Source organism: Streptomyces sp. NTD91, from assembly GCF_059510455.1.
This window is the reverse complement of the sequence record NZ_JCAJZW010000017.1, coordinates 1-112,255: the sequence shown is the minus strand read 5'-3', so window position 1 is coordinate 112,255 and position 112,255 is coordinate 1. Positions and strand designations below refer to the sequence as shown.

Below are 112,255 nucleotides of genomic sequence, written 5' to 3'. Positions count from 1 at the left end.
GGTCGTGCGGCACAGTGATCGGCGTCGGCGCGCCCGGCGGCGGCGTGTGCTGCGGGGCGGTGCCGAGGTGCTCGTCACCGTCGGGGCACTGCTGATGCTGCTGGTCGTGCACCAGCTGTGGTGGACCGACCGGGAGGCCCGGCGTGGCGCCGAGCGGCAGGTGCAGGCGCTGGAGCGGGAGTGGGGGCGGGGCGGCGCCGGTGGTACGGCGGCCCCCGCGTCGTCGTCCCCCTCGCCGGCGCCGGACACCACCGACTCCCGTGCGCCGCAGCGGTCGTACACCCCCGTCGTGCTGCCCCGGCGCTCCCAGGCGTACGCCGTCCTCGTCGTCCCGCGGCTGGGCCTGCGCGTTCCGGTCGCCGAGGGCGTGGGCAGGGCCGACGTCCTGGACAAGGGGTATGTCGGCCACTATCCGGGGACCCAACAGCCGGGCCAGGCAGGGAACTTCGCGCTCGCCGGGCACCGGAACACGCACGGCGAGCCGTTCCGGTACCTGCCCCGGCTGCGGCGCGGGGACGCCGTCGAGGTGGAGACGCGGACGGCGACGTACACGTACGACGTCGACACGGTGCTGCCGCGGACCTCGGCCACCGACTCGGGGGTCGTACGGCCGGTTCCGCGCTCTCTCGTCCTGCCCGGTTACGGCTACTCCGAGCCGGGTCACTACATCACGCTGACCACCTGCACCCCCGAGTTCACCTCCCGCTACCGGATGGTGGTGTGGGGGAAGCTGGTGTCCGTGCGGCCCCGCTAGGCCTCCTGGCGCCGCCGCTCCCGCAGTACTCCCACCGTCGCCGCCCCCACCAGCGAAAGTCCCGCCGACACCAGCAGCGCGGTGTTCGCGCCGCTCGCCAGGGTGTGGGAGGAGGTCGCGAGGGCGATGGTCAGGGCCACGCCGGCGCAGGAGCCGATGTAGCGGAAGGTCTGCTGGGCGCCGGAGCCCATCGCGGCCCGTTCGCGCGGGACCGAGTCCACGGCCAGCAGCGGCAGCGCGCCGTTGAGCAGGCCGCTGCCGATGCCGCTGACGACCAGGCCGGGCAGCAGCCGGGTCCAGGAGCCGGAGGCGAGGGCGCCGAGCATGGTCAGGACGGCGACGGCGTGCAGGACGAAGCCGACGGCGAGCTGTGCGCGCGGGGCGACGCGGCCGGCCAGGCGCTTGACCTGGAGGGCGACCAGGAAGCTCAGGCCGGACCAGAGCAGGAGCAGCCAGGCGGTCCGCAGCGGGGACAGGTGGAGGACCTGCTGGAGCAGGGCGGGCAGGAAGCTGAACATGCCGATCACCGCGAGGCCGGTGAACAGGCCGCCCGCGGACGAGGCCAGGAACGGGGTGTGGCGCAGCAGGCCCAGCTCGATCATCGGGGTCCCGGTGCGGTGTTCCACGGCGGTGAAGAGCGCGAGGAGGAGTATGGCGGCCGCGAGCAGCAGTCCGACCGGGGCCCGCAGCCAGCCGTCACGGCCCAGGGTCAGGGCCGCCACCAGGGCCCCCAGGGCCAGGCCGAAGGTCAGGGCGCCCGGGATGTCCGGGCGGCCGCCGCGCGGGGCGCGTGATTCGGCCAGCGCACGGGTGCCCAGCGCGGCCACGGCGACGGCCGCGGCGCCCAGGACGCCGTAGGCCACCCGCCAGGTCGGCAGCGCGCCCGCGACCAGCGGGCCCACCGCGATGCCGCCGCTGACGAAGGCGCCCCACACTCCGGTCGCGTGCAGCCTGCCGCGCGGGGACGGGAAGGCGGCCACCAGCAGGCCGAGGCTGCTCGCCAGGATCGCCGCGCTCGCCGCGCCCTGGGCGATGCGGGCGAGGGTGAACTGCCAGGTGCTCGTCGAGAAGGCGCCGAGGGCGGTGGTGAGTCCGAGGGCCAGCGTGCCGGCGAGGAAGACCCGGCGGCGGCCGTGGTCGTCGGCGAGGCTGCCGGCCACGAGCAGTACGGCGGCCAGGCCGAGGGGGGTGCCGTTCAGCAGCCAGGCCTGGGCGGAGAGCGGGGTGCGCAGGGCGGTCGCGGTGTCCGGCAGCGTGACCATCGGGGCGGTGTACGTCATCAGCGTGACGGCGGTGGCCGCGCTGGTCAGGGCGAGGGTGGCCCGGGGGCGGGCGGGGGCGTCCCGGGGGGTGTGGTCGTGTACGGCTGTGGCGGCGGGCGTGGTGGCGGTGGTGGAGTCGAGCCCGGTCATGGCGTGGTCCGTCCTTCCGGGGGCTGCGGCCACGTGAGCGGCGGTGGATCAAGTTCGGTCATTGAACTTACGTGACGGCACCACCGTAACACCTATGGTTCGGTCAGTGAACCTGGGCTCGGGGAGTGGTTACAGTGGACGGCATGGCACTGGGCAAGGACTACGCGACGCAGGAGTGCTCCATCGCCCGCGCGCTCGAGATCGTCGGCGAACGCTGGACGCTGCTCGTCGTCCGCGACGCGCTCTACGGCGTCCGGCGGTACAACGACTTCCTGGTCCACCTCGGCATCCCGCGCGCCGTCCTGGCCGCCCGGCTGCAGACACTGACCGCCGAGGGCATCCTCGAGAAGCGGCGGTACCAGCAGTCGCCGCCGCGCGACGAGTACGTCGTCACCGAGCGCGGCATCGCGCTGTGGCCCACCCTGCGCGCCCTCGCCCTGTGGGGGCGCGAGCACTTCACCCAGGCGCGGCTGAGGTACTTCCGGCACGCGGAGTGCGGCACGGAACTCGGCCCGTACGGCGAATGTCCCGCGTGCGGGATCGTCGTACCGGTCGGAGACGTGGTCATGGAGCCCGGGCCCGGCCTCGACCCGGACCCCGCGGACCCGGTCAGCCGGGCCCTCCTGAAGCCGAAACGGCTGCTGGAGCCGCTGGTGACGGAGCCCGCCTGACCGCCACGGCGCCGCTCAGGCGGCGCCCGCCTCCCGGAGCAGGCCGACGCCGGCCTCGTCCGTGGTCTCCGCGTCGCCGCCCAGCCGGTGGACGACCACCCAGCGGCCGTCCGCGTGGGCGCCGGCGAAGACCGACGCGTGGCGGGTCGCGCCGTTGTGCCAGTGGACCGGTCCGGCCGTCTGCCACGAGGGAGCGGGATCTCCCAGCCGGCGCTCGATCACCAGCCGGACGAGCAGCTCGGCGACCGCGCGCGGCGTCGCCCACAGCCCGCCCGCCGGAAGGATCGCCCCGTCCATGGTCCAGGGCCGCCGGCCCCTGCCGAACAGCCCAGGGGCGAGCAGACGCCGGTCCCGCTCGGGCCGTGCGCTCACCTCGTGGACGTCCAGCGGCCGCAGGACGTGCTCGGCGAGCAGCTCCTCGTACGACGTGCCGGCCGCCCCGGCCAGCGCGGCGCCCAGGACGGCGTACCCGAGGTTGGAGTACTCCTCCTGCTGTCCCGGCGGCCGAACCGCGACCGAGTCCAGCCGGCCCAGCAACCGGCGCAGGGCGTCGGCGTCGAACGCGGCGTAGGGATCGCGGCCGGCCGCTCCGGGCGGCAGGCGGGGCAGTCCGGACGTGTGCGAGGCCAGGTGCCGCAGGGTGATGCCGGTGCCGGGTGCGGCGGGGAGCGCGCGCTCGACGGGGTCGTCGACGTCGAGCAGTCCCGCGGCGGCCATGCGCATGAGCGCCGTACCGGTGAGCACCTTGGTGAACGAGCCGATCTCCACGAACCGGTCCACGGCGTGGCCGTCGGCGACGCGTGCGGGGAAGGCGCCGGTGAGGACGCAGGTGGGAATGCGAGACATGCGGGGTCCTTCACGTGTCTGCCATCAGGTATACAAGGAGAGAGGGCAAGCAGGCCTTGGCGGTTGACGCCCTGGGGGGAGGCGGAGCCAGGTGGTTCGTGGTCTCGCGCGGTCGCGTGCGCTCGCCCCCCTGCTGCTTCTGCTGCTGCCGGTCCTTCTGCTCGACACCGGCAACCTCTCCGCGACCGTGGCGCTCGCGGCGACCACGGCGGCCGGGGCCGCGTTCGCCGTCTGCGTGCTGATCGCCGCCCGTACCGCGCCCGCCGTACCGCCCACCCGGGTGCGCACGGCGATCCGCGACCGGGCCCGGCGTACGGCCTTCCTGCCGCAGCGCGATCCCGACGCCCCCGGCCGGCGCCGGCCCAGGGCGCCCGGGCGCGCCCTCCCGGCGACCGCCGCGTAGGGCACCTGCACTCCCGTACGTGACCCCGCGCGGGTCGTCATGCCGTTCTGCGTATTTCCGGCACGACGAGACCCCCGGAGGGCTCACCCATGTCCGTCTTCCCTGTTTTCGCCCACCTGGTCGAGCGCCTCGCCGACCTGCTCCAGCCCCTCTTCCACGCGTCCGCGGCCGCCGCCGCGATCGTCCTGTTCACCGCGCTCGTACGACTCCTCGTCCACCCGCTGTCCCGCGCCGCCGCCCGTGGCCGGCGGGCCCGCGCCGCACTCGAGCCGCGCCTCGCCGAGCTGCGCCGGAAGTACGCCGAGGATCCGCGGCGGCTGCAGCAGGCGGTGCTCGAACTGCACGCCGAGGAACAGGTCTCGCCGCTGTCCGGCTGTCTGCCCGGCCTGCTCCAGATGCCCGCCTTCTTCCTGCTCTACCACCTGTTCTCCAGCACCACGATCGGCGGCGACGACAACCGCCTGCTCGCCCACCGGCTGTTCGCGGCCCCGCTCGGCGGGCGATGGGCCGACGCCCTTGCCGGTGGCGGGGTGTTCGGCCCGGCGGGGCTGGTCTACCTCGGGCTCTTCGCCGTCGTCGCGGCCGTCGCCGCCTTCGCCTGCCGCCGCACCAAGCGGATGGCGGAGGACAGCCCGGCCGCGGTGGGCGCCGGGGGCGGCGAGCAGGTGCCGGGACTCGGCGCGGTCACCAGGGTCATGCCGTTCATGCCCTTCCTCACGCTCGTCACCGTGGCGGTCGTCCCGCTGGCCGCCGCGCTGTACGTCGTCACGAGCACGACGTGGAGCGCGGTCGAGCGCGCTGTGCTGTACCGGTAGAGGGACGGGTCACGGTCCAGTACGTGAACAAGGTCTTGCCTACTGGACCTGGGGATCGGAGGATCGACCAGTCCTCCGATGGCCGCACACATCGGTCCGGGCGTCCGCGATCGAGGGAGATTGTGAGCATGAAGCTGCTGCGAGTCGGTACGGCAGGGGCCGAGCGGCCCGCGCTGCTCGACACCGAGGGGACCCTGCGGGACCTGTCGGGCCTCGTGGACGACATCGACGGCGCGCTCCTCGCCGACGACGGCGCGCTCGGCCGGGTCCGGGCGGCGGCCGACTCCGGCGAGCTGCCCGCGCTGGACGCGACCGGACTGCGGATCGGGCCGCCGCTGGCCCGCATCGGCAAGATCGTATGCATCGGGCTCAACTACCACGACCACGCCCGCGAGACGGGCGCCGAGCCGCCCACCGAGCCGGTGGTCTTCTTCAAGGCGCCGGACACGGTCGTCGGGCCCGACGACACGGTGCTCGTCCCGAGGGGATCGGCCAAGACCGACTGGGAAGTGGAACTGGCGGTCGTCGTCGGGCGTACGGCCCGCTACCTCGATTCCGCCGAGGAGGGGCTTGCGCATGTCGCGGGGTACGCGGTGGCGCACGACGTGTCCGAGCGCGAGTTCCAGATCGAGCGCGGCGGCACCTGGGACAAGGGCAAGAACTGCGAGACGTTCAACCCGCTGGGTCCCTGGCTGGTGACGGCGGACGAGGTTCCGGATCCGCAGGGCCTGTCGCTGAAGCTGTGGGTCAACGGCGAACTGAAGCAGGACGGCACGACGGCCGAGCAGATCTTCCCGGTCGGCGAAGTCGTGCGCTACGTCAGCCGGTTCATGACGCTGTACCCCGGCGACGTCATCAACACGGGGACGCCGGCGGGGGTGGCCATGGGGCGGCCGGAGCCCAAGCCGTATCTGCGGGCAGGGGACGTGGTCGAGCTGGAGATCTCGGGGCTCGGCCGGCAGCGGCAGGAACTCAGGAACGCCTGAGGCGCCGAGGCCTCGCCGCGGGGAAAGGAATGCGCCCTGCGCCGTCCCTGTCCCCCGCTCGCCTATGCTCCGTCGTGGAGTACCGTGCCCGCCACACCAGTTGAGGGGGCGGGCACGGCTTTGGTGTCCGCAACGCCGAGGGGTGGGGGATGGCGACGACGGGAGCCGACGAGACCTCGACGACCGGTCGCAGAACGGTCACGCCGTTCCAGTGGGCGGCGGGCTTTCTGATCATCGTCGCCGCGAGTGCGGCCATGGTCGTGTTCTTCACCACCGAGGTGTGCAACCAGCAACTGGCTTCGACCGGCCGGGTCGTCCGTGTCTGCCGGCACCCGCAGATGACCGATCCTCCCATGGTCGTCCTCGGCCTCGTGGCCCTGGTGCTTCTCGGTGCCTTCTTCTCCGAGGTCTCCGGATTCGGGTTCACCGTGAAGCGCCAGGTGGAGGAGGCTCGAAGCACCGCGCAGGAGGCCATCCGCACGACTCAGCAGGTGCAGCAGAGGCAGCAGGAGGCGGCGGTGGTGGCCGGGGATCTCGCCGACGGGGTGAGGGAGGCGCTGAGCAGGACGCAGCCGGCCGACCGGGCCGCCGCGCCGCCGCCGGCCGGTCCTGTCGAGCAGCTGGCGGCACGCTACAACGAGATCCGGTGGACCATGTCCAGCGGGCGTGCGAGGACGGCCGCGATGAACCAGGTCGTCAACGAGATGATCCGTGTGCTCCGGGACGCTTCCGACTTCGACGTCGAGAGCCATCTCCGCAGCACCGACAGCGGGATGCGACTGGCTGCCGCCGCGTACCTGTACGCCAACCCGGATCCGGCGTGGGGGCGCGGACTCGCCGAGGCGGTGATGTCCGAGGACAAACCGTTCAACGAGTACTGGGCGCTCAAGGCGCTGGGCGAGATGTTCCGGGGGCGCTGTGAGCTGCTGGACGAGGAGACCAGGCACCTTCTGCAGCGCCGCATGAACCAGCTGCCGCCGGGGGTCGACCGCGCCGAGCAGATCCGCAGGCTGTTGCGCGACTGCCCGGCGGGGCCCGGTGGCCGGGCCGCTCTCTGAGCCACGTCCGTCAGGTCAGGACCGAGGCCAGCCGGCGCCATCCCTCCCTGGGGAGGGTGTCCCTCGGGGCGTTCGTCAGGAGCTGGAGGGCCACGTGGTCCGCGCCCGCCTCGTGGAAGGCGTGGATGCGGTCCCGGATCCGGTTCTCGTCGCCCCAGGCGAAGACCGCGTCGACCAGGCGGTCGCTGCCGCCGTTCGCCAGGTCGTCCTCGGTGAAGCCGAGGCGCAGGAAGTTGTCGGTGTAGTTCGGCAGGGCCAGGTACATCGCGAGGGTCTCGCGGGCGAGCGTGCGGGCGCGGACGGGGTCGGCCTCCAGGATCACCTTCAGCTCGGGGGCGAGCAGCGGGCCCGCGCCGAGGATCTCACGTGCCCGGGCGGTGTGTTCCGCGGTGACCAGGTACGGCACCGCGCCCGCCGCCCGGTCCCGGGACAGCTCGAGCGTCCTCGGGCCGAGGGCGGCCAGTACCCGGCGGTCCGCGGGCACCCCGGACGCGTCGAGCGTGTCGAGGTAGGCGACCAGGGCGGAGTACGGGCGGCGGTACTGGTCGGCGAGCTCGGCGTGGCTCACGCCGAGGCCGAGCAGGAAGCGACCCGGGTGGGCCGCGTCCACCTCGGCCCAGGACGCGGCGCTGCTCTCGGCGTCGTAGTCCCAGATGCTCTGGATGCTGGTGCCGACGGTGAGGGTGCGGGTCGCCTCCAGGAGCGGTACGGCGTGGCGGGCGGCGCTGCTACCGCCCAGCCAGACGGCTCCGAAGCCGAGCTGCTCCAACTCGGCTGCGGCCTCGGCCAGTTCGCCGCGCCGCGCGGCATCCTCCGCGCGCAGGCCGACGCTCCAGACGCCGTACGGGCCGATCCTGTCCTTCACGGTGCTCGGGGTGCTCATGGGGCCGTCCCTCCGGATGGGGTCGTGATCGTCACGTCTGCAGCCATTCCCAACCGGAGGGATCGCTCACGTAATCCCGGTGGTGTCACACGTTCAGGAACTGCTCCAGCGCCTCCACGACGAACCGGTGGTCCTGGAGCTGGGGCAGGCCCGAGACCGTGACCGCGCCGACGACGCCCACGTTCTCGACGGCGATCGGGAACGAGCCGCCGTGCGCCGCGTAGGTGTCCGGGTCGAGCCGGGAGGAGTCCTCGAACGTCGTGCCCTTGGCGCGGAAGCGGGCACCGACCAGGTACGAGGAGGCGCCGTAGCGCTCGACGACCCGGCGCTTGCGGGCGATCCAGGCGTCGTTGTCCGGGGTGGAGCCCGGCAGGGCCGCGTGGAAGAGCTGCTGGCCGGCCCGGTGGATGTCGATGGCGACCGGGGCCCGGCGCTCCCGGGCCAGCTCGACCAGGAGCGAGCCGAGGGCCCAGGCGTCGTCGTACGTGAACTGCCGGAAGACCAGGCGGCGTTCCTGCGCCTCCAGCTCCTCGACGGACGGGGTCAGTTCGGGGGTGGTCCGGGGCGTCAGCTGCGGATGGTGCTGCTGGTGGGGCATCAGAGGGTCACCGTCACCTTGTCCCGGGCCGACGTGCGGGCCGCTTCGAGTACGTCGAGGGCGGCGGCCGCCTCCAGGGCGGTCACCGGGTTGGGCCCGGCGCCGGCCAGGGCGCGGGCGACGGCCGCGTAGTAGGCGGGGTAGTCGCCGGGGGCGGTCGGGACGGCCGTGCCGCCGCCGGTCAGCGGGGACTCTCCGGCGCCGACCCGGCCGTACAGGGACTCGGGTTCCGCGCCCCATCGCGGGCCGGGGCGCAGGCCTTCGCGCAGCGCCGCCTCCTGCGGGTCGAGGCCGTACTTCACATAGCCCGCCCGGGAGCCGAGGACCCGGAAGCGGGGGCCGAGCTGGGCGGTCGTCGCGGAGACGTGGAGGTGGGAGCGGACGCCGTTGGCGTGGGTGAGCGCGATGAAGGTGTCGTCGTCGGTCTCGGCGCCGGGGCGGCGGACGTCCGTCTCGGCGTACACCTCGGTGACCGGGCCGAAGAGGACCAGGGCCTGGTCGACGACATGGCTGCCGAGGTCGTAGAGCAGACCTCCGATCTCCGCCGGGTCGCCGGACTCGCGCCAGCCGCCCTTCGGCCGGGGCCGCCAGCGCTCGAAGCGGGACTCGAAGCGCCACACGTCGCCCAGGTCGCCCCGGGAGATCAGTCCCCGCACGGTCAGGAAGTCGTTGTCCCAGCGGCGGTTCTGGAAGACGGACAGGAGCAGGCCGCGTTCCTCGGCGAGTGCGGCGAGGTCACGGGCGTCGGCCGCCGTGCCCGCGACCGGCTTGTCGACCACGACCGGCAGGCCCGCCTTCAGGGCGGTGGAGGCGAGCGGGACGTGCGTCTTGTTCGGCGAGGCGATGACCACCAGGTCCAGCTCGTCCGCCCGGTCGAACAGCTCCTCGGCGCCGGCGGCGAGCCGTACCTCCGGGAACTCGGCGCAGGCCTGTTGCTGCCGCTCCGGGCTCGAGGTGACCACGGTGTCCAGGGCGAGGCCCTCGGTGGCGGCGATCAGCGGGGCGTGGAAGACGGAGCCGGCGAGGCCGTAGCCGATCAGGCCGACGCGGAGCGGGGTGGCAGTCGTGCGTCCTGTCATGCGGTCCACTTTCGCAACGCTGTTGCCAAAGTGCAAGTGGTGGGGAGAATGGAGACGTGAACAGGGCGAGTGCGGGCACCGGGTCAGGGGCCGGGATGGGCAGTGGTGGGGCCGGGGGCCCCGCGGGGGCGAATCTCGGGGCGGTACGGAGTCACAACGCCGCGCTGGTGCTGGGGTTGCTGCGGGACGCCGGCGCCGGGGGGATCAGCCGGCTCGAACTGGCCGAGCGCACCGGGCTGACCCCGCAGGCCGTCAGCAAGATCATCGCGCGGCTGCGGGAGGAGGGGCTGGCGGCACAGGCCGGGCGGCGCGCGTCGACCGGCGGCAAGCCGCGGACCGTGCTGCGGTTGGTGCCGGAGGCCGGGCACGCGGTGGGGGTGCATCTGGACCGGGACGAGCTGCGGGTGGTGCTGGTCGATCTCGACGGGACCGTGGTGGGGGAGCGGCGGGCCGAGCCGGGACTGCGGGCCGGGGCGGACGCCGTACCGGCGGTGGTCGGGGACGCGGTGGAGACGGTGGTGCGGGACGGCCTGCGCTGCGGCGGCGCGGGGCTCGCCGGCGCGGGGACGCTGCTCGGGGTGGGGGTGGCGGTGCCGGGGCCGCTCGATCACGCGCGGGGCGTGCTGCACCGGGTGACCGGGTTTCCCGAGTGGGAGGGGTTTCCGCTGCGGGACGCGCTCGGCGAGCGGCTGGGGGTGCCGGTCGCCGTGGACAAGGACACCAACGCCGCGGCGCTCGCGCTGTCGGTGGGCGGTGAGGGGGGCGCGGGCGGGTCCTTCGCCTATCTGCACCTCGGCACGGGGCTCGGCGCCGGGCTGGTGATCGGAGGGCGTGTGCACCGTGGGGCGCGGACCGGGGCGGGGGAGTTCGGACACCAGGTCGTCCAGCTGGACGGGCCGGTGTGCGAGTGCGGGGAGCGGGGGTGCGTGGAGGCGTTGTGCCTGGGCGCGGTACGGCGCGGGGAGACCGGGGAGGCGGCGCGTGTGCTCGGGGTGGGGGCGGCGAATCTGGTCGGCCTGCTGGACATCGACGTCGTGCTGCTCGGGGGGCGGACCGTCGCGGGGGAGCCGGAGGTGTTCGTGCGGGGGGTCGGGGAGGTCCTCGACGCCCGGGCCCGGCGGGAGGGCACGGGCGGTGCGGTGCCGGTGCGGTGCGCACCGCGCGGGGAGCGGCTGGTGGCGGAGGGTGCGGCGCAGTTGCTGTTGGCGCCGGTGTTCGGGCGGGGCGACGCGTGACGGTGCGCAGCGCCGCGGCCGACCGGCACCGCTCGGGTGCGACCGCCCGCGGTCACGGTGTGTGCTGTTCACGCCTTCGGCAGGTTGAGCTGCCACGACACTCCGAAGCGGTCGTTGACCCAGCCGAACCTGAGGCTGAAGCCGTAGTCGCCCAGGGGCATGAGTTCCGTGCCCCCGTCGGCGAGGGCGGCGTGCAGGCGGTCGATCTCGGCCTCGTTCCCGCACTGCACGAAGAGCGAGACCGCCGGGGTGAAGGTGAACTCGTGCCGCGCCGGGCTGTCGATGCACATGAACTGCTGACCGGCGAGCGAGAACGTCGCGTGCTGCACGCTCCCCTCCTCGCCGGGCCCGTCGGCGCCGTAGCGGGTGAGGTGGACGATCCGGGCGTCGTCGAAGAGCGAGGTGTAGAAGGTCATCGCCGCCTCGGCGTCGCCCTCGAACATCAGAAACGTGGTGATCTTCTGTGACGTCTCGATCTTCATCCGTCCGCTCCTTCGACACAGGCCCGTTCGTGTGCCCACAATGGAACCAAGAGCACCGAGCGAATCAGAACGCGTCAAAAGAACCAAGCGCATCAGCCGAATCAAGCGCCTCTCGGCGCGGTGAGGAGTGAGCATGCGCTACTCCCGCATCGCCACCGCCACCCTCGTCGGGGTCGGCGTCGTCGCCCTCGCCGGCACCGCCGTCGCCTCCCCGTCCGGCACCGTCAGTCCCGCGAAGGTGAAGCCCGGGCAGACCGTCTCCCTCACGCTCAGGGGATGCAGTGATCCCAGCAAGGGCGGCCACGCCGAAGGAGAGCAGGTCGGCGCGCACACCTCGGAACGCACCCCCATCCGGACCACCCGGCTCAAGCCGACGGAGAAGGGCCTGCTGGTCGGAGTCGCCGGAATCGAGCGGAACACACGGCCGGGCGTGGCGCACATCTCCATGGTCTGCGCCTCCGAGCCGGACACCGTGGTCACCGTGGACGTGACCGTCACGAGCTGACCCCGGCCCGACCCCGCTGATCGAGCGGACTTCCCGGCCCCCATCGGAGTGGCGGCCCGGGACACGCCGGCAGACCGGCATGCTCATGTGTTCATGCGACTGTGCCCGCCCCTGCCCCGGTCCCTGTCCCCGTCGCTCCGACTCGCCGCGGCCGCCTCCGTCGTCGTGGTCGTCACCACCGCGCCGGCCGACGCGTCCACCGGCCCGCCCCCCGCGTGCGCGGGCACGGACGCGGGGGCCTTCCCGCTGGCCGCCCGGATCCGCGGCGGCCCGCCCTCCTACGAGGCGGGCGGCGGATACGGCACCTGGTACCTCGACCTCACCAACACCACCGGCGAGACCTGCACCGGCGTCCACCCGGTGATCGTCGTCGTCGACGACCGGCACGCGCTGCGCCCCGACCAGCCCCAGCTGGAGTTCTACGACGGCGCGCGACCCCTGCCGGTGAGGTTCGAGAGCACCGACGAGCAGGAGCTGGTCGGTGTGCTCGACGGCGCCGGGTTCGAGGGCTTCGCCGTACCCCCCGGCAAGACCGTCAGCGTCAAGCTCAGGCTCGCGCTCCCCTCCGACACCCCGTCCGACGGGGTCACCGTCAACGCCGCCGTCGTCCAGCGCCGCGGCGACGACGGCGACTGGGTCGGCGAGTCCAACGCCTACCGGTTCACGATCGGCCCGTACGGCGACGCGCCGCCGCCGCAGCCGGACGCGAGCGGGGGGACCGAGTGGCCGAGGCCTACCGGCACCCCGCAACCCACGCCCGGCACCGATCACGGCACCTCCACCCCCGGCCCCGCCCTGCCGTTCGCCGCGGACGCGCAGGCGGCCGCGGAGCGGGCCCGCGAGCTGGCCGAGACCGGACCCGGCCTCGCCCACGGGCTGCTCGCGGCCGGTGCGGCGCTCCTGGCCGTGGTCTGCGGGGCGCTGCTGCTGGCCCGCAGGCGCCGCTGAGCCGGGGGTGTACGCCACCACCCGTGCCGTCTGCGACGATCCCTGCGTGGACTACCCGAACGACCAGGCCCCCGGCGACCCCGTCCGCTCCGGCGTTCCCGAGCACGGGCGCATCCCCAAGTACTACGCGGTGAAGGCGCGGATCGCCGCGCTGCTGGGGGAGTTGGGGGAGGGCAGCGTCATCCCCACCGAACGGGATCTCGCCGAGCGGTACGACGTCGCCCGGGAGACCGTGCGGCAGGCCGTACGGGAGCTGGTGCTGGAGGGGCGGCTGCGGCGCAAGGGGCGCGGGACCGTCGTCGCCGGGCCCAAGCTCGCCCAGCCGCTGTCCCTCGCCAGCTACACCGAGGGGGTGCGGCGGCAGGGCCGTACGCCCGGCCGTTCCCTCGTCACCCTGGATCGCTTCCCCTGCCCGGACGCCCTGGCCGCCGAAACCGGGCTCACCCGGGGCGAGCCCGTCTGGCACCTGGAGCGCGTCCTGCTCGCCGACGAGGAGCGGGTCGGCCTGGAGAGCACGTACGTCGCCGTCGCGCGGGTGCCCCGGCTGGACTCCGACTTCGACCCCGACTCCTCCTTCTACGGCTATCTCGCGGCCCGGGGCATCTCCTTCGGCGACGCCGACGAGCGCATCGAGACCGTGCTGGCCACCCCCCGCGAGGCCCTGCTCGTCGGCGCTCCGGCCGCCCTGCCCATGCTGCTGATCCACCGTGTCTCGAGGGACACCGAGGGCCGTCCCCTGGAGCGCGTGCGCTCGCTGTACCGGGGAGACAGGTTCTCCTTCACCACCCACCTCGAGGGATGACCCCGCCACCTCGAGGCGCAGAATCACCGGGAAACCTCCCGAAGCGGTAACCCGGCCATCAGGAGAATATTACGAACGGATAACGGGTCTAGCCCAAACGCGATGGATCGTTCACGCTCTCGTTGACGGCCGGATGTCCCCGGTTGCCCGATCGCGAGGAGCGTTGACGCCGTGAAAGTGACAGTCGTCGGAGCAGGCGTGGTGGGCACCATGCACGCCTGGCACGCACTACGGCGCGGCCACCAGGTCGTCCAGATCGAGCGCGAGCCCGAGGCGCGCGGCGCCTCGCTGCGCAACTTCGGGCAGATCTGGGTGAGCGGCCGCGCGGGCGGACAAGAGCTGCGGACCGCGCTGCGGGCGCGGGAGCTGTGGGAAGGGATCGGCGCACGGGTACCGGCGCTCGGCTTCCGGGCGAACGGCTCCCTGACCCCCGTCCGGGGTCCCCTGGAGCTCGCCGTCGCCGAGGCCGCCGTGGCCCGCGCGGACGCCGCCGACCGCGGCTACAAGCTGCTCGGCCCGAGCGAGGCCCGCGCCCTCAACCCCGCCCTGCGGGGTGACTTCACCGCCGCCCTGTACTGCGAGCGGGACGCGGCCGTCGAGCCCCGCACCGCCCAACGCGCCCTGCGTGCAGCGCTGTTGACGTCACCGAACTACACCTTCCTGCCCGGCCGTGAGGTGCGCGAGGTGACCGGTCCCGGAACCGTCCGCGACGACCACGGCGACGTGCACCGGGCCGACGCGGTCGTGCTGTGCACCGGCGCCCGGCTCGGCGGTCTGGTCCGCGAACTCGCCGGACCCGGACTGCCCGTGCGCCGCGTCCGGCTGCAGATGATGCAGACCGACCCGCTGGGCGAGCCGCTGCCGACCTCCGTCGCCGACGCCGACAGCTTCCGCTACTACCCGGCCTACGCCTCCCCGGCGCTGGACGAGCTCAACGCGCGGCAGCCGCAGCCCGAGACCGCGGCCACGCACAGGATGCAGCTGCTCATGGTGCAGCGCGCCGACGGCGGACTGACCATCGGCGACACCCACGAATACGAGCATCCCTTCGCCTTCGACACCGTCGAGGAGCCGTACGAGCACCTCACCGGCGTCGTGGAGTCCCTGCTCGGCCGGCCGCTGCCGCGCATCCGGCACCGCTGGGCGGGCGTGTACGCGCAGTGCACCGACCCCGGCCGGATGGTGCACCGCCAACAGGTGAGCGAGGAGGTGTGGCTGGTCACCGGGCCCGGCGGGCGCGGCATGACCTGCGCCCCCGCCATAGCCGAGACCACCGCGAACGAACTGGGCTGGTGAGCACCCCATGACACCCGTCACCACCGACATCGGACTCGTCGTCCTGGACATGGCCGGCACGACCGTCGCCGACGGCGGCCTGGTCGAGCGCGCCTTCGGGACGGCGGCCCGCGAACTGGGCGTCGAGCCCGGCTCGGCCCGGCACGCCGAGCACCTCGCCCACGTCCGCGCCACCATGGGCGAGTCCAAGATCTCGGTCTTCCGGCACCTGTTCGGCGACGAGGACCGCGCCCGGCGCGCCAACACCGCCTTCGAGAAGGCGTACGGCGACCTCGTCGACGCCGGGTTGATCGCCCCGGTCCCCGGCGCCCGTGAGGCCATCGAGGAACTGGCCGGCAGCGGCCGCACCGTCGTCCTGACCACCGGCTTCGCCCGGGTCACCCAGGACGCCGTCCTGAACGCCCTCGGCTGGCGGGACCTCGTCCCGCTCACCCTGTGCCCGGCCGACGCCGGCGGGCGCGGGCGGCCGTACCCGGACATGGTCCTGGAGGCGTTCGTGCGCACCAAGGCCGCCGACGACGTACGGCAGGTCGCCGTCGTCGGGGACACCTCCTACGACGTGCTCAGCGGCGTACGGGCGGGGGCCGGGCTGGTCGCCGGGGTGCGCACCGGAGCCCACGGCGACGAGCGGTTGCGCACCGCCGGGGCCACGCACGTCCTCGACTCCGTCGTCGACCTGCCCGCGCTGCTGTCGGGAGACAGGTGAGATGGGCATCCGCTTCGACTCCGTCACCGTCGCCCACGACGGAAACGTCGTCCTCGACTCGTTCGACCTGACCGTCGGGCCCGGCGAGTCATGGCGCTGCTCGGGCCGTCCGGCTCCGGCGAGACCACCGCGCTGCGGGCGGTCGCCGGGTTCGTACGGCCCGTTTCCGGGCGGGTGCTCCTCGGCGGCCGGGACGTGACGGACCTGCCGCCGTACCGGCGCGGCATCGGAACGGTCGTCCAGAGCTACGCGCTCCTCCCGCACATGCGGGTGGCCGAGAAGTACGGCCCGAAGGACGCCGGCCAGGTCGGCGGGGGCGGCGCCGCCGACCTGAAGGAACTCCGGGCCAACAACGTCGGCCCGTCCGCCTCCACCGGGAAGCTCGCGCCCAAGGTGGACAAGGGCGAGCTGCTCGTCACCAGGGCCCCGCACGGCGAGAACGGCAGGAAACTGCTCGACTTCGTGCTCGCGCGAAAGCAGCAGCAGGAGGCCGGCGAGATCGGCGGCGGCTTCGCCGCCCGTCAGGACGTCAAGGCCACCGACGCCAACGCCGTGGCGCTCGCCGCGCTGATGGACGGCGTGGAGGTCTTCCAGCCCGACTGGAACGACATCGACGAGAACATCACGTCGTACGTCGACGCCTGGAAGTCGGCCACCGGGAGCTGAGCCGACCGACTGGCGAAACGCCGGGGTCAGGATCAGGCCGTGCTGACTAGGCTGGGGGCGTCGGTACGCCGTGGTTCCGGCGCCCCCGCCTTTCTTGACCGCACGCACGCCAGGAGACGCACACATGGCAGACCGCAAGCCGATCGAGTCGTGGCTCACCGACATGGACGGTGTCCTGATCCACGAGGGCGTTCCGATCCCGGGAGCCGACGCCTTCCTGAAGAAGCTGCGGGAGTCCGGCCGTCCCTTCCTCGTGCTGACCAACAACTCCATCTACACCGCCCGCGACCTGCACGCCCGCCTGAACCGCATGGGCCTGGAGGTGCCGGTGGAGAACATCTGGACCTCGGCGCTGGCCACCGCCCAGTTCCTGGACGACCAGCGGCCCGGCGGCACCGCCTACGTCATCGGCGAGGCCGGCCTGACCACGGCGCTGCACGACATCGGTTACATCCTCACCGACCACGACCCCGACTTCGTGATCCTCGGCGAGACCCGCACGTACTCCTTCGAGGCCCTGACCAAGGCCGTACGGCTGATCAACGACGGCGCCCGGTTCATCGCCACCAACCCGGACAACGTCGGCCCCTCCACCGAGGGCGACCTGCCCGCCACCGGCTCGGTCGCCGCCCTGATCACCGCCGCGACCGGCAAGAAGCCGTATTTCGTCGGCAAGCCGAACCCGCTGATGATGCGGGCCGGGCTCAACGCCATCGGCGCCCACTCCGAGACCTCCGCGATGATCGGCGACCGCATGGACACCGACGTCCTCGCGGGCCTGGAGGCCGGCATGCGCACCTTCCTGGTGCTGTCCGGCGTCACCCAGCCCGACCGGGTCGACCGCTATCCCTTCCGGCCCTCCCAGGTCGTCGACTCGATCGCGGACCTGGTCGACCTGGTCGTCTGACCGCGGGAAACGGGCCTGGCCTGCGGGGTCGAAGCCCTGATCCACCCGTTCGGAGCAATGTGGCGCCCCCGCAGGATGCGGGGGCGCCCGGCGCGGGGGAGCCTCCTGGTATCTGGAGGTTCACGATGGGCTCACTACGCCTCACTCTCTGTACCGGAATCCTGGCCGCCACCGCGTTCGCCCCGGCGGCCCAGGCCGCCGACGCGGGTTCGGTCTCCGTGACCCCCGCCTCCCCGGCGCCCGGCACCGACGTGTCGGTCCGGGTCCACGGCTGCCCCGGGTCCCAGGGCGCCGCCGTCTCGAACGCCTTCGTCTCCGACGCCCGGCTGACCGGCGGCCAGGACACCCTGTCCGGGGAGACCCGCGTCCGCACCTCGCTGCAGCCGGGCGCCTACGACGTGAGGGTGACCTGCGCCGACTACGTGATCACCGGACGCATCACCGTCGTCGGCCGGGGGACGGCGAACGGCCAGGGCGCCGGGCCGTTCACACTGCCGGGACGTGAGCCCGCCGTCGTCCCCTCGCCCGTCGCCCCCGTCCCCGCGGGCGGTGGCGGCACCGCGCACTTCGCGACGGTGGCCACCACCGAGTCCGGCCCCGACACCGTACAGACGGTGACCGGCCTGGCCCTCGCCGGACTCGCGGCCCTCGCCGTCGGACTGCGCGCCCGCGCCGGCCGCGGCCCGCGCTGATCGCCGCCCATGTCCGACGACCGCGGGCACACCACCGGCACCGGGCGGCTCGGCACCGGCCTGACCTGGGCGCTGCTGCTGTTCGGGCTGTGGCTGTGGGGGCGCGGGGTGTCCGGCGTACCGCACACCACGGACGGCGCCTCCACCGGCGGCCTGTTCGCCGCCGCACCCCGGCTGCCCAGCCCGGCCAAACCGCTCGGCGACGCGCTGCCCGAGCGGCTCGACATCCCCCAACTGGGCGTGCAGGCACCGGTGGTGAGCCGCGGACTGGACGCCCAGGGCGCCATCGACCCGCCCCCCTTCGACCAGCCGGCCGTGGTCGGCTGGTACGGCGCCGGCACCGCGCCCGGCGCCCGCGGCGCGGCGCTCCTGGTCGGGCACGTCGACACCGAGACCCGGCCCGCGGTCTTCTACAAGCTCAGCACCCTCAAGCCCGGCGAGACGGTCCGCGTGGTCCGCTCGGACGGCAAGGTCGCCCGGTTCACCATCGACGACGTCCGCGTCCTGCCCCGCGCCGGCTTCGACGCCCGCCAGGCCTACGCCCCCCACCACCCCGGCCGCGCCGAACTCCGCCTGATCACCTGTGGCGGCACCTTCGACCGCACCGCACACCACTACACCGCCAACGTCGTGGTCTCCGCCTACCTCACCGGAACCACCGGCTGACCGCCGTAACCCCCCGTCCCGCACGCCCCGCCGCGCCCCCTCGCGACCTCGTGACGGACCGCCGGATATGCCACGATTGGACACCCGGACCGGTGCGCCCAGGGGGGAATCGCATGTACGACAGCAGGGGGGCCCGTGCGTCCGCGCGGGCGTCGGCGGCGGTGGTGCTGGGGGCGGCACTGCTGCTCGCCGGATGCTCTTCGGGAAGCGGGAACGGGAACCGGGACACGGGGGCCCGGATCACCCAACAGTCCAAGGCCGCCGACCCGTTCTGGGTCGACCCGGACGGCACCGCGGCTCGTCGGCTCGCCGCCTACGAGAAGTCCGGCAGGAAGACCGAGGCCGCGCAGATCCGGAAGATCGCCGAGCAGCCGGTGGGGGAGTGGATCGGCCCGGAGAACCCGGAACAGGAGGCCCGCGGCTTCACCGAGGCCGCCGAGCACTCCGACCGCACGGCCCTGCTCGTCCTCTACGACATCCCGCACCGCGACTGCGGCCAGTACTCCCAGGGCGGGGCGGCCGACGGCAACGCCTACCGCGCCTGGATCGACGCCGTGGCCCGGGGTATCGAGGACCGCTCCGCCATCGTGATCCTGGAGCCGGACGCCGTCCTGCACCTCGTGGACGGCTGTACCCCGGCCCAGTTCCACGAGGAGCGCTACGACCTGCTCAAGGGTGCGGTCGCCAGGCTCAAGTCCCTGAAGAGCACCAAGGTCTACCTGGACGCGGGCAACGCCGGCTGGGGCCACCCCGACCAGATCTTCCAGCCCCTGAAGCAGGCAGGCATCGACCAGGCCGACGGCTTCTCCGTCAACGTCTCCAACTTCTACTCCACCCAGGACTCCATCGCCTACGGCAAGCAGCTCTCGACGAAGGTGGGCGGCAAGCACTTCGTCGTCGACACCAGCCGCAACGGCAACGGCCCCTACACCCGGGGCGACCCGGCCCAGCGCTGGTGCAACCCGCCGGGCCGGGCCCTGGGCGAACCCCCGACGACGAAGACGGCCGACCCTCTGGTGGACGCCTACCTGTGGGTCAAGCGCCCGGGGGAGTCGGACGGCACGTGCAGGGGGGGACCGAAGGCGGGGCAGTGGTGGGCGAGTTACGCACTCGCCCTCGCCGAGAACAGCAAGTGATCCGCTACGGCACCCTCACCCACTGCGCGGTGCTGGGCGTCCCCTGGTCGTCGTCCACGAACAGCATGTACCACCCGGAGGTGACCAGGTTCCGGTTGTTCGGGACCGTCACCGTGATCCTGTTCCCGGACGTCTTGAAATCCAGCGCGATCGACCGCTGGTCCACATCCGTCACATGCGTGGACGCGCTCGGCCGGATCAGCCGCACCTTCCTGATGCCGGCCGCGTGCTCCGAGGTGAACGTCCCCGAAGCGCCGCGGGCGATCGTCCGCGGACCGTTGCCGAGCGACGGCCGGGGCCCTCGGTAGAGATAGGGCGGGGTGTAGATCTCGATCCGCTGCTCGAACTTCCCCGGGTTGGTGTTCGCCTCGTCCCCGTACAGCGAGTCGGATCCGAAGAACATCACCCGCCCGTCCGGCAGCAGGATCGACCCGGAGTGGTAGTTCCGCCCGACCAGCGGATCCGCGACCCGGGTGAAGCTGTTGCTGTCCGGGTGGTACACCCGCGCCTGCAGGATGTTGGAGTCGCTGCGCCCCCGGTAGTCCTCCGAGCCGCCGGAGACCAGCACGGTGTCGTCGGGCAGGATCGAGGACTGCGGGTACCGCGTGCCCTCCTCCAGTTCGGGCCCGTCCACGAAGTGCGGGTTCTTCGCCTTCAGGTCGATCAGCCGCGTCCTCTTGCTGGACAGCTTCGACTCGCCGACACCGCCGCCGCCGATCACCATGAACTTCTCGTCCTGCGCCGGAGGCAGCAGCACGGTCCCCGAGGTCTCCATCATCTTCGGGTCGCTGAGCCCGGGCAGCTCGGTGAACCGGTTGGTGTCGACGTCCCAGATGCCCGGGTCACGGCCGATGTCGTCGGGCCCGTACCCCGCGTTCGAACCCGAGTAGAAGATCTTCCCGTTCTGCATCAGGAACAGCGCCGGATACGTCGGGAACTGCCGGATCTTCTTCGTGTACCTCCACTTCTTGGTCCTGGGGTCGAAGATCTCGTTCTTGCCCGGCACCAGCTGGCCGATGTCGTCCAGACCGGAGACGCTGAGGATCTTTCCGTCGGACAGTGTGGTGAGCGTCGGGTACCAGCGGGCCTCGTTCATCGGGTCGACCTTGATGTACCGCTCGGCGACCGGATCGAACTCGTAGGCGTCCTTGATTCCCTCGAAGTCCTTCTTGTCGAGGGCCAGTTTCTGCGCGATGCCGTAGGTGTTGCGCGCGTCGGCGCCGGTCAGACCCTGGATGCGGTAGTTGTCCTGGGTACCGGTCTCGTACGCGGTTCCCTCCTTCTGCGCCTCGACGTAGACCCGGCCGTAACCGGGGTTGTTCCGCAGCCACTTGCCGGTCCCGTCGAAGACCTTCGTGGCACGCGGGACCAGCACGGGGTCCTGGGAGACGAACGTCTTGCCGTTCTGCCTGCCGGTGAACCTGGTGCCCGCGGGCAGTGTGATCGGCTTGTCCGGGTTCTCGTTGTAGAGGATCATGACGCCGCCGGCCTTCTTGACGTCGCCCTTGAGCTTCTCGTACCGCTTGGTGCCGCCCGCGATGAGCAGGTTGCCGTCGGCGAGCTGGGTGTGGCCGGTGCAGAACAGGTCGTTGGGCGTGGGAATCTTCTTGATCGTGCCCTTGACCGGGTCCCAGATCCGGGTGTCGAACTTCTTCTTGTCGAAGTTGTCCTGGTTGTTGCCCGAGCCGGCGACGAGCAGCACCTTGCCGGTGTGCAGGAGCGCCGCGTGGATGGTGTCCTGGCGGTACTGCGGAGGGAACTCGATGATGTCCCAGTGGCCGTTCTCGGCCTTGTACTCGGGTTTGTTGATCTTGTACTGGTGGTACTGCGCGGTGCCCAAGCGATAGACCCACGGCCCGTTCATCCCGGCCAGCGCGAGTACCACCGCCGTACCGATCGCGAGCCTGCGGGCGCGACGGCGGCCGGCCTGGTCCTTCATTCCTTACGTCCCCCAAGTCCGCCAAGTGCGATCTGCACGGTCTGCTCGTTCTCCCGGCCCCGCTCCCCGTCCGCGCCGGCCACCCAGGTGGGCCGCTGGAGCGGAGGATGGGCCGGGTGCGCCGCGGGCACCGCGTCCTGCGGTTCGGCGACCGCCGTCGCCGGCTGCTTCCGCTCCTGCCACAGCGTGTACCGCCAGGCGCAGATCGGCGAGGCGGTGATCAGCAGGGCCAGCGAGGCCCAGGTGATCATCGCGGGGTGGGCGTGCCCGAGCACGAGGCCGGCGGCGAGCGAGCCGCCGAAGACCAGGACGAAGAACCAGTGGACCCGGAACGTCCCGAACAGCGTGTCGGGGCTCGCCGACTCGCCCTTGGGCGTCACCACGAACGTGCTCCTGCGGCGCAGTACGGCGTCCATCAGGGAGCGTGCGTAGATCGGAGCGGACAGCGCGGACATCACCATGCCCGCGACACCGCCGGAGCCCTCCGGCTCGTGCGGGGAGACGTTGTGCCGCCGGTTCCAGACGTACAGGCCGATCTGGAGGGCGGAGGCGTTGCCGTACAGCATCAGCCACACGGTCGGGTCGATGTTCACGCCCGAGGCGCCCAGGCCCAGGAACAGCGCGCAACTCAACGCCGCCAGGATCCAGTTGAGGGCGGACATCGGATAGAAGACGATCATCATCGTGTAGTTGAAGAGCTTGCCCGGCCCCAGCGTGAACAGGCCCTTCCCGTACTGCTTGAGGATCGTCTCGTAGGTGCCCCGGGACCAGCGCAGCTGCTGGGTGAAGAAGTCCGTCCAGGCGGCCGGGCCCTCGCCGACGGCGAGCACGTCCGGGGTGTAGACCGACTTCCACCTCCGTCCCGTGGCCGGGTTCTTGGCGCGGTGCATCTCGAAGCCCGTCGCCATGTCCTCGGTGATGGAGTCGTACAGCCCGCCGATCTGCTTGATCGCCCTGATGCGCACGGCGTTGGAGGTGCCGACGAACATCGGGGCGCCGTAGCGGTTTCCGGCGCGCTGGATCAGGGCGTGGAAGAGGAACTGCTGGGACTCGGCGGCCTTGGTGACGAACGTGTCGTAGTTGCCGTAGACCTGTGGGCCGATGACGAAGCCGACGTCGGGGTCACGGAAGTAACCGAGCATCCGCTCGAGGTAGTTGGGCAGCGGCACGTGGTCGGTGTCGACGGAGGCGAAGAAGTCGTAGTCGTCGCCGTGCGCCTCCAGCCAGGCGTTGTAGTTGCCGTGCTTCGTCTTCGCGCGGTGCGGCCCCTTGGACTGGTTCCACTTCGCGACGCCCTTGCGGGTGAAGTGGTGCACGCCGAGCCGGGCGCAGACCTCCCTGACGGCCGGGTCGTCGCCCTCGTCGAGCAGCCATATGTGCAGCAGGCCCCGGTGGCGCAGCCTCACCGCCGCCCGAAGGGTCTTCGTCACCATCTCCAGCGGTTCCTTGCCGGGCACGTAGGTGGTGAGGAAGGCGACTTTCGTGCCGGTCTCGGGGACCACCGGGACCGGGTCGCGGGCGACGAGCGTGGCGTGCGCGTTGGACAGGACGTTGATGCAGCGGAAGAACTCGATCAGGCCGATCGAGACGAGCATGACGACGTCGAGGGCCGGCAGGAAGCCGTAGGCGGGATGGTCCCGTTCGGTCCAGTGCTCGGGCTGGAGCAGCCAGAACAGCAGCACCAGGGAGAGCACGGGGGCCGCGCCCAGCATGAGCGCGGCGCGCACGCGGTGCGGCTCCTGCGAGAGCAGCGACCGGTACCGCACCGTGTACGGCTGGGCCGGGTCGGGCTGGGTGAGGGGGCCGGCGAGCCGGCTGTAGTGCTCGTAGTCGTATCTCGGCAGGCTCTTTCTGATCCGGCGGAACTGGCCCGTCCGGTGGCCGATCACCCTCAGCGGTGTGGTCTGTGACGGATCTTCGTGAACGTGGCTGTGTTCGGCGCCCGACGGCGTCGACGTCATGAGTCATTCCCCCCACACGCGGGTCACCGCGTGTTTCGTCGGTTCCCTTCCGCCCGGCCGGCTTCCCCTTGTGCCCGCGCGTGCGGAATCAGCGGTGCTGCGCAGTCCCCACGTCATCCCCACCTCGTGGACACGGGACGGCGACCTTCCGGTTGCCTGATGCCCCCCTCGGCATCGTTTGCTGAGCGAGGCCCCCTCCCCGCCGTCTCCAACCGGTTGCTTCCCCCCAACTGCCGTCATAGCACGGCAGCTTGGACATCCAGGGTCTACGGCGTCCGGCATGATCGCAAGACGCGAAACGCGGTGTTTACCGGTCAAACCCGTTCATTGTGGCGCGCGTGGGGCTCGGGAGGCGGGGGTGCGCCGGTGATCCCGGGCGGCCGGGGTGCGCCGGTGGTGGAGAGGCGGACACGGATGTCGCCGAAGTGATCCCTTACGGCCTCCTCCGCCCGCATCGAGTCGCCGGACCGGACCGCGTCCAGGATCTCCCGGTGCTGCCGGCAGGTGACCCTGGGGTCCTGCGGCACGTCCACGAGATCCCGCTGTACGCGGTGGAAGGCGTCCCAGAACGCCTCCAGCACCTCGCTCAGCAGCACGTTGTCCAGCCCCCGGCAAAGGGTGGCGTGGAAGGCGCGGTCGGTCTCGGCGAGGCCCGCTCCCTCGGCGGCCTCCTGTTCCATACGGTCCACGAGGGCGTCCAGCTCACCGGGGTCCGCCGCGGGCAGACGTCCGGCCGGCCGCGCCACCAGCCCGGTCTCCATGGCCTCGCGCAGCTCCAGCAGCTGCAGCAGGGAGTCCTCGCCCCGGTAGTGCCCGGCGACCGTGGGGAAGGCCAGACCCTCGGTCATGGGTGCGAGCGACATCGAGCCGACGTACGTCCCGAACCCGTGCCGGATCTCGACGATCCCCATCGCCTGGAGCGCCTTCAGGGCCTCGCGCACGGAGTTCCGGCTCGCGCCGAGGTACTCCGTCGGCTCGGGCTCGGTCGGCAGCGGGGCGCCCGAGGGCAGCCGTCGGTCGACGATCAGCTCCTTGATCCGCTCCTGAAGGTCCCGGCCCGCCATGGCGAGAGGGTATCCGGCCCGACGGGGGGGGAGGGCTCGGTTCCGGGCGGGGGTGAGCTCCGGCCATGCGAATGGCCCCCCGCTTTTGCGAGGGGCCATTCGGTCGGTGCGCCGCCAGGGACTCGAACCCCGGACCCGCTGATTAAGAGTCAGCTGCTCTAACCAACTGAGCTAGCGGCGCCTGCTGACGAAGAGAACTCTACCCGACCTTCGGGGGTGCCTGTGACCACCCCGGGGTGATCAGGCGATGGTCGGGAGGAGGGCTGTACATCATTCGGACCGTCAAAGTGGCGGCGCCGTGGCCAGTTGAGAAACTGATCAACGTGCACATCAGCGGACAAATCACCACCGAATGTGAGGCGGATCGCATGACGGCCCCGGTGTTCGAGGAGTTCCACCCCGCCGCCGACTGTGACTGCCCCGGCTGTGTCCAGGGGCGGCGGGTGCGCCCGCGCCCGTCGGCAGGCCGGCTCGGCGGCCCTGCCGCGGCCTGCGGAATCGTCGCGGTGGCCACCGCGTCCGCGGTCCTCGGTGCGGCCGCCCCCGTCGCCGCGGCCCCCGCCGGCCGCCCCGCCGAGCAGCGCCCGCACGTCCCCGGTGACGGCGACCCCGCGACCCCGCAGGGTGCCAAGGGCCCGCTGCACGGCCCCAAGGGCGCACCGGAGGGGCCCGGCAGCGTCCCGATCCCCGCCACCACCCGGGCCAAGATCATCGAGCGGGCCAAGATCTGGGTGGCGGCCAAGGTGCCGTACAGCATGAACGACTACTGGTCCGACGGCTACCGGCAGGACTGCTCGGGCTACGTCTCCATGGCCTGGGGCCTGCCGGGCAACGAGTGGACGGGCAGCCTCGGCGAGTTCGGCGTGAGGATCACCAAGGAGGAACTGGAGCCCGGCGACATCCTGCTGTACCACAACCCGGACAATCCCGAGAAAGGCTCCCACGTGGTGATCTTCGGCGGCTGGACGGACTCCGCGCACACCTCCTACAAGGTCTACGAGCAGACGCCCCCGCACGCCCGCAGTCGGCCCACCCCCTATCCCTACTGGAGCAACGCCGACAAATACGTCCCCTACCGCTACAAGGGCCTGAGCACCGGCACGAGCAAGGACGCGGTACCGGACACGGCCGGCACCGGTGCGGTGGGCACGGACCTGCCCGGTGCGTTCGGCGCGCAGGGGGTGCCCTCCTCGCACGGCGTGCTCGGTTACCCGGGCCGCCACCTCTTCCGTCCGGGCGCGGAGAACGCCTACGTCGCGCAGCTGGGCCGGCGACTGGTGGAGAAGGGGTTCGGCGGGTTCTACGCCACCGGCCCCGGCCCGCGCTGGGGCGACGCGGACCGGCGCGCGGTGGAGGCCTTCCAGCGCGCCCAGGGCTGGCGGGGCGGCGCGGCGGACGGCATCCCGGGGCCGGAGACCTGGCGCCGGCTTTTCCTGGAGACGACCCCTGACCGGGGTGCCGGTCTGTGACCGCATCCGCGGTGACCGCTCCCCTGCATCCGACACACCCACATCCCAATCCTGTTAACGGCGCATCTGGCGCGGAGGCTGGAGGCACACATGACGACGACCACGTCACACACACCGCCCGAATCCGAAGGGCACCCGGAGGACGCCGTGGACGACGGCGGGCGCACGGCCCGGCTGATCCACCACGACACCACCGAGATCCCTGTCCATCTGCTCTACCGCGACGGCCCCGACCCGGCGGATCCGGCGACGGTGCCGCTCAAGGCCGCCGTGGTGGCCTGCCGTGAGGGAACCGGCGAGCAGCCGCGGGTGGAATCCCCGGAACCGGGGCGCCGCCGGCCGCTGCCCCAGGCCGACCCGCAACTGGTGGAACGCCCGGCGCGGGTGCTGCCCGGGGCGGCCGGGCTGCTGGTCGGGTTGTGCGGGATCGCCGCCGGCCTGGCGATCTCCTGGTGGGCCGGAGTGCTGCCGCCGGCCGTCGTGCGGACGCTGCGGGTGCCCGCGTCCCCGGTCGCGGGGCTCGGTCCGGTGCAGTGGGCGGCATACGCCGGCGCCTGGGTGCTCGGCATGTTCGGCTTCGGCGGGCTGGGCCGGGGGCGGACCGGGCGGGCCTGGGTGCTCGGCCTGTTCGGCGGCTACCGGGGGACGGTACGGCGCACCGGGCTGTTCTGGGTGAACCCGCTGCTGCAGCGGCGCCCGGCCGATGTGCGGCCGCGGCACTGGCGCAGCGAGCCGATGCCGGCGGCGGATCCCGACGGGATGCCGCTGCAGGTGGTCGTGCTGGTGGCGTGGCAGGTGCGGGACACCGCGCGGGCCCTGCTCGGCGTCGACGACCACGAGGGATATCTGCGCGCGTGCGTGGAGGCGGCGCTGGCCCGCGTGCCGGTGGAGCCGACGGCCGGTGCCGAGGGCGTCGCGACGGTGGCGGGCGACGCGCTGACCGGGCTGGTGGCGGAGGAGGCCGCGCCGGCCGGCCTGGACGTGTTCTCGGTGCATCCGGTGCGGGCGGAGTACGCCCCGGAGGTGGCGGCCGCGATGCGCCGGGGCCGGATCGCCCGGCTGGACGCCCGGCAGCGGGCCGGCATGCTCAGCTCGGTGGTGGACGCGGTGGAGGACACGGTGACCCGGCTGGCCGTGCGCGGCCTGGTCGAGCTCGACGACTACGAGCGCAAGGCGCTGGTGCGGGACCTGACGGTCGCGTTCTGTTCCGGGCGCGGGGAGCCGTCGTGAGCGGCGGGGCGGGGCCGCCGCAGCCCCGCCCCGTGATTGGTGTGGACATGCTCAAGACGCTGGCAATAGTCTGACACTTGGTCTGGACCTACGCACCTGCACGGCTCACCGAACTCCCCACGTTCTCCAGGAGCGGCAGTATGCACACGAGGACCAAGCTGTCCGCGGTCGTGCTGGGCGTGGTGACCGCCGGAGCGTTCGCGCTCTCCACCGGCGGCGCCAGCGGGCACGGCTACACCGACCTCCCCGTCAGCAGGCAGAGCCTCTGCGCCGACGGCACGGTGACGGGCTGCGGCGACATCCAGTACGAGCCGCAGAGCGTCGAGGGCCCCAAGGGCTTCCCGGCCGGGGGGCCCGCCGACGGCCAGGTGTGCAACGGCGGCCTGAGCCGGTTCGCCCGGCTCAGCTCGCCGACCACACCGTCCGGCGGGGCGTGGCCCACCACCGAGGTGGCGGGCGGTCAGACGTACACGTTCCGCTGGCGGTTCACCGCCATGCACGCCACGACGGACTTCGAGTACTACGTCACCAGGCAGGGCTGGGACCAGAACCACCCCCTGTCCCGCTCGGACCTCGACCTCACCCCGTTCCTCACGGTCCCGTACAACGGCCGGCGCCCGCCGGCCACCCTCAGCCACAGCGGCACCCTGCCGAGCGGGCTGAGCGGGCACCACGTCATCCTCGCGGTGTGGACGATCGCCGACACCGGCAACGCGTTCTACGCCTGTTCGGACGTCACCTTCTGAGGACCGTTCCGCCACAGCACGGAAACTGAGGTTCCCTTGAGGGCCGCCGCCCCCGCCACCGGGTACGTTTCCCCCCACGCCGGCCGAGGGGCACGGCGTACCGGACCTCGGGGGGACCTCATGTTCGAGCTGTTCTTCTACGCCGTACCCACCCTCGTGATCGCGGGCTTCGGAGCGGCTTCGATCGGGCTGCTGCGCCGTGCCTGGCGGATCGGCAGGACCTGGTCGCACGGGCTGACCGCCGAGGGCCGGTGCCTGAGGATGTTCACGACGACCAGTGGGGGCGGCGGGGACACCTCGGTGCGCACGACCGTGCACCACGTCCACGAGTTCACCACTCACGAGGGCCGCAGGGTCCGGTTCGAGGAGAAGGACGGGCCCGCCACCGTCCTGGAGGGCGACCTCGTCACCGTGCGGTACCTGCCCGGGCGGCCGGAGCGGGCCACCGCGCTGCCGCCCGCCCGCGCCCGGCTCGCCGTCGGTACCGGCTTCGGGGTGGCCTTCTGCGGCGCGGCCATCGCCTTCTGCGTCGTCTTCCTCGTGACCGCCCACATGATGTTCACGGAGGCGGGCGGCCTCGTGCCGTAGTGGTTCCCGCCCGGCACCGCTTCACGGGGGCTCGGGGGGTGGATGGCGAAGCCCCCACGACGCGCGGCGAAGCAGCGCGGAAACAGAGATGGCGAGGCATGTCCGCGCTTTCCGCGGACATGCCTCGCCATCGTCATCGTGCGCCGCCAGGGACTCGAACCCCGGACCCGCTGATTAAGAGTCAGCTGCTCTAACCAACTGAGCTAGCGGCGCATGACTCCCGCCCTCCGCGGACTTCTCGCTTCCGCGTCCGGCGACGAAGAAAATACTACCTGGTCCCGAGGGGTGCTCATGACCACCCCCGGAAGACCTAGTGCCGCGGCAGGCAACGTTTGCCCGTCGAGGAGCGGCGTCCGGTGCGTGCTGTCGGCGTGCCGGGTGCAAGCCCTCGTACTGGATGTACGTGGGTTTGTGCCCGGTGCGGCGAGTGGGGGCACCTCCCACGCCCTTGAGGCAGTGGGGGAGCGTGCCGGGGTCGCGACGGGGCGAACGTTGCCTGAAACACGCCCTAGATCGTGAGGGACAGCAGCACCGGGGCGGCGCTCCGGTTGAGCGCGTCCGCCGCCTGCTTCAGCCGGTGCGCGTGCTCCACGGGCAGCGACAGCGCCAGGCAGCCCACCGAGGAACCGGCCGTGATCGGGACCGCCGCGCAGACCGTGCCGATCGCGTACTCCTGGAGGTCCAGGACCGGGACCGTCGGCGGCTGGGACTCGAGGCGGGACAGCAGCAGCTTGTCGCTGGTGATGGTGCGCGAGGTGAGGCGGGCCATCTTGTGCCGGGAGAGGTGGTCGCGGCGGGCGTTGTGGTCGAGCTGGGTGAGCAGGCTCTTGCCGACCGCCGTCGCGTGCGCGGCGGTGCGGAAGTCGACCCACTCGTTGACCGCCGGGGTGGTGGGGCCGGCCGCGTACTGGGTGACCTTGACCTCGCCGTCGACGTACCGGCTCATGTAGACCGCGGCGCCGACCGAGTCGCGCAGCCGGTCCAGAGTGTGCTGGAGCTTCTCGCGGACCGCCCGCTCCCGGTCGTGCGCGGAGGTGAGCCGACGCAGGGTGTCCCCGGTGACGTACGCCCCACCGGCGATCTGCTCCACATAGCCCTCGCGGCGCAGCATGCGCAGCAGGGCGGACAGCCGCTCAAGGCCGAGGCCGGTGCGGCGGGCCAGTTCGGCGTCGGTGGCACCGATGGAGCGGCGGGCGACGATCTCCAGCACGCGCAGCGCGTCCTGGGCGGAGTGGTACGGGGCGGTCGGCTCGTGCATCAGCGCCACGGTGGTCTCCCCCTGCGCTCGCTTACTGGGCCGTACGGTCGGTCCTGCGGTCCCACGATAACGGGCAAACCCGGTGCCGGGAGAGGGGGTTGGCGAGATTGTTTCGCCCGCCAGTCCCCTCCCAACTGCGACGCAGACCCTCTGGCACATGCCAAAGTCATGACCCAGCAGTCGGACCTCGGCATCTTCCCGGGCCACGCCCCGCAGTCACAGCACCGCGCTGAGGAATTCCCGGGTCCGCTCCTGCTCCGGCTCGTTGAAGATCTTGTCCGGGGAACCTGACTCGATCACCCGGCCGCCGTCGAACATCAGCACCTGGTCGGAGATGTCCCGGGCGAAGCCCATCTCGTGGGTCACGCACAGCATCGTGATGTCGGTGCTGCGGGCGATGTCCCTGAGCAGGTCGAGCACGCCCGCGACCAGCTCGGGGTCGAGCGCGGAGGTCACCTCGTCCAGCAGCAGCACCCGCGGCCGCATCGCCAGGGCACGGGCGATCGCCACCCGCTGCTGCTGTCCGCCGGACAGCCGGGTCGGCTTCACGTCGCACTTGTCGGTGAGCCCGACCAGTTCCAGCAGCTCCCGGGCGCGCTCCTCGGCCTCGTCCCTGGACATGCCGAGGACCTGCACCGGCGCCTCGGTGATGTTCCGCAGCACGCTCATGTTCGGGAACAGGTTGAACTGCTGGAAGACCATGCCGATCTTCTTGCGGACCTCCCGGACCTGCTTCTCCGGCGCCGGGAACAGCTGCTCGCCGTCGACGGTGACCGTGCCCTCGTCCGGGGTGGTGAGGGTCATCAGGAGTCTGAGGATCGTGGTCTTGCCGGACCCCGAGGGACCGATCAGGGTGACGTGCTTTCCGGCGTCGACGGAGAAGTTCAGCCGGTCGAGCACGGTGTTCGCGCCGAACCGCTTGGTGACGTTCTCCAGGCGGACCAGCTCGGTCGGCCCGGCGTCGGCGAGTGAGGGCTGTGGACGGGGCTCAACGGACAAGGCGACGCTCCAGGGCTCGCAGGAGAAGGGAGGCCAGGTAGGAGATGAGGATGAAGGCGACTCCGATCACGGTGACCGGCTCGGTGAACTGGAAGTGCTGCTGGGAGTAGAGCCGCGCCTGGCCGAGCATCTCCAGCACCGTGATCGTCATCAGCATCGGCGTGTCCTTCAGCATGGAGATCACGTAGTTGCCGAGGGCGGGCACCACCCGGCGGATCGCCTGCGGCAGGATCACCGCGGTCCAGGTCCGGCGCCGGGGCAGGTTCAGCGCCGTCGCCGCCTCCCACTGGCCGGCCGGGACGGCCTCGATGCCGGCCCGGTAGACCTGCATGGTGTACGTCGAGTAGTGCAGGCCGATCGCGAAGACACCCGTGGTCAGCGCGGAGAAGGTGACGCCCCACTCGGGCAGCACGTAGAACAGGAAGAACAGCTGCACCAGCAGCGGGGTGTTGCGCACGAACTCCGTGAGCACCCCGACCGGCCAGCGCACCCACCGGGTCGGCGTCCGCATCAGCAGCGTCCACACCAGACCCAGGCTGAAGGACAGCAGGGAACCGAGGGCCAGGGCCTCCAGGGTGACCAGCAGCCCGTCCCAGAAGTGCGGCATGAAGCCGCTCACGGCGTTCCAGTCCCACTTCATGCGACGCGCCCCCCTGCTTCGGTCGTCTGCGCACGCTTCGGCTCACGCGCCGCGGACTCGGTGCCCGCGCCCTTGCCGACGCCGTCCTTCAGCCGCTTCTCCAAGTCGCGCATAAGCCGGGTGATCAGGAAGGCGATCACGAAGTAGATCAGCAGCACGTAGGTGTAGATCTCCGCGCTCTGCTGCAACGCCAGCCGCACCAGGTTCGCGCTGAACGTCAGATCGCCCATGCCCATCACCGACACCAGCGCGGTGCCCTTGAGCAGCTCGACCAGAAGATTGCAAAAGGGCGGGATCATCTCCGGCACCGCCTGCGGCAGCAGGATCAGCCGCAGCCGCTGGGCCGGCGAGAAGCTGAGCGCGATTCCGCCCTCCTGCTGCGCCGGGTCGACCGACTGCAGCGCGCCGCGCACGATCTCCGAGCCGTACGCGCCGTACGTCAGGCCGAGCGCCAGCGTGCCCGCCCACAGAGGCACCAGCTGCCAGCCGAAGGCGACCGGCAGCACGAAGAACACCCAGAAGATCATCACCAGTGCCGAGGTGCCGCGGAACACCTCGGTGTAGAAGCCGGCGAGGAAGCGCACGATCCACAACCGGTGCGTGCGGGCGATGCCGACGACGAAGGACACGGCGGCCGCCAGCAGCGCGCTCAGCACCAGCAGCTGGACGGTGGTCCAGACACCCTTGAGTACGAGTTCCCACAGCCCCGAGGTCATCCGCCGCACAGCTCCTTCGCGGTGAGGTCGGTCATCTCGGCCCTGGTGAAGCCGAACGGCCGCAGGATCCGGAACAGCTCGCCGCTCTTCTTGAGCTTGCGCAACTCGGCGTTGAAGGCGTCCCGCAGTCTCGTCTCGGTCGGCCGGAAGGCGAACGCGCCGCCGTCCACATGCGGTTTGCCCTTGACCAGCGGCGCGAAGGGGTGCGTCGCCTCCGCCTTGTGGGACTTCTTCACGACCTCGCGGGTGGTGAGCGCCGTACCGGCGAAGACGTCGACGCGGCCCGCCTCGACGGCGTTCAGCCCGGCGACCTGGTCGGGGACGATCAGAATGTCGCTCTGCTTGTACCCGGCGTCGACCGCGTACTGGATCTCGGCGTACCCGGTGCCGGTGGCGAACTTCGCCTTCTTCGCGACGACGTCCCGGTAGGAGTGCAACCCGAGCGGGTTCCCCTTGCGCACGATGAACGAATCCAGCATCTGGTAGTCCGGGTCGGCGAAGATCACCTGCTGGCAGCGCTCCGGGTTGACGTACATCCCGGCCGCCACGACGTCGAACTGCTGCGAGTTGAGCCCGGGTATCAGCGAGCCGAACTCGGTGGGCACCGGCTGGACCCGGCCCACCCCGAGCCGCTTGAAGATCACCTTGGCCAGCTCGGGCGCCTCACCGGTGAGCTGACCGTTCTTGTCGATGTACCCGAAGGGGACCTCGCCGGCGATCCCCAGCCGTACGACGCCCTGCGCGCGCAGCCGCTCCAGCAGGTCGCCGCCCTCCTTGCCGGACGCCTCGGCCACCCGCGAGCAGCCCGCCGCGCCGAGTGCTCCGAGAGCCGCGAGACCGCCGAGCACCGAGCGCCGGGTGCGTCCATGTCTGGATCGGAATGTGTGTACGTCGTTCCCAGTTGGTGGAGCCATGGCGGCGCGGCTACCCAAGCGCACCCGTCGTATGCACCCTGGTTTTCATGGCCGATCGATTCGTCACCGTCTCGCTCGACAAGCGGGACGTGCACTGCACGGCACGACTGCTGACCGACCGCGCGCCCCTGACCTGCGCGGCGGTCTGGGACGCCCTCCCGCTCGGGAGTGACGTCTACCACGCCAAATACGCCCGCAACGAGATCTACGCCCTCTTCCCGCCGTTCGCCTCCACGGAACCCCCACTGGAGAACCCGACGGTCACCCCGATTCCCGGCGACCTCTGTTACTTCTCCTTCGCCGGCACCGAACTCGGCACGAAGGCCTACGGCTACGACCGCGAGGTCCGCCCCGGAACCACGGTCGTCGACCTGGCCCTCTTCTACGAACGCAACAACCTGCTTCTCAACGCCGACGTGGGCTGGGTCCCGGGCATCGTGTGGGGCCAGGTGGTGGAGGGCCTGGAGCGGATGGCCGAGGCCTGCAACGACCTGTGGCGCAGCGGGGCGGCCGGGGAGACGCTCGGCTTCCGGCGGGCGTGAGCGCCTACCGGTGCTCCTCGGTCCGCGGCGCTCCGGTGACCGCCGGCGCCGCGGCCGCCCCGGCCTCGTACAGCGCGTGCGCCACCCGTAGTACCAGGTCGTCGCGGTGCCGGGCGGCGATCAGCTGCAGCCCGATCGGGAGGCCGTCGTCGTCCGCGCCGACCGGGACGGTGGCGGCGGGCTGCTGGGTGAGGTTGAAGGGGTAGGTGAAGGGGGTCCAGCCCGTCCAGCGCCGGTGGGCCGAGCCGTGCGGCGTCTCCAGGCCCGCCTCGAAGGCCGTCAGCGGCAACGTCGGGGTCACCAGCAGGTCGTAGCGCTCGTGGAAGCGGCCCATGCGGCGGCCGAGGTCCATGCGGACGTCGACGGCGGCCAGATAGTCCAGCGCGCTGTAGCGGGCGCCGCGGGCGCAGATCTCCCGCAGGCCGGGGTCCAGCAGTTGCCGTTTGCGGGGGGAGAGGCGCTCGGTGAGCCGGGCCGCGCCACTGAACCACAGGGTGTGGAAGGCCTCCACCGGATCGCTGATGTCGGGGTCGCTCTCCTCGACGTACGCGCCGAGATCGGCGAGCCGCGCCACCGTACGCCGTACTGCCGCCGCGACCGCCGGCCGGACCGCGACCTGGCCGCCGAGGGTCGGGGAGTAGGCGACCCGCAGGCCGTGCACGCCGCCCCGCAGCGCCTGGGTGAAGGAGCCCGGCGCGGGCGGCAGGGCCGACCAGTCGCGCGGGTCCGGTGTGCCGATGACGTCGAGGAGCAGGGCCGCGTCGGCCGCGTCCCGGGTCATCGGACCCGCGTGGGAGAGGGCGCCGAAGGCGCTCGCCGGGTAGAGGGGCACACGCCCGTACGTCGGCTTCAGGCCGAAGATCCCGCAGAACGCGGCCGGGATGCGGATGCTGCCGCCGCCGTCCGTGCCGAGCGACAGCGGGCCCGCGCCGAGCGCCACGGCCGCGGCGCTGCCCCCGCTGGAGCCGCCGGCGGTCCGCACGGGGGCGTGCGGGTTGCGGGTGATCCCCGACAGCGGGGAGTCGGTCACACCCTTCCAGCCGAACTCGGGGGTCGTCGTCTTGCCCAGGAACACCGCGCCGTGCTCGCGCAGCCGGGCCACCGAGGGGGCGTCCTCCTCCCAGCTCCCCCGCTCGGAGATCGTCCGGGAGCCGCGCAGGGTCGGGTGGCCGCGCAGCAGGAGGATGTCCTTCACCGTCACCGGGACGCCGTCCAGCAGCCCGGCCGGCTCCCCGCACCGCCAGCGTTCCTGCGACTCCCGCGCCCGGGCCAAAGCGTCCTCCTCGGTGAGGCGCACGAACGCGTTCACCTCCGGCTGGATCCGCCGGGCCCGCTCCAGGGCCTGCTCGGTGGCCTCCACGGGACCGAACTCGCCCTTGCGGTAGCCGTCGAGGAGCTGGACGGCGGTCAGGTCGGTGAGCTGCATGCACCCTCCAAGAGGCCGGGAGGCCGATCGAGAGGTCAGTGACCGGGGACGTATCCCCGCTTCTTGTCGACCACGTTCACCAGTGATCTTCCCGTCGCCCACCGCTCGTACAACTCCACGAACTGCTCGCCCAGTTCGTCCCGCCAGCCGACCGTGTCCCCGCTCATGTGCGGGGAGACGATCAGCCCCGGCAGCCCCCACAGCGGGCTGTCGGCGGGCAGCGGTTCGGTGGTGAAGACGTCCAGGGCCGCGCCCGCGATCCAGCGCCGGGTCAGGGCGCGGGCGAGGGCCTCCTCGTCGACGAGCGGGCCGCGGCCGACGTTGACGAAGAACGCCGAGGGCTGCATCACGCCGAAGCGGTGGGCGTCGAACATGCCGTACGTCTCCTCGGTGAGCGGCGCCGCCGCGATCACCCAGTCCGCGCGGGAGATCAGCCGGTCCAGGTCGCCCGGGCCGTGGACGCCGGTCCGCGGCACCCGCCCGACCAGCGCCGTCGTGATGCCGAGCGCCTTCAGCGTGCGGACGATCGCCCGGCCGATCGGACCCGAGCCGACCACGCACGCGCGCGTGCCCGCCACCCGCCGGCCCTCCCGGTGCCGCCAGGTCCGCTCCCGCTGGAGTTCCAGCGTGCGCGGCAGGTCCTTGGCGGCCGCCAGCACCAGGGCCGCGACGTACTCGGCGATCGGCTGGTCGAAGATCCCGCGCGCGTTCGTCACCACCGTGTCGGAGGCGGCCAGCTCCGGGCCCATCAGATGGTCCACGCCCGCGCTCGCCGTGTGCACCCACACCGGCCGGGGCCCGTCCCCCGGCCACGCCTCGCGCACCGCGTGCGACGTGAAGTCCCACACCAGCAGCACGTCCGCCTGCGGCAGCCGCTCGGCCAGATGCGCCGCGTCCGTGTGCACGATGCGGGCGCGCCCGGTGAGCCTGCCGAGCCGGGGCGGCGGGTCGGCGTCCAGCACGAGGAGGGTGGGAAGGGTCGTCATACGGGGCGGCTCCGACCGTCTGACATGCGGGGATGAAGAGCGGACATATGCGCGGATTGACCACGCTCGCACCCGAACCTACCTTCGTCAACACGGGCGCATCCGCAAACCGTTGCCCGCTCGTCTCCCAGCCTGAGGGTGGCAGCCATGGACGTCTCCTTTCTCGGCGGCCCCCGCCCCCAGCGCGGGGTCGGCGTGGTGGCCCCCTTCGACTTCGCACTCGACCGTGAGCTGTGGCGCTGGGTGCCCGACGAGGTGTCGCTGCATCTGACCCGGACCCCGTTCGTGCCGGTCGAGGTGAGCCTGGATCTGGCCCGGCTGGTGAGCGAGCACGAGACCCTCGGCGATGCCGTGCGTGCCCTGACCGCCGTCGCGCCCGAGACCGTCGCCTATGCCTGCACCTCCGGCAGCTTCGTCGGCGGCGTCGCCGGGGAGCGGGCGATGCGCGCGGCGATGACCCTGGCGGGCGCGCCGCCCTCGGTGACGACCTCCGGCGCGCTGCTGGAGGCACTCGAGGAACTGCGGATACGGCGGGTCGGGCTGGTCACGCCGTACACGGTGTCGGTGACCCGGGCACTGGAGGACTTCGTCGCCGAGGCAGGCGTCCAGGTCACCGGGTGCGCCTTCATGGGGCTGACCCGGCACATCTGGAAGGTGCCGTACCGGGACGTCGTCGCCATGGCCCGGCAGGCGGTCCGCCCCGGCACCGCCGACGCCCTGTTCATCGCCTGCACCAACCTGCCGACGTACGACGTGATCCCCCAGCTGGAGGCCGAGCTGCGCATCCCCGTGCTCTCCGCGAACCAGGTCACAATGTGGGCTGCGCTGCGCCGGATGGGTACCCGGGCCGTAGGGCCCTACCAGGCGCTGCTCGGGGATGTCTCCGACGCCCTTGACGGCTGTGGGGGAGAAGCGGCACGCGCCTGGCCTCCCGTACTGCCCGAAGAGACGCAGGAAGGCTGGACATGACCGCACTCGGATTCCTCTACCCGGGCCACTCGGCCGAGGACGACTATCCGCGCATCGAGCAGCTCCTCGGCAGCGACATCCGGGTGGACGTCGTCCACACCGACATCGGCGAGGACGCGCACCGGGTGGCGGCGCTTCGCGAGATGGGCTCCGCCGAGCGGCTCGCGGCGGGCATGGAGGCGCTGCGGCTGGCCGGCGTCGAGACGGTGGTGTGGGCGTGCACCAGCGGCGGCTTCGTGCACGGCTGGGCGGGGGCCCAGGAGCAGGTGCGCACCCTCGCCCGGCTGGCCGGGATGCCGGCGTCCTCGACGTCGTTCGGCTTCGTGCACGCGGCCCGGGAGCTCCGCGTGCGGCGGGTCGCGATCGGGGCGACCTACCCGGAGGACATCACCGCGCTGTTCGAGGAGTTCCTGCGGGCCGGCGGACTGGAGGTCACCGGGACACGCTCCTCGGGGGTCATCACGGCCGCCGAGGTCGGCACCTGGGGTGAGGAGGACGTGCTGACGCTGGCGCGGGCGGCCGACGCGCCGGACGCCGAGGCGGTCCTGCTCCCGGACACCGCCCTGCACACGGCCGCGCACCTCCAGCTGCTGGAGAAGGCGCTGTCCAAGCCGGTGCTCACGGCCAACCAGGTGTCGGTGTGGGAGGGGCTCCGGCTCGCCGACCGCCGGGTGAACGCGCCGACGCTGGGGGCGCTGTTCACGAGGGAACCGATCGTGCAGGTGTGAGCCCCGCCGGGGAACAACCGGGGACTGCCTCCTGTTAGGAGGGTGCAGGACAGCCCACGCCACACCCAGGAGGCCCACACCGTGTCCGCAGCCGAGGCAGACGAGATCCGGGGCACGACGCACGGGACCGCCCCCGTCCCCCTCTCCGTACTGGACCTGGTGACCGTCGGCGCGGGCAGTACCGCGACCGACGCGCTGCGCACGAGCGTGGAGCTGTCCCGGTTCGCCGAGGCGCGCGGCTTCCACCGCTACTGGGTCGCCGAGCACCACTCGATGCCCGGTGTCGCCTCCTCCTCGCCCGCCGTGATCCTCGCCCACCTCGCCGCCCGCACCGAGCGCATCCGGCTCGGTTCGGGCGGCGTCATGCTGCCCAACCACGCCCCCCTGGTGATCGCCGAGCAGTTCGGCACGCTGGAGGCCATGGCACCGGGCCGGGTCGATCTCGGCCTCGGCCGCGCCCCCGGCACGGACGGTGCCGCCGCCGCCGCCCTGCGCCGCACCGACACCCTGAACGAGGGCGCCGACGACTTCCCGCAGCAGCTCGCCGAACTCATCGGCTTCCTGGACGACGACTTCCCCGACGGCCACCCGTACCGCCGTGTCCACGCGATCCCCGGCCCCGTGCAGGGCAGCACCCCCGGCGGCGTCCAGTCCCCGCACCGCCCGCCGATCTGGCTGCTCGGCTCCTCCGGCTTCAGCGCGCGCCTCGCCGGCATGCTGGGCCTGCCGTTCGCCTTCGCGCACCACTTCTCCGCGCAGAACACCATCCCGGCCCTGGACCTGTACCGGCAGACCTTCCGCCCTTCCGCGGTCCTCGACCAGCCGTACGCCCTGATCGGCGTCTCCGCCCTCGCCACCGACGACGCGCGCGAGGCCCGCAGGCAGACCCGGGCGACGGCCCTGAACATGCTCCGGTTGCGCACCGGCCGGCCCGGCCTCTTCCCCCACCCGGACGAGGCCGAGAAGCACGAGTTCAGCCCCATGGAGGAGGAGTTCATCACCTCCTGGACGTCGAACATCGTGCACGGCACGGCCGACGAGGTCCGCTCCGGCCTGGACGACCTGCACAAGCGCACCGGCGCCGACGAGCTGATGCTCGTCTCCCACGCCCACCGCGGTGAACTCCGGCTTCGTTCCTACGAGTTGATCGCGGACGCCTACGGCATGCCGGACGCCTGAGCCGGCCCGGACCGCTCGCGGGCAGCCGGGCCGCGGTCGCCGTCCTCGGCGCGGTCAGGGCCGGGGGCAGGCCTTCGTGGTGAGGAGTTCGGAGATACGATCCGGCGGCACCGGACGGGAGTACAGCCACCCCTGGCCGGTGTCGCAGCCGATGCGGCGCAGCCGGGTGGCCTGCGCGGAGGTCTCCACGCACTCGGCGGTGACGGTGATGCCGAGCCGGTGGGCGAGCTGGATCATCGCCTCGACGACGACCTCGTCGGCGGGGTTCGGCACGACCCCCTTGGCCGCCTCCTCGTACTGGAATCCCCGGACGAAGGAGCCGTCCAGCTTCAGCGTGGAGACCGGCAGGCGGCTGAGGTAGGCGAGGTTGGAGTAGCCGGTGCCGAAGTCGTCGATGGCGATGCGCACACCCATGTCGCTGAGGGCCTGCAGGGTCTGGAGCGGGCGTCCTGCCGAGCCCATCACCGCCGACTCGGTCAGCTCCAACTGCAAGAGATGCGGGGCGAGTCCGGTCTCGGCGAGGGTCTGCGCCACATCGGCCACCAGATCCGAGTCCCACACCTGCCGTACGGCCACGTTGACGCTGACGAAGATCGGCGCCTCCTCGGGGTGGTCCAACTGCCAGCGGCGAGCCTGGTGGCAGGCGGTGGCGAGCGCCCAGCGGCCCAGCTGGACGATCGAGCCGTCCTCCTCGGCCAGTCCGATGAACCGATTCGGCGTCAGTGTGCCGAACTGAGGATGGTTCCAGCGGACCAACGCCTCCACCCCGGCCAGGCGTCCGTCCTCCATGCCGACCAGCGGCTGGTACTCGAGGGTGAACTCGCCGCGCTCGATGGCCGGGCGCAGGGTGGAGGCGAGGGCCTGACGGGTCATCCGGTGGGCGTTGCGCTCGGGGTCGAACAGGGTCCAGCGGGCCTTGCCGTCGGCCTTCGCCCAGTACAGCGTCGTATCCGCCGCCTGCATCAGGCCGGTGGCGGTCGTACCGGCGGCATGGCGTTCGACGACACCGATGGACGCGGTCAACGACAGCCGCTGGCCGCCCAGGTCGAAGGGTTCCTCCAGCGCCTTGAGCGCCGACTCGGCGAGGTCGGCGAGTTGTTCGGTGCCGGTGGAGTCCTCCACGAGCAGCGCGAACTCGTCGCCGCCCAGCCGGGCCACCAGGGGCGTCGCGGCACGAGCGTACCCCGCCTCGTCGGCCACCCGGGTCAGGCGCTCGGCGACCGCCGCGAGCAGCCGGTCCCCGACCCGGTGGCCGAGGGTGTCGTTGACCGCCTTGAAGCCGTCGAGATCCAGATAGCACAGCCCGATCCGCCCGGTGCCGCTGCGCTCGTACGACTCCGCCTCCAGCGCGCCCGTCAGCCGCTCGAAGAACAGCGTGCGGTTGGGCAGCCGGGTCACGGGGTCGTGCATCTGCAAGTGCCGTAGGCGCGCCTGGAGTTCACGGCGGGCGCTGATGTCGGCGACCGAGAGCAGGACGCCGTTCTCGCCGCTCAGCGGGGCCACGGTCACCTGCACCCACAGCGAGTGCCCCTCGGGGTGCTTGAGCCGGCGGGTGCAGCGCAGCTTCGCCTGCCGGCCGCGCAGGACCTCGCGGTAGGCGTGCCAGCTGCGGGCGTCCGAGGCCAGGTCGACCAGGTCGGCGGCGACCCGGCCGGTCAGCGTGTCCGGAGCGGTGCCGAGCAGCTCGCCGAAGGCCGCGTTGGCGTCGGCGACGAGCCCGGCGCGGTCCACGACGGCCATGGCGAGCGGGGACGCCGCGAAGACACGGTGGTAGGTGGTGTGGTCACTGTGTGTGACGGCTGACCGGTCGAGGTCTGCCGCGGGCGTCGGCCCTTCGGACGTTCCGCTCACCGCTCGCTCCCGCAGTGCACTCGATCTGAAGTCCGTGCCGGAAAGTGTGCCGATCATAGAGGCTGGCCCCGAGCCCTTCCAGCCACTCGCCAGTGTCCCGGACGGAGCACAGTTTCTGACAGATCGTTTCTGCCCGCACCTGGGCGGGTTCTTCGGGCCCCCGACCAGTTGTGACGTTCCGTGAGTGTTTTTGGGTGTCGAGCGCCGGAGCGCGCCGGTGCGTGCGCGTGGCGCGCTCACCCTTGTGGGGCAGACGAACAGGGCAAATCGCAATGAACGCCATCAATCTGGATGAGAGGTCCGAGAACCGCGTCCGGAGGTCAGGCCGTGCCCAAGCTGCGCAGCACCGCCGCCGTGTGCACCACGCTGTCGGCTCTCGCCGCGACGTCGATCCTCTCCGGCCCGGCGAGCGCCGAGCCCTACTCCACGACCCCGTGCGCCCTGCACCGGACCGCTGCGCACCACTCCGAGGGCGTGGATTCCTGGAACCCCGACTACAGCCGCCCGACCGGCACGATCGACGCCGTGCTGGTGTTCCTGTCGTTCCCGGACGCCACCCCGCGCACCACCCCCGCCGAGCTGACGGCCGACCACTTCCCGGCCACCAGCCGCTACTACCGACAGGCCTCCTACGGTCGCCTCACCCTGCGCCCGCACCCGTTGACGCACTGGCTGCGCATGCCGAGGCCGTCCACGGCGTACGCCGTGAAGCGGGACTGGGGCGCGGACGACCGGGCCGCCTATCTGCACGACGCGTTCGCGGTGGCCGACAAGGAGGTCGACTTCTCCCGCTACCAGGTCGTGTACTTCGTCGCCGACCCTGACGCGCCCGGTGTCGACTCCGACGCCACGAAGGTCGTCAACCTGGACACGCCCGTCCATGTGGACGGCACGGACGTCCGCCGGGTCGTCACCGTGTTCGAGAAGCATCCGCCGGACCGCCTCGTCCTCGCCCATGAGACCGGGCATGTGTTCGACCTGCCCGACCTCTATCACCGCCCGGCCGACGGCAAGGGCGACTGGGACACGTACGTCGGCGACTGGGACCTGATGGGCAGCCAGTTCGGGCTCGCACCGGATCTCCTGGCCTGGCACAAGTGGAAGCTGGGCTGGCTGGATCCGCGCCAGGTGGTGTGCGTGCGCGGCGCGGGCCCGACCCGGCTGACCCTGGAACCCCTGGAGGCGGGGCCCGGCATCCCGGTGCAGGGCGCGGCGGGCGCGCCGGCCTTCGGGCTCGGGTACGGGGTGAAGCTCGCGCTGGTGCGCACCGGCCCCGACAGCACCCTGGGCTTCGAGGCGCGCGGTACGGCCGGCAACGACCGGGCGGCCTGCCGGCAGGGGGTGCTGGTGTACCGGATCAGAAGCGGGGCGGAGTCCGGCGGCGGCCCCATCGAGGTCGTCGACGCCCACCCGCACACCGAGGCCTGCTGGGAGACCTCGGTCTACCCGGCCCTCGCCGACGCCCCGGTGGCCCTCGGCGAGACGTTCACCGTGCCCGGGACGGGCGTGAAGGTCGAGGTGGAGGACAGAACCCCTTCGGGAGCCTGGACGGTACGCATCACCCCCGGGGTGGGCGCCTGACCTCCCGGCCGACGACCGAGGCACCGGCGCGCCTCCGGCGTCGTCTGGCCGGCGCTCGCCGGGTCCAGCGGGGCGGGGGTGTGGGTGGCGGAGCCCCCACGACGCGCGGCGAAGCCGCGCAAGAACAGAGATGGCGAGGCCGGTCCGCGCTTCCCGCGGACCGGCCTCGCCATCGTCATCGTGCGCCGCCAGGGACTCGAACCCCGGACCCGCTGATTAAGAGTCAGCTGCTCTAACCAACTGAGCTAGCGGCGCCTGCTGACGTCGTAGACCTTAGCATCCTGGTCGGCGGGAGGAAAAATCGATATGCGCACGGCCTCGCGGGCCGCTCGGACGGCTGCCCAGAGGATCACCTCCGGCCCCGGCAGCCAGGGGTGACGCGTGTCCGGGGCGACCAGCCAGCGCGAGTCGCCGGGGGCGTCGCACCCGGCCGGCGCCGGGACGGTCACCGCGTCTCCGGTGCCGTGGCACAGCAGCGGCGGCACCGCCTCCGTACGGTTCGAGCCCCATTCCTCCCACGCCAGCAGCGAGGGCAGCCGCTGCGCCGTGCCCGGCGCGGTGAACAGCAGCATGCGGCCCCGGAACACCGCGACCGGTCCCGAGCCGGGGCCGTCGTCCCACAACCGGTCCAGCATCCGGCGGCCGAAGATCGCCGGGGCGCTCACCACGTCGAAGGCGGTGCCGCAGGGCAGGACCACCGGGGCGTCCGGGCGCTCCTCCCAGAGGCCGAGTGTGCTGCGCGGGTACGTCGCGGCCGAGGCGAGCCAGTCGACGCCGTCGGAGGTGACTCGGGTCACGTTCGGTGCGCTGCTCATGACATCCAGATATACCGGGGGTGAGCAGACCGTTCTTCTGAGTTGCCGAAATCCGGGACATGAGAGGCGGGGGAGGAGTATCTTGCCCGACTGGCATATGCCGGACGGGTTACTCCACGGAGACCCCGGGGGTGGATTCACACCGGATCGGGGGACGTCCGCCCCTCGGTGTCGCCCCGCATCAGGTCCCGACCGAACTCGACCATCTTCTTCGCGTAGTCCTCGGTCCACTCCGCCCGCTCGGCGATGTCCGCCGGGGTCAGCCGGTCGAATCGGCGCGGGTCGGCGAGCTGCGCCGCCGCGATGGCCTGGAACTCCACGGCCCGGTCGGCGGCCGCACGGAACGCCTGGGTCAGCTCCGTGGCCCGGGCCAGCAGCGCCCGCGGATCCTCGATCGACTCCAGGTCGAAGAAGTGCTCGGGATCGGCGGCCGCTTCCGCGGGCTCGAAGATCAAAGGCGCGGGGCGTAGCCGCGGTTCGTTGCGACGCGGCGTGTGCTCCGCCATGTCGGGTCTCCTCCTCGTACGGTTCGCTGGGCACCGCCTTCAGGTGGGCCACCGTCCATTGTCCCGCGCCCCCGCAAGAGGCCGTCGGGCCGAGGTCCACCGCCGCTCCACCGGCCCGTCACGGCCGCCAGCCCACCCGGTGTTCCGCCAGGTGCGCCAGCACCGCGTGGTTCGCCTCCCAGCCGTCCGGGAACTTCACCAGCGTGCCCAGCTGGACCGGTTCCGTGGAGGGGTAGGCGTCCAGGAGGTCGCCGACACCGGCGCGGCAGACCACGATGCACGCGTGCCGGTGCCGGGAGGCCAGGACGCACAGGCGGCCGGTCTCCAGGTGGAAGGCGGTGGCGTCGGGGCGGCCGGAGAGCGGGTGCAGGACGACCGTGACGTCGTACTCCCGGCCCTGCAGACGGTTCGCGGTGTCCACGGTGACGTCCGCCACGCCCAGCTCGGCGAGTGCCGCACGCACCGCCGCCGCCTGGTCGCGGTGCGCCGTGCCGACGGCGACGCGGTCGGCGGTCACCGCAACGGGATCGTCCGAGCGCTCGGAGACCGCCTCGCCGCCCCGGTCCAGCAGTCGGCGCACGACCGTGGCCACCGCCCGCACCGCCTCCGGATCCGTGCGTGGGGTGTGCCGGGCCGGCAGCTCCAGCAGGCCCCAGCCCGACTCCGCGGCCTCGTCGATCACCCGGTCCGGGCCGGAGCCGTCGGAGGGCACGGCGAAGGTGAGGCGGCGGTCGCCGTGGCCGGTGCCGCTGCGGAAGGGCGTGTAGGGATAGAAGGCGTCCGAGACCAGGGGGGCCGCGGAGGCCGGCAGGCGCCAGGAGACCGGCAGGCGGTGCTGGGGGAGGGCCGGATTGTGGGCCAGCAGGGTGGTCACGGCGGAGGCCGACGGATCGTACGACAGGCCCGCCCACTGCTCGCTGCCGACGATCGCGAACGGATCCAGCTGCCCGGGGTCGCCCACGAACAGCGCCCGCTCGAACAGTCCGGCCACGGCGAGCAGGGAGTCGGAGCGCATCTGGTACGCCTCGTCCACGATCGCGTGCCGCCAGGGCTCGTCCACCTTCACGTGCGCCCACTTGGCGGCCGTGGAGAGGACCACCGGCAGGCCGTTCAGATCCGCCGCCTTCGCGGACGTGCGGACCAGCGGCAGGTCGTCCAGCGCCTTGTCGTAGGGATCGCCGTCGCTGCTGTGCAGACGGCCGACCGGCAGCTGCGGGTTCTTCTCGGCGAGCCGCAGGACCAGGTCGTCCACCTGGGCGTTCGTCTGGGCCACTACCATCAACGGGCGCCCGGCACGGGCCAGTTCGAGGGCCGCGCGCACCACGAGCGTCGACTTGCCGGCGCCCGGCGGGGAGTCCACGACCACGCCGCGCTCGGTGCCGTGCAGGGTGTCGTGGAGGATCGCGTCGGTGGCACGGGCGGCAGCCGCCGAGGGGTCGAAGCCGACCGTCGTCACAGCAGATCCTCCTCGGTCACGGTGTCGGGGGCCTCCGGCGCGGGCTCACCCGGCGGGCCGCCGTGCGTCCACGGTGTCTCCTCGGGGCCGGGCAGTTTCGCGCCGCCGCGCTGCTCGTGCTCGAAGAGCGTGAAGCAGACCCGATCGCCCTTCTCCGGCACCGAACCGGGCTCCGGCTCCCTGCCGCGACCCATCTTGTCCAGCACGCGCAGAACCAGCACGCCCCCGTCCGGAGAGTCCTCGTACCCGGCGAACTCCGCCGACTGCGGCTTGCCGTTCAGCGAGCGGTACACCTTCGCCCGCTCGGCGAGATGCGGCCGGTCGTCCGTGCGGACCGTCACCAGCGGGCGCGGGCTCGGCCGCTTGCCCTCGCCGTACGCCATGACGACATCGATGACCTCGCCGGCGAACGCCTCCCCGGCCAGCCTGCGCCCCGCCATCACCAGCGGATCGTCCAGCGCCTCCTGCGCCTCCAGCCGGGCCTGCTCACGCTCGCGCGTGGCCAGTTTGTTCGCCGCCGTCACCGCGTCGTCCCGGCGGGGCTGCGGGGGCTCGCCCGCCAGCACCCGGTCGCGGTGGCCGGTGAAGGACCAGCGGTCCCGCGTCCAGCGCTCCTCGACATGCGCGCCCTCCGGCAGCGCCCGCAGCAGGTCCAGGCCCCGCCACAGCGCGTCCCAGGTGGGCCGGGTGCGCCTCTCCACCAGGTCGCGGATCTCCCGCTCGGCGGCCGTGAGCGCGGCCAGCCGGTCGTCGGCGGCCGGGGCGTCCTCGGCGGCGGCGAGCGCGGTGCGCGCACGGTCGTAGCGCTCGATGGCCGGGGCCAGCAGCTTGTTGTCGAACGCCGGATCGGTGGCCGGGCCGGCCGGCGGGCACAACAGCTGGCCGGCCGCGTCGCGGCCCAGCTCCGCCCGGCGCGCCGCCTCGGCGCCGGAGCTGCCCTCCGGGGGGTCGATCCAGGCGAGCAGCGCCCCCAGGTGCTGGTCCTCCAGGCTGGACTGGCCGGTCGCCCAGTGCCGGGCCAGCACATCGGTGAGGGCCAGCAGCAGCGAGGAGCCGGGGACCCGGGACCGCTCGCCGTAGTGGGTCAGCCAGCGGCCGAGCAGCGGCACCCGGGGCGGCGCCGGACAGGGGGCCTCCGGGTCCTGCTCGGCGGTGCGGCGGAACCGCATGGAGCGGCCCAGCAGCCGTACGAGATCCAGACCCGCGCGGCTCGGCACGATCAGCTGGGGGGCGTCCGCGCACAGCTCCACCTCGACCTTGACCCGCTTGCCGGTCTCCGGGTCGGTCTCGGTGCGCTCGGCCGCCTCCACGGACTGCGCGCAGGAGTCGATGTACGGCAGGACGACGTCGGCCAGCTCGGCGAGGAAGGCGAAGCGCAGATCCCGGTCGCGCGGCTGCGGTACGACCAGCAGGCGCGGCGCGTCCCGGTCGGTGCCCACCAGCGCGCCGAGCGGGGCGCCTGCCTCACCGGCCGTGGTGAGCGGCACCAACACCAGCGGGCGCGCGGACAGATGCCGGTGCCGGACCGTCGCGGCGGGCCGGGCCCGGCCGGTGTCGACAGCCTCGAGCCGGGCCAGGGCGGCGATCAGCGACACGCGCCCACCTCCGTCGGTGTCTCGGCGCGCAGGTCCGCGGACTCCGGGGCCTCGGCACCCGCGGCCGCCGCCCGGTCCGCCGACCGCAGGGCCTCGGCGCGCAGGGCCGCCGCCCGGCGCAGGGTCGCGACCGCCGGATCGTCCGGGTCGCCGCTCTCGCCGCGGGCCGCCGCGAGGACGTCCCCGACCGTGGTCAGCCCGCCCAGTTCCGCGCGCAGCGGCCGGCCCAGGCGGGTGACGGCGCCCTCCTCGCGGGAGCGTTCCCGGCAGTGGAAGGCCAGCTCGCAGGCGGACAGGCACTCCGGCGCGTACGTCGCCGGGACCGCCTCGACGGACGCCGTCAGCTCCTCGGCGCCGCGGTCGGGCGCGAAGCACGTCCCCTCGGGCAGGGACCCGGCGATCTCCTCGATCCGGGTGAGCCGGGCCAGCTGGCGGGCGGTGACCGCGCGCTGCTTGCGGACATCGACGGCGGATGCCGCGGGCAGGTTGGAGAAGTCCTTCGGGCACACCAGCAGGATCCGGTGCCGTACGACCGGGACGGGATCGAGTCGGGCGGCGATCTCCTCCAGGGCCAGCACGTACACCGCCGCCTGCCGGGCCGCCGCGCCGACCTTCGCCGGGTCCGCCGAACCGTCCAGCATCGGGAAGGACTTGATTTCCACCACCGACCAGCTGCCGTCCGGGTGCACCACCACCGCGTCCGGCTCCAGGAAGGCGAGCGAGCCGGCCACGTCCAGCGCCGGCATCGGGTGGTCCAGCAGGGTCCAGCCGCCCGCCTGCGTCGCCTCCCGCAGCGCCAGCGCCGTACGGGCCGTGCGCCCCTCGGGGCCGTGCGCGGTCAGGTCGGGCACGGCGGCCGACTCGGGCGGCGCGGCACCGGGGTCGAGGCGGGCATGCGCCAGCCGGAGCAGCTCCGCGCCGCCGTCCGCCTTCACCTTCGCCTCGAACGCGTTGCCGCGCGTCAGCGCGAACTGCGACTGCCCGAACGCGGACGGCGCGCCCAGCGCGCTCGCCAGCCGTGCCTTGTCCACCCCGGCGCCGTCCAGGATCGCCCGCCGTGCGCACCCAGGGTTCGCGGCGAGCGCCGCGAGGGCGCGCGCGTCCAGGGCCTTGGCCGGTACGTCGGGACCGCGCAGCTCAGCGAGCCGGTGCCGGAGCCCCTTCTCCCGCGTCGCTGGGGGAGGTGTCCGGTTCGGCCGCGGCGTCGAGCTGCGACTCGCGCTGCCGTGGAATTCGCTCACCCGCGGAAGTCTGGCATCCGGCACTGACAATCGGGGAACCCGCGCCCTGCGTGACCGGTGCCGTGCGCGGGACCAGGCGGGCCCGGAGCAGGTCCACGGCCCGCGTCACGCGCGGTGCGAGCAGGGAGCCGACGCCCATCACGGCGACGCCCGCGACCGCGTCGAGGAGGTAGTGGTTGGCGGTCCCCATGACCACGAGCGTGGTGCCGAGCGGATACAGCACACCGAGGGTCTTCGCCACGCGCGTGCCGCCGTGCCGCCACAGCATCACCCCGCACCACAGCGCCCAGCCGACGTGCAGGCTGGGCATGGCCGCGTACTGGTTGGTCATGCCGCCCAGGCCGCGCGGCGCGCTGGCGTCGCCGCCCCACCAGCCGTACGAGCTGTAGTGCGCCATGGTGTCGACGAAACCGTGGCCGGCGGACAGCAGCCGGGGCGGGCAGGTCGGCATCAGCGTGAAGCCGATCAGGCCGATGAACGTGGACGTCATCAGCCAGGTGCGGGCCCGCCGGTAGTGCTCGGCACGGGTGCGGAACAGCCAGACCAGCAGGGCGGGCGTGATCAGGTAGTGCAGCGAGGCGTACCAGAAGTCGGCCGGCACACCGAGCCACGGCTCGCGGGTGAACAGCCGGTTGAGCGGGCGCTCGACGCCCAGGTGCAGGGATTTCTCGATGCGCAGGAGCGCCAGGCCGTGGCCGACGGCGAAGGAGACGTCACCGCGGACGAGGAGGCGGCCGGCCGAGTAGCAGCCGTAGACCAGGAGGATCAGCGGCAGCTCGGTCCACCAGCGCAGCCGGGTACGCGGGGCCCCCTCGGTGCCCGGTGTCTCGGTCTGCGGCATCCGATCGCCCTCCCCCTTCTGCTCCACGGCGCCGCCCGCAGGGCGACCGTGCCACTTTACGGTGTCCGTATCCGGCCCACGCGGGCCCTCCGGCACACAAAGACGCCGAGATCGCCCGCCGGGTTGCCCCGACGGTGCGTACGCGATGATGGAGAAGTCGTCTCTTCTTGTCTTCTTGTTTTCACGACGTCCGTGTGGCGTCCCGCATCCGGAAAGGTCTCCCATGGCACCGCGCATCCTGCTGGCCCGGCACGGACAGACGGACTGGTCGCTGTCCGGCAAGCACACCGGCAGGACCGACGTGCCGCTGCTGGAGGAGGGGCGGCGGGGAGCCAAGCTGCTCGGCGAACGCCTGCACCGGGCCCCGCTGGACGGGGTACCGGGGGCGGAGGTGCGCACCAGTCCGCTGGTGCGCGCGCGTGAGACCTGTGAACTGGCCGGCTTCGGCGACCGGGCCACCACCTGGGAGACGCTCATGGAGTGGGACTACGGCGCCTACGAGGGCCTCACCCCGGCCGAGATCCAGGCCGCGTGCCCGGGATGGCTGATCTGGCGGGACGGGGTGCCGCAGGGCGAGAGCATCGCCGAGGTGACCGCGCGCGCGGACGAGGTGGTGGCGTGGGCCCGCTCCGCCGACCGGGACGTCCTGGTCTTCGCCCACGGCCACATCCTCCGCTCCATAGGCGCGCGCTGGCTGGGCCTCCCGCTGGACTTCGCCGCGCGGATCCGCCTCAATCCCACCTCGCTCTCGGTCCTGGGCTGGGCCTACGGCGAGCCGGCGATCGAGAGCTGGAACGACCTGGGGCACCTGGTGCACTGACGGCCGTCAGGCCCGCGCCGCCCGCGGCATGGAGGCGTGCCGGTCCAGGAACTCCGACACCCCCGACGCCCGCCGGTGCGGCAGGAGCACGCGCGCGGTGCCGGCCAGCATGCCCTGGATGCGGGACGACTGGACCTGGTCCAGCAGGGACAGCACGCGCAGGCCCGCGGCAGCCGCCTCGTCCGGCCGCCCCTCACGTGCGAGGTCGTCGGCCAGTTCCGCCGTGTAGAGCGCGATGTTCCGGGTGAAGTGCGGGTCCTGCAGCTCGGTCGCGCGGTACGCGTGCCGCGACGCCCGCCGCCAGTCGCCCAGCGTGGACCAGCACTGCGCCTCCAGCCCCTCCAGCTCGGCCTCGCCGTAGAAGCTCATCCACTCCGGGTCGGCGTCGGAGCGGCCCCGGGCGAACAGGGCCTGCGCCCGGGCGAGCGCCCGTTCGCAGCCGGTGCGGTCGGCGAGCCCCGCCCAGCCGCCCGCCTCGCGCAGTGCGAGCAGGGACATCAGGCGCGCCGAGCCCAGCGGAGCGGCCGCGCGCTGGGCGGCCTGCGCGGCGCGCACCGCCTCCCGGGGACGGCCGGCGTCCCGCGCCAGGAACGCGGTGTTGCAGAACGCGTGCGCCTCCAGCGCCCGGTCACCGGTCATGCGGGCCGTGGCCAGCGCCTCCGCGTAGTGCGAGCGGGCGTCGTCGAAGCGGCCCGAGTCGTGCGCCAGCCAGCCCACGGAGATGGCGAGTTCACCGGCGCCCGCGTGCAGCCGGTCGGCGCTGGTCTGCCGGGTGGCGCCGGCGTCCAGCAGGGCGTAGGCGGCGCGCAGCGGGGCCGCGGCGCGCCGGTAGAGGCCGTCCGCGCCGTGCCGGTCGTCGAGCAGCCGGATCCGCCGGACGGCCTCCTCCAGGGCGGCGGCCTCGGGGCTGCCGGGCCGGCGCGAGAGACGGGCCGCCGGCGAGGCGTCCGTGGCGAGCCCCAGCGGGCCCAGCGTGGCGGCGGCCACCGTGGCGCCTCCGCCGGTCATGAATGCGCGACGCAGCACGTCGCTCTCCTCGTGGTTCAGGTGGTCTTTCGCGTGCGGTTCTGGCGCGCCGCACGGGTCCTGCGTGTCATACGGATCGACGGGCCGACGCGACTCACCGGGCGCCTCGGCGGCCGGCGCCCCGGCCGCGTCCGCCGTCGTACGGGACGCGCGGCCACGGACGGACGAGCGGGGCGCGAAGCCCAGGTCGGTGAGCGTGCGGCCGGGGAACATGTGCAGGAACACCCGTTCGTAGGCGTAGTTGGGGCAGCGGATCTCACCCGCCTCCACCCTTCCGACGTAACGCGCGTCACAGCTCACCCGCTCACCGATCTCGCGCGCGGCGCGCCGTACGAGCGCCGCGAACTCGGCCGGTGAGCGCCTGCCGCGCAGTTGCCGGAAGGCGAGGTTCGGCCGGGGTGGCCGGTCGGGCTGTGACGAGGTCACGGTTGACGACGCCATGGCCGGGTCCTCTCGTGCGAACCGTCGAACCATGCCGGACCCGGGACGGTTTCGTGACGAGTTGTCCGAGTGGCGCCCTGGTTCCGGCGGGCATGAACGTACCTGCTGTGAGGGACCCGCCACGCAGTGTTTGGCTACAAACCGGATATCTCATCCACGATCTGCCATGAAGTGCCATCCTTTGCGGCACACTTCGGGCGTATCCGTTGACGTGCTCGCGCGTTGGACATCACGGACCGCAACAGGGCTGTGTGGTGGAGGCCGTCATGGAGACCGGGGAGTCCCGCCGGAGCAACGAACGTCGTCCGTCGCCGTCCACGACGGTGGGAGACGCGTCGGCATGCGATCTCGTGACGGTACCGGCCCGGCAGGGCCTGGAGGCGGTCGACATCCTGCGGCGCGGCGCCGGTGACGCGGTGGGGCCCGTGCTGCACGACGGCGGCGCCACCCTCGGCTTCCTGGTCCCGGCGGGTACCGCCGCCGGCTGGGACGTGCCCGGCAGCACCTGCACCAGGACCGACGGACGCGGGCTCAGGCTGAACCCCGGGCCGCCGGTGGAGGGCTCCGACTGGCTGCTGCCGCCCGGCGAGGCCGATCTCGCCACCGACCCGACGGTGCTGCGCCGGGCCCTGGGGGAGGCGGCCCGCATGCTCGAGGCCGCCGACAACTGCAGGTAGCGGCACCGTACGGGCCCGCCGCGGGAGTCGCCGGCCGACCGGTCGGGCGCCGGAACCGCCGGCCTGCGAAAATGGACGGATGGGCAGGTCCAGGAACACACGGGACGCGCGGCGCACGCGACGCGGGTCGGCCGCCGCCGAGGCCGTCGTGGAGGCGGTCGACGGCGGACTCGCACAACTCGTCCCCGACCCCGACCGCAGCCGGGCCTGGATCCTGCTGATCGACGGCGCGCCCCAGTCGCACGTCGACCTGGACGACCCCGGGTATCTGTCCTTCGAGTACCAGCGCCGCCTCGGCCATGTCATCGACCTCATCGCCCCGCCCGGCAGGCCCGTGCACGCCGTGCACCTCGGCGGTGGCGCCCTCACCCTCGCCCGGTACACCGCCGCGACCCGGCCCCGGTCCACCCAGCAGGTCGTCGAGCGGGACGCGGGCCTGGTGCAACTGGTCCGCCGCGAACTCCCGTTGGACCCAGGCGCCCGGATCCGGGTGCGGTCGGCGGACGCCCGCGAGGGCCTGGCAAAGGTGCCGGACGGCTGGGCGGACCTGGTCATAGCGGACGTCTTCAGCGGCGCCCGCACCCCGGCCCACCTGACCTCCACCGAGTTCCTGGACGAGGTCCGCCGCGCTCTGAAGCCGTCCGGGGTCTACGCCGCCAACCTCGCCGACGGCCCGCCGCTGGCTCATCTGCGCGGCCAGATCGCCACCGCCGCCGCCCGGTTCGGCGACATCGCGCTGATCGCCGATTCCGCCGTGCTGGGCAGCAAGCGCTTCGGCAACGCCGTCCTGGTCGCCTCCGACGTCCCGCTCCCGCTGCCCGAACTCACCCGCCGCGCCGCCTCCGACCCGCACCCGGCCCGGGTCGAACACGGCAAGCCGCTCACGGACTTCACGGGCGGCGCGGCCCCCGTGACGGACGCGGCGGCGGTGGCCTCCCCGGCCCCGCCGCCGTCGGTGTTCCGGTGATCCGGCTCTCGCCGTGGGGGCTCAGTAGTTCCCGATCTCCACATGCGGCGGCCCGTCGTGCCACGTGCAGAACACCGACACCCGGTCCGTGCCCCGGGTGAACTCCACCCGGATCCAGGTCTCCGTCTTCCACACCTGCATCGACCAGCCGGCCCCCGGGGTCGCCGAGACGAGTGTCGCGTCGGTCGCACCCAGATCGAACACCGCCCGGCCGCCGTCGGTGTCGTACGACTTGACCCGGCCGGACGGCGCGGAGGCGGAGGACGCGGGTCCCGAGGGCCGCGTGGGGGTCGCTGCCGGTGCCGTGGGTCTCCTCGACGGCTGCCGCCACGGGGATCGGTCGGGCGCCGGCGAGGGCAGGGCCTGGGAGCCCTGGGCCGTCGCGTCGGCGGCCGTGACCGGCAGGGCGCGCGGAGGGTCGTACGCCGTCCCGGCCATCACCGTGTGCACACCCCACCACGACAGCGTGACCGCCGCTCCCGTCGCGAGCAGCCACGCCAGTACGTGTACGAGTCCTCTGCGCATCGCGGGCCATACTGCCTCAAGGACACCGCCGTGCGCACATACTCCGGGTTGTCCACAGGCGCCCGCCCGGTGCGGGCCGCATGGCGTACGGTGCGGCGCATGGCAAGTGTGCTCGTGGTCGAGGACGACCAGTTCGTACGCTCGGCGCTCATCCGGCATCTCACCGAGGCCGCACACACCGTGCGCAGCGTCGGTACGGCCCTGGAGGCGCTGCGCGAGGTCGCCCATCTCCGTTTCGACCTGGTCATCCTGGACCTCGGACTGCCGGACCTGGACGGCTCCGAGGCGCTGAAGATGCTCCGCGGCATCACCGACGTCCCCGTCATCATCGCCACCGCCCGGGACGACGAGACGGAGGTCGTCCGGCTGCTGAACGCCGGCGCGGACGACTACCTGACCAAGCCGTTCTCCGTCGAGCACCTCTCCGCGCGGATCGCGGCCGTGCTGCGCCGGACCCGCTCCGGCGGCGGGGAGGCCCCGCCCTCCTCCGTGCTCCGGGTCGGCGGCCTGACCGTCGACCCGCTGCGCCGTCAGGCCGAGCTGGACGGGGCCCGCCTCGACCTCACCCGCCGCGAGTTCGACCTGCTCGCCTTCCTCGCCGGCCGGCCCGGGGTCGTCGTCCCGCGCCGGGAACTCCTCGCCGAGGTCTGGCAGCAGTCCTACGGCGACGACCAGACCATCGACGTCCATCTGTCCTGGTTGCGCCGGAAACTGGGGGAGACGGCCGCCCGGCCGCGTTATCTGCACACGCTCCGGGGTGTCGGCGTGAAGCTCGAACCCCCCACGGAGTCCTCCGCGGACGGGGGGCCGTCGCGATGAGATGGGCCCTGGTCAAGGTCTGCCTGGCGGTCACCACGATGGTCGTCGTCGCCTTCGCCGTCCCGCTCGGCCTGGTCGTCAAGGAGATGGCCCGCGACCGGGCCTTCGCAGGCGCCGAGCGGGAGGCCGCCGCCGTCGCGCCCGCGCTGTCCATCACCACCGACCGGGACAAGCTGGAGCGGGTCGTGGCCTCGGCAGGCGCCGACTCCGGGATGGCCGTGCACCTGCCCGCCGACGACGGCCGGTCCGCCCTCGACCTCGGCCGGCAGCGCGCCGCCGACCGCGACATCCAGGCGGTCCGGAGAATGGGCCGGGCCTCCACGACCACGGTGGCCGGCGGTTCCACGCTGCTCCAGCCGGTGGCGCTCGGTTCCGGCGACATCGCGGTCGTCGAGGTCTACGTCCCCGAGTCCGAGGTGACCAACGGCGTCGGCACGGCCTGGGCGGTGCTCGCGGCCGTAGGTCTCGCCCTGATCGTCGGCTCGGTCGCCGTCGCCGACCGGCTCGGGGTGCGCATGGTGCGGCCCGCCCAGCGGCTGGTCGAGGGCGCGCACGAACTGGGCGAGGGCAAGCTGGGCGCCCGGGTGCCGGAGGACGGGCCCACCGAACTCCGCCTTGCCGCAGTCGCCTTCAACTCCATGGCCGACCAGGTCGTCCAACTTCTCGCGAACGAGAGAGAGCTGGCGGCCGACCTCTCGCACCGGCTGCGCACGCCGCTGACCGTGCTGCGGCTCAACGCGGCCTCGCTGGGCGGCGGACCGGCCGCCGAGCAGACCCGGGCCGCCGTGGCACAGCTGGAGCACGAGGTCGACACCATCATCCGCACGGCCCGCGAGGCCAAGCCGCAGACGGTCGCCGCCGGGCCGGGCGCCGGCTGCGACGCGGCCGAAGTGGTGCGTGAGCGGATGGAGTTCTGGTCCGCGCTCGCCGAGGACGAGGGCCGCAAATGGCGGGTGGCCGGCGTGGAGCGGCCGGTGCGCATACCCGTGGCCCGCGCCGACCTGGCCGCCGCGCTCGACGCCCTGCTCGGCAACGTCTTCCGGCACACCGCCGAGGGCACCGCCTTCGCGGTGGACGTGCACAACGGTGAGGACGCGGTGATCGTGCTGGTCTCCGACGCGGGCCCCGGCATACCCGACCCGGCCGCCGCGATGGCCCGTGGCCGCGGCTCCGGCACCGCCGGGTCCACCGGCCTCGGCCTCGACATCGTGCGCAGGCTCGCCGAGTCCACCGGCGGCGACGTCCGCATCGGCTCCTCGGTGCTGGGCGGCACCGAGGTGCGGATCTGGTTCCAGCTGGACGGCCGCAAGCCGGCCGGCCGGGGGCACCGGATGCGCCGCCGCCGACCGCGCAGACTGGTCACGACTGGTCTCGACCATTAATCGTCCCCGATCCCTTCCTTAAGCGAACCCTAAGGTCTGCAACCGTCGTCCCACTCAAGACATTTGTCCGATTCCGGGTCGCTAGCGTGCTGCCGCACCCCACCTCCCCTTGAACAGCGAAGGCAGGCACGCGCATGACCACGCACCGGCGCAGGATCAGTGGCAGGAACAAGGCGATCGGCGGGCTCGTGGCCGCGGCTGTGGTCGGCGGCGGCGCCCTCCTGCTCACCGGCACCGCCAACGCGGCCGGCGTGAACGCCGCATACACCAAGACCAGCGACTGGTCGACCGGCTACACCGCGCAGTACGTCGTCACCAACAACAGCGGTCAGAGCGAGAAGACCTGGACGCTGGAGTTCGACCTCCCGGCGGGCGCGAGGCTCAGCTCGCTGTGGAACGGCGAGTCGAGCGTGAGCGGTTCGCACGTCACCGTGAGGCCCGCCAAGTGGGACACCGAGGGTCTCGCCCCCGGCAAGTCGGTGACCGTCGGCTTCGTGGTCGACGGCAAGGGCGACCCGACCGGCTGTCGTATCGACGACGCCCGGTGCTCCGCGGACGGCGGTGCCACGCCCGAGCCGAGCGGCCGCCCCACCGAGTCCCCGTCACCCACCGCCGCCCCCACGTCCACCCCGACCCGGAGCAGCACCCCCACCCCGACCGCCTCCCGGACGACCGGCAGCGGCACGGGAACCGGCAGCGGTACCACCGCCGCCGCCGGCTTCGCCCCGTACGTCGACACCTCCCTCTACCCCGCCTTCGACCTGCTCGGCGCGGCCGACGCGACCGGCGTGAAGACCTACAACCTCGCCTTCGTCACCGACGGCGGCGGCTGCACCCCCAAGTGGGGCGGGGTGACCGACCTGACCAGCGACGCCGTGGCCGCGCAGATCGGCTCCCTGCGCGCCAAGGGGGGTGACGTCCGGGTCTCCTTCGGCGGTGCCTCCGGCTCCGAACTGGCCACCACCTGCTCCTCGGCGGACGCGCTGGCGGCGGCCTACGGCAAGGCGATCGACGCGTTCAAGCTGACCAAGGTCGACTTCGACGTCGAGGGCGGCGCGCTGCCCAACACCGCCGCCAACACCCGCCGCGCCCAGGCCATCGCCAAGCTCCAGCAGCAGCACCCGGACCTGGACGTCTCCTTCACCCTCCCCGTGATGCCCGAGGGCCTCACCCAGGACGGGGTGAACCTGCTGTCCGACGCCAAGTCCAACGGCGTGCGGATCGGCACCGTCAACATCATGGCGATGGACTACGGCGCCTCGTACAACGGCGACATGGGCGACTACGCACAGCAGGCCGCGACCGCCACCCAGGCCCAGGTCAAGAGCGTGCTCGGACGGTCCGACGCCGCCGCCTGGAAGACGGTCGCCGTCACGCCGATGATCGGCGTCAACGACGTCTCCTCCGAGGTCTTCAAGGTGGACGACGCCACCCAGCTGGTGAACTTCGCCAAGTCCAAGGGCCTCGGAGGCCTGTCGATGTGGTCCGCCGCCCGCGACAAGCAGTGCGACGGAGGCGCGAAGAACTCCGCCGATCCGACGTGCAGCTCGATACTCCAGGACAAGTTCGCCTTCTCGAAGGCCTTCGGCGCCTTCAACTGACCGCCCGGCACGCGGGGCCGGCCGGGCCCGCGTCCCGGCACCGAGCGCGGCCGGCCCGCGAGAGGCGCGGCCGGCCCCCCGACGGGCCGCGCCCCGCTCCGTCAGGCCGCCGACTCCAGCGGAGGCAGCGTCCCCGTCCGCGCCGCCCGCGCGTACCACAGCGCGCTGGACTTCGGGGTCCGCTCCAGCGTCGCGTAGTCCACGTACACCGCGCCGAACCGCTTGCCGTAGCCGTACGCCCACTCGAAGTTGTCCATCAGGGACCACAGGAAGTAGCCGCGGACATCGGCGCCGTCGGCGATGGCGCGCCGGACCTCCGCGAGGTGGCCGTGCAGATAGGCGATGCGCTCCGGGTCGTGGACCCGGCCGTCCGGGTCGGGCTTGTCGTCGTAGGCCGCGCCGTTCTCGGTGATGTAGAGGGGCAGTCCGGGGGCCTCGCGGGTGTAGCGCTGGATCAGGTCGTACAGGCCCGTCGGATCGATCGTCCAGCCCATCTCCGTGCGCTCGCCCGGCGTCTGATGGAAGACCACGTCGTCGGAGCCCGGCCAGGGGGAGTGCTCGCTGGCGCCGTGGCCGTCCGCGCGCGGGCCCTTGATCTCCCCGGAGGCGGCCGACACCAGCGCCGGGGTGTAGTAGTTCAGGCCCAGCGCGTCCAGCGGGACGTTGATCGCGCGCAGGTCGCCGTCGAGGACGTACGACCAGTCGGTGATCGCGGACGTGGCCTCCAGCAGCGACGCGGGGTACGCGCCGTGCAGCATCGGGCCGTGGAAGACGCCGTTGGCCAGGTCGTCGATCCGGCGGGCCGCGGCCAGGTCGGCCGGGTCCTGCGAAAGCGGCCGTACCACCGAGGAGTTGAGGCTGACGGCGACCTCGTTGCGGGCGGGCATCACCGAGCGCAGGGCGGACGCCGCGAGGCCGTGCGCGAGGTTGAGGTGGTGGGCGGCGCGCAGGGAGGCCACCGGGTCGGTGCGGCCGGGGGCGTGCACACCGGAGCCGTAGCCCAGAAAGGCGCTGCACCAGGGCTCGTTGAGGGTGATCCACTGCTCCACCCGGTCGCCGAGTGCCTCGCCGACCAGCTCGGCGTACTCGGCGAACCGGTACGCGGTCTCCCGCTGCGGCCAGCCGCCCGCGTCCTCCAGCTCCTGGGGCAGGTCCCAGTGGTACAGGGTGAGCGCCGGCCTGATGCCGTGGGTGAGGAGTTCGTCGACCAGCCGGCGGTAGAAGTCCAGGCCGCGCTGGACCGCCGGGCCCCGGCCGGTGGGCTGCACCCGGGACCAGGAGACCGAGAAGCGGTACGCGGTCAGGCCCAGCTCGGCCATCAGCGCCACGTCGTCACGGTAGCGGTGGTAGTGGTCCACGGCGATGTCCCCGGTATCGCCGCCGGCCGTCTTGCCCGGGGTATGGCTGAAGGTGTCCCAGATCGAGGGGGTGCGGCCGTCCTCCCGCACCGCCCCCTCGATCTGGTACGCCGAGGTCGCGGCACCCCAGAGGAAGGCGGGAGGAAAGGTCACGGAGGTAACGGGTTCAGGCATGGAAGCGCTCCCATTGGGGGTCGTAGGAGACCTGGCGAGACAGGTGGGAAGAGGGGGAGGGGGCCGGGACGGCGGTGACCCGGCCCCCGGGAAGAGCCGCCGGCGAAAGCCGTCGAGGGGTGCCGTCAGCCCTTGATCGCGCCCTGCATGATCCCGCCCACGATCTGCTTGCCGAACAAGATGAAGGCGATCAGCAGCGGCAGGGTGCCCAGCAGGGCGCCGGCCATGATCACCGCCTGGTCCGGGACGTACCCGGTGCCGAGCGAGTTCAGGGCCACCTGCACCGTCGGGTTCTGCTGGTTCAGGGCGATGATCGGCCACAGGAAGTCGTTCCAGGCGAACACGAACGTCAGCAGGCCGAGGACGGCCATGGCCGGGCGCGCCGCGGGGAAGACCACGTGCCAGACGATCCGCAGGCTGCTCGCCCCGTCCACCCGGGCCGCCTCGATCAGCTCCGTCGGCAGTGCCTGCACCAGGTACTGCCGCATGAAGAAGGTGCCGAAGGCGGTGACGAGACTCGGCAGGATCACGGTCTGCAGCTGGTTGGACCAGCCGAGGTTCGACATCCACAGGTACAGCGGTACGACGGCCAGCTGCGGCGGGATCATCATCGTGCCGATGGTCAGCAGCAACAGCAGGCTGGAGAAGCGGAACCGCAGCTTGGCGAAGGCGAACCCGGCCAGCGTGGAGAACAGCACCGTGCTCACCGTGATCGTGCCCGCCACGATCACCGAGTTGAACATCGCGGTCCCGAGCCCCGCCTGGTCCCAGGCCGTCTGCAGGTTCTTGAACAGGTTGCCACCGAACCACAGCGGCGGCGGGGTCTGGGCGAGCCGTCGGTCGGTACGGGAGGCGGCGATCGCCGTCCACACGAGCGGGGCGAGCGAGACCAGCGCGAAGACGGTGAGCACGACATAGGCCACGGGGCCCGCGTGCAGCTGCTTGCCGGCGCCCATCACCCGGCGACGGCCGGCCTGCCGGGGCAGGGTGAGTTCAGTGGTCGTCATTGGGACTTCCTCAGCCGTCGGGTGAGCAGCAGATTGACCGCGGCGATGATCAGCAGGATCAGGAACATCGACCAGGCGATCGCGGACGCCTTGCCGAGGTTGCCGATGATCCAGCCCTGGTCGTACATGTACAGGCCGAGCGTCTGGTACTGGTGCTCGGAGCCGCCCTTGGACCCGCTGACGCCGCCGAACAGCAGCGGCTCGCCGAAGAGCTGGGTGGCGCCGATCGTGGAGACCACGACCGTGAACAGGATCGTCGGGCGCAGCTGCGGGATGGTGACGTGCCGGAACTGCTGCCAGCGGTTGGCGCCGTCGATCGCCGCCGACTCGTACAGATCGGTCGGGATCGCCTGCATGGCGGCGAGGTAGATCAACGCGTTGTAGCCCGTCCACCGCCAGATCACGATCGAGGACACCGCGAACTGCGAACCCCAGTCGGACTCACGCCAGTTGATCGGGTTCACCCCGAAGAAGTGCAGGATCCAGTTGACCATGCCGCCGTCCCAGGAGTACAGCAGCGTGAACACCAGGGTCGCCGCGGCCACCGAGGTGGCGTACGGGGTGAGCATCACCACACGCCAGACGGTCGAACCGCGCAGCTTGTAGTTCAGAAGGTGCGCAAGCCCGATCGCGGCCAGCAGCTGCGGCACGGTCGAGATGACACCGATGGTCAGGGTGTTCTTCAGCGCGTTCCAGAAGAAGTCCGAGGACCACAGCTTCTTGTAGTTGTCCAGACCCGCCCAGGTCTGGTGGTCCAGGGCCGACAGCTGCACGTCGTGCAGCGAGTACCAGGCCGTGTAGAGCAGCGGGACGAGCGTGAACGCCCCGAAGAGGATGAAGAAGGGGGACACGAACGCGTACGGCGACGCCTTCATGTCCCAGCGGTACAGCCGGCTGCGCCAGGAGTCGGGGCCCGCCGGGGTACCGCGACCGTGAGCGCCCCGGGCCGCGCCCGGCGGGGTGCCGGGCGCGGCGTCGGCGCTCGCCGCGGGATGCGCGAGAGCCTGCTTGGAGCTGGTCACTGGCCGAGCACGTCCTTGATCTCCTTGGACGCCGCGTCCCAGCCCTGGGACGGCGACTTGCCCTTCTGTTCGACCTGGAGGATGCCCACGTCGGTGATCGCGGAGTTGATCGGCTGGTCCTTGATGCCGAAGTACTGGACCGGGATGGTCTTCGCCGAGTCGGCGAAGATCTGCGTGATCGGCGCGTTCGAGAAGTACGCCGTGGTGTCCGCGGCCGGCTTCAGGCTCGCGTACGCCGACGGGGTCGACGGGAAGCTGGCCTGCTTGGCGAAGACCTTGGCCTGCTGCTCGGGCGCGGTCAGCCACTTGGCCAGCGCGACGGCCTCCTTCTGGTGCTTGCTCGCGAGCGGCACGCCGAGGAAGGAGCCGCCCCAGTTGGCCGCGGTGGGCGCCGCCGCCACGTCCCACTTGCCCTTGCCGGAGTCACCGGACTTCTGCTCGATGTAGCCGAGCATCCAGGCCGGGCAGGCGACGGTGGCGAAGGTGCCGTTGGCGTAGCCCTGGTCCCAGGTGGGGTCGAACTGCTTCAGCTTCGCCGACATGTCGCTGGTGGCGACCTCCATCGCGACGTTCCACGCCTTCTTCACGCCGTCGGACTTGTCCCAGACGACGTTGCCGTCCTTGTCGTAGTAGCGCTCGTCGCCGCCGCCGAGGGCCGCGTTGTAGACGGATGCCGCGGAGTCCACGAACTTGGTGCCCTTGGGCGCCTTCTTCATGTACTGCTTGCCGACGTCGACGTACTTGGCCCAGTCGCCCTTCCACATCTCGGCGAGCTTGGTCCGGTCGGTCGGCAGTCCGGCCTTCTGGAGCAGGTCCTTGCGGTAACAGATGGCCATCGGGCCGATGTCCGTGCCGAGCCCGATGAGCTTGCCGTCCTTCGTGGTGGCCTGGGCGTTCTTCCAGTCCAGCCACTGGGACTTGTCGACCTCCTTGCCGAGGTCGACGAACTTGCTCGCCTGGGTCTGCACGGCCTCGGTGATGTTGCCCACCTCGATGGCCTGGATGTCGTCCGTGCCGGAGCCGGCCTGGAGGCGGGTGAGCACCTTCGGCCAGTACACGTCGGTACGGGTGGTGACGTTCTCCTTGATGTTGATGTTCGGGTGGAGCTTCATGTACTCGTCGTAGAGGCCGGCCTGCTTGTAGCCGAAGACGCCGAAGGTGCCGACGGTCAGCGTGATCTTGCCTTTGCCACTGCCGTTTCCGCCGCCGGAGTCGTTCGACGAGCCGTCGTTCGAGTCCTTGGCGCAGCCGGCCAGCAGCCCGGTGGTCAGTGCGGCCACGGCCGCGAGGGCCATCAGCCGCTGTGACCGGCGGATGCTCGTGCGCATTGCGTCCTCCTGTTGCCTGACGTGCCGACCCCCCGGCCAACTGCATGGATTTTGGGCCCGTTCGTACGCGCTGCGGCTCGGGCGGGGAACGTGCGGGTTGTGTAGGTGTCAGGTACTGTGGGAGCGCTCCCACCAGTGATGTGTTGAAGAGTCGCTGGTCGACGCCGGGGTGTCAAGGGAGCGGACGCGGACAACTGCGTTCGGTTATCTGAGCGTTAACTGGAGGCGCTCCGCGGCGGCGGTCGTCGATATCCGGCCGACCGGCGGCGGAGGGAAAGTGGCGGAGTTCGAGGAGGGGCCGAAGGTCGTCACGCGACGGGACGCGGGGGGTGGCACCCTCGGGACGGTCGCTGCGGCGAACAGGGCTGTTACATTCCAGGCCAGCACCACGAGTCGGTCGAGAGGGGCGAATCCCATGGTAAGCCACGGAGCGCGGGGCCGGAGCGGAGGCCGGCCGACGCTCGAGGAGGTCGCCGCCCGGGCCGGGGTGGGCAGGGGTACGGTCTCCCGGGTGATCAACGGCTCGCCCCGGGTGAGCGACGCCACCCGTGCCGCGGTGGAGGCGGCGGTCGCCGAGCTCGGTTACGTCCCCAACACGGCCGCCCGCGCCCTGGCCGCCAACCGCACCGACGCCATAGCCCTCGTGGTCCCCGAACCCGAGACCCGATTCTTCGCGGAACCGTACTTCTCGGATATTCTGCGCGGTGTCGGCTCGGAACTCTCCGACACCGAGATGCAGTTGCTGCTGATCTTCGCGGGCAGCGACCGTGAGCGCCGGCGCCTCGCCCAGTACCTGGCGGCCCACCGGGTGGACGGCGTCCTGCTGGTCTCGGTGCACGCCGACGACCCGCTGCCCGACATGCTGTCCCAGCTGGAGATCCCGGCCGTGATCAGCGGCCCCCGCTCGGCCGGCGAGACGCTCACCTCCGTTGACTCCGACAACTACGGCGGCGCCCGCTCGGCCGTGGAGCACCTGCTGTCCCGGGGCCGCACCCGCATCGCCCACATCACCGGGCGCCTCGACGTCTACGGCGCCCAGCGCCGCGTCGACGGCTACCGCGACGCCCTGCGCGACGCGGGCCGGGAGCCGGACGAACTCCTCGTCGAACCCGGGGACTTCACCGAGGAGGGCGGCCGCCGCGCCATGTCCGTGCTGCTGGACCGCCGCCCCGACCTGGACGCGGTCTTCGCCGGCTCGGACGTGATGGCGGCCGGCGCCCGGCAGGTGCTGCGCGAGGCGGGGCGTCGCATCCCCGACGACGTGGCCCTCGTGGGCTACGACGACTCCGCCATAGCCCGCCACATGGACCCGCCGCTGACCAGCGTCCGCCAGCCCATCCAGGAGATGGGCCGCGCCATGATCGACCTGCTGCTCACCGAGATCGCCGACCGCCGCCCGGCCGTGTCCCGCGGCCTTGAGCCACGGCACGCGGTGCTCCCCACGGAACTGGTGCAGCGGGCGTCGTCGTAGCCGGGCGGTTCCCGCGCGCCCGGGTCCGGCCGTGCCGAGGACGCATGGGGCGAACCTCGCGGCGGTGACGTGCGTCTCGGATACGCTGCTCACCGTCGTGCCGGTCTTCGGAGGGGGGACTCCGTGGCGGGATCAGCGGGAGAGGCGGACGCGGACGCGTACCGGTCGCTGCTGTTCTCCATCGCCTACGGGATGACCGGTTCCGTGGGCGATGCCGAGGATCTGGTGCAGGACGCCTTCCTCGGCCTGACCCGGGCACGCCGGGCCGGCACCTTGGTGACGAATCCGAAGGGGTATCTGACCACGGCGGTCACCCGGCTGGGCATCAACCACCTGAACTCCGCGCGGGTGCGGCGGGAGACCTACGTGGGCGACTGGCTGCCCGAACCGGTGGTGGTGTCCGCCGACCGGCCCGGACCGGCCGAGCACGCCGAGCTGTCCGACTCGCTGTCGATGGCGTTCCTCGTGCTGCTGGAGGCGCTCTCCCCGGTGGAGCGCGCGGTGTTCGTGCTGCGCGAGGTCTTCGGTTACGGCTATCCGGACCTGGCGCGGATGACCGGCAAGTCCGAGGCCAACTGCCGGCAGATCTTCGCCCGCGCCAGAAAGCGCCTCGGCCCCGGCGCACAGGCGGCTGCCGGCCCGGCACCGGCACGGCGCGCGGAGAGCGAGGAACTCGCCCGCACGTTCTTCGCGGCGGCCGAGGGCGGCGACATGGACGCGCTGCTCGGCATGCTCGCCCCGGACGTGGTGTTCCGGGGCGACGGCGGCGGCAAGGCACGGGCGCTCGCCCGGTCGGTGACCGAACCGCGGACCGTCGCGCAACTGCTGGTCGCCGGCCTTCGCCGGGCCGGGAGGCTCGGCGCCGTTCTCAGGGCGGCCCGGGTCAATGGCCGCCCCGGCGGGGTGATCCACGACGCCGAGGGGCGCGTGGCCAGCGTGGTGGAACTCGACATCGCCGACGGCAGGGTCCGGGCGATCCACTCCCTGTCCAACCCGGACAAACTCTGCCATCTCGGCCCGGTGTCCGGCATCGGGCGGCTGCCGCGGCGATGAAACCTCCGCGGGGCCGCCGTACAGACGACTCAGCCGGCGACGCGTCCTGCGACGACGTCACCGGCTGATCGGTGAGGGTGAGTGACGGGACCCGAACCTGTTTCGTATCCCTATCGTGACCTGCGCCTTTGCTGTGCAGGTGGGCAAATCTGGGCATACGGGTGACGGGTGATGACGCTGTGCGGCATTCGGTTCGGCCATGGCCGAACGCTCCGGCTGGGGACGATGGATGCATGAGCGCGGAGATCGCGCCCATGCGCACCAAGTGCCGGATGGAGATCCGGATTCACCCGTGAACAGGCGGTCCGCAGCAAGGCCGCGTCGGACTTGGCTTGGCTGATGTCACGGAACGCGTGACCAGGGCGTCCGGCCGCCGACCTCGCGCGGTGGACGGGCGGCCCGCTCAACGGTCGGCGCTGCCGGGCGGTACGACCCGTTCGGCGGGTTGTCCCGTCAGGGAGGCGATCATGTCGAAGTCGCGTCGTAGTGGAGGACTGTCCGCTGGTGCAGTTCTGCCGTGGCGGCGATCAGTAGGTCGGGGAGCGGCAGTGCGCGGTGGAAGCCTGCGTCGAGAGCGTGGCGTTGGACTTCCAGGGCGCGGACGAAGGTGTGGTCGTCGGCGTGAACGTAGTCGAAGGCGTGGAGCCAGGTGCTGATCCGGGTCGCCTCGGAGCCGTCCCGTGCAGAGTGGATCATCTCGTGCTCCGTGGGCTGGCACACTGCGAGGAGGTAACGCTCGTGGAGGGGCTTGAGCACCTCCTCGACACTCGGTTTCGTCCAGCGGGCGAGGGCGGACTTGTCGATCAGGTAGTGGTCCTGCATCAGGCGGCCCGGCCTCAAGCGGTCCTGCCGGTGGACGGCGATCCGCACCGCGGCAGGGCTGCCCCTCGCCGCGGGCGGCTCACCGGTCCGGCTGGGGGCGTACCAGCGATCCCCCGCTGAGCCGGCCGCCGGGTGGATCCCCGACGGCGGCCACCGCCCGGTAGGGGGTGCGAGAGGGGCACGCTATAGCACAGATGGAAAGAGCCGGGGAGCGACTTACCCGCGCTGGTCGGAGTACGGCACACTGGTGTGGATCCGGTGGTCTCCGGCCGGACGTGCACCGGCGGAAACAGGGGAGAAGGGAAGCCCGCAGATCCGTGAGTGACGAGTTCGACGCCTCGAAGCCCTCGGTCTCGGAGCCCGTTGACGAGGGCGCGTTCGGCATCGACGCGTTCTCCGTCGACGACCGGCTGCGGCTGTTCCACTTCGCCGCCGCCGAGAAGCGCCACGAGTACCTGTGGCTGCTGCGGGCCTTCGACCGCGGGCGTGCCAACTACCAGGTGCTGCTGCACGCTTCGGACGTGGTGGGGCTTCTGGAGCGGCTCGCCGTCGACCATCCCGCCGCGGGCGCCGTCGGCGGGCCCGCCGGTGTGCAGCCGCTGCTCGACGCGCTCGCGGAGTGGCAGGTCCTGGACCGCTCGTACGACGGGACGCGCGCCGCGAACCTTGCCGAGTACCGCAACCGCCACTACGTGTACCAGTTCACCCAGGCCGGATACCGGGCGTACCGGGCGGTGGAGGACGTGCTCGGCGCCAGCCTGGAGGACGCCCAGCTCTCCCGCCTCGTCTTCCCCGACATTCTCGGCGACCTGCGCGCCCTGGCCGAGGCCAACACCGCGGGCGACGGCGAGGAGGTGTACCGCAAGCTCGGCCGTCTCGACTCGGTGCTGAACGAGATGGCGCAGCGCGCCGCCCGCTTCTATCTCATGCTGGGCGACCTGGCGCGCACCAACGACACCCGGCCCGAGGTGTTCCTCGCCCACAAGGACACGCTCCTCGCGCACATGCGGGAGTTCACCGCCGAACTCGGCCGCTACGCTCCGCTGCTGGCCGAGGCCGTCGAGAAGGCCGCGGCCACCGGCGTGGACCGCATGATCGAGTACGCGGCCGAGGCCGACGAGCGGCTCTTCCGCAGCCCCGCCGAGCGTCTGGCGGACTGGCGGCACCGGTGGGACGGCATCGTCCACTGGTTCGCGGAGCGCGAGCACAGCGAGACCGAGCGGCTGCAGGACGCCACCGTCACCGCGATCCGCTCCGTCCTCGCTCTGCTGCGCCGGGTCACCGAGGCGCGCCGGGGCGGGGTGAGCCGGGAGAGCCAGCTGCGCCATCTCGCCCAGTGGTTCACCTCCTGCGAGAGCGACGAGGACGCGCATGCCCTGTTCCAGGCGGTCTTCGGGCTCGGTGCACCCCGCCACATCGCCGTCCCGTACGCCGATCCCGAGCTGATCCCGGGGCGTACGTCCTGGTGGGAGGCGGAACCGGTCGAACTCGCCCGCACCCTGGTCCAGTCCGGCCGCACCCCCGCCCTGCACGGCCCCGGCCGCATCGAACGCGACGACGACCGGCGGGCGCTGCTGCGCGCCGAACAGCTCAGGGAGCAGGCCGAGCGCCGGGTTGCCGCGAACTCCCTCGCCTCGGACGGTGTGTACGGCCGGACGCTCGACGAGCCCGAGACACGGGCTCTGCTGGCCCTGCTGGACGTGGCCCTCGCCGCCCGTGTCCCCGCCAGCCGCCGGGTCACCGCCGCTTCCGGCTCCGCCCACGGGGTACGACTCACCCTCACGCCCGCCGAGGGGTCCACCACCGTCGACACCGTGCGCGGGCGCCTCCATCTCGACGGGCTGCGCCTGGAGGTCACCGCATGAACCGTGCGAGCCGTACGAGCCGTCACCGGGGCGGGGCCGCATGAGCCGCGTCGCCGAGGGCGTCTCCCCGCTCGAACTCGCCGACTACCAGAAGGCGGTACGGCTCGTCCTGCGGCATCCGCTGATCACACCCGGGTACCCGGACAAGGCGGCGCTGGCGACCGTGCGCCGCTGGGCCGACCAGCTGCGCACCGACCTGATGGAGGTGTTCGGCCACCGGCTCGTCACCACCGCCGACACCGCCCGGCTCCAGCGCGCCCAGGACGGCCTGGACGCCACCCGCCCGGTCCTCACCCGCGCGGGACGGCCCTTCGACCGCCGCCGCTACGCCTACCTCGTCCTCACCCTCGCGGCCCTGGGCCGCCACGGCGCGCAGGTGGCGCTCGGCGAACTGGCCGACGCGGTCGCCGCCGACGCCGTACGCATCGACGGACTCGGCCTCGACACCGCGCGCAAGCCCGACCGGGACGCCTTCGTCGACGCCGTCACCTGGCTCACCGAGCGCGGCGCGCTCACCCTCGCCGACGGCTCCGCCACAGCCTGGGCCGGCGACCCCGAGCGGGCCGAGGCCCTGTACGACATCGACCGGGAGATCCTCCTCGCCGTCCATCACCCGACCCGCGTCCTGCAGCACCTGACCTCGGTCACGGCGCTCCTGGACTCGGCCGGTGCGCTGGGCATGTCCGCAGGGCGTGCGGCCCAGCGTCGCGACCAGGCCCGACGGGCCCGCCGTCTGGTGCTGGAGAATCCGGTCGCGTACTACGCCGACGCCGACACCGAACTCCTGGGCCAGCTGCGAGCCCCCGCCCTCGCCGAGGACCTGGAACGCCTGACCGGGCTGACGGTGGAGCGGCGGGCCGAGGGCGTGGCGCTCATCGACACCTCCGGCAGGCTGTCCGACATCCGTTTCCCCGGCGGCGGTACCGTCGCGCAGGCCGCGCTGCTGCTGGGCGCCCGGATCAGCGCCGCCGTCCAGCGTTCCGGACGGCACGCCCTCGAACTGCTGCCCGCGCCGACCGCCGCCGAACGCCTCGCGGCGCGCGCCCGGCGTATCGACGCGGCTCTGCCGTCGCGTGGTCCGGTCGCGGAACTCTCCGAACTCGCAGAGCCGGACGAGGCGTCGGCGTATGCGGTACCCGGTGACGAGGGGCAGGAGCCGGCAGAGACCCGCTACCCCTTCGTCACGGACTCCTGGCTCCGGGGCAGGCTCAAGGAGATCACCGCCGAGTACGGCGCGGGCTTCGCCGCCGACCTGCGCGGCGACCCGGACCGGCTGCTGGACCAGGCGCTCGATCTGCTGGCCGCCATGTCGCTGATCACCCGGGTCGACGGCGGGGCCCTCGCGCTTCCGCTGCTCGCCCGCTACCGGGGGGTCACCGCCCGCGTGAAAACCCGTACGGCGGCCGGGCCGCCCTCCCGGACAACCCTGTTCACCGACGACACCGCCAACGACACCGCCAACGACACCGCCAAGGACCCGACTCCGTGAGCACCTCCCCTCCCACCCGGGCCCCCGCCCCCTCAGCCCGGTTCGTCCCCACCCGCGCCGGGATCATCAACCTGTGGGACTATCGGGACGAGGAGTTCTCCTTCGCGGGCGGCTGGTTGGTGCTGCGGGGCCCCAACGGGTCCGGAAAGACCAAGGCGCTGGAGGTCCTGTTCCCGTTCGTCCTCGACGGCCGTATCGACCCCAAGCGGCTCAACCCGTTCGCCGCCGAGGACCGCACGATGAAGTCCAACCTGCTCTTCCGCGGGCAGGACAGCGCGCTCGGCTACGTCTGGATGGAGTTCACCCACCGGGAGACCGGCGAGGCCGTCACCTGCGGTATCGGGCTGCACGCCCAGCGGCACCGCGACACACCCGCCCGCTGGCACTTCGTCGCCGACGGTCGCGTCGGCCAGGACTTCTCCCTCCTCACCCCCGACGACCGGCCGATGACGAGGAAGCAGCTCGCGGCGGAACTCGGACGTGAGCCGATCACCTCCACCGCCGACTACCGTGCCGCCGTCGACCAGCGCCTGTTCGGCCTCGGCCCGGAGCGGTACGAGCAACTGCTCACTCTGATCCTCACCCTGCGCCGCCCGCAGCTCGCCAAGAACCTCGACCCGGCCAAGCTCTCCGACACCCTCACCGCCGGCCTGCGCCCGCTCGACGACGACCTGATCGCCGAGGCGGCCCGTTCCTTCGACGACATGGAGTCCGTGCAGCGCACGCTGGAGGGGCTGGCCGCCGCCGACGACGCCACCCGGGCCTTCCTCGCGAGCTACTCCACCTATCTGCGGGTCCACGCCCGCGCCGCCGCGGACCGGCTCACCGCCCGCCGCGCCGAGACCGCCGAGCGCGCCACCGCGCTGCGCACCGCCACCACGGACCTGGCGGCGGCCCGGGAACGGCAGGCCGCCGCCGAGAAGCGCGCCGAGTCGGCCGACGCCGAGCTCGCCGCTCAGCGCGCCCGTCTCGACCAGCTGCGCTCCTCCGCCGCCTACCAGGCCGTCGAGCAACTGGCCGACCTGGAACGCCTGGTGCGCACCTGCGAGCAGACCGCCCGGCAGGCGAGCGCCGAACGCGCACGCCGCGCGGCCGCCACCGGCCGCGCCCGGACCGAGGCCGAACACGCCGCCCGGCTCGCCGCGGAACTGGACGCCGCCGTCTCCCGGGACGCCGCCGCCGTCGCCGACCACGCCCACACCGCCGGCCTCCCCTGGACCCCGGCCGACGCCGAGCCCGCCCACCTCGCCGAACGCTCCGCCGCACTCGCCGCCGCCCGTCACGAGGGCGTCCGGGCCGTGCGCGCCGCCCAGCAGGCGGCACGCGGCGCCGAGCAGACCCGTGACCTCGCCCGGGTCTCCCTCGACCGCGCGCAGGAGGCCGTCGCCGCGGCCGAGACCGCGGAGACCGCCGCCGAGTCGGCCCTCGAATCCGCCCGCCAGCAGGCCCGTACGGCACTCGGCCGGTGGACACAGGCGCACGGCGGGCTCCTGACCGAGGAGGGGTCCGGCCGACTCGCCGAAGCCCTCGAACGCACCGGCGAGGCCGAGGCGGTCACGCTCGCCGATGCCTTCACCGAGGCCACCGCTCCCGCCGTGCAGGAACTGCGCGACACCCTCGCCTCCCTGCGCGCCCGGCGCACCGACGTCGAGCGCCGCCGCGCCGAGACGGAGGCCGAACGCGGCCGGATCGCCGCCGAACACGACGACGCCCCACCCCCGGCCCGCGGCCGCACCGCCGACCGGACACCCGGTGACGGCGTCCCGTTGTGGCAACTCGTCGACTTCGAAGAGGATCTGACAGAACGTCAACGTGCCGACCTGGAAGCGGCCCTGGAGGCGTCGGGCCTCCTCGACGCACTCGTCACCGCCGAGGACACCTTCGTGGCGGCCGGACACAGCGAAGGCTACCTTCGTGCCGGCGCCCCGGTGAACGGACCGAGCCTCGCCGATCTCCTGCGCCCCGAGAGCCCCGAGAGCCCCGAGAGCCCCGAGAGCCCCGAGAGCCCCGAGAGCCCCGAGAGCCCTGGGGCCGGCAACGCGATCCCGACCGCCGCCCGGATCACCGCCGTACTGCGTTCCGTCGCCGTCACCGGCGACCTCGACACCGGCATCCCGCACATCGGCCTCGACGGCCGGTACGGGGCCGGTGTCCTGGTCGGCGCCCACACCAAGGTGCACGCCGAGTACGTCGGCGCGCCCGCCCGCGCCCGCCGGCGCGCCGCCCGGATCGCCGCCTGCGAGGCGCTGCTGGCCGAACTCTCCGCCCAGCTCGACGAGGTGGCGCGCCTGCAGGCCCGTACGGACGCCGCCCTGGAGGCGTACGCCGCCGCCCGCGCCGCTCTGCCCCGCACCAGCGGCATCACGCAGGCCCTGCGCGAACTCGACCGGGCCGCGGCGCGGCTGCGCGCCACCCGCGACGCCGCCGACGCCGCTCAGGGCTCGTACGACGAGTCGGTGGCCGCCTGCTCGGTCGCCGAACGCGCTCTGCGCCGCACCGCGGCCGAGCACGCCATCGAGACCGAACGCGTCGACGCCGTCGAGACCGCCACCCGCGCCTTCGAGACGACGGTCCGCGAACTCGCCGCCCGCCGCCGCGAACACGCCCGCCAGATCGAGGCGGCCGAGGCCGCCGCCGAGCGGCTCGGCGGCGCCGCCGAGGACGAGGAGGCGGCGGCGGACACCGAGCGCTCGGCGCGCCGCCGGTACACCGAGGAGGCCGCGGGACTCGAAGCCCTCCGGACGGCCGTCGGGGCCGAGGCGCAGGAAGTGATGCGCCAGGTGCAGGAGACCGAGGACGGGATCGACGCCCTGGTGGGGGAGGCAGAGGCGGCTCGTACGGCCCAGCACGCCGCCATCGCCGGCACCGCGGCGGCCGAGGCCCGCCGTACGGCTGCCGCCGAGGCCGGGGCGGTCGCCGCGGCGGAGGAGAAGGAAACCGCCCGCGGGCTGCGCCCGTACGCGGCCCGTGAGCTCCTCGACATCCTGCGCTGCCCGCCCGGCCTCGCCTGGCCCGCCCAGGAGGCCGACTGGACGGAAGAGACACTGCCGCCGGCCGTGGTCGCCGTACACGAGGCGATCCAGTCCGCCACCCGCGACCTCACCCCCACCGAGACCAGCCTCAAGCAGTCCGTCACCCGTCTCACCAAGGCCCTGGACGACCTGCAGGCACAGCTCGCCGCCGCGGGACAGGACTACCGGCCCGAATGGGACGGCTCCTACGGCGTCATCCTCGTCCGTGTGGCAGACGAGGAGGGCCCGCTGCCCGTGGCGGCCTTCGCCGAGAAGATCGCCTCCCACCGCCGTGACCAGGCCGAACTGCTCTCCGAGTCCGAGCAGCGCATCCTTGAGGACGCCCTGCTCACCCGGCTCGCCCAGCAGATCCACGACCGCACGGTCGACGCCCGCGACCTGATCCGGCGGATGAACACCGACATGCGCCGGCGCACCATGTCCTCGGGGACCACGGTCGGCGTGAGCTGGCTGCTCGCCGACCACCTCGACGACGAGCAGCGCGCCGTCTGCGCCCTCCTCGACGCCGACGCCGCCCGCCTCGGCCCCGACGGGCTCGCCCGGGTGCGCACCCACTTCGCCGCGCAGATCAAGACCGCCCGCGCCCGCCACCGCGACCAGCCCTACCGCGAACTGCTCGCCGAGGTCCTCGACTACCGGCGCTGGCGGCAGTTCGCGTTCCAGCTGGTACGCCCCGACAAGACGGAGGAGAGGCTCACCCGCGCCCGGCACAGCCGCCTGTCCGGCGGTGAGCAGTCCGTGTCGCTGCACCTGCCGTTGTTCGCCGCCGCGCACGCCATGCTCAACTCCGCCGACCCGCAGGCCCCGCGCCTGCTCGCCCTCGACGAGGCCTTCGCCGGAGTGGACGACACCGGGCGCGGCGAACTCATGTCACTGGCAGCCCAGTTCGACCTCGACCTGTTCATGACCGGCTACGACCTGTGGGCCGCCCACGCCTCCGTGTCCGCCGCCGCCCACTACGACCTCGCGCACACCGCAGTCGACCACACCGTCTCCGCGCTTCTGCTCGTCTGGGACGGCGACCGGCTCCTCGCCGACGACACCGGCGACCTCACCGCCGCCCTCGGCTCGCCCGGCACCCGGCGCGCCCCGACGCCCGAGGAGGCCGCAGTTGTCGGCTGAGCAGCGAGAAAGCCATGGGTACGACGAGTTGCGGGGGGAGGAATGGACCCGCCTGCTCGCCGCCGCCCGCCGCAGACTGGAGCGCACCGGTGGCGCGCTCGACGGCGACATCGGGCTCACGGGGCCCAGCGAGGCAGAGCGCCGCACCGTCATCGGCATCACCGGCCGCTACCGGCCCGAGACCGTCAAGCGCCTCGCCGTACCCCTGCGTGACCTGGACGGGTATCTGTACGACCGTTATGGCACCGGTCTCCTCCAGACCCTCGGCCGGCTCCACGGTCCGCTGCGCGACCGGCCGGCCGAACGGGCCGACGAACTGGCCCGCCGTGAGCAGGCCCTGATGTCGGCCCACTCGAGTCGGCTCGCCGGGCAGGGATGGTTCGCCGCCTGGCTCGACCGCATCGCCGCCGACGGCACTCTCACCCGTCTCGTACGCCGCGGCGACGCGCCGCTTCTCGACGCGGCGGTACGCGTCCTGGAACGACTGACCGGTGACGGGGACCACCGTGCGGGCTCCCCGTACCGGGTTCCCGGTGTCCTGCCGCTTCCCGTCCTCGCCGAGTGGGCCACCGGCGACACCAAGGCCCTCGTTCCCGGCACCCCGCTCGAACAGCTCGTCCTGCGCGCCCTCGCCCGGCGCACCGGCGACTGCACCGTCGTACCGCAGAACCGGGCCGGGCGGCGAGCCCTGTGGGAGAGCGCCGGGGCCATCGCCGACGACCTCGCCAGCCAGGTACTCGTCCTCAACATCGGGGCCGAGGGCGACACCGTGGTCTGCGACTGGCTGCGCGATGCCGCCGACTTCGGCATCCCCTTCCGGCTCACCCTCCACCAACTCGCCACCGACCCCGTCGTCCCCGCCGCCCGCACCATCTACGTCTGCGAGAACCCGGCCGTACTGCGCGCCGCCGCCGGCGAACTCCAGGACGCCGGCGCCGCCCTCGTCTGCACCGAGGGCGTCCCGTCCGCCGCCTGCCACAAACTGCTCGGCGACGCCGTACGGGCGGGAGCCCGGCTGCACTGGCGCGCCGACTTCGACCGGGCCGGCCTGCGCATCACCGCGGACGCCGTGGCCCGCCACGGTGCCCGCCCCTGGCGGATGACCGCCGCCGACTACACGGCGGCACTCGTCGAGGGCGAGTCCACCCCGCTCGTGGGACCGCCCGCGGCCAGCCCCTGGGACCCCGGACTGGCCCTCGCGATGGAGGAATCGGGCCATGCGGTCATGGAGGAACGCCTCCTGCCCGCGCTCCTGTCCGATCTCACCCGCGCCTGAACCGGCGTCCGGTGGTGGTCGGACCGATTCGTCCACCACGGTGTGCCGGCCGGCATCCACCGGCGAGTCGGCGTCAGCGCCCGAGCCTCCTGGTGCTGACGGGAACGGCGGTGTCGTCTCAGGGGCGGGGCGACGTCGAGTCCGCTGAACCGCCCCGTAGGCCTTCGACGGCTCCGGTGCCCGCTCAGAACAGTTCCAGATCCTTGCCGCCGGTGTCCGCGATGACTGGCCGGGGCTGGGCGGGAAGGCCGTCCAGTCGGTCGGGACCGGCCGCGGCGGCCACGGCGGGGGCCGTCTCGGCCAGCCAGGCACGAAACCGCTCGGCGGCTTCGCGGTAGGGGACTTGCGCCAGGACACGGTGCTCGCCGGAGGGGCAGAAGTCGACGGTGACAGTGAGCAGGCAGGAACGGGGCGCGTTCTGACTGCCCGTCCAGGACACGCGCAGCGCACCGCAGGGCTTGCGCCCGCGAGGGGCGCGGTGGGTCGGGCGCAGTGATCGGCAGGCTATGTGGGCGGTCCATGCGGCGAGGTGCGGCAGGGGCAGGGTGGTGCGTGCGCGGCAGCCGGGGCAGCGGTGCCAGTGACGGAGCCAGTCGTCGGTGTCGGTGTGGAAGAGGCGTGTGTAGCGGTTCGCCACGCGGATGTCGTTGCTGTACAGGTGGTCGGGGCGCTCCAGTGTGTTGCAGGACTGGCAGACGGGGGCGCGGACGTAGCCGTGTTCGTGGCAGTGGTCGAGCACGGTGGCGGGCGCGGTGCGGCAGACGGCGCACGCCCACCCGGCCACCTTCCGGGAGGTACCGGGCTTCCTGCTGAGCACCGAGTACAGCTGGCCCTCCAGCTCTTTGTCGTACGGGCGCAGTGAGGAGGCGGGGCCCTCGGGGCTCGTCGTCTGCCGACCGCCGGCGTCTCGGGCCTGCCGGGGGCGGGAGGGCGGCTCGGTGGCGACTGCGCCTGCCCGGCGGGTCCGCGCGGCGTGCACCCACCGCGTTTCGGCGTGCTCGGCCGCGTCGAGCAGCCTGACCACAGCGCGGGGCAGCCACCACGTACGCTGCGCTCCGTCGCGGGTCTGCTCCACGAGTATCTGCCGCCAGTCGATCCCCGCCAGATGGTACGGGCGGCCGGCTTCACGTCGTGCCGCCCGTTCGGGGCGGCCCAGCTCCTGCAGATCCCCCGTGATGCGCCGGCGCCAGCGCAGCGGCGTTTCCTCGTTGCACTCCTGCCTCGGCGCCCCACGAAACGGACCGATGCGGACCAGGTCCTGCGGATCCATCCCCACGGCGTTCAGTTGCGCGGCCGCCCGGCGCACCTCAACCTCCGGAACACTCCACCGACCGCCGCTCGCCCTCACCGTCGCCACCACGTGGTCGCCGAGCAGGACGTACCCCACCCGGGCATGCGCAGGAGAGCGGGTGAATGCCCCAGAAGCCGTCGGCACAGCACTGTCGGCCGTCAGCTCGACCCATAGAACGTCCGCGGCACCCAGGGTGATCAGGCCGTCCGTGCGACCGGGCATGACGCGCTCTGACATACCGACAGGCTAACGGCCTGCAACGAGCCAACGGGCCTCCAAACGTCTCGGCCGGCACGGAGGCACCGACATTCCTGTCGGCCGCAGCTGGGGCGGCTCGGCTGCCGGCCCTCGACAACGCGGCGAGCGTGCCGGAAGACCGGCGTGGCACCTGGCCCATGGCGGTGCGCGAGCCACTGCTCGAACGCGCCACCCTGTCCGAGGAGTTCTGCGCATCCGTTGATGGCCGCAGCCGGCCATGACCCTGACCCCAGCTTCTGCCGTTGGTTCACCGAGCCCGCGCTCTACGTGTTCGGGCGCCGGCGAGTCAGGGCGGCACTCCTCAACCATGCACGGACGGGCACGGACGCGGGAACAACTGCCGGCTGGCTTCGGCGTCAGTGCCGCGACGGTTCACGTCGCATCCGCAGCACCACTGCCCTCCTCGCGTTCTTCGTCCCCGATCCGAAGGAGGCACGGGGGAGCATCGACCGGCGCGGTGACCTGCTGATGGACGGGTCCATGGCTCCGATCGGGACCCGTCACTCAGCGGCGGATCGATGCACGAAAACTACACAAACCGTGACTGGGTGCATACGTCGAGCGAGGTTTCATGCGGACTTACGGCCATCACTCCTTCCCGGGCGACTCGAATCGCGGGTGGAGGGGCCGTGGTTCGGCCGTGACCAAACGGCAAACAGGCCCGTGATCTGCATTCCGCAGGTCACGGGCCTGTTCCGTAGGGTGAGTGACGGGACTCGAACCCGCGACATCCTGGACCACAACCAGGTGCTCTACCAGCTGAGCTACACCCACCACGACCGGCGGTGGAACTTGTCGTTTCCCCGACCGGCCGAGAAGAAGTCTACAGGGTCGGAGGGGGTGCTCGCGCACACGTTTTCGCGCGCCGCTCTCCGCGCCGCGCCCGGCCCGCCGAGTCGTCCGGGGGTGGCTACAGCGCGGGCAGGACGTGCTTGGCCGCGATCGACTTCGCGGTGTCGGAGTCCGGGCCGGGCTGCGGGACGAAGATGGCCTCGCGGTAGTAGCGCAGCTCGGCGATCGACTCGCGGATGTCGGCGAGGGCCCGGTGGTTGCCGTTCTTCTCCGGGCTGTTGAAGTACGCCCTCGGATACCAGCGGCGGGCCAGCTCCTTGACGGAGGACACGTCGACGATCCGGTAGTGCAGGTAGTCCTCCAGGGTCGGCATGTCCCGCAGCAGGAAGCCGCGGTCGGTGCCGACCGAGTTGCCGCAGAGCGGGGCCTTGCCGGGCTCCTTCACGTACTCCTTCACATACGCCAGCACCTGCTCCTCGGCGTCCTTCAGAGTCGTGCCGTTCGGCAGTTCCGCGAGCAGTCCGGACGTGGTGTGCATCTGACGCACGACCTCCGGCATCGTCTCCAGCGCCTGCTCCGGCGGGCGGATGACGATGTCCACCCCTTCGCCGAGCACGTTCAGCTCGGAGTCGGTGACGAGGGCGGCCACCTCGATGAGCGCGTCGTCGGACAGCGAGAGGCCGGTCATCTCGCAGTCGATCCACACCATGCGATCGTTCATGCGTCCACCCTAAAGCGGACCTGAGCTTTTGGGTGCCCCCGTGCGCTCGGGCCCGAGCCGGTGAGCGAGGGGGCGGGAGGATCCCGCCCCCACTCTCAGTTACCGCTCCGCGGCCCCGGCAGCAGTCCCACCGCGCCGGCCGCCTGGCGGCGGCTCTGCATCGGGACGCCGCTGTCGCGGTCCGAGTGCAGCACGGAGGGCGCGTGGCCCATCGGCCCCGAGCCGGTCAGGCCCGTGGGTGAACCAGGCTGACCGGAGGCCTGCACCGGTGGCTCCCCATCGGCCGGCCTCTCGCCCTGCGGCCTGCGGGCCCGGTAGGCGGCCCGGTAGGCGGCAGGGGACGAGCCGAGCTGGCGGCGGAAGTGCCCGCGCAGCGCGACGGGAGAGCGGAAGCCGCACCGGCCCGCCACCTCGTCCACGGAGTAGTCCGACGTCTCCAGCAGCCGCTGGGCCTGCAACACCCGCTGGGTGATCAGCCACTGCAGCGGAGCGCTGCCGGTCAGCGAGCGGAACCGGCGGTCGAACGTTCGGCGGCTCATGTAGGCGCGTGCCGCCAGCGTCTCCACGTCGAACTGCTCGTGGAGGTGTTCCAGCGCCCAGGCGACGACCTCGGCGAGCGGGTCGGCGCCGATCTCCTCCGGTAAAGACCGGTCGAGGTAGCGTTCCTGCCCTCCCGACCGGCGCGGTGGAACCACCAGGCGCCGGGCGAGCGCGCCGGCCGCCTCGTTGCCGTGGTCCGTCCGCACGATGTGGAGGCAGAGATCGATTCCGGCCGCCGTACCCGCGCTCGTCAGGACGTCGCCGTCGTCCACGAACAGCTCGCGCGGATCGACGTGCACCGACGGATAGCGCTTGGCCAGCGTCGGCGCGTACATCCAGTGGGTGGTCGCCGGACGGCCGTCCAGCAGGCCCGCCGCGGCGAGCACGAAGGCGCCGGTGCACAGGCCGACTATGCGGGCGCCCTCCTCGTGCGCCCGGCGCAGCGCGTCGAGCGCTTCCTCCGGTGGTGGCGCGGTGATCGAGCGCCAGGCCGGGACGACGACCGTCCCGGCGCGGGAGATCGCCTCCAGTCCATGTGGTGCGCTGAGTTCCAGGCCCCCTGTGGTCCGCAGCGGGCCCTCCTCGCCGGCGCACACCAGAAGGCGGTAGCGCGGCACGCCGGCGTCCTGGCGGTCGATCCCGAACACCGACAACGGAATGGAACTCTCGAAGATGGGGCCGCCGCTGAACAGCAGCACCGCGACGATCTCCTTGCGGCGTCGCCCGGAGAGTTTCCGGGCCGCGGCTTCCGGCGCGGCAGTGGAGTCGTGGCTCATACTGCTAAGCCCCCCTCGGTGGTCGCGGCTCCTCGGTTGTGTCGCTCCTGCACGTTTCCCCTCGGTCCTGCACGAGTCCCCCGCCGTAAGACAGTCAAGATCGAATCTACTGGTTCCCGCGGTCGGGCGGTGACCAGTTCCACACGCCCGAGATTGTCGACATGACAACTTGGCGTGAAGCATTCGATCACGAAGCGTTGCACTCGTGGAGCGTGCAGGGAAGTGCGCCTTGTCGTGGTGGCCAAACCGCGTAGGGTGCACGGACGCCCGCAGACCCTTTCCGTGCAGGTCGAACGGGGGTTGGAGGGTGGTCGGGGCCCCTGAGCGGTGACATTCAGAAGTTGGCTGAAAAGAAGCGTTCGGAGGTGCGGAAACAGGTCAGTCGACCGGTGTCGGTCGGCGGCTGTGGCGTCCGCCCCTTTGCTCACAGGAATCCACACCGGAAACCTCTCCGTCACTCCGGTACCGCCGGGCGCACCGCTCCGAACGGCGCAGCAGGAGCCGGCACGCGGCGGTGACGGCGGCCAGACCCAGCGCGACCCCCGTCGCGCCGGCCAGTGAGGTGCCGTACCAGACCAGGACCACGGGGACGAGCACGCAGCTGAAGGCGGCCCAGCGGATCACGTCGCTCACGGTGTCCGGCGCGGGGTGCGGCTCGGGGGCGGGGCGGCGACCGGACATCATTCGTACTCCCTGTGGCGGTGGCTCACGCGTGCTCAACGCCCGTTCGGCCGGTCGGTCACCGGGTGCGCATCCGGTGACCGTGTGCAAACCGCCTGTACGGGGCAGCAACCATTGCGTTACGGGCGCCGCTCGTGCATGCTCCGGTGAACCCCTGCGGACATCGGGGGGCCGCTTACGGAGCGTGCGCGGTATCTGGGCTCGGGAGGCGTGCCGCCGTACCCTTGGGGGTATGGGGTTGGGAAGACCTTTCCCGGACTTCCCGGGTACGGATTCCGCCGCACACTTCGTCCCCCACCCATAAAGGATCACAACGCCGAGACAGCCATGGCCGGTCACGAATTCTTCGAACCCGCGGACCGCAAGCGGCCGGTCGCCGATCACACGGCGGCCGATCCCCTGGCGGCGGAAGAGTCACGCCCCTCCTGCGACCCTGCCTTCCGGCACGGAGTCGTCGTCGGCTTCGACGGCTCCACCTCCAGTGAGCGTGCCCTCGCCTACGCCATCGGCATGGCCCACCGCTCGCACTCGGGTCTGATCATCGTCCATGTCGCCAACCGGCTGCCCACCACCGTGTGGGCCGGCTGCGAGCCACCCGTCTTCGTCGACGTGCCGGACCACCGCACCGAGGTGCTCGGTCTGGAGCTGGCGTGCGCCGACTACCTGGCCGAGGTGCCGTGGATCCTGGTCGAACGGGGCGGGGACATCTGTCACGAGCTGGAAGAGGTCGGGCGCGAGTACGAGGCGGACGCGATCGTCGTCGGCTCCACGCACGGCATCGTGGGCCGGATCTTCGGTTCCGTGGCGGGGCGGCTCGCCAAGCGCGCGAAGCGGCCAGTGATCGTCATCCCGTGACGGTCGCCCTCCACGTCTCAACTCCCTTTGTGCAACGCGAAACTACTCGCGCGTAGAGGTGGTTTGTGTCCTTGTGAAGGGCATATACCGGTCACCGCGCAACTGCACAGCATGAAGGGAGCCCGCCGTGGACAACGAAGTCTCCGCGGGAAGCGGAAGCACCACGGTGGCCGGCCGACTCGCCCTGGGAATCACCCTGTTGGCGTTCGGGCTCGGCACGACCGGAGTGATCCATGGAGTGGCGGCGTCCGACGCCGTCTCACTGGCCCACTACGTGGGCGGAGTTGCCTTGTTCCTCATCGGTCTGCTCGCCTTCCGGGGCGGCGACAGCGCTTCCGGCACGGGCTTCGTGGCCCTCGGCGCGCTCTGGTTCACCTGGGCCGTCGCCGGCCACTCCTCCGCCGACGCGGCCGGGCTCTTCCTGCTGCTGTTCGCCCTCGTGGCGCTCACCCTGACCCTCGCGGGCGGCGACAGTCTCGGGCAGGTCATGCACGGGCTGCTGTTCCTGGCGATGCTGGTGCTGGGCGTCGCGGCCTTCGCCGACAGTTCCTCCTTGGCGAAGGCCGGTGGCTGGGTCGCCGCTGTCTCCGGTGCCGTCGCGTGGTACGCGGCGACGGCTGCGCTGGCGCACTGGCCGACGGTACTTCCTCGGCGTGCCGCGGGCCGGGGGGTGACGGCCACCGGCTGATGTGCAGCGGCACCGAACGGACCCCCACGCGAGGGTGGCCACGTGGGGGTCCGTTCTTCGCGCCTGAACCGGCGGCGCGCACGTGGACGTGATCGCTCGCCGCGGGGGCCGCCTCGTCGTCGCTCCGGTGGTCGCCGGGATTTCCTACTCCACCGTCACCGACTTCGCCAGGTTCCTCGGCTTGTCGATGTCCCGGCCGAGGGCCTTCGCCGTGTGGTAGGCGAGGAGCTGGAGCGGGATGCCCATGAGGATGGGGTCGAGTTCGTCCTCGTTCTTCGGGACGACGATCGTCTGGTCGGCCTTCTCCTGGTGCTGGTGGGCCACGGCGAGGATCTTGCCGCTGCGGGCCTTGATCTCCTCCAGGGCGGCGCGGTTCTTCTCCAGCAGGTCGTCGTCGGGGACGATCGCGACCGTCGGGAGGGCCGGCTCGATCAGGGCCAGCGGCCCGTGCTTCAGCTCGGAGGCGGGGTAGGCCTCGGCATGGATGTAGGAGACCTCCTTGAGCTTCAGGGAGGCCTCGCGGGCGACCGGGTAGCCCCGGACGCGGCCGATGAAGAGCATCGAGCGGGCCTCGGCGTACAGCTCGGCCAGCTCCTTGATCTGCTCCTCCTGCTTGAGGATCTCGGTGATCTGCTCGGGGAGCCTGCGCAGGCCCTCGATGATCCGCTTGCCGTCGCGGACCGAGAGGTCGCGGGTGCGGCCGAGGTGCAGGGCGAGCAGGGCGAACGCGACCGTGGTGTTCGTGAAGCACTTGGTGGACACCACGCAGACCTCCGGGCCCGCGTGGACGTAGATCCCGGCGTCCGCCTCGCGGGCGATCGCCGAGCCGACCACGTTGACGACGCCGAAGACCCGGGCGCCCTTGCGCTTCAGTTCCTGGACGGCGGCGAGGACGTCGTACGTCTCACCGGACTGGGAGACGGCCACGTACAGGGTGTCGGGGTCGACGACAGCGTTGCGGTAGCGGAACTCGGAGGCCGGCTCGGCGTCGGCGGGGATGCGGGCCAGCTCCTCGATCATCTGGGCGCCGATCATGCCCGCGTGGTACGAGGTGCCGCAGCCGAGGATCTTCACGCGGCGGATCTGCCGGGCCTCGCGGGCGTCCAGGTTGAGGCCGCCGAGGTGCACGGTGGAGAAGCGGTCGTCGATGCGGCCACGCAGCACGCGGTCCACGGCCTCGGCCTGCTCGAAGATCTCCTTGTGCATGTAGGTGTCGTGGCCGCCCATGTCGTACGACTCGGCCTCCCACTCCACCGTGGTGGGCTCGGCGGTGGTGCGCGTGCCCTCGGTGGTGTAGGTGCGGAAGTCGTCGGCCTTGAGGGTGGCCATCTCGCCGTCGTCGAGGGTGACTATCTGGCGGGTGTGGGTGACCAGGGCGGCGATGTCGGAGGCGACGAACATCTCCTTCTCGCCGATGCCGAGGACGACGGGGGAGCCGTTGCGGGCCACCACGATCCGGTCCGGGAAGTCCGCGTGCAGCACGGCGATGCCGTAGGTGCCCTCGATGAGCCGGACCGCCTGGCGGACCTTGTCCTCCAGCTTCTCGGCGGTGGAGCGGGCGATGAGGTGGGTGAGGACCTCGGTGTCGGTCTCGGAGAGGAACTCGACGCCGTCCGCCTCCAGCTTGCGGCGCAGGTCCGCGGCGTTGTCGATGATGCCGTTGTGGACGACGGCGACCTTGTTGTCGACGGACATGTGCGGGTGGGCGTTCACGTCGGAGGGAGCGCCGTGCGTGGCCCAGCGGGTGTGGGCTATGCCGGTGGTGCCCTTGAAGCGCGCCGGGACCTTGGCCTCCAGGTCGCGCACCCGACCCTTGGCCTTGACCATCTTCAGGCCGGGCGCCTTCGGGGAGGTGACGACGATGCCCGCGGAGTCGTAGCCGCGGTACTCCAGCCGCTGCAGGCCCTCCAGCAGGAGGGGGGCCACGTCACGCTTCCCGATGTATCCGACAATTCCGCACATTTATAGGTATCTCTCAGCCTGGCATCTCAGCCGTAGACGATGCGGCGCAGCTGCCTGAGGGTCAGCTCGGGCGGTGCCACCGCTCGGTACTTGAGGTCCGCCGCGATCCGTTCGAAGATCTCCGCGTTCACCAGGCCCTGGGCCTGGAGTTCGCGGTGGCGGCGACGAACGTAGTCCTCCGTCGACTCGTCGAAGTAGGCGAGCACGTCCTGGATCACCCGCAGCGCCTCGCCCCTGCCGAGGGGCGTGGACCGCGTCAGGTGATCAACAAGTTCGTCGTGCACCCGGTAGATCCTGGGGTACCGGCGACGGTTTCGCAAGAATGCTGCCCGATTTCGGGCAGGCATCGGGGGCGGGGCGTGTGGATCCGTTGTTCGCCGGTCGCCGCCTTGTGGCCTGCGTCTCGTTGAAGATGTGGGCATTTCTGAACCCGTTGGACATCTCGCGTAGGGAGTCTCCCGGCAAAACAGGCTCACGTTCTCGTCCCGGTCGGGGTGAACCGCAGGGCATCGCCGTCGAAGGCCCGCGCCGTCCTTCTTGGACGATTTCCGCCGTGGGGTGATTGGTTCACCGGATCTGCGGGAGAGTGGTCTCGACCACATCTGAAGGGAGCGCATGTGAGACGCGACCACAGCACGACTCCCCGAACCCCTCGCATCCTCGGATCACTGCTGCTCATCGCGGCGGCCGGGATCTTCACCCTGGGCTCCGCCCCCGCCGCCGAGGCCGCCGCCCCCACCCCTCTCGGCCGGGTGATCCCGGCACCCGCCTCGGTCCAGGCCGGCGGCGCGCCGTACCGCATCACCTGGGCGACCGGCGTCCGCGTCGACGACTCCGCCGAGGTCCGCCGGATCGGCACCTATCTCACGGGCATCCTGCGGCCCTCCACCGGCTACCGGCTGCCGGTCACCACCGGCGGCGGTACCCGGGGCATCCGACTCCACCTCGCACAGGGGAATTTCGGCGCCGAGGGCTACCGGCTGCACAGCGATGCGGCCGGCGTCGCCATCACCGCGGGCACCCCGGCCGGCCTCTTCCACGGAGTGCAGACCCTCCGTCAGCTGCTCCCGGCGTCCGTCGAGAAGAAGACCGTCCAGCCCGGACCCTGGCAGATCGCCGGCGGCACCATCGAGGACCGCCCCCGCTACTCCTACCGGGGCGCCATGCTGGACGTCTCCCGGCACTTCTTCACCGTCGCCCAGGTCGAGCGCTACATCGACCAGTTGGCCCTCTACAAGATCAACGAGCTGCATCTGCACCTCAGTGACGACCAGGGCTGGCGCATCGCCGTCGACTCCTGGCCGCGCCTGACCACCTACGGCGGCTCCACCGAGGTCGGCGGCGGCAAGGGCGGCTACTACACCAAGTCCCAGTACCGGGACATCGTCGACCACGCCGCCTCCCGCTACCTCGAGGTCGTCCCCGAGATCGACATGCCCGGCCACACCAACGCGGCCCTCGCCTCCTACGCCGAACTCGACTGCGACGGCGTGGCGCCTCCGCTGTACACCGGCACGCAGGTCGGCTTCAGCTCGCTGTGCGTGCCGAAGCAGGTCACCTACGACTTCGTGGACGACGTGATCCGGGAGCTGGCCGCCATCACCCCCGGCCGCTATCTGCACATCGGGGGCGACGAGGCGCACTCCACCAGCCACGGCGACTACGTGACGTTCATGGACCGGGTGCAGCCGATCGTCGCCAAGTACGGCAAGACGGTCATCGGCTGGCACCAGATCACCGGCGCCCACCCGGCCGCGGGAGCCCTCGCCCAGTACTGGGGCGTGGACGGCACCAGCGCCGCCGAGAAGGCCCAGGTCGCCCGGGCGGCCCAGAACGGCACCGGGCTGATCCTGTCCCCGGCCGACCGCCTCTACCTCGACATGAAATACACCAGCAGCACCGAACTCGGCACGAAGTGGGCCGGTTTCGTCGAGGTCCAGCGGTCCTACGACTGGAACCCCGGCGCCTACCTGCCGGGCGCCCCGGCGTCGTCCGTCCGGGGCGTGGAGGCCCCCCTGTGGTCGGAGACCCTGAAGGCCTCGGCCGACATCGAGTACATGGCGTTCCCCCGGCTCCCGGGCGCGGCCGAACTGGGCTGGTCCCCGGCGTCCAGCCATGACTGGAACGCCTACAAGGTCCGTCTGGCCGCCCAGGCTCCCCGCTGGGACGCCCTCGGCATCGGCTACTACCGCTCACCGCAGGTCCCCTGGCCGAAGAGCTGAGGGGAGAACACAGGCGCCCGGTCCGCTCCCTGGAGCGGACCGGGCGCGGTGCGTGAACGGCCGGGATGCGGGCTTAGATCATTTTGCCCATGCAATTCGGGGGAAGGTGTACTGCCGATCGAATTGCATGGCGGGCCGTCGGGAAAGGCGCTGTCAGTAGGCGCTGTTGACGTTGTCGATCGAGCCGTAGCGGTGGTACGCGTAGTTGCAGGCGGCGGTGATGTTGGCGACCGGGTCGTAGATGTTCGTCGAGGTGCCCGGCACGTGGTAGGCGTCGAACGTCGGCTGGATCACCTGGAGCAGGCCCTTGGACGGGGTGCCCTTGGCGGCGTTGGAGTCCCACAGGTTGATCGCGTTCGGGTTGCCGGAGGACTCGCGCATGATGTTGCGGTAGATGCCGTTGTAGGTCCCCGGAATGTGGTTCTGCGCCATGATCGCCAGGGAGTGCTTGATCCAGCCGTCCAGGTTGTTGGTGTAGGTCTGGCCGGTGGAGGACGGCGTGCTGGACGGCGCCGCCTTGGCCGGGGTCGCCGCCTTGGCCGGGGCCGCCTTGGCCGGGGCCGACCCGCCGGGCAGTGCGAGGACCTGTCCCGGCTGGATGACGTAGGGGCTGGCGAGGTGGTTGGCCGACGCGATGGCCTGCCAGCCGCCCGGCACGTGGAGGGCGCGGGCGATGGACGCCAGGTGGTCGCCGGCCCGGACGGTGTAGCTGCTCGCGGAGGCGGGAGCGGTGGCGGCGTGGGCAGTGCCCAGCGTGGCCGTGCAGCCCAGGACGAACGTGCCGACGGTGGTGGCGACGCCGGCGAGGAGCCGACGCGTCCGGAATGAGCGCTTGCGGGCGTGACGGGGCATGGAGCGGTCCTTTTCGAAGAATTGGATCACCCGCAGTTGCCGGTTTCCTTCGGCAAACAGCACTGCATTTCGTTTAGCGGTGCGCTGCGGCGGAAACATTCTTAACCGCCGGGAATAAGTTTCGGCAATTGCCTGCTTTACTAACGGGGCTAGTTGCCGACCGGTACCGGAAGCGGCGATCTTTTGTGAGACCTGGAAGGTCAAGGGCCGCTCAAAGTCCTAAAGAGCCTCGTAAGTGAATTGGGTCACGTGTCGCAGGTTAAACGTCTGAATGGCTTTAATGGGGAAATAATGAGACTTCGCGACAGAGCGGGTTAAATCGGGCATTCGGGATTTCGAGTCGGGCATTTCGGACTTTTCCCGGGACCGTCCGGCCGTGCGTGACCGGTCAGACACCGGCGATCGGGTTCTTCAGCGTGCCGACGAGCCGAAGCGCCCCCGAGGGATCGGCGAGGTCCACCATCTGCCGGTTGTCGCGCAGCTGGAGGCGGTTCAGGCAGGACAGGGCGAACCGTGGGGCGAAGACGTCGTACTGCCGGAACCTGTCGGCCAGTCCCGGATTCGCGTCCTGGTACGCGCGGGTGACCTCCGCGACAGTGCGCCAGAAGGCCTCCTCCTCGACGACCCCCTCGGCGGCCAGACGCGCGGCGAGGAAGCGGAAGAAGCAGTCGAAGACGTCCGTGAAGATCGACAGGAGCCTCTTGTCCTCCGGGACGTCGGCACGGATCCGCTGCACCTGCGCAGGGAGGGCCGCGTCCGGGTCCGTCACCGCGATCTCCTCGGCGATGTCCTTGTGGATCGCGCGCTGCACGGCGCCGTCCCGCAGCACCAGGATCACGTTCTCGCCGTGCGGCATGAACACCAGGCCGTAGGCGTAGAAGCTGTGCAGGAGGGGCGTGTAGTACGCCCGCAGGTACCGCCGCAGCCAGGCCACCGGGGTGAGCCCGGACCGCTCGATCAGCGCGCCCGCGAAGGAGGCGCCGGTGTGGTCGACGTGGAGGAGGGAGGCCATGGTGGCGAGGGACTCACCCTCCTTCAGACCCGGCACCGGACTCTCCCGCCACAGCGCGGCCAGCATCTTGCGGTACGGCGAGTACCGGTCGGTGGCCCGCTCGTACTCCGGGTGCCGGTAGCCGACGGCCGCCCGTTCCCGGATGATCGTCAGGCCCGTCGCCTGCAGCACAGGGTCGTTCGCGATCAGCCGGGCCAGCCAGTCGTTGATGGCCGGGGTCGCCTCCATGCAGGCGGCGGACAGGCCCCGCACGAAGCCCATGTTGAGTACGGACAGGGCCGTCTTCACGTAGTGCTTCTCCGGATGGGAGGTGTTGAAGAAGGTCCGGACGGACTGCTGGGCCAGGTAGACGTCCTCGCCCTCACCGAGGCAGACCAGGTGCCGCTGGGCCACCTCGCCGGCGAAGCTGACGGCGAGCTTGTTCCACCACTGCCAGGGGTGGACGGGGAGGAACAGGTAGTCGGCGGGGTCCAGGCCCTGGCCGGTGAGGATCGCGTGGAAGCGGGACAGGGTCTCCTCGCCCAGCTCCTCCCGCAGGAAGGACGCGTACTCGATCCCCGTCCCCGCCGTGAACACGGCCCGCGAGCGGTGTGCGGCCAGCCACACCAGCCGGACCGGGCTCGCGGTCTCCGGGGCGTACGACAGGTACTCGTGGATGCCGAACCCGAGCCGCCCGTTGTTCGCGACGAAGCAGGGGTGGCCCTCGGTCATCCCGGTCTCGACGTCCTGGAAGCCGCCGCCCGCCAGTTCCGCGGAGGTGACGCGGGGCTTGGCGAGCTTGTAGCAGGTGCCGGAGAGGGTGGAGGAGATCTCCTCCAGGTAGACCGGAAGGATCTCCTCGTTCAGGCCCAGGGACTCCTTCAGCTCGATGAGGAAGTCCAGGGCCGACAGGGGGAGGGCGGCGCCGTCGCGGTGCCGGGTGATCGAGTCGGCGTCGACCTGCCAGTGGTCCAGGGCGCGGCGGACGGCCGAGAAGCGGTAGGACGTGAGCCCGTCGTCGCTGCGGACGACATACCGTCCGGCACCGATGGCGTCCGGTGTGATCAGGCGCTCGTGCGCGAACTCCGCGAGCGCCTTGCGTACCAGCGACCGGTTGGCGCTCGCCCAGCGTTCGGGGGACAGATGGGCCACGGCGTCGGTCGGGATCATACGGCCACCCCCGTCGCGGCGCGGAACCGCTCCCGGGTGCAGAAGCTCAGCAGCGCACGCTTCTCCGGCTTGCGGATCTCCCGCTCGGGCACGAATCCGACGGCCCCGTTCAGCGCGTGCACGGCCGTGTTGCGCACGTCCGGCTCCGCCACCACCCGCCGGGTCGCCTGGTCCTCGAAGAGGTGCGCCAGCACCGCGGTGATCACGGACCGGGTGAAGCCGTGGACGGGGGCGTCGGTCGCCGGGGTGAGGAAGTGCATGCCGACGTCGCCCGGGCGCGGCTCGTACAGCCCGACCAGCTCCCGGTACGCCGGGTCGTACTTCTCCATCAGGAACACCGGCTCCCCGTCGCGCAGTCCAAGCAGCGCGTGACGGTGCTCGTCCGCAGCGATCTCCATGTAGGCCCGCTCGACGTCCTTGAGCCCGGTGTCGCGCATCATCCAGAAGGCCGCCTTGGGATGGACGACCCACGAGTGCAGGAGCGCGCCGTCCCTCGAGGGATCGACGGGGCGGAAGGCGAAGGCCCTGTGCGTGCCGGTCATACGGAGAACTCCTGGAACGCGATCGTCTTCTCGACCGGGTAGTACTCGCTGCCGAGCAGCTCGCGGATGATGGAGGCGTTGCGGTACGCGCCCATGCCCAGGTCGGGGCTGGTGATGCTGTGGGTGTGGACGCCGGCGTTCTGGAGGAAGACACCACGGCCGGTGACGTCGATGGCGTAGTTGCGGGCGACGTCGAAGCGGCCGTGGCCGTCGAAGCGCAGGCGGTCGCGGATCGGGGCGAGGAAGGCCGGAGGCTCGTAGCGGTAGCCGGAGGCCAGCAGCAGGCCCTCGGTGCGGATCTCGAAGTCCTTGTCCTGCTCGTCCTGGTGGAAGCCCAGGGTGTACGCGCCGTCCGTGTGAGTGGCGCTGCGCAGCGTGGAGTTGGTGAGCAGACGGGTCGGCAGGGGGCCGGTGAGGCTCTTCCGGTAGAGCAGGTCGAAGATCGCGTCGATCAGATCCGCGTCGATGCCCTTGAACAGCCCCTTCTGCTCCTTCTCCAGCCGGTAGCGGGTCTCCTCGGGCAGGGCGTGGAAGTAGTCGATGTAGTCCGGGGAGGTCATCTCCAGGGTGAGCTTGGTGTATTCGAGGGGGAAGAAGCGCGGGGAGCGGGTGACCCAGTCGAGCCGGTAGCCGTGGATGTCGATCTCGGACAGCAGGTCATGGTAGATCTCGGCCGCGCTCTGTCCGCTGCCGACGATCGTGATGGACGTCTTCGCCCGCAACCGAGCCCTGTGGTGCATGTACTGGGAGGCGTGGAGGACGTCGCCGGCCAGACCCTGGCAGGCCTGCGGGACGTAGGGGGTCGTGCCCGTGCCGAGGACGAGGTGCCGGGCGCGGAACGTCTCACCGCGGTGCGTGCGGACGACGTACAGCTCGTCCTCGTGCGTCACCTCGGTGACCGTCGTACCGAAGCGGACGCTGCCGAGCCTGCCCGCCGCCCAGCGGCAGTAGTCGTCGTACTCGACCCGCAGCGGGTAGAAGTTCTCCCGGATGTAGAACGAGTACAGCCGTCCTCTCTCCTTCAGGTAGTTGAGGAAGGAGTACGGCGAGGCCGGGTCGGCGAGGGTGACCAGGTCCGACATGAAGGGGGTCTGGAGGCGGGCGCCGTCGAGGAACATTCCGGCGTGCCACTCGAAGTCCGGCTTGGTCTCGAGGAAGACGCCGTTCAGCCCGGCGATCGGTTCGGTGAGGCAGGCGAGGCCGAGGTTGAAGGGGCCGAGTCCGATCCCCACGAAGTCGTGGATGCGGTCGGGGGCTTCAGGACGCGCGGTCAAGGGGCTCTCCCGGGCACTGCTCGGCGTGGCCGGCGATCAGGTCGAGGACGGTGGCGATGTCGGCCGCTGTCGTCTCGGGATTGAGGAGGGTGAACTTCAGGTACTGGCGGCCGCCGACCTCGGTGCCGGCGACCACGGCGGTGCCGGAGGCGAAAAGCGCCTTGCGGGCATGGCGGTTGGCGCGGTCGATCCCGGCCGGGTCGGTGGCGGCCGCCGGGATGCAACGGAAGACCAGGGTGGACAGGGCGGGCGCCACGACGACGTCGTACCGGGGGTCGGCGGCGAGCATGCGCCAGCCCTCCCGCGCCAGGTCGCAGACCTCGTCGAAGAGCCGCCCGATGCCCTCGGCGCCCATGACCCGCAGCGTCAGCCACAGCTTCAGGGCGTCGAAGCGGCGAGTGGTCTGCAGGGACTTGTCGACCTGGTTGGGGACGCGTTCGCGCACCGTGCGACGCGGGTTGAGGTACTCCGCGTGGTAGGTGGCGTGCCGCAGGGTGGTCGCGTCCCGCACCAGCACGGCGGAGGAACTCACCGGCTGGAAGAAGGACTTGTGGTAGTCGACGGTCACCGAGTCGGCGCGCTCGATGCCGGTGAGGAGGTGCCGCCGGGTGGGAGAGACGAGCAGCCCGCAGCCGTAGGCCGCGTCGACGTGCAGCCACACGCCGTACTGGGCGCACAGCCCGGCGATCTCCGGGAGCGGGTCGATGGAGCCGAAGTCGGTGGTGCCGGCGGTGGCGACGACCGCCATGGGGACCAGTCCGTCGCGCCGGCAGCGTTCCAGCTCGCGCGCGAGGGCGACGGTGTGCATGCGCTTGTGGTGGTCGACGGGGACCGGGACCACGGACTCGGCGTTCAGGCCGAGCAGTTTCGCCGACTTCCTGACGCTGAAGTGGCCGGCCTCGGAGACGAAGACGCGCAGTTTCGCGAGCGAGTCCGTCTTCGACTCCTCGCGCGCCAGCAGCAGCGCCTGGAGGTTGGACTGGCTGCCGCCCGAGGTGAACACGCCGTCGGCGGCCGGCCCGAGGCCGATCCGGGCGGCCGTCCAGCCGATGAGCTTGCGCTCGATGAGGGTGCCGCCGGCCGACTGGTCCCAGGTGTCGAGGGAGGAGTTGACGGCGGAGAGCACGGCCTCGCCGAGCAACGCGGGGATGACGACGGGGCAGTTGAGGTGGGCGAGGTAGCGGGGGTGGTGGAAGTAGACGGTGTCGCGGAGGTAGACGTCCTGAAGCTCGTCCAGGGCGGCCGTGGTGTCGCCGAGCGGGCGGTCCAGATCGATGGCGTCGAGCCGGGGGGAGAGGGCGTCGACGGTGACGCCGGTGAAGGGACGGCCGACGGCGGCGAGTTGGGCCGCCACCCGCTCGACTCCTTCGGCCATGGAGCTGCGGTAGTGCTCAGTGGTGAGGCCATTGAGCAGGTGCGGGCGCATGTGGGGGTCCTCCGGGGGGCGGTCCGTGCGGGATTGAGCACTGCTTCTGAATTAGGTTAGCCTAACCTAAGTTTTTGGATCAAGGTGTGCCTCGCCGTGACCGGTGTCACGGACAGGGGAGTTGTCGGTGGGCGGCGTCACTCGGCGGCCCGCAGCTGCTCCTCGGTCAGCCCCCGGCGCCAGTACCCGACGAAGGTGATCCGCCGCCGGTCCACTGCGCGCTCCTGGACGAAGTGCCGCCGCACCGCCCTCACCTGACCCGACTCGCCCGCGATCCACACGTACGGCTGCTTGGCGGCGGGGAGTCGCGCGGCCCGTACGGCGTCGACGGCGGTGGGGGACCCGCCGTGCCGTACGAGCCACGTGATCTCGGCGTCCGCCTCCGTGTGCACGTCCTGGACGTCACCGGCGTGCGGCACCTCCAGCCAGGCCCGGACGCGGGTGCCGGCCGGGAGGGACTCCAGGCTCGCGGTCGCGGCCGGTACGGCGCTCTCGTCACCCCACAGCACGACGAGGTCGGTGCCCTCGGGCGGACGGAACCGGACGGCGCGGTTGTCGGCGATCACCGGCCCGAGCACCAGCACCCGGTCGCCCGCGGCGGCCCGGGAGGCCCAGCGGGAGGCGGACCCCGCGGGGGTGTGCAGGGCGAAGTCGATGTCGATCTCCTCGGGGTCGCGCCGAAGGGCCCGGAGCGTGTACGAGCGCATCACCGCCCGTACGTCGTCGGGCAGTTCACGCCAGGCCTGCCACCAGCGGTCCCCCAGGTCCAGGGGCACGACGGGCTCCCGCTGTCCCGGATGCGGCAGGAACAAGGAGAGGGACTGGTCACGCCCGAGGGAGTCGAAGGCGGACAGGTCGTCCCCGCCGAAGGTGACCCGGACGAGCGACGGCCCCAGCCGCCGGGTCCGTACAACGCGCAGGGAGAAGAAACGGAACGGAGCGGCCACGGCCGTCGTCACAGGGGCTCCTCATGAGGTCGGGGGACTTGGACGCCTGAGCGACCTGGGCCTGGGCGTCTAAGCGACCTTCTGCGCCTTTTCCAGGGCCTCGGCCAAACCGGTGAGCAACGGCACGCACTTGTCGTACGACAGAATCGGCTCCGGAGACCGCGCGATGACCTGCCCCGCCTTCACCGCGGGCAGCTTCCTCCACGTGGGTTTGGTGATGTCGGCCGGCTGGATCGCCGACGACCGGTCGTCCAGCATGATGATGTCGGCCTTGTACTTGTCGACGTTCTCCCAGCTCAGCGACTCGTACCAGCCACCGCCCCGCTTCTTCGCGCTCTTGGGCGGCTCGACGAGGTTCACGCCGAGGGCCTTGAAGTACTCCAGGTCGACGGAGAGGTCGCTGCCGGAGACGTAGAAGAGCTGGTCGCCGGCGGAACCGGCCATCACCTTGATGCCGGGTTTGGCCCTGGCGGCGGCCCGCAGCCGGGCGGCGGCGGCCTCGAACCGCTCCTTCGCGCCGGTGACCTTGGCGGCCTTCATGTCCGCACCGAGCGATTCGGCCAGGTCCCACATGCGCCGCAACGGCTGGGTGAGCAGGCGGTCGTAGACCGAGATGCCGATACCGGGGGCCAGTTGGGCGATCTTCTTCTCGGACTCCTCGGGCACGTACCAGAGGGTGCCCGCGTCGTCGAACATCGTCGTGATGAGCACGTCGGGCGCGAGCGAGGCGTACTTCTCGATGTCGAACCGGCCCCAGGCGTTGCCGAGGATCGTCACCTTGCCGATGTCCATGTCGCCGGCCTGGACATCGGCCTTGCCGTCCTTCGTCCGCGTCGGCCCGAAGACGCCCTTGACCCGGATGCCGTAGTCGTAGAGAGCGGCGCCGACGCCGGTGAAGGCGACGATGTTCGCGGGCACCCTGTCGAGCTTCAGGGTCGTACCGCGGTCGTCCTTGAAGGACCAGGGGCCGGACTCGGCGGCCCGCGTCCCGCTTCCGGGACCACTGTCTTTGCCCTTGTCGTCTCCGCAGGCGGTGAGCGCGGCACCGAGTCCGAGAGCGACGCCTGCGGCGAGGAAGCCGCGGCGAGTGAGGTGGGTGGCACGGGGATGGGACATGGACACGGCTGCTTTCGAACGGGGCGAGGTGCCCGCCGGACGGATTGAAGTTAGGTTAGCCTAACCGAACTTGATCACCGAGTTCGTGGGGTGGATCGCGTGGTTCACCCGTTTCGCGCAGGTGTCGCATTCCGGTCATCTTCTGTCGTTCGACTTTCAACTTCCCTTCATTTCATGGCCGTTTCGATCACGTGTCGCTACGTTGTGTCGCGACCTGGCTGCTGCGGGCTGCCGATCGAGAGGGGGCGGGACGGGTATGACGACCACGACGGTCGGCCGGGACGTGGAGGCGGTGGTCCGCGCGGACGCCGCGCTCCTGGAGACGGACCTGGACCGGTTCCTCGCGACGCTGACGCGGGAGCCGTCGGACACGGAGCGCTCCGTGTACGGCGCCGCGCTCGGGCGGGCACTGCACGGACCGGTCGCCGACGCCGTCGGCTCCAAGGTGGGCCAGGAGGCGCTGCGCCCCGCTCCCGGGGCCCCCGGCGGCGGCCGCCCGCTGCGGCCCTCGATGGTCTACTGGGCCTACCGCAACTACCGGGGATTCGGGCACCCGGCACCCGGGGACGCCCAGGACGACGCGTTCGCCGCCGTGCGCCGGGCCGCCGTCGCCGTCCGCGTCCTGCTGAAGGCGGCCGTCGCTCTCGACGACGTGCAGGACGGCAGCGCCCTCCGCTACGGCGAACCCGCCCTGCACACCACCCACGGTGTGCCGCTCGCCGTCAACACCGGCGCCTGGCTGATCGCGGCCGCCCTGGCGCACGCGGCCGAGCCCGCCGTCGTCGACAGCCTGCTCGCCTCGGTGGCCGACGGCTTCCAGGGGCAGGCCGTCGACATCGCCACCCGCTCGCCCGGCATCCGTGCCGAACTGGCCGATGCCCCGTACCCGGAGCGGGTCTCCTTCTGGAAGTCGACGGCCGCGCTGAAGACCGGCGCCCTGTTCCGTATGCCGCTCGATGCGGCCCTGGCCGCACTGCGCGTGGTGCCGGGCGAGCGCGACACGCTGAAGGAGGCCATGCGCCAACTCGGACTCGCCAGCCAGCTTTTCAACGACCTGACCGACTTCGTGCCCGAGTTCGGCGGCGCGCGCACCCACCAGGACTACGACGGACTGAGCAACCGCGTCTTCCTGGAACTCCTCGACTCCGCGCCCCCGTCCGGCCGAGAGGAGCTGTCCGGCGAGCGGCTGCGGTCGTACGTTCTCGGCCATCCCGACCTCGACCGGACGCTGCTCGCCCTGTCCGCCGAGGCGGCCGGGCGCAAACGGGCCGCCAAGGAGGCCGTGCGCGGCGTGTGCCGTTCGACGGACAGCGCCGCCTACTTCGACCTCACCATCGACCGCAAGGGCCACCTCATCGACCGCCTCCACGACACCCTGCGGCAGCGGAGCGCGGCATGACGGCGCCGGCCACCGCCTCGGCCCGGCTGCGCGCCGGCACCCGCGACCGGCACGACGCCCTGGAGCGCACCGGCTTCGCCACGGCGCTGTTCGCCGGTGCCCTGCCGCCGGCCCGCTACGCGGCCCAACTGTCGGCGCTGCGCACGGTGCTGAGCGTCCTGGAGACGGAGCTCTCGCGCGTCGGGGCCCCGGACGTCGCCGGGCTGTGGGCGGCCGAGGACCTGCGGAAGGTCCCGCTGATCGACCGGGACCTGCGTCATCTCGCGTCCCGCGGTGCCGCCCCCGGCCGGTGGCCGGCCGGGCGTGCGGCGGCCTTCGCCGCGGACATCCGTACGACGGCGGCCAAGGACCCGGTCTCGCTCCTCGGGCACCTGTACGTCCTGGAGGGCTCCACCCTCGGCGCGCTCCACCTGCACCCGCACATCAGCCGCGCCTACGGCCTCGACGGCACGGACGGCATCGCGTACTACACGAGCGGCGACCGGGCTCGCTGGACCCGCTTCACCACCCGGCTGGACGGAGTGCTGGCCCACCGGGACGCCCAGGACCGCGCCCTGGCCGCGGCCCGGCGGGCCTACCACCACACGGCACGCATCACCGAGTCCCTGTCGGCCGGCCTGACGGCGGCGGGGTCGCCGCCTGGCTCACCAGTCCCAGCTCCCGTGCGATGAGCATCCGCTGAACCTCGCTGGTGCCCTCGCCGATCTCCAGGATCTTGGAGTCACGCCACATCCGGGCCACCGGGTACTCGTTCATGAAGCCGTAGCCGCCGTGGATCTGGGTGGCGTCGCGCGCGTTGTCCACGGCGACCGTGGAGGAGTACAGCTTGGCGAGGGCCGCCTCCTTCTTGAACGGCTCGCCCGCGACCAGCCGGGAGGCGGCGTCCCGCCACGCCAGGCGGGCCGTGTGGGCCTTCATCTCCATGTCCGCGATCTTGAACTGGATGGCCTGGTTGGAGCCGATGGGGCGGCCGAAGGCCTGCCGTTCCTTGGCGTACTTCACCGACTCGTCCACACAGCCCTGGGCGAGACCGGTGGCGAGCGCGGCGATGGCGATCCGGCCCTCGTCGAGGATGCGCAGGAACTGGGCGTAGCCGCGGCCCTCCTCCCCGAGCAGGTTGGCCGCGGGGACCCGGACGTCCTGGAAGGACAGCTCCCGGGTGTCGGAGGCGTTCCAGCCGACCTTCGAGTAGGGCGCGGCGACCGTGAAGCCCGGGGTGCCGGACGGGACGATGATCGCCGAGATCAGCGGCTTCCCGTCCGGCTTGCGGCCGGTCACCGCCGTGACCGTCACCAGGCCGGTGATGTCCGTGCCCGAGTTGGTGATGAAGCACTTCGTGCCGTTGATGACCCACTCGTCGGTGTCCGGGTCGAGCCGGGCCGTCGTACGCGTGGCGCCCGCGTCGCTGCCGCCGTCCGGTTCGGTCAGGCCGAAGGCACCGAGGACCTCACCGGCGCACAGCTTGGGCAGCCACTCACGCTTCTGCTCCTGCGTGCCGAACAGGTGCAGTGGCATGGCGCCGAGCGAGACGCCCGCCTCCAGGGTGATCGCCACCGACGAGTCGACCCGCGCCAGCTCCTCCAGGGCGATGCCGAGCGCCAGATAGTCGCCGCCCATGCCGCCGTACTCCTCCGGGAACGGCAGTCCGAACAGGCCCATGCGGCCCATCTCGCGGACGATCTCGTACGGGAACTCGTGCCGCTCGTAGAAGTCGCCGATCTTCGGCGCCACGACGTCGTGCGCGAACTCCTCCACCGTACGGCGGAGTTCCTCCAGCTCGGGGCTGAGACGGTGGTCCATGCTGATCACTGGTCCTTGTGGGAGAGGGCGCGGACGGAACGGGACGGGCTGGGCCGGTCCAGATGGGCGGCCATCCACACGCTGGTGGCGGTCAGACGGCCGAGGTCGACCCCGGTCTCGATGCCGAGTCCGTGCAGCATCCAGACGAGGTCCTCGGTGGCGAGGTTGCCGGTGGCGGACTTCGCGTAGGGGCAGCCGCCGAGGCCTCCGGCCGAGGCGTCCACGGTGGTGACGCCGTGCTGGAGGGCGGCCAGGGTGTTGGCGAGCGCCTGGCCGTAGGTGTCGTGGAAGTGCACGCCGATCACGTTCGTCGGCACGCCCTTCTCGCCCAGCAGGTTCAGCAGTTCCAGGACATGGCCGGGGGTGGCCACGCCGATGGTGTCGCCGAGGCTCAGCTCGTCGCACCCCATGTCCCGCAGCGCCGTGCAGACACGGGCCACCTGGTGCAGCGGGACCGGGCCCTCCCAGGGGTCGCCGAAGCACATCGACACATAGCCGCGCACATGCACGCCCTGGTCCTTCGCCTGCCGCACCACCGGCTCGAACACGGCGAGCGACTCGTCCAGCGTGCGGTTGAGGTTGGCCTTCGCGAAGGACTCCGTGGCGCTGGCGAACACGGCGATCCGGTCGGCGCCGAGCGCCAGCGCCCGGTCCAGGCCCCGCCGGTTGGGCACCAGCACCGGGAGCGCCACCCCCTCGAGGTCGCTGACCTGCGGGAACAGCTGCTCGGCGTCCGCCAGTTGGGGCACCCACTCGGGGTGCACGAAGCTCGTCGCCTCGATCGTCGTCAGGCCCGCGTCCGCGAGTCGGTGGATGAACTCGGCCTTGATCTCGGTGGGGACGGTGCGCTTCTCGTTCTGCAGCCCGTCGCGCGCGCCGACCTCGTGGATCCGCACCCGTGCGGGCAGATCGGCGGTCGGTACGACCATGGGCAGTGCCTCGGCGCTCACAAAGCCACCTCCTCGTGCGGTGTGATCACGGCCAGCACCTGATCCATGGCGACCGTCGCGCCCGGCGTGACGTCCAGCTCGGCGACCGTGCCGGCGTGCGGGGCGGAGATGACGTGCTCCATCTTCATCGCCTCCACCACCAGCAGGCTCTGGCCCGCCGTCACCTCGTCGCCGACGGCCACCTTGACCACGGTCACCGTGCCGGGCATGGGAGCGGTGAGGGAGTCGGCGCCCGCGTGCGCGGAACGGCTCAGGGACGCGGCCACCGGGTCGTGGTCCCGCACCTGCCAGGCGTCGCCGTCGCGGCCGATCCAGTCACCGGCCCGGTGGAAGGTGTGCCGGACGCCGTCGAGGGTGACGGACACCGTGGCGCCGCTGACGGACGAGGTGCCGCGCGGGGTGTACGTCACCGGGTCCTGGACCCGGAGGTGGAAGGCGGGCGGCTTGGGGGTGCCGCCGAGCCGCCAGCCGCTCGGCACCGAGAAGGGGTCGACCCAGCCGTCCGCAGCCGGCTTCAGCTGCTCCAGTCGTACGGCCGCCGCCGCCTCGTACACCTCCTCCGGCACGTCCGTGGAGACCAGCTCGTCCACCACCCGCTCGACCAGCCCGGTGTCCAACTCGCCCGCCACCACCGCCGGATGCGCGAGCAGCCGCCGCAGGAACCCCGCGTTGGTCTGCACGCCCAGCGTGACCGTCTCCGCGAGGGCGGAGCGGAGCTTCCTCAGGGCCGTCGCCCGGTCGGGGCCGTACGCGACGACCTTGGACAGCATCGGGTCGTACAGGCTGCCGACCTCGGTGCCCTCGCTGAGCCCGGAGTCCGTGCGGACGCCGTCGCCCTGCGGTTCGTTCAGCAGCAGGACCGTGCCGCCCGAGGGGAGGAAGCCGCGCGCGGGGTCCTCCGCGCAGATGCGCGCCTCGACAGCGTGGCCGGTCAGCGTGACGTCGTCCTGGGTGAGGCCCAGCGGCTCACCGGCCGCCACCCTGAGCTGCCACTCCACCAGGTCGAGGCCGGTGACGAGTTCCGTGACCGGGTGCTCCACCTGCAGACGGGTGTTCATCTCCATGAAGTAGTACGACGACGGGTCGCCGCCCGGCACGATGAACTCCACCGTGCCCGCGCCCCGGTACCCGCAGCTGCGCGCCGCCTGCACGGCCGCCTCGCCCATGGACGCGCGCGTGGCCTCGTCCAGGAGGACGCTGGGCGCCTCCTCGACGATCTTCTGGTGCCGCCGTTGGAGGGAGCACTCGCGCTCGCCGAGGTGGACGACGTTGCCGTGACCGTCGGCCAGCACCTGGATCTCGATGTGCCGGGGCCGGTCGACCCACCGCTCCACCAGCAGTGTGTCGTCGCCGAAGGAGGCGCGGGCCTCGCGGCGGGCGGCGGCGATCTCCTCCTCCAGCACGCTCATGTCCCGCACCAGGCGCATGCCCTTGCCGCCACCGCCGGCCGACGGCTTCAGCAGGACGGGAGCCCCCAACTCACGGGCGGCCTCGGCCAGATCCGGGTCCCGTCCGCCGGGTACGACCGGCACCCCGGCCGCCTGCACGGTCTCCTTGGCGCGGATCTTGTCGCCCATGAGCGCGATCGCGTCCGCCGGCGGGCCGATGAAGACCAGCCCCGCCTCCTCGCAGGCACGCGCGAAGGCCGCGTTCTCGGCGAGGAAGCCGTATCCCGGGTGGACGGCCTGCGCGCCGGTGCGGGCGGCGGCGTCCAGCAGCCGCTCCAGGGACAGGTAGCTCTCGGCGGCCGGCGCCGGGCCGATCCGTACCGCCGTGTCGGCCTCCCGGACGTGCCGCGCGTCGGCGTCGGCGTCGGAGAAGACCGCCACCGAGCGCACGCCCAGCGAGCGGAGCGTACGGATGACGCGTACGGCGATCTCGCCCCGGTTGGCGACCAGCACTGTGTCGAACACGGTTCCCCTCCTCACATCCGGAAGACGCCGAACTGGGGATCTCCCAGAGGCGCGTTGGCGCAGGCCGTCAGGGCGAGCCCGAGCACCTGACGGGTCTGAAGCGGATCGATCACGCCGTCGTCCCAGAGCCGGGCGGTGGCGTAGTAGGCGTTGCCCTGGCGCTCGTACTGCGCGCGGATGGGTGCCTTGAAGGCCTCCTCGCCCTCTGCGGGCCACTCCTCGCCGCGCGCCTCCATCTGGTCCCGCTTGACGGTCGCCAGCACGGACGCGGCCTGCTCGCCGCCCATGACGGAGATCTTGGCGCCCGGCCACATCCACAGGAAGCGGGGGGAGTAGGCCCGGCCGCACATCGAGTAGTTGCCAGCGCCGTACGACCCGCCGACCACCACCGTCAGCTTCGGCACGCGCGTGCACGCCACGGCTGTCACCATCTTGGCGCCGTGCTTGGCGATGCCGCCCGCCTCGTAGTCCTTGCCGACCATGAACCCCGAGATGTTCTGGAGGAACACCAGCGGGATCCCGCGCTGGTCGCACAGCTCGATGAAGTGGGCGCCCTTCTGGGCGGACTCGGAGAAGAGGATGCCGTTGTTGGCGACGATCCCCACCGGGTGGCCGTGGATGCGCGCGAAGCCGGTGACCAGCGTCTGCCCGAACTCGCTCTTGAACTCCGAGAAGCGGGAGCCGTCGGTGACGCGGGCGATGATCTCGCGGACGTCGTAGGGGGTGCGGGAGTCCACGGGGACCGCGCCGTACAGCCCGTAGGGATCGACCTTGGGCTCCACCGACGGCTGGACCTCCCAGGGCAGGGACTGCCGGGCCGGGAGGGTGGCGACGATGTCGCGGACGATCCTGAGGGCGTGCGCGTCGTCCTCGGCGAGGTGGTCGGTGACACCGGACACGCGCGAGTGGACCTCGCCGCCGCCCAGCTCCTCCGCCGTCACTACCTCACCGGTGGCGGCCTTCACCAGCGGCGGGCCGCCGAGGAAGATCGTGCCCTGGTTGCGCACGATCACGGCCTCGTCGCTCATGGCGGGCACATACGCGCCGCCCGCCGTGCAGGAGCCGAGCACGGCCGCGATCTGCGGGATGCCGGCGCCGGACATCCGGGCCTGGTTGTAGAAGATCCGCCCGAAGTGCTCGCGGTCCGGGAACACCTCGTCCTGCATCGGCAGGAAGGCGCCGCCCGAGTCCACGAGGTAGACGCAGGGCAGGCGGTTGTCGAGGGCGACCTCCTGCGCGCGCAGGTGCTTCTTCACCGTCATCGGGTAGTACGTGCCGCCCTTGACGGTCGCGTCGTTCGCCACGATCACGCACTCGCGTCCGCTCACCCGCCCGATCCCGGCGATCACGCCGGCGGCGGGGGCCTGCCCGTCGTACATCCCGTCGGCCGCCAGGGGGGCCAGCTCCAGGAACGGCGAGCCCGGGTCGAGCAGTGTGTCCACCCTGTCCCGCGGCAGCATCTTGCCCCGCGCGGTGTGCCGGGCCCGCGCCTTCTCGCCGCCGCCGAGGGCCGCCGCGGCCAGCTTGCCGCGCAGCTCCTCCACGAGCGCGAGATGCGCCTGTTCGTTGGCCCGCCAGGCCTCCGACGCGGGATCTGCCGCGCTCTGAAGCTCCGGTGCCTCGTGCATTCCTGCGGTCCCCTCACCCGGTGATCGAACCTGTGCTCCGCTGTTAATGAGCGTTAACCATTTCCTTCAGGTTAACGACCGCTAACCTCGCTGTCTAGAATTGGCCGCATGGTCACCAGAACCGACGCCCCCACCCGCCGCCAGCAGATCCTCAAGGAGGCCGCCCGGCTCTTCGCCGAGCGCGGCTTCCACGGCGTCGGTGTCGACGAGATAGGCGCGGCGGTGGGCATCAGCGGCCCCGGTCTGTACCGGCACTTCCCGGGCAAGGACGCGATGCTCGCCGAGCTGCTCGTGGGCATCAGCGGTCAGCTGCTGACGGGCGCGAAGCGCCGTCTGGCCGAGGCGGACGGCCAGGCCGGCGCCTCCGCGGTCCTGGACTCCCTGATCGAGGGCCACATCGACTTCGCCCTGGACGACCGTCCCCTCATCACCCTGCACGACCGCGAGCTGGACCGCCTGCGCGACAGCGACCGCAAGCTGGTCCGCCAGCTCCAGCGGCAGTACGTCGAGCTCTGGGTGGAGGTGGTGCGCGAGGTCTACCCGGCGCTGACCGAGCAGTCGGCCCGCTCGGCCGTCCACTCGGTCTTCGGCCTGCTGAACTCCACACCGCACCTGGGTCGCGCGGGCACCCTGCCCGGCCGCGGGGCCACGGCGGCGCTGCTGCACCGAATGGCGCGGGGGGCGTTCGGGGCGGCGGGGGAGCGGTGAGCGCGGCTCCCTCCCCGTGACCGTCGTCGCAGTGTCCGCAGAGTGATCCACGTCTCTGGACGGCTCGCCGTACTCGCCGGTATCTTTCAGCTCTGAGCAAGCGCTTAGACAGGTAGCTGGAGGTGGGCGGCGTGCGCCGTACGGTGTTCAACGAGGATCACGAGGCGTTCCGGGAGACCCTTCGCGCCTTCATCGAGGCCGAGGTCGTACCCGTGTACGACGAGTGGTTCGCCGCCGGCCAGGCGCCGCGCGACTTCTACTACAAGCTCGGTGAGCTGGGCGTCTTCGGCATCAGCGTGCCGGAGGAGTTCGGCGGCGCGGGCCTGGACACCCACAAGTTCGAGGCCGTCATCTACGAGGAGACCGCCCGCGCGGGCGTCAGCTTCGGCGGCTCCGGCGTGCACGTCCTGCTCGCCCTGCCGTACATCAAGATGCTCGCCACCGACGAGCAGAAGAAGCGCTACCTGCCGAAGTTCGTCACCGGCGAGGAGATGTGGGCCATCGCGATGACCGAGCCGGGCACCGGCTCCGACCTCGCGGGCATGAAGACCACCGCCAAGCTCTCCGAGGACGGCACGCACTACGTCCTCAACGGCGCCAAGACCTTCATCACCGGCGGCGTCCACGCCGACCGCGTGATCGTGTGCGCCCGCACCTCCGCGCCGAGCGCCGAGGACCGCCGGCACGGCATCTCCCTGTTCGCCGTGGACACCAAGTCCGAGGGCTACTCCGTCGGCCGCAAGCTGGACAAGCTCGGCCTGAAGACCTCCGACACCGCCGAGCTGGCGTTCGTCGACGTCAAGGTCCCGGTCGAGGACCTGCTCGGCGAGGAGAACAAGGGCTTCCACTACCTCGGCCACAACCTGGCCTCCGAGCGCTGGGGCATCGCCTTCGGCGCCTACGCGCAGGCCAAGGCGGCCGTCCGGTTCGCCAAGCAGTACGTCCAGGAGCGCACCGTCTTCGGCAAGCCGGTCGCGCACTTCCAGAACACCAAGTTCGAGCTGGCCGCCTGCCAGGCCGAGGTCGACGCCGCCGAGGCCGTCGCCGACCGTGCGACCGAGGCCCTGGACGCCGGCGAGCTGACCCCCGCCGAGGCCGCCTCCGCCAAGCTGTTCTGCACCGAGGTCGCCCACCGCGTGATCGACCGCTGCCTCCAGCTGCACGGCGGCTACGGCTACATGAACGAGTACCCGATCGCCCGCCTGTACGCGGACAACCGCGTCAACCGCATCTACGGCGGCACCAGCGAGATCATGAAGACGATCATCGCCAAGGACATGGGCCTGTAAGACGGCGCTGTCATCGCCGTCATCACTGGCCTGTACAACTAGATGCCATGAGCCAGGCACTCCAGGATCTCCTCGATCTGCTCGACCTGGAGCAGATCGAGGAGAACATCTTCCGCGGCCGGTCCCGCTCCGCCGTCGTCCCTCGCGTGTTCGGCGGGCAGGTCGCGGCGCAGGCGCTGGTCGCGGCCGGGCGCACGGTACCCGCCGACCGGCCCGCGCACTCGCTGCACGCGTACTTCCTGCGCCCGGGCGACCCCGGCGCGCCGATCGTCTACTCCGTCGACCGCATCCGCGACGGCCGGTCCTTCACCACCCGCCGTGTGGTCGCCGTGCAGCACGGAAAGCCGATCTTCCATCTCTCGGCGTCCTTCCAGCAGTTCGAGGAAGGCCTCGACCACCAGGCGCCCATGCCGCCGTCCCCCGACCCGGCGACCCTGCCCACCTCGCAGGAGCGGCTGCGCGGTTACGACCACCTCGCCCCCGAGGTCGTCGAGCGGTTCCTGGAGGCGCGCGAGGCGATCGACCTCAGGTACGTGGAGGAGCCGCCGTACGGACAGTTCGGCGCGCCGCGCGAGCCGCACTCGCAGGTGTGGTTCCGCACCAACGGCAAACTGGACGACGACCCGTTGCTGCACGTCGTCCTCGCCACCTACGTCTCCGACATGACCCTGCTCGACTCCGTGCTGCTCGCGCACGGCCGCGGCGGCTGGGCGGTCGGTGACGTCGTGGGTGCCTCCCTCGACCACGCGATGTGGTTCCACCGGCCCTTCCGCGCCGACGAATGGCTGCTGTACGACCAGGAGTCGCCGTCCGCGCACGGCGGCCGCGGCCTGGGGCAGGCCCGCATCTACACGCAGGACGGTCGGCTCGCGATCACCGTGATCCAGGAGGGTGTCGTCCGCGTGCCGCGTGACTGATCGGTGCTTCGAGATGCCGAGTGCCCGGTGGGGAACTAATCTCTATGAGTGACGGCCGCAGCACACGGTGTGACCGCTCGACGGTTCCCGGAATCCGGGAACGGCAGACGTCGGCGGCAACATCCGTCCAGTGAGTCTTCTGCGGCGACACCTCAAGAGCGCGCCGTGCCGGTCCCCCTCAGTGAGCACGGCGTAGGCCATCCATCCGCGAACTCCTCCTGGAGCCGCGGGAGATGATGGAGACAGAAGGGTACTTTCCCATGCGAGCACAGCGCGTCAAGCGTTATGTCGTGATGTCCGCCGCGGGCCTCCTGCTGGCCGGCGGAGCCGCGATCGGTTCGGCCGGCACCGCCTCGGCGGCCCCTGCGCACAACGTCAGCTACCACGGCCGGTACGGGGGCGATTGGGACTGGGGCTGGGGCTGCGGTTGCGGCGGCTACCGCCACCGTCACCACGGGCGCCACCACGGCCATGGCCGCCGCTGGGGCGGCAACGGCTACTGGGGCAACGGCTACTGGGGCAACGGCTACTGGGGCAACGGCAACTGGAACAACGGCAACTGGGGCAACGGCAACTGGGGCAACGGCAACTGGAACAACGGCAACTGGGGCAACGGCAACTGGAACAACGGCGGCACCAGCAACAGGAGCGGCAGTTCCAGCAGCGGTACCAGCAGTGGCAACAGGAGCAGCAGCTCCAGCTCCAACAGCAGCAACAGCTCCAGCAGCAGCTGATCCGGCGCCGATCGCGCCATACTGTGCGGCTCCGCGTGCGGGGCCGCACAGTGCCACGCCGGAGCGGCGCGCAGGTGGGTCAGGAAAGGGAAAGGCCCGCCGCCGCCAGCAGATACGCCGTCATCGGGTCGTAGTGCCGCGGGCTGATCACGTGGTCGTCGAGCGGGACGACGGCCTGGAGGGTTCCCTCGGACTCGGCGAGGAACAGCGCCGGGTCGTTGCAGTCGGCGTAGCCGACCGCGTCCAGGCCGCGCTGTCCGGCGTACCCGGCCCAGCCGTGGTCCGCGACGACCAGGTCCGGCAGCGGGCGCTCCTCGCGCTCAAGTCCCTCCAGAACGGCCCGCATCGGCTCCCCGGAGTGGGTGTGCCACAGTGTCGCCCCGTGCTCCAGCACCGCCACGTCCGCGAACTGCATGACGTACCCCTCGTCCGTCTGCAGCCCGTCCGGGATCACCACGATCTCGCAGCCGGCGGCGCGCAGCGCCGCGGCCGTGGCCCGGTGCACGTCCAGCAGCCCGCCCGGATGGCCGGTGGCGAACAGCACCCGCTGTCTGTCCTCGGCCGCCTTGCGCAGGCGCGCCGCCATCCGCTCCAGGGCGTCCACGGTCAGCTCCGGGTCGATGGTGTCCTGCCCGTACCGGTACTCGGGGTCGTCGTTGACGCCGACCCGCTCGGCCATCACCGCGAGCACGTCCTGCTCGTCCGTCCAGCGGTCGCCGAGCTCCAGACCGAGCCAGAAGTTGCGGACACCGTTGGCGAGCTGACGGTAGTGGGAGAGGTTGTTCTCGCGGGGTGTGGCGACGTCTCCCGCGATACGGGTCCTCACCAGGTGGTCGACGAGCTGGGCGCGGCTGGGTGTCCCGGATATCGGCATGCCTCCATTGTGAGGCAGCACGCCACGGCCGTCCTCGGCGTACCGCCCGCTGGGACGTGACTCACGTGCCGGTCAGCCGTGCCGCAGCGCGAACCACAGCTCCATGCGCACGTCCGGGTCGTCCAGGTCGGTGTCCAACAGGGCCGCGCAGCGGGCGACGCGCTGCCGCACGGTGTTGCGGTGCACGTCCAGCGCCACCGCCGTACGGTCCCAGCTGCCGTGCAGTGCCAGCCAGTTGCGGAGGGTCTCGGCCAGCTCGGGACGGCCGGCGAGCGGGGCGAGCAGCGCGCGGGCGTGCGCCTCGGCGTCCGCCCGCGGCACCAGGTCCTCCAGGCCCGGCCGGGTGCCGTGCCGGACCAGCGGAGCGCGGGTGGCGCGGGCCCGGGCCAGGGCGCGGGCCGCCTGCGCGTCGGCGGCCGGCCACTCCCGTGGCTCCGCGGCCGCGCTCACCCCGAGTGCCCATCCCGCCTGCGGCTCCGGCACCCGCCCGCCCGGCAGCAGCACCCGTACGACGTCCCGGCCGAGGTCGACCAGCGGCGACCCCAGTGCGGCCCCGAGCGCGGAGGCGGCCACGGCGTCGGGTGGCTGGGCCTCCGGCCGGGCGTGCACGACGAGCCACTGTCCGGCGCCGAGCAGCGGGGCGACCTCCTCGGGCGGGGAGCCCAGCAGCAGCCGTACCAGGGCGGAGGAGCGGGCGGCACCGGCACCGCTGTGGTGCTCACCGGTCAGCAGCGACAGCAGCACGGAGGCGACCGAGGCGATGGTGTTGTCCCCGGGCTCACGGCGTGCGGCGGCCACCCCGAGGGCGAATCCCTCACCGGAACCGAGCGCGTACACGCAGAGATGGGTGCCGCCGAGCGTCTCGGTGGCGGAGGCGGGGACGGGGCGTGCCACCGTCGCCGGGCCGTCCGCGGGGCGCACCACCGTCGCCAGGGCGGCCAGGGCCGTGCCGGTCTCCTCGTCCGGGGTGCGGCCCGCCGTGGCGACCGGCGTGCCGTCGGGGCCGTAGAGCACCGCCTGCCCGGAGAGATGCCGGGCCAGGCGGCGCAGCACCGAGGGCACCGGGTCCGGGCGGGCGGCGGCCGCGGCGAGGCTCTGCTGGGCCTCCGTGACGCGGCGGAGTTCGGCCAGGCGGGCCTGGGCCATCAGCTGCCACACCGCCCGGGCCACGCCGGAGAAGGTGGTCTGCGGCGGGACCTCCAGCAGGGGGAGCCGGTGGCGCTCGCAGGCGGCCACCAGCGCGCGCGGGACCGTGTCGTGCACCGGGGCCAGGCCGAAGCCGAGGGCCGTGCCGCCGGCCTCGACGATCCGGGAGACGTAGTCCTCGAAGTACTCCTCCAGCCCCGACTCCTCCTCCGCTGCCGACGCCGCTCGGGCGGGGGGACCTCCCTGACCGGGGGCACCCCCGCCCGAGCCCGTCGGCTCCGGGATGTGCACCCCGGCCGTGAGCAGCAGCTCGCCGCCCAGCAGGTACGGGTACGGGTCGGCCATCTCCGAGGTGTGCGCCCAGTGGATCACGATCGAGGGGCCGGACGGGCCCGCGATCTGGCGCAGGGCCAGGTCCTCCCGGGCCAGCAACGCCGACAGCGGGACCGGTGGGGTCGGTGGGACCGCCGGGGCGATCAGCGCGGTTGTCTCCGGCATGATGTGCGGAACCTCCATCCGGGCCGGTGCGGATGGACGAAACGTACACTTCGCAGTCGCTTTCCGGCCACCTAGTGTCAGGTCAGACCGGCAGCCGCGGGTACGGGCGGATGTCCCCGCGATCTGTTGCCGGCTCGTCCCCACGCACCTGCACGACACGCCACCGGAATGTGCGCGAAGGAGGGCCGCCAATGGCCGTCGACTACACCGTGATCGTCGTCTATCTCGCCGGCATGCTGGCCATGGGCTGGTGGGGCTTGCGCCGTGCCAGGTCCAAGAGCGACTTCCTGGTGGCGGGCCGCCGCCTGGGACCCGCCATGTACTCCGGCACCATGGCGGCGATCGTCCTCGGGGGTGCCTCCACCATCGGCGGTGTGGGCCTCGGCTACCGGTACGGCCTGTCCGGTGCCTGGATGGTCTTCACCATCGGCCTCGGCCTGCTGGCGCTGTCGGTCTTCTTCTCCGCCCGCATCGCGCGCCTGAAGGTCTACACCGTCTCCGAGATGCTGGACCTGCGGTACGGAGGCAGGGCCGGTGTCATCTCCGGCGTGGTCATGTGGGCCTACACCCTCATGCTGGCCGTCACCTCGACCATCGCCTACGCCACGATCTTCGACGTCCTGTTCGACATGAACCGGACCCTCGCCATCGTCCTCGGCGGCTCGATCGTCGTCGCCTACTCCACCCTCGGCGGCATGTGGTCCATCACCCTGACCGACATGGTCCAGTTCGTGGTGAAGACCATCGGCGTCCTGCTGCTGCTCCTGCCGATCGCGGTCGTCAAGGCGGGCGGCTTCTCCGAGATGAAGGCCAAGCTGCCGACCTCGTACTTCGACCCGCTGGGCATCGGCGGCCAGACGATCTTCACCTATGTCCTGATCTACACGTTCGGCATGCTGATCGGCCAGGACATCTGGCAGCGCGTGTTCACCGCCCGCAGCGACAGAACCGCCAAGTGGGGCGGCACGGTGGCCGGCACCTACTGCCTGGCCTACGCCCTCGCCGGCGCGGTGATCGGCACCGCCGCCAAGGTGCTCCACCCCGAGCTCGGCAGCCCCGACGACGCCTTCGCCACCATCGTCAAGGACGAACTGCCCGTCGGTGTGCGCGGCCTGGTGCTGGCCGCCGCCCTCGCCGCCGTGATGTCCACCTCCTCGGGCGCCCTGATCGCCTGCGCCACGGTCGCCAACAACGACATCTGGTCGCGGCTGCGGGGGCTCACCCGACGGTCCTCCGAGGGCCACGACGAGGTCGGCGGCAACCGCGCCTTCATCCTGATCATGGGTGTGGCGGTGATCGGCACGGCGATCGCCCTGAACAACGTGGTGGAGGCGCTGACCGTGGCGTACGACCTCCTCGTCGGCGGCCTGCTCGTCCCCATCCTCGGCGGCCTGCTGTGGAAGCGCGGCACCGTCCAGGGCGCGCTCGCCTCCGTGATCGTCGGCGGCCTCGCGGTGATCGGCCTGATGGCGGGGTACGGCATCCTCGCCAACGAGCCCGTCTACTACGGCCTGCTCGCCTCCCTCGCCGCCTACGGCGTCGTCTCCCTGGCCACCAGGCCCACCGACGAGGCCGTCCTCGCCACCTGGCGCGAGCGCCTGGCCGGACGGAACCCCGAACTCGCGTCCGAACCGGTCCCAGCTCACCAGTAGAGTCATAGGGAAGCAGTACAAGCGCGACGAAGCGCAAGAAAGAAGGCAATTGACCATGAGCAGCAACGAGACGCCCCGCGGCCCCGTCGACTCCTCCCGCATTCCGCGGTACGCCGGCCCCGCCACCTTCGCCCGGCTGCCCCGCCTGGACGAGGTCGGCGCCGCCGACGTCGCCGTCGTCGGCGTGCCGTTCGACTCCGGCGTCTCGTACCGGCCGGGCGCCCGCTTCGGCGGCAACGCCATCCGTGAGGCGTCCCGGCTGCTGCGCCCGTACAACCCGGCGCAGGACGCCTCCCCCTTCGCCCTGGCGCAGGTGGCGGACGGCGGCGACATCGCCGTGAACCCGTTCAACATCAACGAGGCCGTCGAGACCATCGAGGCAGCGGCGGACGAGCTGCTCGGCACCGGCGCCCGCCTGATGACGCTGGGCGGCGACCACACCATCGCGCTGCCGCTGCTGCGGAGCGTCGCGAAGAAGCACGGCCCGGTCGCCCTGCTCCACTTCGACGCGCACCTCGACACCTGGGACACCTATTTCGGCGCCGAGTACACCCACGGCACCCCGTTCCGCCGCGCGGTGGAGGAGGGCATCCTCGACACCTCGGCCCTCTCCCACGTCGGCACGCGCGGCCCGCTGTACGGCAAGCAGGACCTCACCGACGACGAGAAGATGGGCTTCGGCATCGTCACCTCCGCCGACGTCTACCGCCGGGGTGCCGACGAGATCGCCGACCAGTTGCGCCAGCGCATCGGCGACCGCCCGCTGTACGTCTCCATCGACATCGACTGCCTCGACCCGGCCCACGCGCCCGGCACGGGCACGCCGGAGGCGGGCGGCATGACCTCCCGGGAGCTGCTGGAGATCCTGCGCGGCCTGGCGTCCTGCAACCTGGTCTCGGCGGACGTCGTCGAGGTCGCGCCGGCCTACGACCACGCCGAGATCACGTCCGTGGCCGCCTCGCACACGGCGTACGAACTGACCACCATCATGAGCCGCCAGATCGCCGCGGCCCGCAACGCCTGACTCTCCCAGGGGACCGAGAGCTGTGACGCACGACCACGACCTGGTACTGAGCCCGACCGATCAGCAGACGGCGGCGGCGCTCAACCCTCCCCCCGGCCGGAACGGCGGAGACCTGGTCGTGGAGACGCTGGCCGGGCTGGGCGCGACGACCGTCTTCGGCCTCCCCGGCCAGCACGCCCTGGGCATGTTCGACGCCCTGCGCAGGTCTTCCCTGCGGTATGTGGGCCTGCGTGTCGAGAACAACGCGGGCTTCGCGGCGGACGCGTACGGGAGGATCACCGGCGAGGCGGCCCCGCTGCTGCTCTCGACGGGCCCCGGCGCGCTGACGTCGCTCGCGGCACTCCAGGAAGCGGCAGCGGCGTCGGCCCCCGTGCTCGCGATCAGCAGCCAGATCCCGACGGCCGGCCTGGGCGGCGGCCGCCACGGCTACCTCCACGAACTGCCCGACCAGGCGGCCTCGTTCCGGGGCGTGGTGAAGTCGGTGCACACCGTCCGCACGCAGTCCCAGATCCCGTCCGCGATCGCGGCGGCCTGGAAGTCTGCGCTGACGGCACCGCACGGCCCGGTGTGGGTGGAGATCCCGCAGGACGTGCTCCTGGCCCCGGCCGCCCTGCCCGTGGTGACGGCGCCGGACGCCACCCCGGAGGACCTGGTCCCGCGCCCGGAACTGACGGCGGTGGCGGCGCACCTGCTGTCGCACGCCACCCGCCCGGCGATCATCGCGGGCGGCGGGGTCGTACGGTCCGACGCCTCGGGGAAGCTGAGGGCACTGGCGGAGAAGCTTCGGGCACCGGTGGTGACGACGTTCGGCGGCAAGGGCGCGTTCCCGTGGGAGCATCCGCTGTCGCTCCAGTCCTGGCTGGAGGACCGGCACACCACGGACTTCCTGGAGGACGCGGACGTCCTGCTGGTCGTGGGCTCGGGCCTGGGTGAACTGTCCTCGAACTACCACACGTTCAGGCCGCGCGGCCGGATGATCCAGATCGAGGCCGACCTCGGCAAGCTGGAGTCCAACCACCCGGCGCTGGGCATCCACGCCGACGCCCGGCCGGCGCTCCAGGCCCTGCTGGAGACGGTGGAGGAGCGGACGGACGCGTCGGCGCCGGGGCGGGTGCGGGAACTGCTGGAGAAGGTGGCCGCCCGCATCGCCTGCCAGGAACTGGCCCTGGAACAGCGGGTGCTGGCGTCCGTACGCCGCGCACTGCCCGCCGATTCCCCCTCCTTCTGGGACATGACGATCCTGGCGTACTGGGCATGGTCGGCCTTCGACCCCCGGGGCGCGAACACCATGCACTCGGCGCAGGGTGCCGGTGGCCTCGGCTACGGCTTCCCGGCGGCTCTGGGCGCGGCGGCCGCCGATCCGGCCCGCCCGGTGCTGGCGGTGTCGGGCGACGGCGGCGCGCTGTACTCGGTCGCGGAACTGGCCACGGCACGCCAGTACGACCTGCCGGTCACCTGGCTGATCGTCGACGACGGCGGCTACGGCATCCTGCGCGAGTACATGACGGACGCCTTCGGCCAGGCCACGGCGACCGAACTCGCCCGCCCGGACTACGTCGCCCTCGCCGAGTCCTTCGGCGTCCCCGGGGTCCGTACGACCCCGGAGACCCTGGAGGCGGACCTGGCGAAGGCGCTGGCGGCACCGGGTCCCTCGGTGGTCGTGCTCCCGGCGGTGCTGCGCATGTTCGCGCCGACGCACCGACAGGCGTAGGGCATGTCGGCGTGCCTCAGTGGCACGTGCTCGAGCCGCTGATGTAGACCTGCGTCGGGTGCGCCCCGTTGAACGCCCGTCCCTCGTCGGGCTTCATACAGATCGTGGGGTAATCGGAGAACCTCACGTAGGCGACGTCGTCGTGCCGGGTGTTGACCGCGCCCACGGTGGTCACGCTGGCGGCCACCGGAGCGTTCACCGAGTTTGCCCCGGACCGCGTATGACACCGTCCCCGTCCCCCTCCATTTCGGCGAAGGGACGCCACGGCACCGGCTGCACGGGCAAGGACCCCGAGACGTACGCCTGCGGGGCGGATCCCGTGCCGGTGACCCTGGGGCGACGGAGCTTCTCCGGACCGACGGTGGTCAAGATCCGGCACAGCGCGGCCTGCGGTGCGGTGTGGGCACGGATCGACCTCGGCAAGGTGGGGGACCGGGCGGAGATCCTCGTACCGCGTCACACCCCGTGGCGGATCGAGGTCAAGGACCGGTACGACGCGAAGGACTCCCTTTCGACGCCGATGGTCGCCGTGTCCGGGTCCGACCTGGACGGCGTACGCGCCTGCCTGGTCCGCGACGCGGAGCGGCACTGCTTCGGCCCGGAGCGTCAGCCACGGCGGGCGGCCGGGGCGACTTTTTCCGGAGCTTCCGAAGGCTGGTGCCGCAACAGGCAACGTTCGCCCCGTCGCGACGCCCGGCACGCTCCGGCACTGCCTCAAGGGCGTGGGAGGTGCCCCCACTCGCCGCACCGGGCACGAACCCGAGTACATCCGGTACGAGGGCTTGCACCCGGCACGCCGAGAGCACGCACCGGACGCCGCTCCTTGACGGGCAAGCGTTGCCTGC

Annotated in this window: 99 protein-coding genes, 4 tRNA genes and 3 pseudogenes (1 of these 106 cut by a window edge); 52 read left to right on the top strand and 54 right to left on the bottom strand. The window is 72.0% G+C overall.

Annotation, left to right across the window (positions count from 1 at the left end; all coding sequences use genetic code 11):
* On the top strand, positions 1-754 hold the 3' portion of the coding sequence (locus AC5WRT_RS19485; RefSeq protein WP_496094909.1) for a class E sortase. The gene continues 23 nt to the left of window position 1, outside the view; 754 of the gene's 777 nt are visible here — the last part of the coding sequence; its start codon lies off the left edge, out of view; it ends in the stop codon at positions 752-754.
* On the opposite strand, the gene AC5WRT_RS19480 is transcribed toward AC5WRT_RS19485, so the two are convergent.
* Positions 751-2,166: an MFS transporter gene (locus AC5WRT_RS19480; RefSeq protein WP_496094910.1), complete on the bottom strand. Its 1,416-nt coding sequence runs from the start codon at positions 2,164-2,166 to the stop codon at positions 751-753. The genes AC5WRT_RS19485 and AC5WRT_RS19480 overlap by 4 nt on opposite strands.
* Before the next feature lie 143 nt (positions 2,167-2,309).
* Between AC5WRT_RS19480 and AC5WRT_RS19475 the strand changes: the two genes are divergently transcribed.
* Entirely contained in the window at positions 2,310-2,837 is a 528-nt protein-coding gene (locus AC5WRT_RS19475) for a winged helix-turn-helix transcriptional regulator (protein ID WP_496094911.1), read from the top strand.
* A 15-nt stretch (positions 2,838-2,852) separates the two neighbouring features.
* On the opposite strand, the gene AC5WRT_RS19470 is transcribed toward AC5WRT_RS19475, so the two are convergent.
* Entirely contained in the window at positions 2,853-3,683 is an 831-nt protein-coding gene (locus AC5WRT_RS19470; RefSeq protein WP_496100446.1) for a serine hydrolase domain-containing protein, read from the bottom strand.
* 91 nt (positions 3,684-3,774) lie between these two features.
* Between AC5WRT_RS19470 and AC5WRT_RS19465 the strand changes: the two genes are divergently transcribed.
* The 4 genes from AC5WRT_RS19465 to AC5WRT_RS19450 all read left to right on the top strand — a co-directional run bounded on the left by AC5WRT_RS19465 (position 3,775) and on the right by AC5WRT_RS19450 (position 6,945).
* Positions 3,775-4,086: a DUF6412 domain-containing protein gene (locus AC5WRT_RS19465; RefSeq protein ID WP_496094913.1), complete on the top strand. Its 312-nt coding sequence runs from the start codon at positions 3,775-3,777 to the stop codon at positions 4,084-4,086.
* An 89-nt stretch (positions 4,087-4,175) separates the two neighbouring features.
* Positions 4,176-4,901 (top strand): YidC/Oxa1 family membrane protein insertase, encoded by a 726-nt coding sequence (locus tag AC5WRT_RS19460; RefSeq protein ID WP_496094914.1) that lies wholly within the window; start codon positions 4,176-4,178, stop codon positions 4,899-4,901.
* Between the two features lie 128 nt (positions 4,902-5,029).
* Positions 5,030-5,887: a fumarylacetoacetate hydrolase family protein gene (locus tag AC5WRT_RS19455; protein ID WP_496094915.1), complete on the top strand. Its 858-nt coding sequence runs from the start codon at positions 5,030-5,032 to the stop codon at positions 5,885-5,887.
* Positions 5,888-6,036: 149 nt separating this feature from the next.
* Complete coding sequence (locus tag AC5WRT_RS19450; protein ID WP_496094916.1) at positions 6,037-6,945, top strand: hypothetical protein; 909 nt, start codon at positions 6,037-6,039, stop codon at positions 6,943-6,945.
* 10 nt (positions 6,946-6,955) lie between these two features.
* On the opposite strand, the gene AC5WRT_RS19445 is transcribed toward AC5WRT_RS19450, so the two are convergent.
* The 3 genes from AC5WRT_RS19445 to AC5WRT_RS19435 all read right to left on the bottom strand — a co-directional run bounded on the left by AC5WRT_RS19445 (position 6,956) and on the right by AC5WRT_RS19435 (position 9,505).
* Entirely contained in the window at positions 6,956-7,828 is an 873-nt protein-coding gene (locus tag AC5WRT_RS19445) for an LLM class F420-dependent oxidoreductase (RefSeq protein ID WP_496094917.1), read from the bottom strand.
* A gap of 85 nt (positions 7,829-7,913) precedes the next feature.
* Positions 7,914-8,426 (bottom strand): heme-degrading domain-containing protein, encoded by a 513-nt coding sequence (locus AC5WRT_RS19440; protein WP_496094918.1) that lies wholly within the window; start codon positions 8,424-8,426, stop codon positions 7,914-7,916.
* Positions 8,426-9,505, bottom strand: coding sequence for a Gfo/Idh/MocA family protein (locus AC5WRT_RS19435; RefSeq protein ID WP_496094919.1), 1,080 nt, complete (start codon positions 9,503-9,505; stop codon positions 8,426-8,428). Before AC5WRT_RS19435 ends, AC5WRT_RS19440 begins: the two co-directional genes overlap by 1 nt.
* Before the next feature lie 95 nt (positions 9,506-9,600).
* On the opposite strand from AC5WRT_RS19435, the gene AC5WRT_RS19430 reads away from it, so the two are divergent.
* Entirely contained in the window at positions 9,601-10,740 is a 1,140-nt protein-coding gene (locus tag AC5WRT_RS19430) for an ROK family transcriptional regulator (RefSeq protein WP_496100452.1), read from the top strand.
* 68 nt (positions 10,741-10,808) lie between these two features.
* Here AC5WRT_RS19430 and AC5WRT_RS19425 read toward each other — a convergent pair whose 3' ends face one another.
* Entirely contained in the window at positions 10,809-11,222 is a 414-nt protein-coding gene (locus AC5WRT_RS19425; protein ID WP_496094920.1) for a VOC family protein, read from the bottom strand.
* 133 nt (positions 11,223-11,355) lie between these two features.
* Between AC5WRT_RS19425 and AC5WRT_RS19420 the strand changes: the two genes are divergently transcribed.
* The 11 genes and pseudogenes from AC5WRT_RS19420 (at position 11,356) to AC5WRT_RS19370 (ending at position 19,546) form a co-directional block, all read left to right on the top strand.
* Positions 11,356-11,727 carry a hypothetical protein gene (locus AC5WRT_RS19420; protein WP_496094921.1) on the top strand — a complete coding sequence of 124 codons (372 nt, stop codon included), beginning with the start codon at positions 11,356-11,358 and terminating at the stop codon, positions 11,725-11,727.
* Between the two features lie 93 nt (positions 11,728-11,820).
* Complete coding sequence (locus tag AC5WRT_RS19415; RefSeq protein WP_496100445.1) at positions 11,821-12,675, top strand: hypothetical protein; 855 nt, start codon at positions 11,821-11,823, stop codon at positions 12,673-12,675.
* Positions 12,676-12,721: 46 nt separating this feature from the next.
* On the top strand, positions 12,722-13,477 hold the full coding sequence (locus tag AC5WRT_RS19410) for a GntR family transcriptional regulator (protein ID WP_496094923.1): 756 nt from the start codon (positions 12,722-12,724) through the stop codon (positions 13,475-13,477).
* 171 nt (positions 13,478-13,648) lie between these two features.
* Positions 13,649-14,773 carry a TIGR03364 family FAD-dependent oxidoreductase gene (locus AC5WRT_RS19405; protein ID WP_496094924.1) on the top strand — a complete coding sequence of 375 codons (1,125 nt, stop codon included), beginning with the start codon at positions 13,649-13,651 and terminating at the stop codon, positions 14,771-14,773.
* A gap of 7 nt (positions 14,774-14,780) precedes the next feature.
* Positions 14,781-15,479, top strand: a complete 699-nt coding sequence (locus AC5WRT_RS19400; RefSeq protein ID WP_496100444.1) for an HAD family hydrolase — start codon at positions 14,781-14,783, stop codon at positions 15,477-15,479.
* A gap of 1 nt (position 15,480) precedes the next feature.
* A pseudogene (locus AC5WRT_RS19395) lies at positions 15,481-15,758 on the top strand (ATP-binding cassette domain-containing protein); the annotation flags it as partial.
* Between the two features lie 51 nt (positions 15,759-15,809).
* Positions 15,810-16,145, top strand: a pseudogene (locus AC5WRT_RS19390) (2-aminoethylphosphonate ABC transporter substrate-binding protein); the annotation flags it as partial.
* Between the two features lie 124 nt (positions 16,146-16,269).
* Positions 16,270-17,052 (top strand): HAD-IIA family hydrolase, encoded by a 783-nt coding sequence (locus tag AC5WRT_RS19385; protein WP_496094926.1) that lies wholly within the window; start codon positions 16,270-16,272, stop codon positions 17,050-17,052.
* Positions 17,053-17,177: 125 nt separating this feature from the next.
* The gene (locus AC5WRT_RS19380; protein ID WP_496094927.1) at positions 17,178-17,744 is read left to right on the top strand and encodes a hypothetical protein; all 567 of its coding nucleotides are present in this window, start codon (positions 17,178-17,180) and stop codon (positions 17,742-17,744) included.
* Positions 17,745-17,753: 9 nt separating this feature from the next.
* A complete protein-coding gene (locus AC5WRT_RS19375; RefSeq protein WP_496094928.1) occupies positions 17,754-18,410 on the top strand; it encodes a class F sortase in 657 nt (218 codons plus the stop codon).
* A gap of 113 nt (positions 18,411-18,523) precedes the next feature.
* Positions 18,524-19,546, top strand: coding sequence for a glycoside hydrolase family 6 protein (locus tag AC5WRT_RS19370; protein ID WP_496094929.1), 1,023 nt, complete (start codon positions 18,524-18,526; stop codon positions 19,544-19,546).
* A gap of 4 nt (positions 19,547-19,550) precedes the next feature.
* On the opposite strand, the gene glxA is transcribed toward AC5WRT_RS19370, so the two are convergent.
* The 4 genes from glxA to AC5WRT_RS19350 form a co-directional block, all read right to left on the bottom strand.
* Positions 19,551-21,485: a radical copper oxidase GlxA gene (glxA, locus tag AC5WRT_RS19365; RefSeq protein ID WP_496100443.1), complete on the bottom strand. Its 1,935-nt coding sequence runs from the start codon at positions 21,483-21,485 to the stop codon at positions 19,551-19,553.
* Entirely contained in the window at positions 21,482-23,446 is a 1,965-nt protein-coding gene (locus AC5WRT_RS19360) for a glycosyltransferase family 2 protein (protein ID WP_496094931.1), read from the bottom strand. The genes glxA and AC5WRT_RS19360 overlap by 4 nt, the downstream gene beginning before the upstream one ends.
* Positions 23,447-23,760: 314 nt before the next feature.
* Positions 23,761-24,510 (bottom strand): FadR/GntR family transcriptional regulator, encoded by a 750-nt coding sequence (locus tag AC5WRT_RS19355; RefSeq protein ID WP_496094932.1) that lies wholly within the window; start codon positions 24,508-24,510, stop codon positions 23,761-23,763.
* 107 nt (positions 24,511-24,617) lie between these two features.
* Positions 24,618-24,691: transfer RNA gene (locus tag AC5WRT_RS19350), tRNA-Lys, on the bottom strand.
* A 187-nt stretch (positions 24,692-24,878) separates the two neighbouring features.
* Between AC5WRT_RS19350 and AC5WRT_RS19345 the strand changes: the two genes are divergently transcribed.
* The 4 genes from AC5WRT_RS19345 to AC5WRT_RS19330 all read left to right on the top strand — a co-directional run bounded on the left by AC5WRT_RS19345 (position 24,879) and on the right by AC5WRT_RS19330 (position 28,543).
* Positions 24,879-25,979 (top strand): peptidoglycan-binding protein, encoded by a 1,101-nt coding sequence (locus AC5WRT_RS19345; RefSeq protein ID WP_496100442.1) that lies wholly within the window; start codon positions 24,879-24,881, stop codon positions 25,977-25,979.
* A gap of 90 nt (positions 25,980-26,069) precedes the next feature.
* Positions 26,070-27,209 carry an SPFH domain-containing protein gene (locus AC5WRT_RS19340; protein WP_496100441.1) on the top strand — a complete coding sequence of 380 codons (1,140 nt, stop codon included), beginning with the start codon at positions 26,070-26,072 and terminating at the stop codon, positions 27,207-27,209.
* Positions 27,210-27,349: 140 nt separating this feature from the next.
* Positions 27,350-27,955, top strand: coding sequence for a lytic polysaccharide monooxygenase auxiliary activity family 9 protein (locus AC5WRT_RS19335; RefSeq protein WP_496094935.1), 606 nt, complete (start codon positions 27,350-27,352; stop codon positions 27,953-27,955).
* A 120-nt stretch (positions 27,956-28,075) separates the two neighbouring features.
* Positions 28,076-28,543 carry a DUF3592 domain-containing protein gene (locus AC5WRT_RS19330; RefSeq protein ID WP_496094936.1) on the top strand — a complete coding sequence of 156 codons (468 nt, stop codon included), beginning with the start codon at positions 28,076-28,078 and terminating at the stop codon, positions 28,541-28,543.
* 139 nt (positions 28,544-28,682) lie between these two features.
* Here AC5WRT_RS19330 and AC5WRT_RS19325 read toward each other — a convergent pair.
* The 6 genes from AC5WRT_RS19325 to ehuB all read right to left on the bottom strand — a co-directional run bounded on the left by AC5WRT_RS19325 (position 28,683) and on the right by ehuB (position 33,070).
* Positions 28,683-28,756, bottom strand: a tRNA-Lys gene (locus tag AC5WRT_RS19325).
* A gap of 295 nt (positions 28,757-29,051) precedes the next feature.
* Positions 29,052-29,810: an IclR family transcriptional regulator gene (locus AC5WRT_RS19320; RefSeq protein WP_496094937.1), complete on the bottom strand. Its 759-nt coding sequence runs from the start codon at positions 29,808-29,810 to the stop codon at positions 29,052-29,054.
* Positions 29,811-30,017: 207 nt separating this feature from the next.
* Positions 30,018-30,800, bottom strand: coding sequence for an ectoine/hydroxyectoine ABC transporter ATP-binding protein EhuA (gene ehuA, locus AC5WRT_RS19315; RefSeq protein ID WP_496094938.1), 783 nt, complete (start codon positions 30,798-30,800; stop codon positions 30,018-30,020).
* Positions 30,790-31,440, bottom strand: a complete 651-nt coding sequence (gene ehuD, locus AC5WRT_RS19310) for an ectoine/hydroxyectoine ABC transporter permease subunit EhuD (RefSeq protein ID WP_496100440.1) — start codon at positions 31,438-31,440, stop codon at positions 30,790-30,792. Before ehuD ends, ehuA begins: the two co-directional genes overlap by 11 nt.
* The gene (gene ehuC / locus AC5WRT_RS19305) at positions 31,437-32,156 is read right to left on the bottom strand and encodes an ectoine/hydroxyectoine ABC transporter permease subunit EhuC (protein ID WP_496094940.1); all 720 of its coding nucleotides are present in this window, start codon (positions 32,154-32,156) and stop codon (positions 31,437-31,439) included. Before ehuC ends, ehuD begins: the two co-directional genes overlap by 4 nt.
* Positions 32,153-33,070 (bottom strand): ectoine/hydroxyectoine ABC transporter substrate-binding protein EhuB, encoded by a 918-nt coding sequence (ehuB, locus tag AC5WRT_RS19300; protein ID WP_496094941.1) that lies wholly within the window; start codon positions 33,068-33,070, stop codon positions 32,153-32,155. Before ehuB ends, ehuC begins: the two co-directional genes overlap by 4 nt.
* 47 nt (positions 33,071-33,117) lie before the next feature.
* On the opposite strand from ehuB, the gene AC5WRT_RS19295 reads away from it, so the two are divergent.
* Entirely contained in the window at positions 33,118-33,612 is a 495-nt protein-coding gene (locus tag AC5WRT_RS19295; protein ID WP_496100439.1) for a DUF3830 family protein, read from the top strand.
* 4 nt (positions 33,613-33,616) lie between these two features.
* Here the strand turns inward: AC5WRT_RS19295 and AC5WRT_RS19290 are convergent, their stop codons facing one another.
* Positions 33,617-35,038: an amidase gene (locus AC5WRT_RS19290; RefSeq protein WP_496100438.1), complete on the bottom strand. Its 1,422-nt coding sequence runs from the start codon at positions 35,036-35,038 to the stop codon at positions 33,617-33,619.
* Between the two features lie 35 nt (positions 35,039-35,073).
* Positions 35,074-36,024, bottom strand: coding sequence for a D-2-hydroxyacid dehydrogenase (locus AC5WRT_RS19285; protein ID WP_496094944.1), 951 nt, complete (start codon positions 36,022-36,024; stop codon positions 35,074-35,076).
* A gap of 147 nt (positions 36,025-36,171) precedes the next feature.
* Here AC5WRT_RS19285 and AC5WRT_RS19280 point away from each other — a divergent pair, with 147 nt between their 5' ends.
* From AC5WRT_RS19280 to AC5WRT_RS19270, 3 genes are all read left to right on the top strand, one after another.
* Positions 36,172-36,993, top strand: coding sequence for a maleate cis-trans isomerase family protein (locus AC5WRT_RS19280; protein ID WP_496100437.1), 822 nt, complete (start codon positions 36,172-36,174; stop codon positions 36,991-36,993).
* A complete protein-coding gene (locus AC5WRT_RS19275; protein ID WP_496094946.1) occupies positions 36,990-37,721 on the top strand; it encodes a maleate cis-trans isomerase family protein in 732 nt (243 codons plus the stop codon). The genes AC5WRT_RS19280 and AC5WRT_RS19275 overlap by 4 nt, the downstream gene beginning before the upstream one ends.
* Positions 37,722-37,802: 81 nt before the next feature.
* Complete coding sequence (locus AC5WRT_RS19270) at positions 37,803-38,900, top strand: LLM class flavin-dependent oxidoreductase (protein ID WP_496094947.1); 1,098 nt, start codon at positions 37,803-37,805, stop codon at positions 38,898-38,900.
* Between the two features lie 54 nt (positions 38,901-38,954).
* Here the strand turns inward: AC5WRT_RS19270 and AC5WRT_RS19265 are convergent, their stop codons facing one another.
* Positions 38,955-40,751 carry a putative bifunctional diguanylate cyclase/phosphodiesterase gene (locus tag AC5WRT_RS19265; protein ID WP_496094948.1) on the bottom strand — a complete coding sequence of 599 codons (1,797 nt, stop codon included), beginning with the start codon at positions 40,749-40,751 and terminating at the stop codon, positions 38,955-38,957.
* A 291-nt stretch (positions 40,752-41,042) separates the two neighbouring features.
* On the opposite strand from AC5WRT_RS19265, the gene AC5WRT_RS19260 reads away from it, so the two are divergent.
* Positions 41,043-42,332 carry a M6 family metalloprotease domain-containing protein gene (locus AC5WRT_RS19260; RefSeq protein WP_496094949.1) on the top strand — a complete coding sequence of 430 codons (1,290 nt, stop codon included), beginning with the start codon at positions 41,043-41,045 and terminating at the stop codon, positions 42,330-42,332.
* A 181-nt stretch (positions 42,333-42,513) separates the two neighbouring features.
* On the opposite strand, the gene AC5WRT_RS19255 is transcribed toward AC5WRT_RS19260, so the two are convergent.
* The 7 genes from AC5WRT_RS19255 to AC5WRT_RS19225 all read right to left on the bottom strand — a co-directional run bounded on the left by AC5WRT_RS19255 (position 42,514) and on the right by AC5WRT_RS19225 (position 48,786).
* A tRNA-Lys gene (locus AC5WRT_RS19255) sits at positions 42,514-42,587 on the bottom strand.
* On the bottom strand, positions 42,578-43,147 hold the full coding sequence (locus tag AC5WRT_RS19250) for a bifunctional DNA primase/polymerase (protein ID WP_496094950.1): 570 nt from the start codon (positions 43,145-43,147) through the stop codon (positions 42,578-42,580). Before AC5WRT_RS19250 ends, AC5WRT_RS19255 begins: the two co-directional genes overlap by 10 nt.
* 137 nt (positions 43,148-43,284) lie before the next feature.
* A complete protein-coding gene (locus tag AC5WRT_RS19245; RefSeq protein WP_496100436.1) occupies positions 43,285-43,653 on the bottom strand; it encodes a DUF8844 domain-containing protein in 369 nt (122 codons plus the stop codon).
* A 118-nt stretch (positions 43,654-43,771) separates the two neighbouring features.
* Positions 43,772-45,109 carry an AAA domain-containing protein gene (locus tag AC5WRT_RS19240; RefSeq protein WP_496094952.1) on the bottom strand — a complete coding sequence of 446 codons (1,338 nt, stop codon included), beginning with the start codon at positions 45,107-45,109 and terminating at the stop codon, positions 43,772-43,774.
* Positions 45,106-46,704, bottom strand: coding sequence for a hypothetical protein (locus tag AC5WRT_RS19235; protein ID WP_496094953.1), 1,599 nt, complete (start codon positions 46,702-46,704; stop codon positions 45,106-45,108). The genes AC5WRT_RS19240 and AC5WRT_RS19235 overlap by 4 nt, the downstream gene beginning before the upstream one ends.
* Positions 46,695-47,945: a hypothetical protein gene (locus AC5WRT_RS19230; protein ID WP_496094954.1), complete on the bottom strand. Its 1,251-nt coding sequence runs from the start codon at positions 47,943-47,945 to the stop codon at positions 46,695-46,697. The genes AC5WRT_RS19235 and AC5WRT_RS19230 overlap by 10 nt, the downstream gene beginning before the upstream one ends.
* Positions 47,842-48,786, bottom strand: a complete 945-nt coding sequence (locus AC5WRT_RS19225; protein WP_496094955.1) for a phosphatase PAP2 family protein — start codon at positions 48,784-48,786, stop codon at positions 47,842-47,844. Before AC5WRT_RS19225 ends, AC5WRT_RS19230 begins: the two co-directional genes overlap by 104 nt.
* 223 nt (positions 48,787-49,009) lie before the next feature.
* Here AC5WRT_RS19225 and AC5WRT_RS19220 point away from each other — a divergent pair, with 223 nt between their 5' ends.
* Positions 49,010-49,606 carry a histidine phosphatase family protein gene (locus AC5WRT_RS19220; protein ID WP_496094956.1) on the top strand — a complete coding sequence of 199 codons (597 nt, stop codon included), beginning with the start codon at positions 49,010-49,012 and terminating at the stop codon, positions 49,604-49,606.
* A 6-nt stretch (positions 49,607-49,612) separates the two neighbouring features.
* On the opposite strand, the gene AC5WRT_RS19215 is transcribed toward AC5WRT_RS19220, so the two are convergent.
* Positions 49,613-51,073 (bottom strand): NsdA family TPR-like regulatory protein, encoded by a 1,461-nt coding sequence (locus AC5WRT_RS19215; protein ID WP_496100435.1) that lies wholly within the window; start codon positions 51,071-51,073, stop codon positions 49,613-49,615.
* Positions 51,074-51,339: 266 nt separating this feature from the next.
* On the opposite strand from AC5WRT_RS19215, the gene AC5WRT_RS19210 reads away from it, so the two are divergent.
* Both AC5WRT_RS19210 and AC5WRT_RS19205 read left to right on the top strand, forming a co-directional pair.
* The gene (locus AC5WRT_RS19210) at positions 51,340-51,750 is read left to right on the top strand and encodes a hypothetical protein (RefSeq protein WP_496094958.1); all 411 of its coding nucleotides are present in this window, start codon (positions 51,340-51,342) and stop codon (positions 51,748-51,750) included.
* A gap of 79 nt (positions 51,751-51,829) precedes the next feature.
* Positions 51,830-52,717, top strand: a complete 888-nt coding sequence (locus AC5WRT_RS19205; protein ID WP_496100434.1) for a spermidine synthase — start codon at positions 51,830-51,832, stop codon at positions 52,715-52,717.
* A gap of 21 nt (positions 52,718-52,738) precedes the next feature.
* Here the strand turns inward: AC5WRT_RS19205 and AC5WRT_RS19200 are convergent, their stop codons facing one another.
* On the bottom strand, positions 52,739-53,242 hold the full coding sequence (locus tag AC5WRT_RS19200; RefSeq protein ID WP_496094960.1) for a hypothetical protein: 504 nt from the start codon (positions 53,240-53,242) through the stop codon (positions 52,739-52,741).
* A 99-nt stretch (positions 53,243-53,341) separates the two neighbouring features.
* On the opposite strand from AC5WRT_RS19200, the gene AC5WRT_RS19195 reads away from it, so the two are divergent.
* From AC5WRT_RS19195 to AC5WRT_RS19185, 3 genes are all read left to right on the top strand, one after another.
* Complete coding sequence (locus AC5WRT_RS19195) at positions 53,342-54,061, top strand: response regulator transcription factor (RefSeq protein WP_496100433.1); 720 nt, start codon at positions 53,342-53,344, stop codon at positions 54,059-54,061.
* Positions 54,058-55,443 carry a sensor histidine kinase gene (locus tag AC5WRT_RS19190; RefSeq protein ID WP_496100432.1) on the top strand — a complete coding sequence of 462 codons (1,386 nt, stop codon included), beginning with the start codon at positions 54,058-54,060 and terminating at the stop codon, positions 55,441-55,443. Before AC5WRT_RS19195 ends, AC5WRT_RS19190 begins: the two co-directional genes overlap by 4 nt.
* A gap of 134 nt (positions 55,444-55,577) precedes the next feature.
* Positions 55,578-57,044 (top strand): cellulose binding domain-containing protein, encoded by a 1,467-nt coding sequence (locus AC5WRT_RS19185; protein ID WP_496094963.1) that lies wholly within the window; start codon positions 55,578-55,580, stop codon positions 57,042-57,044.
* A 101-nt stretch (positions 57,045-57,145) separates the two neighbouring features.
* On the opposite strand, the gene AC5WRT_RS19180 is transcribed toward AC5WRT_RS19185, so the two are convergent.
* The 4 genes from AC5WRT_RS19180 to AC5WRT_RS19165 all read right to left on the bottom strand — a co-directional run bounded on the left by AC5WRT_RS19180 (position 57,146) and on the right by AC5WRT_RS19165 (position 61,933).
* Entirely contained in the window at positions 57,146-58,576 is a 1,431-nt protein-coding gene (locus tag AC5WRT_RS19180; protein ID WP_496094964.1) for a GH1 family beta-glucosidase, read from the bottom strand.
* A gap of 125 nt (positions 58,577-58,701) precedes the next feature.
* Entirely contained in the window at positions 58,702-59,583 is an 882-nt protein-coding gene (locus AC5WRT_RS19175) for a carbohydrate ABC transporter permease (protein WP_496094965.1), read from the bottom strand.
* Positions 59,580-60,605 (bottom strand): carbohydrate ABC transporter permease, encoded by a 1,026-nt coding sequence (locus AC5WRT_RS19170; RefSeq protein ID WP_496094966.1) that lies wholly within the window; start codon positions 60,603-60,605, stop codon positions 59,580-59,582. The genes AC5WRT_RS19175 and AC5WRT_RS19170 overlap by 4 nt, the downstream gene beginning before the upstream one ends.
* Positions 60,602-61,933 (bottom strand): ABC transporter substrate-binding protein, encoded by a 1,332-nt coding sequence (locus AC5WRT_RS19165; RefSeq protein ID WP_496094967.1) that lies wholly within the window; start codon positions 61,931-61,933, stop codon positions 60,602-60,604. Before AC5WRT_RS19165 ends, AC5WRT_RS19170 begins: the two co-directional genes overlap by 4 nt.
* Before the next feature lie 415 nt (positions 61,934-62,348).
* On the opposite strand from AC5WRT_RS19165, the gene AC5WRT_RS19160 reads away from it, so the two are divergent.
* Positions 62,349-63,404: a LacI family DNA-binding transcriptional regulator gene (locus AC5WRT_RS19160; protein ID WP_496094968.1), complete on the top strand. Its 1,056-nt coding sequence runs from the start codon at positions 62,349-62,351 to the stop codon at positions 63,402-63,404.
* 123 nt (positions 63,405-63,527) lie between these two features.
* Positions 63,528-64,457 carry an RNA polymerase sigma factor SigJ gene (gene sigJ, locus AC5WRT_RS19155; protein ID WP_496094969.1) on the top strand — a complete coding sequence of 310 codons (930 nt, stop codon included), beginning with the start codon at positions 63,528-63,530 and terminating at the stop codon, positions 64,455-64,457.
* 403 nt (positions 64,458-64,860) lie between these two features.
* On the opposite strand, the pseudogene AC5WRT_RS19150 reads toward sigJ, so the two are convergent.
* A pseudogene (locus tag AC5WRT_RS19150) lies at positions 64,861-65,279 on the bottom strand (PIN domain nuclease).
* Between the two features lie 317 nt (positions 65,280-65,596).
* Here AC5WRT_RS19150 and AC5WRT_RS19145 point away from each other — a divergent pair.
* From AC5WRT_RS19145 to AC5WRT_RS19130, 4 genes are read left to right on the top strand one after another with little or no spacing between them, the layout of a single operon-like run.
* Positions 65,597-67,144 carry a TIGR02677 family protein gene (locus tag AC5WRT_RS19145; RefSeq protein ID WP_496100431.1) on the top strand — a complete coding sequence of 516 codons (1,548 nt, stop codon included), beginning with the start codon at positions 65,597-65,599 and terminating at the stop codon, positions 67,142-67,144.
* 40 nt (positions 67,145-67,184) lie between these two features.
* Positions 67,185-68,633 carry a TIGR02678 family protein gene (locus tag AC5WRT_RS19140; RefSeq protein WP_496094971.1) on the top strand — a complete coding sequence of 483 codons (1,449 nt, stop codon included), beginning with the start codon at positions 67,185-67,187 and terminating at the stop codon, positions 68,631-68,633.
* Entirely contained in the window at positions 68,630-72,787 is a 4,158-nt protein-coding gene (locus AC5WRT_RS19135; protein WP_496100430.1) for a TIGR02680 family protein, read from the top strand. The genes AC5WRT_RS19140 and AC5WRT_RS19135 overlap by 4 nt, the downstream gene beginning before the upstream one ends.
* Positions 72,777-74,063 carry a TIGR02679 family protein gene (locus AC5WRT_RS19130; protein ID WP_496094973.1) on the top strand — a complete coding sequence of 429 codons (1,287 nt, stop codon included), beginning with the start codon at positions 72,777-72,779 and terminating at the stop codon, positions 74,061-74,063. The genes AC5WRT_RS19135 and AC5WRT_RS19130 overlap by 11 nt, the downstream gene beginning before the upstream one ends.
* Before the next feature lie 184 nt (positions 74,064-74,247).
* On the opposite strand, the gene AC5WRT_RS19125 is transcribed toward AC5WRT_RS19130, so the two are convergent.
* From AC5WRT_RS19125 to AC5WRT_RS19105, 5 genes are all read right to left on the bottom strand, one after another.
* Positions 74,248-75,591: an endonuclease domain-containing protein gene (locus AC5WRT_RS19125; RefSeq protein WP_496094974.1), complete on the bottom strand. Its 1,344-nt coding sequence runs from the start codon at positions 75,589-75,591 to the stop codon at positions 74,248-74,250.
* A 722-nt stretch (positions 75,592-76,313) separates the two neighbouring features.
* Positions 76,314-76,386: transfer RNA gene (locus tag AC5WRT_RS19120), tRNA-His, on the bottom strand.
* Between the two features lie 136 nt (positions 76,387-76,522).
* Positions 76,523-77,125, bottom strand: coding sequence for an oligoribonuclease (gene orn / locus AC5WRT_RS19115; protein ID WP_496094975.1), 603 nt, complete (start codon positions 77,123-77,125; stop codon positions 76,523-76,525).
* A gap of 95 nt (positions 77,126-77,220) precedes the next feature.
* Positions 77,221-78,441, bottom strand: coding sequence for a helix-turn-helix domain-containing protein (locus tag AC5WRT_RS19110; RefSeq protein ID WP_496094976.1), 1,221 nt, complete (start codon positions 78,439-78,441; stop codon positions 77,221-77,223).
* A gap of 378 nt (positions 78,442-78,819) precedes the next feature.
* Positions 78,820-79,122: a hypothetical protein gene (locus tag AC5WRT_RS19105; protein ID WP_496095008.1), complete on the bottom strand. Its 303-nt coding sequence runs from the start codon at positions 79,120-79,122 to the stop codon at positions 78,820-78,822.
* Between the two features lie 327 nt (positions 79,123-79,449).
* Here AC5WRT_RS19105 and AC5WRT_RS19100 point away from each other — a divergent pair, with 327 nt between their 5' ends.
* Together AC5WRT_RS19100 and AC5WRT_RS19095 are read left to right on the top strand one after the other, a co-directional pair.
* A complete protein-coding gene (locus tag AC5WRT_RS19100) occupies positions 79,450-79,977 on the top strand; it encodes a universal stress protein (protein ID WP_496094977.1) in 528 nt (175 codons plus the stop codon).
* A gap of 127 nt (positions 79,978-80,104) precedes the next feature.
* Positions 80,105-80,665 carry a GPR1/FUN34/YaaH family transporter gene (locus tag AC5WRT_RS19095; protein ID WP_496094978.1) on the top strand — a complete coding sequence of 187 codons (561 nt, stop codon included), beginning with the start codon at positions 80,105-80,107 and terminating at the stop codon, positions 80,663-80,665.
* A gap of 144 nt (positions 80,666-80,809) precedes the next feature.
* Here the strand turns inward: AC5WRT_RS19095 and glmS are convergent, their stop codons facing one another.
* Positions 80,810-82,627 (bottom strand): glutamine--fructose-6-phosphate transaminase (isomerizing), encoded by a 1,818-nt coding sequence (gene glmS / locus AC5WRT_RS19090; protein WP_496094979.1) that lies wholly within the window; start codon positions 82,625-82,627, stop codon positions 80,810-80,812.
* Positions 82,628-82,653: 26 nt separating this feature from the next.
* Positions 82,654-82,911 (bottom strand): hypothetical protein, encoded by a 258-nt coding sequence (locus AC5WRT_RS19085; RefSeq protein WP_330342918.1) that lies wholly within the window; start codon positions 82,909-82,911, stop codon positions 82,654-82,656.
* A 333-nt stretch (positions 82,912-83,244) separates the two neighbouring features.
* On the opposite strand from AC5WRT_RS19085, the gene AC5WRT_RS19080 reads away from it, so the two are divergent.
* Positions 83,245-84,849, top strand: a complete 1,605-nt coding sequence (locus tag AC5WRT_RS19080; RefSeq protein WP_496094980.1) for a beta-N-acetylhexosaminidase — start codon at positions 83,245-83,247, stop codon at positions 84,847-84,849.
* Positions 84,850-85,002: 153 nt separating this feature from the next.
* Here AC5WRT_RS19080 and AC5WRT_RS19075 read toward each other — a convergent pair whose 3' ends face one another.
* The 7 genes from AC5WRT_RS19075 to AC5WRT_RS19045 form a co-directional block, all read right to left on the bottom strand.
* Positions 85,003-85,701: a LysM peptidoglycan-binding domain-containing protein gene (locus AC5WRT_RS19075; RefSeq protein WP_496094981.1), complete on the bottom strand. Its 699-nt coding sequence runs from the start codon at positions 85,699-85,701 to the stop codon at positions 85,003-85,005.
* Between the two features lie 388 nt (positions 85,702-86,089).
* Positions 86,090-87,862, bottom strand: coding sequence for an IucA/IucC family protein (locus tag AC5WRT_RS19070; RefSeq protein WP_496094982.1), 1,773 nt, complete (start codon positions 87,860-87,862; stop codon positions 86,090-86,092).
* On the bottom strand, positions 87,859-88,404 hold the full coding sequence (locus AC5WRT_RS19065; protein ID WP_496094983.1) for a GNAT family N-acetyltransferase: 546 nt from the start codon (positions 88,402-88,404) through the stop codon (positions 87,859-87,861). The genes AC5WRT_RS19070 and AC5WRT_RS19065 overlap by 4 nt, the downstream gene beginning before the upstream one ends.
* Positions 88,401-89,678, bottom strand: coding sequence for a lysine N(6)-hydroxylase/L-ornithine N(5)-oxygenase family protein (locus AC5WRT_RS19060; protein ID WP_496100429.1), 1,278 nt, complete (start codon positions 89,676-89,678; stop codon positions 88,401-88,403). The genes AC5WRT_RS19065 and AC5WRT_RS19060 overlap by 4 nt, the downstream gene beginning before the upstream one ends.
* Complete coding sequence (locus AC5WRT_RS19055; protein ID WP_496094985.1) at positions 89,662-91,104, bottom strand: pyridoxal phosphate-dependent decarboxylase family protein; 1,443 nt, start codon at positions 91,102-91,104, stop codon at positions 89,662-89,664. Before AC5WRT_RS19055 ends, AC5WRT_RS19060 begins: the two co-directional genes overlap by 17 nt.
* A 137-nt stretch (positions 91,105-91,241) precedes the next feature.
* Positions 91,242-92,063, bottom strand: a complete 822-nt coding sequence (locus AC5WRT_RS19050; protein WP_496100428.1) for a siderophore-interacting protein — start codon at positions 92,061-92,063, stop codon at positions 91,242-91,244.
* Between the two features lie 57 nt (positions 92,064-92,120).
* Entirely contained in the window at positions 92,121-93,167 is a 1,047-nt protein-coding gene (locus AC5WRT_RS19045) for an ABC transporter substrate-binding protein (RefSeq protein WP_496100427.1), read from the bottom strand.
* Between the two features lie 256 nt (positions 93,168-93,423).
* Between AC5WRT_RS19045 and AC5WRT_RS19040 the strand changes: the two genes are divergently transcribed.
* Together AC5WRT_RS19040 and AC5WRT_RS19035 are read left to right on the top strand one after the other, a co-directional pair.
* Complete coding sequence (locus AC5WRT_RS19040; protein WP_496094988.1) at positions 93,424-94,566, top strand: polyprenyl synthetase family protein; 1,143 nt, start codon at positions 93,424-93,426, stop codon at positions 94,564-94,566.
* On the top strand, positions 94,563-95,237 hold the full coding sequence (locus AC5WRT_RS19035) for a biliverdin-producing heme oxygenase (RefSeq protein WP_496094989.1): 675 nt from the start codon (positions 94,563-94,565) through the stop codon (positions 95,235-95,237). The genes AC5WRT_RS19040 and AC5WRT_RS19035 overlap by 4 nt, the downstream gene beginning before the upstream one ends.
* Here AC5WRT_RS19035 and AC5WRT_RS19030 read toward each other — a convergent pair.
* The 4 genes from AC5WRT_RS19030 to AC5WRT_RS19015 are packed head-to-tail and all read right to left on the bottom strand — an operon-like array spanning position 95,161 to position 100,857.
* Positions 95,161-96,366: an acyl-CoA dehydrogenase family protein gene (locus AC5WRT_RS19030; RefSeq protein ID WP_496094990.1), complete on the bottom strand. Its 1,206-nt coding sequence runs from the start codon at positions 96,364-96,366 to the stop codon at positions 95,161-95,163. The genes AC5WRT_RS19035 and AC5WRT_RS19030 overlap by 77 nt on opposite strands.
* 5 nt (positions 96,367-96,371) lie before the next feature.
* Complete coding sequence (locus AC5WRT_RS19025) at positions 96,372-97,295, bottom strand: hydroxymethylglutaryl-CoA lyase (RefSeq protein WP_496095009.1); 924 nt, start codon at positions 97,293-97,295, stop codon at positions 96,372-96,374.
* Positions 97,296-97,312: 17 nt separating this feature from the next.
* Positions 97,313-99,229: an acetyl/propionyl/methylcrotonyl-CoA carboxylase subunit alpha gene (locus tag AC5WRT_RS19020; RefSeq protein WP_496094991.1), complete on the bottom strand. Its 1,917-nt coding sequence runs from the start codon at positions 99,227-99,229 to the stop codon at positions 97,313-97,315.
* Between the two features lie 11 nt (positions 99,230-99,240).
* Positions 99,241-100,857 carry a carboxyl transferase domain-containing protein gene (locus AC5WRT_RS19015; protein WP_496094992.1) on the bottom strand — a complete coding sequence of 539 codons (1,617 nt, stop codon included), beginning with the start codon at positions 100,855-100,857 and terminating at the stop codon, positions 99,241-99,243.
* Between the two features lie 108 nt (positions 100,858-100,965).
* Here AC5WRT_RS19015 and AC5WRT_RS19010 point away from each other — a divergent pair, with 108 nt between their 5' ends.
* From AC5WRT_RS19010 to AC5WRT_RS18995, 4 genes are all read left to right on the top strand, one after another.
* Positions 100,966-101,565, top strand: a complete 600-nt coding sequence (locus tag AC5WRT_RS19010) for an SACE_7040 family transcriptional regulator (RefSeq protein ID WP_496094993.1) — start codon at positions 100,966-100,968, stop codon at positions 101,563-101,565.
* 131 nt (positions 101,566-101,696) lie between these two features.
* Entirely contained in the window at positions 101,697-102,854 is a 1,158-nt protein-coding gene (locus AC5WRT_RS19005; protein WP_496094994.1) for an acyl-CoA dehydrogenase family protein, read from the top strand.
* Between the two features lie 47 nt (positions 102,855-102,901).
* On the top strand, positions 102,902-103,771 hold the full coding sequence (gene tesB, locus AC5WRT_RS19000) for an acyl-CoA thioesterase II (RefSeq protein ID WP_496094995.1): 870 nt from the start codon (positions 102,902-102,904) through the stop codon (positions 103,769-103,771).
* Positions 103,772-104,031: 260 nt separating this feature from the next.
* Positions 104,032-104,505 (top strand): hypothetical protein, encoded by a 474-nt coding sequence (locus tag AC5WRT_RS18995; protein ID WP_496100426.1) that lies wholly within the window; start codon positions 104,032-104,034, stop codon positions 104,503-104,505.
* A gap of 79 nt (positions 104,506-104,584) precedes the next feature.
* Here the strand turns inward: AC5WRT_RS18995 and AC5WRT_RS18990 are convergent, their stop codons facing one another.
* On the bottom strand, positions 104,585-105,379 hold the full coding sequence (locus tag AC5WRT_RS18990; RefSeq protein ID WP_496094997.1) for a phosphatase: 795 nt from the start codon (positions 105,377-105,379) through the stop codon (positions 104,585-104,587).
* Between the two features lie 72 nt (positions 105,380-105,451).
* Positions 105,452-107,023, bottom strand: a complete 1,572-nt coding sequence (locus AC5WRT_RS18985) for a PucR family transcriptional regulator ligand-binding domain-containing protein (RefSeq protein WP_496100425.1) — start codon at positions 107,021-107,023, stop codon at positions 105,452-105,454.
* Positions 107,024-107,214: 191 nt separating this feature from the next.
* Between AC5WRT_RS18985 and AC5WRT_RS18980 the strand changes: the two genes are divergently transcribed.
* From AC5WRT_RS18980 to AC5WRT_RS18970, 3 genes are read left to right on the top strand one after another with little or no spacing between them, the layout of a single operon-like run.
* On the top strand, positions 107,215-108,675 hold the full coding sequence (locus AC5WRT_RS18980; protein WP_496094999.1) for a sodium:solute symporter family protein: 1,461 nt from the start codon (positions 107,215-107,217) through the stop codon (positions 108,673-108,675).
* A gap of 55 nt (positions 108,676-108,730) precedes the next feature.
* Positions 108,731-109,699 carry an agmatinase gene (gene speB, locus AC5WRT_RS18975; RefSeq protein WP_496095000.1) on the top strand — a complete coding sequence of 323 codons (969 nt, stop codon included), beginning with the start codon at positions 108,731-108,733 and terminating at the stop codon, positions 109,697-109,699.
* A gap of 22 nt (positions 109,700-109,721) precedes the next feature.
* Complete coding sequence (locus AC5WRT_RS18970) at positions 109,722-111,410, top strand: thiamine pyrophosphate-binding protein (RefSeq protein ID WP_496095001.1); 1,689 nt, start codon at positions 109,722-109,724, stop codon at positions 111,408-111,410.
* 16 nt (positions 111,411-111,426) lie between these two features.
* Here the strand turns inward: AC5WRT_RS18970 and AC5WRT_RS18965 are convergent, their stop codons facing one another.
* Positions 111,427-111,597, bottom strand: a complete 171-nt coding sequence (locus tag AC5WRT_RS18965; protein WP_496095002.1) for a hypothetical protein — start codon at positions 111,595-111,597, stop codon at positions 111,427-111,429.
* A 33-nt stretch (positions 111,598-111,630) separates the two neighbouring features.
* Here AC5WRT_RS18965 and AC5WRT_RS18960 point away from each other — a divergent pair.
* Positions 111,631-112,255: DUF2690 domain-containing protein (locus AC5WRT_RS18960; RefSeq protein ID WP_496095003.1), on the top strand; the 625-nt coding region annotated here is incomplete at its 3' end.

Excerpts from the sequence above, each read along its gene's own strand:
- AC5WRT_RS19480 (WP_496094910.1), bottom strand. The coding sequence starts at position 2,166 with ATGACCGGGCTCGACTCCACCACCGCCACCACGCCCGCCGCCACAGCC.
- AC5WRT_RS19475 (WP_496094911.1), top strand. The coding sequence starts at position 2,310 with ATGGCACTGGGCAAGGACTACGCGACGCAGGAGTGCTCCATCGCCCGC.
- AC5WRT_RS19470 (WP_496100446.1), bottom strand. The coding sequence starts at position 3,683 with ATGTCTCGCATTCCCACCTGCGTCCTCACCGGCGCCTTCCCCGCACGC.
- AC5WRT_RS19460 (WP_496094914.1), top strand. The coding sequence starts at position 4,176 with ATGTCCGTCTTCCCTGTTTTCGCCCACCTGGTCGAGCGCCTCGCCGAC.
- AC5WRT_RS19455 (WP_496094915.1), top strand. The coding sequence starts at position 5,030 with ATGAAGCTGCTGCGAGTCGGTACGGCAGGGGCCGAGCGGCCCGCGCTG.
- AC5WRT_RS19450 (WP_496094916.1), top strand. The coding sequence starts at position 6,037 with ATGGCGACGACGGGAGCCGACGAGACCTCGACGACCGGTCGCAGAACG.
- AC5WRT_RS19445 (WP_496094917.1), bottom strand. The coding sequence starts at position 7,828 with ATGAGCACCCCGAGCACCGTGAAGGACAGGATCGGCCCGTACGGCGTC.
- AC5WRT_RS19440 (WP_496094918.1), bottom strand. The coding sequence starts at position 8,426 with ATGCCCCACCAGCAGCACCATCCGCAGCTGACGCCCCGGACCACCCCC.
- AC5WRT_RS19435 (WP_496094919.1), bottom strand. The coding sequence starts at position 9,505 with ATGACAGGACGCACGACTGCCACCCCGCTCCGCGTCGGCCTGATCGGC.
- AC5WRT_RS19430 (WP_496100452.1), top strand. The coding sequence starts at position 9,601 with ATGGGCAGTGGTGGGGCCGGGGGCCCCGCGGGGGCGAATCTCGGGGCG.
- AC5WRT_RS19425 (WP_496094920.1), bottom strand. The coding sequence starts at position 11,222 with ATGAAGATCGAGACGTCACAGAAGATCACCACGTTTCTGATGTTCGAG.
- AC5WRT_RS19420 (WP_496094921.1), top strand. The coding sequence starts at position 11,356 with ATGCGCTACTCCCGCATCGCCACCGCCACCCTCGTCGGGGTCGGCGTC.
- AC5WRT_RS19415 (WP_496100445.1), top strand. The coding sequence starts at position 11,821 with ATGCGACTGTGCCCGCCCCTGCCCCGGTCCCTGTCCCCGTCGCTCCGA.
- AC5WRT_RS19400 (WP_496100444.1), top strand. The coding sequence starts at position 14,781 with ATGACACCCGTCACCACCGACATCGGACTCGTCGTCCTGGACATGGCC.
- AC5WRT_RS19385 (WP_496094926.1), top strand. The coding sequence starts at position 16,270 with ATGGCAGACCGCAAGCCGATCGAGTCGTGGCTCACCGACATGGACGGT.
- AC5WRT_RS19380 (WP_496094927.1), top strand. The coding sequence starts at position 17,178 with ATGGGCTCACTACGCCTCACTCTCTGTACCGGAATCCTGGCCGCCACC.
- AC5WRT_RS19375 (WP_496094928.1), top strand. The coding sequence starts at position 17,754 with ATGTCCGACGACCGCGGGCACACCACCGGCACCGGGCGGCTCGGCACC.
- AC5WRT_RS19370 (WP_496094929.1), top strand. The coding sequence starts at position 18,524 with ATGTACGACAGCAGGGGGGCCCGTGCGTCCGCGCGGGCGTCGGCGGCG.
- glxA (WP_496100443.1), bottom strand. The coding sequence starts at position 21,485 with ATGAAGGACCAGGCCGGCCGCCGTCGCGCCCGCAGGCTCGCGATCGGT.
- AC5WRT_RS19360 (WP_496094931.1), bottom strand. The coding sequence starts at position 23,446 with ATGACGTCGACGCCGTCGGGCGCCGAACACAGCCACGTTCACGAAGAT.
- AC5WRT_RS19355 (WP_496094932.1), bottom strand. The coding sequence starts at position 24,510 with ATGGCGGGCCGGGACCTTCAGGAGCGGATCAAGGAGCTGATCGTCGAC.
- AC5WRT_RS19345 (WP_496100442.1), top strand. The coding sequence starts at position 24,879 with ATGACGGCCCCGGTGTTCGAGGAGTTCCACCCCGCCGCCGACTGTGAC.
- AC5WRT_RS19340 (WP_496100441.1), top strand. The coding sequence starts at position 26,070 with ATGACGACGACCACGTCACACACACCGCCCGAATCCGAAGGGCACCCG.
- AC5WRT_RS19335 (WP_496094935.1), top strand. The coding sequence starts at position 27,350 with ATGCACACGAGGACCAAGCTGTCCGCGGTCGTGCTGGGCGTGGTGACC.
- AC5WRT_RS19330 (WP_496094936.1), top strand. The coding sequence starts at position 28,076 with ATGTTCGAGCTGTTCTTCTACGCCGTACCCACCCTCGTGATCGCGGGC.
- ehuD (WP_496100440.1), bottom strand. The coding sequence starts at position 31,440 with ATGAAGTGGGACTGGAACGCCGTGAGCGGCTTCATGCCGCACTTCTGG.
- ehuC (WP_496094940.1), bottom strand. The coding sequence starts at position 32,156 with ATGACCTCGGGGCTGTGGGAACTCGTACTCAAGGGTGTCTGGACCACC.
- ehuB (WP_496094941.1), bottom strand. The coding sequence starts at position 33,070 with ATGGCTCCACCAACTGGGAACGACGTACACACATTCCGATCCAGACAT.
- AC5WRT_RS19295 (WP_496100439.1), top strand. The coding sequence starts at position 33,118 with ATGGCCGATCGATTCGTCACCGTCTCGCTCGACAAGCGGGACGTGCAC.
- AC5WRT_RS19290 (WP_496100438.1), bottom strand. The coding sequence starts at position 35,038 with ATGCAGCTCACCGACCTGACCGCCGTCCAGCTCCTCGACGGCTACCGC.
- AC5WRT_RS19285 (WP_496094944.1), bottom strand. The coding sequence starts at position 36,024 with ATGACGACCCTTCCCACCCTCCTCGTGCTGGACGCCGACCCGCCGCCC.
- AC5WRT_RS19280 (WP_496100437.1), top strand. The coding sequence starts at position 36,172 with ATGGACGTCTCCTTTCTCGGCGGCCCCCGCCCCCAGCGCGGGGTCGGC.
- AC5WRT_RS19275 (WP_496094946.1), top strand. The coding sequence starts at position 36,990 with ATGACCGCACTCGGATTCCTCTACCCGGGCCACTCGGCCGAGGACGAC.
- AC5WRT_RS19260 (WP_496094949.1), top strand. The coding sequence starts at position 41,043 with ATGAGAGGTCCGAGAACCGCGTCCGGAGGTCAGGCCGTGCCCAAGCTG.
- AC5WRT_RS19250 (WP_496094950.1), bottom strand. The coding sequence starts at position 43,147 with ATGAGCAGCGCACCGAACGTGACCCGAGTCACCTCCGACGGCGTCGAC.
- AC5WRT_RS19245 (WP_496100436.1), bottom strand. The coding sequence starts at position 43,653 with ATGGCGGAGCACACGCCGCGTCGCAACGAACCGCGGCTACGCCCCGCG.
- AC5WRT_RS19225 (WP_496094955.1), bottom strand. The coding sequence starts at position 48,786 with ATGCCGCAGACCGAGACACCGGGCACCGAGGGGGCCCCGCGTACCCGG.
- AC5WRT_RS19220 (WP_496094956.1), top strand. The coding sequence starts at position 49,010 with ATGGCACCGCGCATCCTGCTGGCCCGGCACGGACAGACGGACTGGTCG.
- AC5WRT_RS19215 (WP_496100435.1), bottom strand. The coding sequence starts at position 51,073 with ATGGCGTCGTCAACCGTGACCTCGTCACAGCCCGACCGGCCACCCCGG.
- AC5WRT_RS19210 (WP_496094958.1), top strand. The coding sequence starts at position 51,340 with ATGGAGACCGGGGAGTCCCGCCGGAGCAACGAACGTCGTCCGTCGCCG.
- AC5WRT_RS19205 (WP_496100434.1), top strand. The coding sequence starts at position 51,830 with ATGGGCAGGTCCAGGAACACACGGGACGCGCGGCGCACGCGACGCGGG.
- AC5WRT_RS19200 (WP_496094960.1), bottom strand. The coding sequence starts at position 53,242 with ATGCGCAGAGGACTCGTACACGTACTGGCGTGGCTGCTCGCGACGGGA.
- AC5WRT_RS19195 (WP_496100433.1), top strand. The coding sequence starts at position 53,342 with ATGGCAAGTGTGCTCGTGGTCGAGGACGACCAGTTCGTACGCTCGGCG.
- AC5WRT_RS19190 (WP_496100432.1), top strand. The coding sequence starts at position 54,058 with ATGAGATGGGCCCTGGTCAAGGTCTGCCTGGCGGTCACCACGATGGTC.
- AC5WRT_RS19185 (WP_496094963.1), top strand. The coding sequence starts at position 55,578 with ATGACCACGCACCGGCGCAGGATCAGTGGCAGGAACAAGGCGATCGGC.
- AC5WRT_RS19180 (WP_496094964.1), bottom strand. The coding sequence starts at position 58,576 with ATGCCTGAACCCGTTACCTCCGTGACCTTTCCTCCCGCCTTCCTCTGG.
- AC5WRT_RS19175 (WP_496094965.1), bottom strand. The coding sequence starts at position 59,583 with ATGACGACCACTGAACTCACCCTGCCCCGGCAGGCCGGCCGTCGCCGG.
- AC5WRT_RS19165 (WP_496094967.1), bottom strand. The coding sequence starts at position 61,933 with ATGCGCACGAGCATCCGCCGGTCACAGCGGCTGATGGCCCTCGCGGCC.
- AC5WRT_RS19160 (WP_496094968.1), top strand. The coding sequence starts at position 62,349 with ATGGTAAGCCACGGAGCGCGGGGCCGGAGCGGAGGCCGGCCGACGCTC.
- AC5WRT_RS19140 (WP_496094971.1), top strand. The coding sequence starts at position 67,185 with ATGAGCCGCGTCGCCGAGGGCGTCTCCCCGCTCGAACTCGCCGACTAC.
- AC5WRT_RS19125 (WP_496094974.1), bottom strand. The coding sequence starts at position 75,591 with ATGTCAGAGCGCGTCATGCCCGGTCGCACGGACGGCCTGATCACCCTG.
- orn (WP_496094975.1), bottom strand. The coding sequence starts at position 77,125 with ATGAACGATCGCATGGTGTGGATCGACTGCGAGATGACCGGCCTCTCG.
- AC5WRT_RS19110 (WP_496094976.1), bottom strand. The coding sequence starts at position 78,441 with ATGAGCCACGACTCCACTGCCGCGCCGGAAGCCGCGGCCCGGAAACTC.
- AC5WRT_RS19105 (WP_496095008.1), bottom strand. The coding sequence starts at position 79,122 with ATGTCCGGTCGCCGCCCCGCCCCCGAGCCGCACCCCGCGCCGGACACC.
- AC5WRT_RS19100 (WP_496094977.1), top strand. The coding sequence starts at position 79,450 with ATGGCCGGTCACGAATTCTTCGAACCCGCGGACCGCAAGCGGCCGGTC.
- glmS (WP_496094979.1), bottom strand. The coding sequence starts at position 82,627 with ATGTGCGGAATTGTCGGATACATCGGGAAGCGTGACGTGGCCCCCCTC.
- AC5WRT_RS19075 (WP_496094981.1), bottom strand. The coding sequence starts at position 85,701 with ATGCCCCGTCACGCCCGCAAGCGCTCATTCCGGACGCGTCGGCTCCTC.
- AC5WRT_RS19070 (WP_496094982.1), bottom strand. The coding sequence starts at position 87,862 with ATGATCCCGACCGACGCCGTGGCCCATCTGTCCCCCGAACGCTGGGCG.
- AC5WRT_RS19065 (WP_496094983.1), bottom strand. The coding sequence starts at position 88,404 with ATGACCGGCACGCACAGGGCCTTCGCCTTCCGCCCCGTCGATCCCTCG.
- AC5WRT_RS19055 (WP_496094985.1), bottom strand. The coding sequence starts at position 91,104 with ATGCGCCCGCACCTGCTCAATGGCCTCACCACTGAGCACTACCGCAGC.
- AC5WRT_RS19045 (WP_496100427.1), bottom strand. The coding sequence starts at position 93,167 with ATGTCCCATCCCCGTGCCACCCACCTCACTCGCCGCGGCTTCCTCGCC.
- AC5WRT_RS19040 (WP_496094988.1), top strand. The coding sequence starts at position 93,424 with ATGACGACCACGACGGTCGGCCGGGACGTGGAGGCGGTGGTCCGCGCG.
- AC5WRT_RS19035 (WP_496094989.1), top strand. The coding sequence starts at position 94,563 with ATGACGGCGCCGGCCACCGCCTCGGCCCGGCTGCGCGCCGGCACCCGC.
- AC5WRT_RS19030 (WP_496094990.1), bottom strand. The coding sequence starts at position 96,366 with ATGGACCACCGTCTCAGCCCCGAGCTGGAGGAACTCCGCCGTACGGTG.
- AC5WRT_RS19025 (WP_496095009.1), bottom strand. The coding sequence starts at position 97,295 with ATGGTCGTACCGACCGCCGATCTGCCCGCACGGGTGCGGATCCACGAG.
- AC5WRT_RS19015 (WP_496094992.1), bottom strand. The coding sequence starts at position 100,857 with ATGCACGAGGCACCGGAGCTTCAGAGCGCGGCAGATCCCGCGTCGGAG.
- AC5WRT_RS19010 (WP_496094993.1), top strand. The coding sequence starts at position 100,966 with ATGGTCACCAGAACCGACGCCCCCACCCGCCGCCAGCAGATCCTCAAG.
- tesB (WP_496094995.1), top strand. The coding sequence starts at position 102,902 with ATGAGCCAGGCACTCCAGGATCTCCTCGATCTGCTCGACCTGGAGCAG.
- AC5WRT_RS18995 (WP_496100426.1), top strand. The coding sequence starts at position 104,032 with ATGCGAGCACAGCGCGTCAAGCGTTATGTCGTGATGTCCGCCGCGGGC.
- AC5WRT_RS18990 (WP_496094997.1), bottom strand. The coding sequence starts at position 105,379 with ATGCCGATATCCGGGACACCCAGCCGCGCCCAGCTCGTCGACCACCTG.
- AC5WRT_RS18985 (WP_496100425.1), bottom strand. The coding sequence starts at position 107,023 with ATGCCGGAGACAACCGCGCTGATCGCCCCGGCGGTCCCACCGACCCCA.
- AC5WRT_RS18980 (WP_496094999.1), top strand. The coding sequence starts at position 107,215 with ATGGCCGTCGACTACACCGTGATCGTCGTCTATCTCGCCGGCATGCTG.
- speB (WP_496095000.1), top strand. The coding sequence starts at position 108,731 with ATGAGCAGCAACGAGACGCCCCGCGGCCCCGTCGACTCCTCCCGCATT.